We start from the raw sequence: 115343 nt of genomic DNA, 5'->3' as shown, positions 1-115343 counted from the left end.
AATGCATAGGTGTCCGCATCCTCGTACAATTTATGCGATGGAATTTCACCCCGCAGGATTTTGGCGAACACGTTGTTGTCGTCGTAGGGCTCTGTCATCACGCACCTGTATCGCTGGGAAACCGGCCGCGATGTTTGCCAAGGCGGGCGCGCTAGTCAAGCGGTTAAGCAATGCTCGTCAGTGATCGGAGTTCTTGAACGGCGCGTGCTCGCTCAGTGCCTCGTTGAGGAGCGCGACTTCACTGCGCTCATGGCGAAGGAAATCACTCACCGCGCGCCGCAGCCCTTCATTGGCAAGGTAATGGACAGAGTGGGTGGTAACCGGCAGGTAGCCGCGGGCAAGCTTGTGCTCGCCCTGCGCACCGGCCTCGACGACACTCAGCTTACGTTCGATGGCGAAGTCGATGGCCTGATGGTAGCAGACTTCGAAATGCAGGAACCGATGATCCTCGATGCAGCCCCAATGCCGACCGAAGAGCCGGTCGGATCCGATGAAGTTGATAGCGCCGGCAATATATCTGCCCGCCCGTTTTGCCATCACCAGCATAATGTCTTGCGGCATGCGCTCGCCGATCAAGGCGTAGAATTCGCGGTTGAGATAGGGGCGTCCCCATTTGCGGCTGCCAGTATCCATATAGAACGCAAAGAAATCGTCCCAAACCTCATCGGTGATATCGTCGCCCGTCAAACGCTCGATGGTGATATCGTCGGCAACGGCTTCGCGGCGCTCGCGTTTCAATGCCTTGCGTTTGCGAGAGGCGAGGGTTTCTAGAAAAGCGTCGTAGCTTTCATAACCCTCGTTGAAGAAATGGAACTGCTGGTCGGTGCGATGCAGGAAACCGGCTTCCGTGAAGGCGCCGAGATCGTTATCGTTGACAAAGGTTGAGTGAGCCGACGAAACACCCATCTGGTTGGCCAATTGGCGAAGGCCATTGGCGAGAGCGGTTCGCACGGCCGCCTGGTCCCAGTCGCGATTTACCAGTAGCCGAGGACCGGTCACCGGCGTGAAGGGGACGCTCGCCTGCAGCTTCGGATAGTAACGACCACCGGCGCGTTCAAAAGCGTCGGCCCAGCCGTGATCGAATACATATTCGCCCTGGCTGTGGCCCTTCAGATAGCACGGGATCGCGCCGATCAGATTGCCGCTGTCGTCATCGAGGCGCAGGAATTGCGGCAACCAGCCGGCCCGGCGCGCGACGCAACCCGAATCTTCGAGCGCCGACAAGAAGGCATGCGAGAGAAAGGGGTTGTAGCCGGCCATGGTGCGATCAGCGCCGATCAGCTTTGCCCATTCCTCGCGCGTGAATGCGCCAACGCCCTCGCAAGCGCGCAAGGTAAAATCGCCTCGATGAGAATCATGCATCGTTGGGTTGGTTCCTGGCTTAGCCTAAGCTTACGGGCCGGCGACGCGCCGACCCGTGCAACCGCTTAAGCTAAAGCTAGGCATTTCATCCTGCGATGCAAGGGGCAGGGCGCATGCTATGCGGCGTGCGGGTCGAAACCCTCGAAGGTGATCTGATCAACAAAGGCATCGCTCGTTGCCTTGTCCGCGAGGCTCCTTGCCGTCCAGGAAATCACCGGCAGTCCGAGCTTGCCGCGAACGAACTTGACGAAGCGATTGTCGAGATGGTGCACGTTGTAGGATACGAAATCGATGTCATGAGCGAGCATGGAAAAATGCGCCTCGAGATCGGCGTCGCGCAATCCTTCAGCAGTCAGGCCGGCGGGTATGCCGGGCGCATCCGTGCCGAAGAGCCGGATCAGATGATGGTCGAACGACATGATCGCAGCTTTTCCCGCATAGCCGGCAAGGTCACTTGCAACCGCCTTGACGAGGCCGTCGTCTCGCCCCGGAATGCCCTTGAGTTCGATGACGATCGGAACCCGCCCGTCGATCAGCTCCAACGCTTCGACGAGCGTCGGAACATGATCGTCCGTGCCGCCGACCCGCAGGGCCCTCGCCGCCTCGACAGTCACTTCGTCGATATTGCCTTGTCGGCCGATCAGCCGATCCAGCGTTCCGTCGTGAAAGACGATGGCCTTGCCGTCGGCGGAAAGGTGCACGTCGCATTCGATGGCGTACCCCGCGCTCGCGGCCGCTTCGAATGCGGAGAGCGTATTCTCCCAGCGGGTTTTGTTGAGATCATGCAAACCGCGATGGGCGATCGGCACATCCTTGAGCCAGTCAGCCGATGTCATGATCAGCGGACCTCGATGATGGCTTCGACTTCAACGGGCGCGTTCAGGGGCAGGGCGGCTGTCCCCACCGCCGAGCGGGCATGGCGGCCCGCATCGCCGAGGACGGCAACCAGCAGATCCGAGGCGCCGTTGGCGACGAGGTGCTGTTCGGTGAAATTCGGCGTCGAAGCCACGAACACGGTGATTTTCACGATGCGCGCGATCTTATCGAGATCACCCAGTGCGGCCTTGGCCTGCGCGAGAATATTGATGGCGCAAGCCCGTGCCGCCTCCTGGCCCTCGGCAACGGCAAGCTGCGCTCCGAGAAGCCCGGTGTGGATGAGTTTGCCGCCGGATAGCGGCAATTGTCCGGAGGTCAGCAGCAGAGTTCCCGTCTGTGCGAAGGGCACGTAGTTTGCTGCGGGCGCTGCGGCGACCGGCAATTCTATGCCGAGTTCCTTCAGGCGGGATTCGATGGTGCTGGTCATGATATCTTCATCCTTATCAAGCGGAATCGTAATGAATGTGACGCAAGGTGCGATTTTTGCCTCGCTTCCGCCAAGAGTTTTTTTAATATGCGCGTTCTAATATGGAGAATCTTGTCTATGCGCGTCTTGTCCGCTCTCGTTTTCAGCCTCGGTGCCCTTGGTCTGACCCACTCAACCATGGCTTTGGCTGCCGGAACGGCGGCCCTTGTTCCACATCGCGCCATCTATGATCTGAAACTGGACAGTGCTCAGGATAGCAGCGGCATTACCGGACTGACCGGCCGTATGGTCTACGAGTTCAACGGTTCGGATTGCGAAGGCTATACCACGAACTTTCGTTTTGTGACCCGCGTCGACATGGAAGAGCAGCCGCAGCGCGTCACCGACCAGCAGACGACGACCTATGAATCCGGCGACGGCGGCAAGTTCCGCTTCGTCAACAAGACATTCGTCGATCAGAGCCTCACCAAGGAGGTGCGCGGCAATGCTTCTCTCATGAAGGACAAGACTGAAATTTCGCTGACCAAACCCGAGGCGCTCAAGCAGGATCTGGAATTGTCGCAGTTCCCGACCCGGCACATGCAGGAACTGATCGAAAAGGCGCTTGCCGGTGAAGTCTTCTACCAGACGAAGCTCTTCGACGGTTCCGAGGATGCCAACAAGGTCATGGCGACGACCGTCGTGATCGGCAAATCATCGCTCTCGGATGGCGAGGACGAGACCAAGCACATGGGCCCTCTTGCCAAGGAAAACACCTGGCCGGTCTCGATCGCCTATTTCGACGAAAGTGAAAAAGCTGAAGGCCTGCCGAGCTACCGTATCAACTTCAAGATGTACCGGAACGGCGTAACCCGTGACCTGAAAATGGATTACGGTGATTTCTCCATGACCGGAAAGCTTGTCAATCTGCAGCTTTTCGACACGCCAAAGTGCAAGAAATAGTCCTGCTTGCCGCATAAGATCGCCTGATGCGGCGGCTTTTATCGCCGACGCACTTGCGTTTGCCGCAATTATCGACTAACAGCCGCAGCATTCCACACACGGGATTTGGGTTGATATCGGGAGAAATCCGATATGGCCTCCGGTGGCGGGTCTCCCGCCTCTTTCCTGTGGAGGTTAAACCGGAAAAGGAAAATAAAGATGGCATTGCCTGATTTCAGCATGCGTCAGCTCCTTGAAGCTGGCGTTCACTTCGGCCACCAGACACATCGCTGGAACCCGAAAATGGCACCATACATTTATGGTGACCGCAACAATATTCACATTCTCGATCTCGCCCAGACCGTTCCGCTGCTGCATACGGCCCTGAAGAAGGTTTCCGACACGGTAGCCCGTGGCGGCCGCGTTCTCTTCGTCGGCACCAAGCGTCAGGCTTCGGACATCATTGCCGACGCCGCGACCCGCTCGGCCCAGTATTACGTCAACGCACGCTGGCTCGGCGGCATGATGACCAACTGGAAGACGATCTCGAACTCGATCCAGCGTCTGCGCAAGCTCGACGAACTTCTCGCTGGCGACGCCCAGGGCTTCACCAAGAAGGAGCGCCTGAACCTCGATCGCGAGCGCGAGAAGCTCAACCGCGCCCTCGGCGGTATCAAGAACATGGGTTCGACCCCGGACCTCATCTTCATCATCGATACCAACAAGGAAGCCATCGCGATCCAGGAAGCCAAGCGTCTTGGTATTCCGGTCGTTGCCGTGATCGATTCCAATTGCGATCCGGACCAGATCGACTTCCCGATCCCGGGCAATGACGACGCATCCCGCGCGATCTCGCTTTATTGCGACCTCATCGCCAAGGCTGCGCTCGATGGTATCGCCCGTCAGCAGGGTTCTCTCGGTGTCGATCTTGGCGCCCAGGAAGAGGCTCCGGCCGAACCGGCTCTTGAGGCCGCTCCTGTACAGGAAGGTGAAGCCTCCGCTTGAGGCTTCATACACCCGTCTTATCGGGTGATTAAAAATGATTCGATTGGCGCATGACGCGCCGCAAAGTTGGCATGCTGGTTTCACCAGTGTGCCTTCGCTTTGAGAAGAGGCGATCTAATGAGCATTTCTGCATCACAGGTAAAAGAACTCCGCGAACTCACCGGCGCCGGCATGATGGACTGCAAGGCAGCCCTTGCCGAGACCAATGGCGACATGGAAGCTGCCGTTGACTGGCTGCGCAAGAAGGGCATCTCCAAGGCCGACAAGAAGGCTGGCCGCACGGCCGCCGAAGGCCTCGTTGGCGTAGCTTCGAACGGCGCCAAGTCGGTTGTCGTCGAAGTCAACTCGGAGACCGACTTCGTTGCCCGCAACGACGCTTTCCAGGACATCGTCCGCAACGTCGCAAGCGTAGCGCTGACGACCGACGGTACGACCGCCGCTGTTGGCGCCGCGACTTATCCGTCGACCGGCAAGTCGGTCGTCGACTCGATCAAGGACGCCGTCGGCACGATCGGTGAGAACCTTTCGTTCCGCCGTTCCGCTGCTCTGAGCGTCAGCCAGGGCGTCGTAGCGACGTACATTCACAACGCCGTCTCCGACGGTCTCGGCAAGCTCGGCGTTCTCGTTGCCATCGAGACGGCCGGCAATGCGGAAGCAGCACAGGCATTCGGCCGCCAGGTCGCCATGCATGTTGCCGCCACCAACCCGCTCGCCCTGACCGCATCGGAAGTCGATCCGGTCGCCGTCGAACGCGAAAAGGCGATCTTCGCCGATCAGGCCCGCCAGTCGGGCAAGCCGGAAAACATCGTCGAGAAGATGGTCGACGGCCGTATGCGCAAGTTCTACGAGGAAGTCGTGCTTCTCTCGCAGGCTTTCGTGATCAATCCCGACCTGACGGTCGAGGCGGCGCTCAAGGAAGCCGAGAAGTCGATCGGCGCTCCGGCCAAGATCACGGCCTTTGTCCGTTTCGCTCTTGGCGAAGGCATTGAAAAGGAAGAAAGCGACTTCGCAGCAGAAGTCGCCGCAGCTGTGAAGAAGTAATCTTACGCAACTGAATTCAAAGGGCATCGCGTGACAACGCGATGCCCTTCGTGTATCCGAACTCTGCTAAAAACTTGCAACAACTCCAAGGAGGTCCCATGGCTGGCACGGCTGTCTACAAACGCGTTCTGCTGAAGGCCTCCGGGGAAGCTCTGATGGGCGACCAGGGGTTTGGAATTGATGTGGCAGTGGCCGATCGCATTGCCAGCGACATTGCCGAAGCGCGCGCACTGGGCGTGCAGGTCGGCGTCGTCATCGGCGGCGGCAATATCTTCCGCGGCGTGGCTGTTGCCTCAAAGGGAGGCGACCGCGTTACCGGCGACCACATGGGCATGCTGGCAACCGTCATCAACTCGCTCGCATTGCGCACATCCCTGGCGAAGCTTGGGATCGATACCGTGGTTCTATCGGCGGTGGCAATGCCAGAACTGTGCGAGACCTTTTCCCAACGTCAGGCCACGGCCTATATGGACATGGGGAAAGTCGTGATTTTTGCCGGCGGCACGGGCAATCCCTTTTTCACCACGGATTCGGCCGCGGCGCTCCGCGCTGCGGAAATCGGCGCCGATGCATTGTTCAAGGGCACCCAGGTCGACGGAATTTACTCCGCCGATCCGAAGAAGGATCCGCACGCGGTTCGGTTTGACCACCTTACCCACAAAGATGTGCTTGATCGCGGCCTTGCAGTGATGGATACCACTGCTGTTGCTCTTGCACGCGAGAACAATATCCCAATAATCGTCTATTCAATCCACGAGAAGGGTGGATTTGCGGAAATCCTGCAGGGTAGAGGACGCGCAACCGTCGTATCGGACTAGTTGATCGTATCTGCCGGGCCTTTCGCCGAGAATAAGGAGCAGTGACTATGAGTGACGCACTCGATCTAAATGACCTGAAACGCCGCATGGACGGAGCCATCCAGGCCTTGAGGCATGATCTTAACGGTCTGCGCACCGGTCGTGCCTCCGCAAGTCTTCTCGAACCGATCACCGTCGATGCCTATGGCTCGATGATGCCGCTGAACCAGGTTGCCAACATCACGGTGCCGGAATCGCGCATGTTGTCGGTGTCGGTGTGGGACAAATCCATGGTCGGCAAGGTGGAGCGCGCAATTCGCGATGCAGGGCTCGGTCTCAATCCGATCACCGACGGCAACAATCTTCGTATTCCACTGCCGGAGCTCAATGAGCAGCGCCGCAAGGAACTGGTCAAGATCGCCCATCAGTATGTCGAGCATTCCAAGGTTGCAGCGCGCCACGTCCGCCGCGACGGCATGGACGAGTTGAAGAAGCTCGAAAAGGATGGCGCGATCAGCCAGGACGACAATCGCGTCCTGTCGGAAAAAGTCCAGAAGCTGACCGACGAGACCATTGCCGAAATGGATAAGGTCGTTGCAGCCAAAGAAGCGGAAATCATGCAGGTCTAATATCTCGCAAGAGATGTGCTCGATCCGCTAACTGGAGGTCAATGCCTATGTCCATCCCACGCCACATTGCCATCATCATGGATGGAAATGGCCGTTGGGCAAAGGCGAGGGGCCTGCCCCGCACCGCAGGCCACAAGGCTGGCGTCGAGACGCTGCGTGAAACCATCCGGGCTGCCGGCAAGATGGGCATCCCGTTCATGACGCTGTTTGCCTTCTCGTCGGAAAACTGGTCGCGGCCGCGTTCCGAGGTTTCCGACCTGATGGGCTTGCTAAAGCTGTTCATCAGGCGCGATCTGGCCGATCTGCACCGTGAGAACGTCCGAGTGCGCATCATCGGCGAACGCGAAGGGCTTGGGAAAGACATTCGCGCGCTCCTGACCGAAGCCGAGACTCTGACCGACGCAAATACCGGTCTCACGCTCGTCATCGCCTTCAATTATGGCTCGCGCAACGAGATTGCCCGTGCGGTTCAACGGTTGGTTGCCGACGTCTCTGCCGGGGTTCTTGCCGCCGATGCGGTGACCCCGGAGGCGATCACAGCGCGCCTGGATACGGCCGGCATCCCGGATCCCGACGTGATTATCCGCACGAGCGGCGAAATGCGCCTTTCGAATTTTCTGCTCTGGCAGGCCGCCTATTCCGAGTTCGTCTTCCTTTCCTGCTATTGGCCGGATTTCCGACCGTCGAATCTCGCCGAAGCGATTGAGACATTCCAGATGCGCGAACGGCGCTTTGGTGGTGTGACAGCCCAGGACATCGCTCTGTGACCTTCTTCGGAAGCGGCCTTTCCAATCTGCAAAAACGCATCATGAGCGCGATTGTCCTGATCGTCATCGCCGTGGCGATGACCTGGATGGGCGGATTCGCCTTCGGTCTCCTGGCCTCGGCAATCGGCATCAGCGTATTCTATGAATGGCAGCTCATCATCACGAACCGCTCCACTCCTTTGACGCGGGGGCTGGCATGGGGTTGCCTCCTGCTGCTCGTGGTCGTGCTGCTTTTTGCCCAGGATACGTTCGTGATGATGGCCATCCTGTTCGGCGGTGCCTTCATCATCGCCGCGGTCGGTCGACGGGAGACCGGCTACTGGCCGGCGGCTGGTCTCCTCTATGCGGGGCTGCCTTGCATCGCGCTTACCTTGCTGCGCGGCGATACGGGGGATGGCTTTGCCGCCATTCTTTTCCTGTTTGCGGTGGTCTGGGCGACCGACATATTTGCCTATTTCAACGGGAAGGCGCTCGGCGGTCCCAAACTTGCCCCGCGGTTTTCACCGAACAAGACCTGGGCGGGTGCCATTGGTGGTGCGGCTGCCGGTGTCGCTGCCGGCGTCGCCTGCGCGGCATTCATCGGTCCTGCCGGCGGAGTGCCCATTCCGCTCATCGCGCTGCTCCTGTCCGTGGTCGCCCAGATCGGCGATCTTGGGGAATCGTGGATGAAGCGAAAGTTCGGCGTCAAGGATTCGAGCCGCCTCATACCCGGTCACGGTGGCGTGATGGACCGGGTCGACGGGCTTGTCGCTGCGGCAGCATTACTATACGTCATCGGGGCAGTTCTGGTGTCGCCGGAAACGCCATACGACATACTTTTCTAGACGGCTGAGCTTTGAGGCCCGATACGGGCCGTGCCAATGTGTTGCAGCCCGGAGGATACATAGACGGACATGCTGCACACCCTTTTTGGCACACAAAGCGTACTGATCGGCACGATCCTGCCATTCCTGATAGTTTTGACTGTCGTCGTCTTCGTCCATGAAATGGGGCACTATCTGGTCGGTCGTTGGTGCGGTATCGGCGTCAAGGCTTTCTCTGTCGGCTTCGGACCGGAGCTCATCGGATTCAACGACCGCAAGGGAACGCGCTGGAAACTCTGCGCCATTCCCCTCGGCGGTTATGTCAAATTCGCCGGTGACGAAGGTGTAACGAGTTCGCTCGCGGCGCCTGCCGCTGCGATGAGCGCCGAGGAGCGCGCCGTTTCCTTCCATACGCAGCCCGTATGGAAGCGTGCTGCGACTGTCTTTGCCGGACCGGCGTTCAATATCCTGCTCACCATCGCGATCTTCTCCGTCTTCTTCGCCCTCTACGGCAAGATGGTAGCCGATCCGATGGTTGCGGAAGTGCGACCTGGAGGTCCGGCAGCCGTTGCAGGATTTCAGCCGGGCGACCGGTTTGTAAGCGTCGATGGCGACAAGGTTGAAACCTTTGCCGATGTTCAGCGCATCGTTTCCTCGCGCGGCGGCGATTCGCTTGATTTCGTCGTCGAACGCAACGGACAGGATGTAAAGCTGACGGCGACGCCCGAATTGACTGAACAAAAGGACCCGCTTGGGAACACTGTCAAAATCGCAGTGATCGGCGTCGTCAACAGTCAGGAACTCGGCAACTTCCGGCGCATTGAGTACGGCCCGGTCGAATCAGTTGTGCAGGCTGTGCGGGAAAGCGGGTTCATCATGGCCCGCACCGGGCAGTTCTTCGGCCGATTCTTCGCCGGACGCGAGGATAAATGCCAGCTCGGTGGCCCCGTAAAGATCGCGACAATGGCGGGGCAGGCGGCTAGCCAGGGAGTGGACTGGCTTATACAGCTGACAGCGATGCTGTCGATCGGAATTGGCCTCCTCAATCTTTTCCCGTTGCCGCCGCTCGATGGCGGGCATCTCGTCTTTTACGCCGCAGAGGCAGTCATCGGCAGGCCCGTGAAACCGGCAGTTCAGGAGCTGTTCTTCCGCTTTGGCTTCTTTCTCGTGCTTGGTTTCATGGGATTCGTCATCTTTAACGATCTCTTCGCCTGCCGGTGACAAAGATTAAACATTGATGAAAATTAGAGGCTTGGGCTGGCAAATGGACATGATCTGTTTACTATAAGCCCTTATTGGCGTGGCAGGGATGCCACGCTTTCGCGTGAAGTAAACAGATTTTAACCGTAAGCCTTGCGTGTATGTAAAAACCGGTTATGACGGTGTGCGAGTAAGTGCTTAGTCCGGGATCTCGCCCGGGGACAACGAGAAAACGAAGGTTCATAAGGCCTATGGCGGCAAGTTCAAGATTTGTTGGTGCAGCGTCGGCGCTCGCCATATCAGCGGCGCTGGTAAGTTCTGGTGCGATCGTGACCACGGTTGCAGGCGTAACAGTCGCGCAGGCAGCAACAGTTAGCCGCATTGAAGTGCGTGGTAATGCTCGTGTCGACGCCCAGACGGTGCGCGACAATCTCGGCATTACCCCCGGCAAGCCTTTCACCAATGCCGATATCGATGAGGCCACCAAGCGTCTGTTTGCTACCGGCCTGTTCAGCGATGTGCGCATCAGCCAGGCAGGCGGCGCGCTTATCGTGCAGGTGTCCGAGCATCAGGTTGTCAACCAGGTGATCTTCCAGGGCAACAAGAAGATCAAGGACCCGCAGCTGCAGAATGCCGTTCAGTTGAAGCCGCGCGCTTCGTTCGATCAGGCAACGCTTGATGCTGATGTGGAAGCCGTCCGCGCGGCCTATCGCAATGTCGGCCGCAGCGACGCGACCGTCAACGCCCGCACGATGGATCTCGGCGAAGGCCGCGTTAATGTCGTTTTTGAGATCAACGAAGGCGATCGCACCAAGATCACTGCAATCAATTTTGTCGGCAACCAGGCATTCGGCGACCGTCGCCTCAGCGACGTGATCTCGACCAAGCGTTCCAATCCGCTATCCTGGCTGACCCGCAACGACGTCTATAGTGAAGACCGCCTGCGCGCCGACGAAGAAGCGCTGCGCCGCTTCTACTACAACCGCGGCTATGCGGATTTCCGCGTCGTGTCCTCGACTGCCGATCTTGATCCGGCGACGAACGACTATACCATCACCATCACGGTTGAAGAGGGTGAGAAATACACATTCGGCCCGATCCAGATCGAAAGCTCGGTTGAAGGTGTCGATACCTCGCAGCTCAATGGTCTCGTAAAGACGCGCGAAGGCGATACCTACAGCGCCAAAGACGTCGAAGATTCGATCATCAAGGTTTCGGAACGCGTTGCCGGTCAGGGCTACGCCTTCGCCAAGGTTGAACCGCGCGGCGACCGCAACTTCGAGAATCATACGATTTCTGTTACCTACGCCATCGATCAGGGCCCGCGCGCCTATGTCGAGCGCATCGAAATCCGCGGCAACGAAAAGACGCGGGACTTCGTCATTCGCCGCGAATTCGATGTCAGCGAAGGCGATGCCTTCAATCAGGTTCTCATCCAGCGCGCCAAGCGCCGGCTCGAAGCCCTTGATTTCTTCACCACCGTCAACATCTCGACTGCTCCCGGTTCGCAGCCGGACCAGGTGATCCTTGTTGTGGACGTCGTCGAGAAATCGACCGGCGAATTCTCGATCGGTGGTGGCTATACGACCGGCGGCGAAAATCCCGGCCCGACGGTGGAAGGCTCGATCACCGAGCGCAACTTCCTTGGCCGCGGCCAGTATATCCGCATTGCTGCCGGTGCCGGTCTCGACAACAACCGTTCCTACTCGCTGTCGTTCACCGAGCCATACTTCCTCGGTCAGCGCATTGCGGCAGGTTTCGACATCTACAAGCGTCAGTCCGGCGTCAGCGACAAGTATGAAACCGATGTGACCGGTGGCACGATCCGTTTCGGTCTGCCGATCTCGGAGGCACTTGTTGCAGGCGTTGCCTATAACCTGTCGCGCGAAGAATACACGATCGACGACGAAGCGATGATCCCGGGCACGAACATCCCGGATCCGACCGAAATCTCGCAGGCGTTCATCGATGCGGCTGAAGAGAGCCCGTGGATCAAGTCCTCCGTAAGCTGGTCGTTGACCTACAACACCATCGACGACACCAAGAACCCGCATGACGGTATCTATGCGAAGTTCAATCAGGAATATGCGGGTCTCGGGGGCGACGCGAACTTCCTGAAGTCGACCTTCAAGGGCCAGTACTACAAGACCTTGTCTGACGAGATGGACATTGTCGGCCTCCTCGGTGTCGGTGCTGGCTATATTGCCGGCTTCGGCGACGAAGATCTGCGCGTGTTCGACTTGTTCAAGAACAATTCGGAAATGATCCGCGGCTTCAAATATGCCGGTATCGGTCCTCGCGATACCACCGTTACCGATTCGAAGGGCAGCTTCCTCGGCGGCACGACTTACTTCAATGCTTCGGCGGAAGCGCAGTTCCCGATGCCCGTGATACCGGAAAGCCTCGGCATCCGTGGCGCGGTCTTCGCGGATGCGGCAACGCTCTATGGTAACGACCTTCCGGAAGCGCAGGGTACCACTGGTTCCGAATGGCGCGCATCGCTTGGCGCAAGCATCATGTGGGCCTCGCCCTTCGGCCCGCTGCGCTTCGACTATGCGGTCCCGGTCAAGAAGGTTGACGGCGATCAGGAGCAGAACTTCAACTTCGGCATGTCGAGCAAATTCTGATAGATTGCTGACCTCCCGGGGACAAACTTCCCCGGGGGAGAAAGTTAGTCGATGGCCGATCCGATCTTTTATGAGCCACTCAAGAATGTGACTATTGGTCAGATCGCTGGTCTGACCAATGGCGTACTTGTGGATGGCTCATTAGCCAATCGCCTTGTGAAGCGTTTGGCTTCCATCACGGAATCTGGGCCTGATGCGCTTGTTTTCGTCGAAAGCAAGAAACATGCGCACAATCTCGCGGGATTGAAGGCGGCGGGAATCCTTTGCACCGATGAGATCAAGGGCAGTGTCCCAAAGAACGTCGCCGTCATTGTGACGCGGCATCCCCAACAGGATTTTGCTGCGATTGGCCGTGCGCTCTACCCGAATGCCGTCACAGCGCATTTGTGGAGTGGCCAGACAGGTATCTCCGAGCATGCAATCGTCGATCCGTCCGCTGAAATCGAAGACAATGTAACGATCGAGCCCGGCGCGATTATCGGCAGCAATGTATCGATCGGGTCGGGCACGGTGATTGCGGCGAACGTTGTCATCGGCAATGGCTGCAAGATCGGCCGCGATTGCTACGTGGCACCAAATTCGTCCATCCAGTACGCGTTTCTTGGCAATCGCGTGCTGCTGCATCCTGGCGTGCGTATCGGACAGGATGGCTTCGGCTATGTCGCTGGCAGGGCAGGGCTGGAAAAGATGCCGCAGCTTGGCCGCGTCATTATCCAGGACAATGTGGAGATTGGCGCGAATACCACGGTAGACCGGGGGGCACTGGCGGATACGGTCATCGGAGAAGGCACTAAAATCGACAACCTCGTGCAGATTGCTCACAATGTACGCATCGGGCGTCATTGTGTTATAGCCGCACAATGTGGCATTTCCGGCAGCGTTGAACTCGGCGATATGACGAGGCTCGGAGGAAGCGTCGGCATTGCTGATCACGTCAACATTGGATCGCGCGTCGAGATTGCGGCGGCGAGCGGCGTGATGAATGATATTCCGGATGGCGAAAGATGGGCCGGCGCGCCCGCCCAGCCATTCAAGCAGTGGTTTCGTGAAATCGCCAGCGTTCGTGCGATGACGAGGACCAAGAAGGAGAGCGGTTCAGATGAGTGACAATGTGAAGGTGGACAGTCTCGGCGTTGCCGACATCCAGAAGGTTCTTGCGAACCTGCCGCATCGTTATCCATTTCTGCTGATCGATCGCATCGTCGATATCGATCGTGACGTTTCGGCCACCGGTATCAAGAATGTATCGATCAACGAACCACATTTTGCCGGACACTTTCCTGAACTGCCGATCATGCCTGGTGTTTTGATCATCGAAGCCATGGCGCAGACAGCCGGCGCAATCGTGCTGTTTCATAATGGCAGCGGCAAGCCGGGCAAGGTCTTCTTCATGACCATCGACAATGCCAAGTTCAGAAAGCCGGTCGTTCCGGGCGACCAGTTGAAACTGCGCGTCACCAAGCTCAAGCAGCGGGGCAACATCCATAAATATGGATGCATTGCCGAGGTTGATGGTTTCAAGGTAGCGGAAGCCGAAGTCGCCGCGATGGTGAGTTTCCCTGATGAAGATGAGACCGGCGCCTGATGTCCTTGTCCATTATTCACCCGACCTCGATCATCGAGCCGGGCGCAGTCATTGGTGAGAGGGTTTCGATCGGCCCGTTCTGCCATGTGGGTCCCGATGCCGTTATCGGCGATGATGTCGAACTCCTGAGCCACGTGGTCATCATGGGACCGACGACGCTGGGGAATGGCGCGAAGGTCTATCCGAACGCCGTACTCGGCGGCGAGCCGCAGAACACCAAGCATAAGGGTGGTCGCACGACCCTCGTCATCGGCAAGAACTGCGTCATCCGCGAAGGCGTCACCATGCACCGCGGCACGGACGGAAGCCGCGGCATAACCACGGTCGGCGATAACTGCATGTTCCTGGCCTATGCGCATGTCGCGCATGATTGCATCATCGGCGACAACGTGACCTTTTCCAACAATGTCATGATCGGCGGCCATGTCACCATCGGCAATAATGTGATTATCGGCGGCGGCGCCGGCATTCATCAGTTTGTGCGCGTTGGCCACCATGCCTTCATTGGCGGGCTTGCGGCGCTGGCAAGTGATCTCGTGCCCTATGGAATGGCAATCGGCAACCACGCCTATCTTGGTGGACTGAACATCATTGGCATGAAGCGGTCTGGCATGGCCCGTCCGGAGATTCACAAGCTCCGTCACGCCGTGCGCATGCTATTCGATCGTACGAAGTCGATCAGGGCGAGGGCAGACGATGTTCGCGCTGCCTATCCGGATTCGCCGGCTGTCGCGGACCTGATCGATTTCATCACCACTGATACCAAGCGCGCTTACTGCACGCCGCCGCTCGATTCCGCTATCGAGATCAGTGACAGTGACGACAACAGTTAAAGCGCCTCCTGCGATTTCAGGCAGGACAGCCATCGTCGCGGGCAACGGACAACTGCCTCTGGCCGTGGCGGAGAGCCTGCGAAAGCAGGGCGCCGATCCGTTGATGATCGCCATCAAGGGCGAGGCGGAGCCATCGATCTATCAGGGAAAACACGCCGAGATTTCCATCGTCGAACTCGGTGGGCTCGTCAGGATCCTGAAGGCCGAAGGCATCACGAACGTGGTACTGGCGGGCGGCGTTCGTCACCGCCCGGAGTTTCGCCACGCCCTGCGCCCGGGCAACGGCAACCTTGTGGCCCTCTACCGCTTCCTGCGCGCGTTCCGGCTTGGTGATGACGGGCTTCTGCGCGCCGTTATCGCCACCATCGAATCCTATGGATTTCGGGTTGTGGGCGCCCATGAGATCGTCCCTGATATTCTAACGCCTGAGCCATCGACGCTTACGCACAAACAGCCGGATCAGGACAGCATCGCCAATATGCAGGCCGCTCGGCGGGCTGCTGCCGCCATCGGTGCGCTCGATATCGGCCAGGGGGCCGTTGCGGTGGGTGGCCGCGTGGTTGCGCTCGAGGGGGTCGAAGGCACCGACGCAATGCTGCAGCGCGTCGCTGAGTTGCGTCTGGCGAAGCGCATACACAGCACGGGCGGCGTGCTCGTCAAATGCGCCAAGCCGCAACAGGAGGTGCGGGCGGATCTTCCGGCGATCGGCATCAGCACCATTGAGAATGCCGCAAAGGCTGGCCTCAAGGGCATCGCCATCGAGAGCGGGCGTACATTGATCCTCGGCTACGAGGAAACGATAAAGGCCGCCAACGAGGCCGGCCTGTTTGTCGAGACCTTTGTCCAGGAGACGCGCACCGATGGCAGTTGAAAAACCGCTGCGCCTCGCGATCGTCACGGGCGAAGAATCCGGTGATCTGCTCGGTGCCGATCTCGTCGAGGCGCTGCGTCGCAGCTTCCCCGGCGACGTGACGCTGACAGGCGTTGGCGGCGAGCATCTTGCCGCGCTTGGCCTCGACAGCCTGTTCGACCAGCATGAAATCGCCCTTGTGGGTCTGAGTGCCATCGTCAAGAAGCTGCCGCAACTCATCCGGCGCATATCTCAACTTGCCAATGCGATTGTCGCCGCCAAACCCGATTGCCTGGTGATCATTGACAGCCCCGACTTCACTCATCGTGTAGCGCGCAAGGTGAGGGCGGCCGACCCTTCGATCCCTATCGTCAACTACATAAGCCCCTCAGTCTGGGCCTGGCGACCGGAACGGGCCAAGGCGATGCGATCCTATATCGACCATGTGCTTGCAATCCTGCCTTTCGAAGTGGAGGCCTTGAAGGATCTTGACGGTCCGCCTGCGACCTATGTCGGCCATCGGCTCGTTTCGCACGCGCCGCTTCTTGAAGCTGCCCGGCAGAACCGCTCGCGCGAAGCGCAGCTTGGCGAACGCACCGAAAAGAATCTCGTTGTCTTGCCGGGATCGCGCCGGTCCGAGGTAACGAGCCTTGCGGAGCCGTTTGGAGAAGCCATCGAACTTCTCGCCAAACGCGGCAACCAGATCAAGGTAACGCTGCCCACTCTGCCGAAGATCGAGCCACTGGTCAGGGAGCTTACAGCGGGCTGGAAAATCCAGCCGGACATAGTCGTCGGCGAGGCGCAGCGTCTGCATGCTTTTGCGGCCGCCGATGCCGCGCTTGCGGCGTCCGGCACCGTGTCGCTTGAGCTTGCGCTCGCCCGCATCCCGACCGTTCTCTCTTACCGGCCGGACTGGCTCGCGCGCACCTTTCTGGCACCGCGCATTACCATCTGGAGCGCGGCTCTGCCGAACATCATCGCAGATGCACCGGTCGTGCCGGAATACTTTAACGTGTTCGTTCGCGCTGGATCTCTGGCCCGCCAGCTCGAACAATTGCTGGTTCCCGGCCATCGCCGCAGCGCCCAGCTCGAAAGTTTCGACAAGATTGCCAGCCTGATGCAGACTGAGCGCCCGTCCGGTGAAATCGCAGCGCAAAAAGTGCTCGAGCTGGCAAAGCGCGATTAAAAATCCGGCCAGCAAAAAAAGGGCGCCAAACGGCGCCCTTTATTCATTACGGCTGCAGGCAGATTACTTGCGATTCTCGACGCTTACATAGTCTCGCTGTGTCGCACCGGTGTAGAGCTGGCGCGGACGACCGATCTTCTGGTGCGGATCCTCGATCATTTCCTTCCACTGGGCGATCCAGCCAACCGTACGTGCCACAGCGAAGAGCACGGTGAACATGGTGGTGGGGAAGCCGAGAGCCTTCAATGTGATACCCGAATAGAAGTCGACATTCGGATAAAGCTTTTTTTCGATGAAATATTCATCCGTTAGCGCGATTTTCTCGAGCTCCATGGCAACGTCGAGCAGCGGATCGTCCTTAATGCCGAGTTCGCCAAGCACTTCCTTGGTGGTCTGCTGCATGATCTTCGCGCGCGGATCGTAGTTCTTGTAGACCCGGTGGCCAAATCCCATAAGGCGGAACGGATCGTTCTTGTCCTTGGCGCGGGCGATAAACTCCGGAATGCGGTCGACCGAGCCGATTTCGCCGAGCATGTTGAGTGCGGCTTCGTTGGCGCCGCCATGGGCAGGACCCCACAGGCAGGCGATGCCTGCTGCGATACACGCAAACGGGTTTGCGCCGGAAGAGCCTGCGAGGCGCACGGTTGACGTCGACGCGTTTTGCTCATGATCCGCATGAAGAATGAAGATCCGGTCCATCGCGCGTGCAAGCACTGGATTTGGCACATAGTCTTCACAGGGCACGGCAAAGCACATGTGCAGGAAGTTCGTCGCGAAATCGAGGTTGTTGCGCGGATAAACGAATGGCTGGCCGATGTGGTACTTGTAGGCCATGGCAGCGAGGGTCGGGATCTTGGCGATCATGCGGATCGAGGCGACCATGCGCTGATGCGGATCGGAAATATCGGTCGAGTCGTGGTAGAACGCGGACAGCGCGCCGACGCAGCCGACCATGACCGCCATGGGATGCGCGTCGCGGCGGAAACCACTGAAGAAACGCGACATCTGCTCGTGCACCATCGTGTGATGCGTCACGCGGTAATCGAAATCGGCCTTCTGGCTCTTCGTCGGCAGTTCGCCGTAGAGCAGCAGATAGCAGGCTTCGAGAAAATCGCCATGCTCGGCCAGTTGCTCGATAGGATAGCCGCGGTGCAGCAGGATGCCTTCATCGCCGTCGATATAGGTTATCTGCGACTCGCAGGACGCCGTGGACGTGAAACCGGGATCATAGGTAAAGGCGCCCGTGTTCTTGTAGAGTGTCCCAATGTCCACGACATCCGGTCCAATGGTCCCCTTGCGCACGGGCATTGAGAACTGGTGACCATTTAGATCGATGTTGACGTTGTTTTCAGACATTGCCGTTCCTTTCTTGCTTCAGCTTGCGCTGATCCAGCGCAAAAGCACTTGCCTCAAGCGAGGCCGTAGATCGTGAATTCCTCAGGCACGACACCGTACTCAAACGGCGCGATGTTGCAATGCAAAAATGCGCCTGGAGGACGCACTTCTCATCCTTTTACCTGGTCCTTGATCCGGCCGAGGGATTCGTCCCTCCCGAGCACCTCAAGCACGTCAAAAACACCCGGAGACGTTGCTCTTCCTGTCAATGCGGCACGCAGCGGCTGTGCCACTTTGCCGAGTTTGAGCCCGGTTTTTTCGGCATAGACCCGCACTGCGGCATCGAGCGCGGACGCCGTCCAGTCATCGACCGCAGCAAGCTCGGGCAACACGCCGGCCAGCACGCCCAAACCTTCGTCATTCAGCAGTGCCGCTGCCTTGTCGTCGAGCGTCAGCGGACGATCAACGAAAAGATATTTCGCGCTATCGGCGAGTTCGACAAGCGTCTTTGCGCGCTCCTTGAGGCCGGGCATGGCCGCCACGAGTTGCTGCCTCGTCGTATCGTTGAGCCGGGCGAGAATTGCTTCGCCGCCCTCGATCTCGGGCAGGATGGCGATCATGGCCTCGACCAACGCGGCATCGTCCGTGATGCGCATATAATGGCCGTTAATTGCCTCGAGCTTCTGGAAATCGAAGCGGGAGGCACCGCGATTAATGTCCGATATCTCGAACCACTCGATCATCTGTGCGTCCGACATGATCTCGTCGTCGCCGTGGCTCCAGCCCAGGCGAACGAGATAATTGCGCAGTGCGGCGGGCAGGTAGCCCATTGCGCGATACGCCTCAACCCCGAGCGCACCGTGGCGCTTCGAAAGCTTGGCGCCATCCGCGCCGTGAATGAGTGGAATATGGCCCATAACCGGTACATCCCAACCCATGGCGTTATAAATAACGGTCTGACGCGCTGCGTTGGTCAGGTGGTCGTCACCGCGAATGATATGCGTAACGCCCATGTCGTGGTCGTCAACGACCACTGCATGCATATAGGTAGGCGTGCCATCTGAGCGCAAGATGATGAAATCGTCGAGATCCTTGTTGGGGAAACGCACGTCGCCCTGCACCTGATCGTGCACGACAGTCTCGCCTTCCTGCGGCGCCTTGACCCGAATGACCGGCTTGATGCCCTCAGGTGCTTCCTTGGGATCGCGGTCGCGCCAGCGTCCGTCATAACGCGGCGGCCGGCCTTCGGCGCGGGCTTTCTCGCGCATTTCTTCAAGTTCGGCCGGCGATGCGTAGCAATAATAGGCTTTGCCCTTGGCAACGAGTTCCTCGGCGACCTCGCGATGGCGACCGGCGCGGGCGTATTGGGACACAGCCTCGCCATCCCAATCGAGGCCGAGCCAGGTCAAACCGTCGAGGATGGCGGTCACTGCCGCATCTGACGAACGTTCGCGATCCGTGTCCTCGATCCGCAGCAGCATCTTGCCGCCCGTATGCTTTGCATAGAGCCAGTTGAACAGTGCCGTGCGGGCACCGCCAATGTGGAGGTAGCCGGTAGGGGATGGGGCAAAACGTGTAACGACAGGGGACGACATGGGAGCTCCAGGGACGCGTCGCGCTATCAGACGAACGTCCAATCGAATTGATCTGGCGTTCATGTAGCATAGCACCGCTGAGGTGCAAGCGTATTGGTGCTTGGGGGCAAATGGAGGAGCCGCAGACCAGATCAAAAATCGATGAGCGGCTATTCTTTTTCAGTGCTCACGACACTGGTAACGCCGTTGCGACCTATCCAGGGACAGAAACGGGCGTTCTGGGGCGGGGGACTGAACTCTCTGCGGGTAAGCGACTTATGGCGATTGCCATGGCGGCGACGAGGCGCGCCTTCGTCGCAGCGCCGACGCTTTTTAGCCAGGAAATCGAGCGCGGCACCCTGTTCCTGTTTCTCCCGGTGTGTTGCGGCATCGGCGCCATCATCTATTTCGGCGCATCGGCGGAGCCGAGGCTGAGCGCCATTTTGTTCGGGCTGACCCTGCTTGTCGGGCTGATGCAGCTCGCACACGCTCGTCCGAGGACCAGACTGGCGCTCGCCTTTGCGGTTGCCGTTGTCGCGGGAATGGTCGCCGGCAAGCTCGAAACCATGCGTGCGGACACGAGGATGCTGGGGTCGGAGATTACCACCCGTTTGACCGGGCGCGTCGTGACCATGGCCCGAGACGCAAGAGGCGGGTGGCGCGTCACCCTCGACATCGTCGCAAGCGAGCGGCCGACACTCCGCTATTCGCCGCAACGGGTTGTCGTGTCGGCGCGATCCGTGCCGGCCGGAACGATAATCGGCACAGGACTGCAGGGCCTCGTCCACCTGCGGCCGCAGCAAGGTCCGGTACGGCCCGGCAATTACGATTTTGCATTCAATAATTACTATAAGGGCATAGGCGCAAATGGTTTTTTCCTTGGCAAACCTCAACTCGCCGCCGCAGTGCCAGCCGACGAGGCGCATACTTCTCAAGCCTGGCAAACGGTCGCCAATATCCGCCAACAACTTACCCAGCGCGTGCTTTCCCGTATCAAGGGGGAACCCGGCGATATTGCAGCTTCGCTGATCACCGGCCAGCGCGACGGCATCAGCGAGGCGACCAACGACGCAATGCGACTGAGCGGGCTTTCGCATATTCTTTCGATTTCCGGATTTCACATGGCGCTGGTCGCCGGCATCATCGTCGGCTCGCTGCGCGCGAGCATGGCCCTCTTCCCCGGCTTTGCAGCCCGCTTTCCGATGAAAAAACTGGCGGCATTCGTCGCCCTTGCCGGTTCCGGTTTCTATCTCCTGCTCTCTGGCGCTGACGTAGCGGCACAGCGCAGTTTTGTGATGCTGGCGGTGATGCTCATTGCCATGATGGCCGATCGCGCGGCAATCTCCATGCGCAATCTCGCCATCGGCGCTTTGATCACGATAGCGCTGCTTCCGCATGAAATTCTCGGACCGAGTTTCCAGATGTCATATTCGGCGACGGGCGCGCTCATTGCATATTACGGATGGAGATCGCGCCGGAAGAACAGGTCAAACCGGACGAAAGGCGAGGGATTGCTTCTGCGTTTGCCGATGATGGCGGCAAGCCATGTCGGCGCCATCGCCATGACTTCGTTGGTTGCCGGGACGGCGAGCTCGATCTTCGCCGCCTACCATTTCAACAACACAGCGCCGCTTGGGCTTGTGGGCAACGCGCTGGCGCTGCCCGTTGTCTCGATCTTTGTGATGCCGTTTGCGGTGCTTGCTGTTCTTGCGATGCCATTTGATCTCGATTGGCTGCCGTTTGCGGTCATGGAACGCGGCATCGAATGGGTCATTGCGATCGCGAAGATGGTCAGCGCGCATTCGCCAAGCGGCAATTTCGGATCAATGCCGCAAACGAGCCTGCTTTTGATGACCGCGGGACTGGTCCTGCTCATGTTGCTGACAACACGGCTGCGGCTCGTCGGATTCGCCGTGATGGCCCTGGCGATAGCACCGCTCCTCTCGGCACGTCCGCCGGATATCGTGATTGCCGAAGAGGGCAAACTCGTTGCCTTAAGTGCCCCTGATGACGCACTGACAGTGAACCGCGCGACCGCAAGCCGGTTCACCCTCGATAACTGGCAGCAGGGGTACGGCGCAAGTCAAGTGCTCACGCCGGCAAAGAATGGTGCACCGCCGACCGACGGGCAGTTTGAGTGCGCCGACGGCGTGTGCCTCGCACGAGAAACCGGCGGCCTCATCGTCGCCTATACGGATGATCCGACCAAAAAATCAACGGCTTGTGCCGAGGGCGATATCGTCGTCCTTGCCTTCACCGGTCCCGCTGCAACCTGCGACTCGGGGGACGTTCTTGTAATTACCGCGCAGGAGTTGGCGTTACGCGGCTCCGCAGAAATAAGGCTCGGTGAAAGCAATGCCGATCCACCGTCCGGACTTGGTGCGGCTGCACTTGCTGAAGAACAACTGCGGGCACGCCTACAGTCTGCGCAAATTATCTACGCCGTGGGCTCCCCGCAGCGCCCATGGAACGCCTATCGGGTCTTTTCCCGCACGGCCCGCAATCTTGCGGAGCAAAAACTGCAACGGCGTGCTGCAAAGACCAAGCCACCGGCAGACGATCAGGAAGACCCGATACATCAGTAACGGCGGATCAAACCGACCAGCTTGCCCTGCACGCGCACCCGATCCGGCCCGAATATGCGCGTCTCATAGGCCGGATTGGCGGCCTCGAGAGCAATCGACGCCCCTTTGCGCCGAAAGCGCTTCAAGGTTGCCTCTTCGTCATCGACGAGCGCAACCACGATTTCACCGGGATTGGCGGTGTCGCCGCGTCGGATGACGACTGTATCGCCGTCGAAGATGCCCGCCTCGATCATGGAATCGCCCTTGACCTCCAGCGCGTAGTGCTCGCCGCTGCCGATCATGTCTGGCGGCAGGCCGATCATATGCGTCTGGTTCTGGATGGCGGATATTGGCACACCGGCCGCGATCCGGCCCATGACGGGTATGTTGATGATCGTCGGCGCGCCGTCGTCATCCGAAGCGCGCGGCTGCGGGCGGGGCGGGGTGACATTGCGGCCGAGGCTGCCCTCGATCACGCTTGGCGAAAATTTCTTTTGCGCATTGAGGCCAGGCGCAATCGAATCCGGCAAGCGCAGAACTTCCAGTGCCCGCGCGCGGTTAGCAAGCCGGCGAATGAACCCACGTTCCTCGAGCGCTGTTATCAGCCGATGTATGCCTGATTTGGACGCAAGGTCCAATGCATCCTTCATCTCGTCAAAGGATGGAGGGATGCCGGTTTCCTTCAGGCGCTCATGGATAAAGAGCAGAAGTTCGTGTTGTTTACGCGTGAGCATCGGCGATCCTTCGAAACGGAATCGGAAAAACAAAACCAGAACAAACACTATCTGTTCCAGTTGTGTTCCACAAGTATTAATATGTCGTGTAGAAGGAGTGCGCCGATATCGAAATCGCGGAAATGACTCATTGCCGGTACCACAGCGACGCAAATGATGACGATGTGTCAGTACTTACCGACGACGTTGAAGAAGACACCGCGGTCGTTGAGCGTCAGGTCGCGCAGATCGTCGGAGAAATTGCCGAAATTGTAGCCGACACCGACCTTGAAGTTCTCGCCGACGTGGCGATAAACGGCGGTGAGCACACCAAGATCCGTCGTATCCGCTTCGGCCATATACATGACGCGCCCTTCAAGCAAGGCGTCCCATTTCTTGACGATATGAAAATCGGTTCGAACAATGCCGAGATGCGCTGAGGAAGTCTGCCAATCGGAGAATTCGTCGAGATCATCCTGAAGCCGCTCGCGCACTTCGCCGTAGCGGAAGCCGTATTTCGCGCCGACTGAGAGCCATGGAACGAGATCGTAGGTGAAATCGGCGGAAAGAATGTTGCTGCGCTGTGCCGGCCCATATTCGTCGCCGGTCACCGCGCTGACCTGATCCTCGCCCGGAAGATCGTAAAGCCAGGTATATTTGAAAAGGGCGTTCAGCCGGTCGTTCGTGACCGGACGATAGGCATAACCGAGCGAGGCTTCGACATAGTCGCCATCCCTGAACGAACCATCACCGTTCGAGTCCGAGAGAACTGAATCGATATTGGCGAGCAGCCGCCAGTTGTCGTTCGTTTTCCAGCTGAATCCCGTGGCGAAGAGGTAGGTGTTGAGATCGCGGGTATCATCGTCGGAATCTTCGAAACGAGTCTCACCGCGAATGCGCGCGGCAATGCGATCCTCATCCTTGTAGCCGACCGACAGGGAGATCGCCTTGCGGTCGAAATCGGAACGTTCGAGATTTGTGGAGGGATCGATCGTATCGTCTTCGACTGTGCCGATCTCGAGCCCGCCATCGACCGTCCATTTGGCATCGGGCGTATAGACGACACCGTAGGTTTGGGCGAGCGAATTGCGCCTTCCGAACAGGTCATAATTGTTTTCAGCATAGGTCGACCAATAATCGTCGAGCTTGCGCCGCGCACCGATGACGATCGCGCCGTAATCAGTCCCATCGAGATCGTAGGTACGGTCGAGGTCAAAGGCACGGTCGGGGTCGAGGCGGTAGCCGAGATAGTAACTATCCTCCGCTGTCGGCTCATAGGTGACGGCGGCGAGGGCGCCGAGCCGGATGTTCTTCAGCGTCACATTGCCGGTGTTTTTGACGGTGAAGCTATAGGTGATGGTCGAGCCGACCGTATTGCCGGATGGCGGTCCAGTCTTCTTTTCCAGCACCAGCCCCGGCGCGGCCACAATCGGCGTCGTCACGGCGCCGTCGCTGCTGATATCGCTGCCTGACGGCAGCGTACCGGTGACGGTGGCAGCATTGTCGACCTTGCCGGCATCGATGTCGGCCTGCTTCAGCGTATAGAGTGCGGTAAAAGTCTTGTCGTCGAAAGCCCCGGGGGCAAGCTCGGCAATGGGATCGCCGCTGACCAAGGCATCGACAAGCTTGTCGGTGAGCCGGATATTCTTCAGCGTCACATTGCCGGTGTTCTTGACGGTGAAGCTATAGGCGATGGTGGAACCGGCGGTTGTGCCGGATGGCGATGCGACCTTCTTCTCCAGCACCAGCCCCGGCGCTGCCGTGATCGGCGTCGTCACGCCCCCGTCGCTGCTGATGTCGCCGCCCGACGGCAGCGTGGCGGTGACGGTGGCGGCATTGTCGACCTTGCCGGCATCGATATCGGCCTGTTTCAGCGTATAGAGCGCGGTGAAGGTCTTGTCGTCGAAGGTCGGCTTGGTGATTGTCACGTTGCCGGTATTGGTGACTTTATAGCTATAGCTCACCTTGTCGCCGACCGCCTTGAAAGGGTCGCCGGTTGTGATCGACTTTTCGAGCTTTAGCGCCGGAGCCTGTGTGGCTGCCGTCGTTACGACCACTTCGTTTGATTTGACGACGCCGTCGGTTGCCTGCGCCTTATTTGTGACGCTGCCAGTATCGAGATCGGCCTGAAGGACGCTGTAGTCGGCGGTGCAAGTCAATATTCCGCCGGGCGCAAGCCTGCCGTCGGCCACGCTCCCCTTCACCGTCAGCGGGCTGGGCAGACTCGGACAGGTGACATTACCGATCTTGTTGTCGCTGATGCTGATCGGCTTGGTGATCGTCAAATTGCCGGTATTGGTGACCTTATAGCTATAGCTCACCTTGTCGCCGACCGCCTTGAAAGGGTCGCCGGTCGTGATTGTCTTTTCGAGCTTCAGCGCAGAAGCCTGCGTGGCCGTGGCCGTCGCGAACACTTCGGGCGACTTGGTGGCGCCGTCGGTAGCCTGCGCTTTATTGGTGACGCTGCCAGTATCGAGATCTATCTGGGTTACGCTGTAGTCGGCGGCACAGGTCAGTATATCGCCGGGCTTGAGTGCGGCGTCGGTCGGGGCGGAGCAGGCGAATTTTCCGATCTTGTTGTCGCTGATGCTGATCGGCTTGGTGATCGTCACATTGCCGGTATTTGTGACCTTGTAACTATAGCCCACCTTGTCGCCGACCGCCTTGAAAGGGTCGCCGGTCGTGATTGTCTTTTCAAGTTTCAGCGCGGGAGCCTGTGTGGCTGCCGCCGTTACGAGCACTTCGTTTGATTTTATGACGCCGTCGGTTGCCTGCGCCTTGTTGGTGACGCTGCCACCATCGAGATCGTCCTGAGTCACAAGGTATTCTGCCGTACAGACGATCTTTACGCCCGGCGCAAGCTTGCCATCGACCACACTCCCCTTCGGCGTCGGCGGGCTGGGCAGATTCGGGCATGTGACATTACCGATCTTGTCGTCGGTGACGCTGATCGGTTTAGTGATCGTCACGTTGCCGGTATTGCTGACCGTATAGTCGTAAGTGATTTTTTCACCCACGGCAGCATAAGTTTTCAGCCCGCCAGCCACCTTTTTCTCTAACGTCAGCCCCTGTTTCTGCTCTGCCAATGCGGTTCCGGTTACCGGGACAGAGGGAGGAACGCCTTGGCTGGTGGCCGACGCTATATTGACGATCTTGCCGGCGTCGAGGTCCTCCTGTTTGACAGTATATTCGGCGGTACAGGTCAGCGTGGCTTTTGCAGCCAACCCGCCCGCCGGCAGCGGATTGCACTTCACCGTATATTTGTCATCCGTGATTAGAATGGGTTTGGTGATCGCCAAATTGCCGATATTGGTCACGGTGTATGTGTAGACGATCTTGGCGCCGACGGCCGCGTAGGGGTTGGGCGTGATCTTTATGTCCAAACCCAGTGCAGGAGCGCGGTAAGCCGTGGCTGACACTCGGGCGGATTCGATCTTCCCGATTGCGGCGTGCGCGATATTGGTTATCTTGTTCGCGTCAAGATCGGCCTGCTTTACGGAATACGTGGCCGAGCATACCAGCGACGCGTTTGGTAAAAGTCCACCAGCCGGGAGGGATGGACACGTCATGGCAGGGATTTTGTCGTCGTAAATCCCTATTGGATCTGTAATCGGTATATTGCCGGAATTGGTGACGGTGTAGCTATAGGTGATCCTCTCATTAAGCTTGGTGAAGAAGTTGCCGAATGTGACCGACTTCACCAATGTCAGGGCGTAAGTATAGGGGGCGTTCTTGAACGTGCAGGTAATATCGTCCCCGACTGCGGGGGTGATATCGAAGCTGGTCAGCGTTTTTCCCGATGGAAGGGCAGTCCCGGACGCCGCATTTGCATTCACGCATTCATATGACTCAACGAGATAGGGTGTTTCCGCGGCGCCGGAAGCCGACTCCATCACAGTATACTTTGAACCGCCCACGACATTTGCTGTCGCAAAGCCGGTTACCGTCGTACCGGTGCCCGTCGTCGTGGTGGCCGCCAGGGCGACCTTGCTGGCGTCAGCGACAAACAGCTTGAATTGATCGGTTGGGTTGACCCGTTTGCCCGTCAGTTGCTTCTTGACCGTAATACGCGCGTCGTCATCCAGTATTGTATACTTCGTGGTGGTCGTCGATTTGCCGCCGCACGTCGTCGTACTCGCGAGCGTGTAAGCGGCGCTATTTGCCTCGATTGTAAGAATAATCGTTTCGTTCGACTCGATATCGCTGTCGTTTGTGACCTTGATACCGCTTGCAACGCCGTTGGTTCCGTCATAGTCACCGGCGGGGATATCGACTGTAAACTTGTCTGTCCCGTTAGGCGTTGTGAAGTCTTTTCCGAGTGTTGCCGTACCGCTGACGCTGACCGTCAATGTCAGTGGTTTGGTCAAAGTACCGGCGAGACGTAGCGTCGGGAGATTTGCTGAACCGATGCTTTCCGCACCGCTGCTCTCACCGGGCTGCAACTCGACATATGGCGTCAACTCTATTTGAACGTCGTCGAGAAAGTTTCCGTTACTGCCCGAGTCGCTCGATCTGAACCCCAGAGTCTGCAAGCCGGATTCACCCGTATATGTGAAAGTGCCGCTGCGTTTTTTCCAGCCATCCGCCTTTTTCGCGATATCTGACACAATTTCTGTGGCGTTGGTGGCCAGCCCGGCCGGATTTGATGTCGGAGAAATGTTGAAAGATATAGTCTCCTCGCCGGCGAGGCGCGCGCGGTGCGCGAAGCGCCAGTTGAAAGTTTCTCCGTTAACGAGACAAACGGTCTGGTACAGTCGCGAGGACTCATCGGCGTTCAGTTCGACAAACTGGTTCCCTTCCGACGAAGTAAAGCCACTATACCCCGATCGCCAAATCTCTATGAAGCCACCACTTCCTCCTAGGAGACTTCCGAAGGGCTTCACCGACGGACAGGTCCCCTGTGGTTTCCCTGTCGTTGTGTGGGATGTACTCCAGCCGGGAACGAGACTTTCTCGGATGGTCGCATAGCAAACTATGACTCCGATCACGGGCTCTTCGAAGCCTTGATTGATGATGCTGCGCTGCACCTGGGCCTGCGCCACGCCTTGCAGCCCCCATGCCAGGAGTCCCGCAAGGATCATTGTTAGAAAATATTTTGACAAATTGGCCCAAAAGCAGGCAATTTTCATCAATACGATCAATGTAAAATACCTTGAGCAATAAATTATAGGCCGTGAAATATAAACTTACGTCACGAAGAAAACTTATGATAAGCGCCCGAACAAAGGCACTAAAAACCTCTCAATAGTTATTCAAATGGCCCGTAGTGGCGGGAAGTTACTCAACAAAATTACTAAATGTGTACAACCAATGGTTGCATTACTTAAATAGACAACCGAATCAACTTAAAAATCTTAACAAACTAAGTTTGCTTGGTCCATAGATCCCAAGGCATGCACCTATTCAACAACCTTAAAGCGTTGCCCTAGCGCAACATCAAGACTTCGCAGGGCGACCCCGCGGGCGCGGCCGGCGCAAAGGGCTTGCGCACGATCAGGCCATTTGCCTCGACGAAGAACTTCAGCATCGAGGAATCCTGCAGCGCGAAGGGCGTGGCGACGAGCGTGCCGTCCGGCTGCCGTATGACGCGAGCCCGCACATAGTCCTGTCGCTGGTCGTTCATCGCCATGTCTGTCCCGAGTTCGGCGCTGCGCATATCCGGCTCGTGTGCAAGACCGCTGAACGCGCGGATAAGCGGCACGAGGAAGATATGCGCGCAGATGAGACTGGATACGGGATTGCCGGGAAGCCCGAGAATCCGGGTACCGTCAAGACGGCCGAACATCAACGGCTTGCCGGGCCGCAGCGCGATCTTCCAGAAATCGAGGACCATGCCGCGCGCAGCGAGCGCGGGCTGGACGAGATCATGATCGCCGACGGATGCGCCGCCGAGGGTCACGACAACATCAGCGTCGGCGGCCGTGGCGCGGTCGAAAGCTGCGCTCAGGGCTTCGGCGCGGTCTTCGGCAATACCAAGATCGATGGCGAGGCCGCCCGCCTGGCGTACGATTTCCGCAAGGCCGAAACTGTTCGATGCGACGATCTGGTCAGGTCGCATATCTTCGCCGGGAGCAACCAGTTCGTCGCCCGTCGCAAGGATTGCGATGCGGGGCCGGCGCACGACCGGGACAGCCGGATGATTGCCCGATGCGGCAAGAGCCAGCGCGCCCGCATCGAGCACACGTCCTGCCTCAAGCAGCACGTCATCTTCATTGAAGTCCAACCCGGCCTTGCGGATATTCTTGCCCTGTTCGATAGGCTCGGCGATCTCGATGCGCTCGCCATGCGCAACGGTGTTTTCCTGGATGACGACGCTGTCCGCGCCGTCGGGAAGCGGGGCTCCCGTGAAAATCCGCACTGTCTCACCTGGGCCGACGGTGCCGGCAAAAGCATGCCCGGCGGCGGATTGACCGATCAATTGCAAGGTCGCAGGCACGGTCGTGACATCCGCGGCGCGCACGGCGTAACCGTCCATCGCCGAGGCAGCAAAGGGCGGCTGCTGGCGCTTGGCGTGAAGATCTTCGGCGAGGACGCGGCCGCCTGCGTCCGCAAGGGGAACGATTTCGAAATCGAGCGTATCGACACCGGCCAGGATCCGCGCCAGCGCTTCGTTGACGGGGAGGAGGGCTGCCATGTCAGTTCCCGTTGATTGGATCGGCCGACCAGTCGCCGGACTTGCCGCCGGTCTTCCGCAACAGCCGAATATCCTGAATAATCATGGCTTTGTCGGCGGCCTTCGCCATGTCGTATATTGTGAGGCAGGCAACAGAGACCGCTGTCAGCGCCTCCATTTCAACGCCGGTCTTGCCCACGAGCTTTACCGTTGCAGAGACTCTTAGGCCGGGCAACGCTTCATCCGCCTCAATATCGACCGTGATCTTGCTCAGAAGCAACGGATGACAGAGCGGAATGAGGTCATGCGTCTTCTTCGCCGCCATGATCCCGGCGATGCGCGCCGTGCCGATCACATCGCCCTTGGCGGCATTGCCAGCTCGGATAAGCGCCAATGTCTCAGGCAGCATTTTGACGCAACCTTCAGCAGTAGCCACGCGTTCGGTTTCGCCTTTGTCGCCCACATCGACCATATGGGCCGCGCCCGTTTCGTCGAGATGGCTAAGCCTGGTCATGCCGTGTCGTTCTGTTGCGAAGCCGCGCCGTTCAGGAGGAGCCGCGTCGCCGCCGCGACATCGTCCTTTCGCATCAGGCTTTCACCGACGAGGAACGTTCCGATGTTGGAGCGGGAAAGCCGCTCGCAATCCGCATGCGTAAAGATCCCGCTCTCGCTGACAAGCAGCTTGTCCGCTGGAACCATACCGGCCAGTCGCTCGGAAGTGGCAATGTCGACGTCGAACGTACGCAGGTCGCGGTTATTGATGCCAAGGAGTGGGGAGGTGAGTTTCAGCGCCCGTTCCATCTCGGCCTCGTCGTGAACCTCAACCAGTACGTCCATGCCGAGCGCCAGCGCCGTTTCCTCAAGCGCCTTGGCGAGATCGTCGGAAACACTTGCCATGATGATGAGGATGCAATCCGCGCCCCAGCTGCGCGCCTCGTACACCTGATAGGTGTCGAACAGGAAATCCTTGCGCAGTGCAGGCAGTCTGGTAGCGGCGCGCGCTGCGACCAGATATTCCGGTGCACCCTGAAAGGATGGCTGGTCCGTGAGAACGGAGAGACAGGCGGCGCCGCCTTCTTCATAGGCCTTGGCGAGCGCGGGTGGATCGAAATCCGGCCGGATCAGCCCCTTGGAAGGGCTCGCCTTCTTGATTTCGGCAATTAGGCCGAATTGGCCCGCATCGCGCTTTTTGCGCAGAGCAGCAAGGAAGCCACGTGGCGCATCCTCGTCGCGCGCCCGCGCCTGCAGTTCATCGAGCGGTGTCCGCGCCTTGGCGGCCGCGATCTCTTCGCGCTTATAGGCCTCGATCTTGCGAAGAATATCAGCCATGGTCAGATCGCCCCGTTATTGGATACGTGAACCAGCTTCTTTAGCACATTTCGTGCCGCGCCGCTGTCGATCGATTGGCCAGCAATGGCAATGCCGGCTTTCAGATCCGGCACCGCGCCGGCAATCACCAGCGCCGCGCCGGCATTGAACAGCGTAATATCGCGGTACGCACCATGGGCGCCATCGAGGACGGAGAGCAAGGATACGGCGTTTTCATCCGCAGAGCCGCCCTTCAGATCCTGGGGATCGACGAGACGCAGACCGAAGGACTCCGGATCAATCTCGAATTGGCGAATGACGCCGTTTTCCAGCGCGGCGACTTTCGTGACCCCTGCAGTGGTTATTTCGTCAAGTCCATCCCCGTGGACGACCCAGACGGATTCAGATCCGAGCGCCTTGAGCACATGCGCGACCGGCTCGACCCATTCCGGGGAAAACACGCCGACGAGCTGGCGCTTGACGCCGGCGGGATTCGTCAATGGCCCAAGCAGGTTGAAAACCGTCCGTGTGCCAAGTTCGACGCGCGCCGGCCCGACATGTTTCATGGCCGGATGATGCATCGGCGCAAACATGAAGCCGATACCTGCCTGCTCGATGCAATCGCTGATCAGTTCCGGCCCGATCTCGATATTGATGCCGAGCGCCGCGAGGGTGTCGGCAGCGCCGGAACGCGAGGACAGCGCCCGATTGCCATGCTTGGCAACAGGAACGCCAGCACCGGCGGTAACGAAGGCGGCGCAAGTCGACACATTATAGGAGCCCGACTGATCGCCGCCCGTTCCGACGATATCGATGGCGTTAGCCGGTGCAGTCACCGTCAGCATTTTCGAGCGCATGGCAGAAACGGCGCCGGTGATCTCGTCGATATTTTCGCCGCGCACACGCAGCGCCATCAACAGGCCACCAATCTGCGCCGGCGTTGCCTGTCCGGACATCATGATATCGAAGGCCTCGACCGCTTCCTCGCGGGTAAGAGCCCTGCCTGCTGCCGCAATGCCGATGAAGCGCTTTAGTTCAGCCATTCTCTTTCTCGCGGCTCAGCGGGCCAGGGCCCTGTCGATGACGGACTGGTTGACGGAAACAGGATAGACAGTCTGCAACTGCGAAACCAGTTGGTCGAGCAGATCATCGGCAAGACGATTGCCGATGGCATTCTTCTCGACCGTGGTGATCGCATCTGGTCCGACATTTGCCGGCTCGATCGATTCCGTCACCTTGAAGATCAGCTTCGAGCCATCGGTCGCCGATTCCGTCACGCCGACCACGCGTTCCGGGCCGTCGAATACCGAGGCAACGCCACCTTGACCGAGATCCGCATCCTTGCTTTCGCGCGTGATGCCACGCTTGGTGTCCTTGGTGAACTTGAACTCGGACGCAATCACATCCAGCGAAGTGCCATCGGCGACGCGCTTGCGTAGCTCTTCCGCCTTGGCATTGAGCTGCTTTTCGATTTCCGCTTTCTTCCAGTTGGCGATGACGCGGGCCTCCACCTCGTCTAGCGGGCGCTCGCGCGCGGGCGTTACGCTGGTCACGTCATACCAGAGATAGCCATTGGTGCCGAGATTGAACGGTTCGTTGTCGAAGCCGACATCGGCCTGGAAGACAGCCGCAAGCTGGTTTTCGTCGAAGGGAAGATCGGCGAGCTGCTTTTCGTCCATGCCCCGACCAGCCTGGTCGACCGCATCGATGGTGACGACCTTGAGATTTTCCTTGGCTGCGGCCTCCGCCATGCTCTGCCCGTCGGCGCGCGCATTCTCGTAGGCGTCGTGCACGTCGCCGATGGTCGATGCCGCCTGGGCGAGAGCGAGGTTCTCACGAATGTCGTTTTCGACTTCCGAAAGCGGCTTGATGACCTCCGGCGTCGACGCGGTAACGCGAACGATCACCGGTCCGAAAGTGCCCTTGAGCACGTCGCTGATGCCATTTGGCTGCAGCGCAAAGATGGCATCCGCGATCGAGCGGTCGGGGAGGGCTGGCTTCGGGAACGTCCCGAGCCGCACGTCATCCATGGTCTTGCCTTCCGTTTTTACCACGTCCTCAAAGCTCGTTCCGGCTGCGATCTTGTCGTGCGCCGCCTTTGCCGCTTCCTCATTGGCGAAGGTAAGCTGTTCGATCGTCCGGGTTTCCGGGGTGGTGTAGCGGGCAATGTTCTTGTCGTATTCCGCCTTGATTTCTTCGGGCGCGACGGTTGCCGCGTTGGCGATGTCCTTCGGCTCGAGCTTTACATAGGTGATCTTGCGATACTGCGGTGCGCCATAGGCTTCCTTGTTCGCTTCGAAATAGGTCTTCAGCACGTCATCGCTCGGATCGGCGACGTCCTTGATGAAGTCGGCCGGCATGGCGACATAGTCGATGGTGCGCGATTCCCCCTTGTACATGGCGAGGGCCTTCAGCAGCGCATCGGGCGCCTTGATGCCGTCGGCGACGGCCTCGACGATCTGTTGGCGGCGCGCGACCTGGGCGCGATTGTCGAGGTAGCTCTGCGGGTTCATGCCGGCATTGCGCAACACGGCATTGAACTGCGCCTGGTTGAACCGACCATCAGGGCCATGGAAGGCAGGATCTTCTGCCGCAAGCTGGGCGAGGCGGTCCTTGGAGAGGCCGAGGGACATGGTGCGTGCCTGTTCGTCGAGAACGACGCCTGCAACGAGCTGTCCCTGGACCTGGTGCCCTATGCCGATGGCGTCAGCCTGTTCGCGCGTCAGCCTCTGCCCGAACTGCTGCGAGAGCGCAGCAAGCTGGCGGTCATAGGCGAGGCGGTAGTCTACCGGAGAGACCTCGGAATGGCCTGCGCGGATTGCCGCGCCGCCCCCGATTGCACCAAGGATCGTATTGGATACACCCCATCCGGCAAAGCTGATGACGAGAAGGCCCATGAGCACCTTGACCACCCAGGTCTGTGCAACATTGCGGAGAGAGTCGAGCATGAAAAATCACCGTGTCAGTCAAGAAGCATAATTTAATCCACGCGGGAATAGCGTGATGCAGGGCATGTGTCGATTGCTTTATCAATTGAATTTGCTAGTCAGGCAATCAAATCACTGAGAAAATCGACCAAACAAACGTCCAAGGAACACCCAATGACCCCTGATGTGCGTCCGCTCGTTGCTGGAAACTGGAAAATGAACGGTACGGCAGAGTCGCTCGACGAACTGCGTACGATTGTCAACAGGCCGAATTCCGCCATAGGCGAGAAGATCGACGCGCTGATCTGTGTGCCGGCTACGCTCGTCTTCCGGGCAGCCCAGCTGGTAGAAGGCGAGGCGCTGGCGATTGGCGGCCAGGACTGTCATTTCAAGAAATCCGGCGCGCATACCGGCGATATCGCAGCGAATATGTTGCTTGATGCCGGCGCGACCCATGTCATTGTCGGACATTCCGAACGCCGCACAGATCACGCGGAGACCGACGAGATCGTCAATGCCAAGGCAAAGGCGGGCTGGGAAGCCGGCCTGACGACCATCATCTGTATCGGTGAAACCGAAGCGCAGCGCCGCGCGGGTTCGACGCTCGAAATCATAGCGACGCAGCTCGCAGGGTCGATTCCGGCAGACGCGCGGTCCGACAATACGATTATTGCCTATGAACCCGTATGGGCCATCGGTACCGGACTGACACCCACGCCCGACGACGTCAAAGACGTACACGGCTCGATCCGCGCGGCTCTTGCCAAGCGCTTTGGCAAGGACGGAACGAAGATGCGGATCCTTTATGGCGGGTCGGTCAAGCCCTCAAACGCAGTCGAATTGCTGGGCATCGACAATGTCGACGGCGCTTTGGTCGGCGGCGCAAGCTTGAAAGCGGTGGACTTCCTCGCCATCTGTGAGGCATATCACGCCCTCTGATCGGCTCGGACATGCTATTGAACCAGGAAATCTGTCTGTGGACGGGCTTGGTTTATTGAAGGATACGGTGTAAAGAGCCGCGTCCGATTTCTAGAAAGCAGAAAATACCCCATGCAAACCGTCGTTATCGTCATTCATCTTCTGATTGTACTTGCCCTTGTCGGTGTCGTGCTTATGCAACGCTCGGAAGGCGGCGGTCTCGGGATCGGTGGCGGCTCGGGTTTCATGACAGCGCGCGGCGCTGCCAATGCCCTGACCCGGGCGACGGCAATTCTCGCAGCGGGGTTCTTCATCACTTCGCTGGCGCTCGGCATCATGGCGCGCTACGGCGAAAACCCGACCGACATTCTGAACCGTATTCCACAGACGACGGGCACGCAGCCGGCCGGCCAGCAGGGCCAGCAGCCGCCGACGAGCGGCGGTATCCTCAACCAGCTGGGCGGTCCTTCGTCGAAGCCCGCAACGGCGCCGACGGATGCGCCCGCTGCTCCCGGAGCGACTGCGCCGGTAACGCCCGAATCGCCGGCTCCGGCTAATACAGCCCCGGCTGCACCTGCTCCGGCACAGCCGGCAAACCCGGTCCCGAATTCGCAGTAATCGGGCACCGTTTGAACGTCTTTCGCGGCGAGCGCAATAAAGTGTTGCGCTTCCGCAACCGTTGTGTGTGAAGAATCGTCGGACGTAGTTCTTCACAGCGATTTGCATTGAGAAGAAGCCGGTCTTCGGTTATCGCCATAAAAGTTGGCCTCGGGGGCCTCGCAAACGCCGTGATGGCGTTGTGCAATCTACGCGGGATTTCAAATATGCTTTCACGTCGCTCCTTACTCATTGGCATGTCAGTCCTGGCCTTGACCGGCCCGGCATCGGCCGAACCATTTCTGAAGCGGATCCTCAATCCGTTTACCGGCGATGCGCCGCAACCGGTCGCGCCGGAAGCTGTCGTAAATCCAGATGCCGCTGGTGCTGCAGCGCCGATTGAAGTCGCTGAAGTGCGCAAGCCCGCCACGGGCAAGGCAAAGAACAAATACGGCATCGATCCCAAGTACATGCCGCAGGATGTGCCCTTTACCGGCTACAAGACCGGCACGATCGTCATCGATCCGAAGGACAAGTTCCTCTACCTGATCGAATCGCCGTTTACGGCGCGCCGCTATGGCATCGCTGTCGGCAAGGAAGGTCTGGAATTCAAGGGCACCGCCCAGATCCAGACCAAGCGCGAGTGGCCGCGCTGGATCCCGACCAAGGAAATGATCGAACGCGAGCCGGCCCACTATGCCAAGTATGAGAATGGCATGGATGGCGGCCCCGGCAACCCGCTTGGTGCACGCGCCCTCTACCTGTCGCAGGGCGGCCGCGATACGCATGTGCGAATCCATGGCACGATACAGCCCTGGACCATCGGAAGTTCGGCTTCGAACGGCTGTTTCCGCATGGTCAACGATCATGTCATCGACCTCTACAACCGCGTGAGCGTCGGCACTCAAGTTATCGTGCTGTAAAGACTTTTATCTAACTCACGGAAACGGCCAGACCTCGCGTCTGGCCGTTTTGTTTGGAATAAACAATCTTTGGAACGGGAAAATTGGCAGGCCCGCCAATTTTTTTGTGGCCAAATCACTCGCAAAGGACTAACGAGATAAGCCCATGGCCCGATATGTTTTCATCACTGGCGGCGTGGTTTCTTCCCTCGGAAAAGGCATCGCTGCTGCCGCTTTGGCGGCGCTTCTGCAGGCTCGTGGATACCGTGTGCGGATCCGCAAGCTCGACCCTTATCTCAACGTCGACCCCGGTACGATGTCGCCTTATCAGCACGGCGAAGTGTTCGTAACCGACGATGGCGCGGAGACCGACCTTGATCTTGGTCATTATGAGCGGTTTACCGGGCGTCCTGCCAACAAGCAGGACAACATCACCACCGGACGGATCTATCGCAACATCATCGAAAAGGAACGCCGCGGCGATTATCTCGGCGCGACGGTTCAGGTAATTCCGCATGTCACCGACGAGATCAAAAATTTTGTTGTCGAAGGCAATGAAGACTATGATTTCGTGCTTTGCGAGATCGGCGGCACGGTAGGCGATATTGAAGCCATGCCGTTCCTCGAAGCGATCCGCCAGCTTGGCAACGATCTGCCGCGCGGTTCGGCTGTCTATATCCACTTGACGCTGATGCCCTATATCCCGGCTGCCGGTGAACTCAAGACCAAGCCTACGCAGCATTCGGTCAAGGAGTTGCGCTCGATCGGCATTGCGCCCGACATCCTGCTTATCCGCGCTGACCGGGAAATTCCCGAATCCGAGCGTCGCAAGCTGTCATTGTTCTGTAATGTCCGCGCTTCGGCGGTTATTCAGGCGCTCGATGTCGAGACCATTTATGACGTGCCGATGGCCTATCACAAGGAAGGCCTCGATTCCGAGGTGCTGGCGGCCTTTGGTATCGATCCTGCCCCGAAACCGCGGATGGAGCGCTGGGACGAAGTCAGCCAGCGCATTCACAATCCGGAAGGCGAAGTCACCATTGCCATCGTCGGCAAGTATACGGGCCTCAAGGACGCTTACAAATCGCTGATCGAGGCACTGCACCATGGCGGCATGGCCAACAAGGTGAAGGTGAATCTCGACTGGATCGAATCCGAGATTTTCGAACAGGAAGATCCGGCGCCCTATCTGCAGAAGGTTCACGGCATTCTCGTTCCCGGCGGTTTCGGCGAGCGCGGTTCGGAAGGCAAGATCCTCGCGGCAAAATTCGCACGCGAACGGAAGGTGCCTTATTTCGGCATCTGCTTCGGCATGCAGATGGCTGTGCTGGAAGCTGCGCGGTCATTGGCCGGCGTCGAACATGCGTCGTCCACCGAATTCGGCCCGACCAAGGAGCCGGTTGTCGGTCTGATGACCGAGTGGCTGAAGGGCAATATGCTCGAGAAACGCACGAAGGCCGGCGATCTGGGCGGTACGATGCGCCTCGGCGCCTATGAAGCGCTGTTGAAATCCGGCACGCGCATCGCCGACATTTACGGTTCGACCGATATTTCCGAGCGCCATCGCCATCGCTACGAGGTCAATATCGACTACAAGCAGAAGCTTGAGGATTGCGGTCTGGTGTTCTCCGGCATGTCGCCGGATGGTGTCCTGCCGGAGACGATCGAATATGCCGATCATCCCTGGTTTATCGGCGTCCAGTACCATCCGGAATTGAAGTCGCGCCCCTTCGAGCCACACCCACTGTTTGCGTCGTTCATCAACGCTGCCATGGCTCAAAGCCGGCTGGTTTGACCGGTGGAGGGGTATGACGTTGCATTGCTTTGAGGCATACCCATCACCATGACAACGCAGTCGCCGCGCACGCCCCATCCGGTCGACCACCTCGTGCTGCCGACTGCGGATCTCGATGTGGCGCGCGCTCGCCTGGGCAAGCTCGGCTTTACCGTGGCTCCGGTCGGCAAACACCCGTTCGGGACGGAGAATGTCTGCGTTTTCCTGGGCGACGATACGTTTCTCGAATTCCTTGCCATCGGCCAGCGGGAAGTCTGTGAGGCCGAGGCCAGGGCAGGCAACGTCTTTGTTGCGCGCGATCAAGCCTATCGATTCCGTTGTGGCAATGAAGGCTTTTCGGCCCTCGTCATGGGAACGAGGAACGCAGAGAGCGATCACTTGGCTTTCGTGGAGGCTGGCATATCCGCAGGCGCAGTCCTGAACTTCTCACGCCCGTTCGTTACCCCGGACGGCAAGGAGGACAGGGCAAGCTTCAGGTTGGCATTTGCCGCGGACCTGCGTGCGCCGGATGCGTTTTTCTTCACCTGCGAGCGCGTGAATACGCCAAATGCCGATCGCAGCCAGTTGCAGGCCCATGCGAACGGTGCCGTCAGCCTGCGCGAGGTAATCCTTTCTGAGGTAAATCCGACCGATTTCCAGTATCTCCTGCAGGAAGTCGTCAACCAGCGCGACGTCAATGCGCACTCGTTCGGCATGGATTTGGCCGCTGCAAATGCCAACGTCAGCGTGCTCTCGCCGCAAGGATTGCATTCGTTCTTCGGCCTTGAAGCACCGGGCGCCGGGCGCGGCTTGCGCCTTCAGACCTTCGTCGTTGGCGTTCGCGATCTCGTCGCCGTTGAATCGCTCCTTCGCAGCAACGATATACCCTTCGAACCGCGCGGCTCTCGCCTGATCGTGCACAAGGCACCAGGGCAGGGCGCCGCCATCGCATTTGAGGCAGTCTGATGACCCCGAACTCGACCGTTAAAGCTGGCAATGTGGCGTTTTCGAACGCGTCGCAGTTTTCACTCATTGCCGGCCCGTGCCAGATGGAGAGCCGCCAGCATGCTTTCGACATGGCGGGGACCCTCAAGGAGATCACAGGCAAGCTCGGTATCGGCCTTGTTTACAAGTCGAGCTTCGACAAGGCCAACCGCACGTCGCTGACCGGCAAGCGTGGTTTTGGCCTCGAAAACTCCCTGCCGGTCTTTGCCGACATCCGTAAGGAGTTCGGCCTGCCGACATTGACCGACGTGCACACCGAAGAGCAATGCGCGATCCTCGGTGAAGTGGTGGACGTTCTGCAGATACCGGCCTTTCTTTGCCGCCAGACCGATCTTTTGATCGCGGCCGCAAAGACCGGCAAGGTCGTCAACATAAAGAAGGGCCAGTTTCTGGCCCCATGGGACATGAAGAATGTCGCGGCAAAGGTTACCGAGAGCGGAAATCCCAACGTCATGCTGACCGAGCGTGGCGTTTCCTTTGGCTATAACACGCTTGTCTCCGACATGCGCTCGTTGCCAATCATGGCCGGTCTCGGCGCTCCCGTCATATTCGATGCCACGCACTCGGTGCAGCAGCCGGGCGGGCAAGGCGGATCTACAGGTGGCCAGCGCGAATTTGTAGAGACGCTGGCGCGTGCCGCAGTGGCCGTTGGCGTCGCCGGTGTCTTCATCGAGACCCATCAGGATCCGGATAACGCGCCCTCGGACGGCCCCAATATGGTGCCGATCAACCAGATGCCGAGACTTCTCGAAACACTGCTTGAATTCGATCGCATTGCCAAAAGGGCATAGGTAGAAGCGGAAGTTCCGTCCCGAGAAATTAACTTTTTATGCAACCCTCACGCGGGGTTGCTCATTACTCCTCCATGGCAGCTTCAAACAAGGAGGAAGAAATATGCCGACCAAATCCGGACATACTACAGCAATTCGCGCCACCCGTGTGATTGGCACGAACGTCTATAACGAAGCCAACGACAAGATCGGCGAGATCGAAGATGTGATGCTGGACAAGACGTCCGATGGCATCATGTTTGCGGTCATCGGTTTTGGAGGGTTCTTGGGAATGGGTGAAAAATACCATGCCGTTCCGTGGAAACTCCTGAACTACGACGAAAGCACCGGCGGCTATGTTGTCCCATTTACCAAGGAACAGTTGACGCAGGCTCCGGCGCACACCATTTCGGAACTCTCCGAGAACGACGGTCGCCGCGTTCGCGACAACGCATTTTCTTATTACAAGGTCGACAGGGCGGCGTAATTCGCCCTGAGGCCAGCGCGAAAGGGTCGCCACCGGCGGCCCTTTTGTCTTTTTAGGCGACATTTCGTCCCGCTGGGGATTTTCCTTGTCATCTTCATTCGCTATCAGTGGCCCAGCCCAACGCTGCTCTGAGCTCATTGAAAGGGAATTCCATGACTGCAATTGTAGATATCATTGGCCGCGAAATTCTGGATAGTCGCGGAAATCCGACTGTTGAAGTCGATGTCATTCTCGAAGACGGGTCCAAGGGTCGTGCAGCCGTTCCCTCCGGCGCTTCCACCGGGGCGCACGAAGCAGTGGAACTGCGCGATGGTGGCAGTCGCTATCTCGGCAAGGGCGTCCAGAAGGCCGTGGATGCGGTCAACGGCGAACTCTTCGACGCTATCGGCGGTCTCGAGGCAGAGAACCAGATCCACATCGACCAGACCATGATCGATCTGGACGGCACGCCGAACAAGAGCCGTCTTGGCGCCAATGCCATCCTCGGCGTCTCGCTTGCCGTCGCCAAAGCCGCGGCGGAGGCATCCGGCCTGCCGCTCTACCGTTATCTCGGCGGCCCGTCGGCTCATGTGCTTCCCGTGCCGATGATGAACATCATCAACGGCGGCGCCCATGCCGACAATCCGATCGACTTCCAGGAGTTCATGATCCTGCCGGTCGGAGCATCGTCGCTCGCCGAAGCCGTGCGCTATGGTTCGGAAGTGTTCCACACGCTGAAGAAGCGCCTGAAGGATGCCGGCCACAACACCAATGTCGGTGATGAAGGCGGCTTTGCGCCCAATCTCAAGACGGCCCAGGCCGCGCTCGACTTCATCGTCGAATCGATCGAGAAGGCCGGCTACAAGCCGGGCGAGGAAATCGCCATCGGTCTGGATTGCGCTTCGACCGAATTCTTCAAGGACGGCAACTACGTTTACGAAGGCGAGAAAAAGTCGCGCGATCCGAAAACACAGGCGAAGTATCTCGCCAAGCTCGTCGGCGACTATCCGATCATCACGATCGAAGATGGCATGGCCGAGGATGACTGGGAGGGCTGGAAATATCTGACCGACCTCGTCGGCAACAAGTGCCAGCTCGTCGGCGACGACCTGTTTGTGACCAACTCGGCACGTCTGCGTGATGGCATCAAGATGGGTGTCGCCAACTCGATCCTCGTCAAGGTCAACCAGATCGGCACTCTGTCCGAGACATTCGATGCGGTCGATACGGCGCACCGCGCGGGCTACACCTCCGTCATGTCGCACCGTTCCGGCGAAACCGAAGACTCGACAATTGCCGATCTTGCTGTCGCCACCAACTGCGGACAGATCAAGACCGGTTCGCTGGCACGCTCCGATCGGGTCGCGAAATACAACCAGCTCATCCGCATCGAGGAAGAACTCGGACCGCAGGCGCGCTATGCCGGCCGCGGCATCTTCCGCAACGCCTGACAGCAAACTGGCAAGGCAACAAAAAATGGCGGACCTTGTGTCCGCCATTTTGCTTTTAAAGACTGGCGGTAAGACCCTGTTAAGCAAAACATCGTCTTATTGATTGCCAGAGATTGGGCATTGTCGCCTGATTCCGCAGCATTCGGGCCGGCTTCCATGTGGACAAAACAAAGACGAAAAACGCGACGGGGACGGTTGATCGTTCCGTTCCTGTCAGCGCTATTCTTCAGCTATTTCGGATTTCACGCCTACCACGGTGAATACGGTCTCTATTCGACCATCAAGCTGCAGGAGCAGACCAAGCTCCTGCAAGCTCAACTGGAGGCGGTGACCGCTTCGCGCACGGAGCTTGAACGACAGGTCCAACTTATGCATGATGGCACGATTGAGAAGGATATGTTGGACGAACAGGCTCGCAAGGCATTGAACATGTCCCGCCCGGACGAAGTCACCATAATGCGTGGCTCCGGCGATTTGGCTATTAACTGATTTCTAGTTAATAGCCGTTTTATGCTGTATTTTTAACAGCTTATTTGCATAGCACTTATTCAATTCTGCATATTGTAACTTCTGCCCCTGCTGCTATTCTCTTGCGACCAAGTCACAGGGAGTGAGATATGGCTACGAGGGCGAAAAAAAGCCCTGCGCGTTCTGCGCAGACCTCTGCTGTTAAAGCACCAAAACCCATCCAGTTCACCAAGGAGCAAGAACTCGAAGCCTATCGCCAGATGCTGCTGATCCGCCGTTTCGAGGAAAAGGCCGGTCAGCTTTATGGCATGGGCTTCATCGGCGGTTTCTGTCACCTGTACATCGGCCAGGAGGCTGTTGTCACGGGCATGCAGATGGCCCTGAAGGAAGGTGACCAGGTCATCACCGGTTACCGCGATCACGGCCATATGCTTGCTTGCGGCATGAGTGCCCGCGGTGTCATGGCCGAATTGACCGGACGGCGCGGCGGCCTTTCCAAGGGCAAGGGCGGCTCGATGCATATGTTTTCCAAGGAGAAACATTTCTACGGCGGCCACGGCATCGTCGGCGCCCAGGTTTCGCTGGGTACGGGTCTCGCCTTCGCCAATCGCTATCGCGACAATGGCAATGTCTCACTCGCCTATTTCGGCGACGGTGCGGCCAACCAGGGCCAGGTCTATGAAAGCTTCAACATGGCCTCGCTGTGGAAGCTGCCTGTTATCTATATCATCGAGAACAATCGCTACGCCATGGGCACCGCCGTATCGCGCGCCTCGGCTGAAACGGATTTCTCCAAGCGCGGTGTTTCGTTCAATATTCCGGGCATCCAAGTCGACGGCATGGATGTGCGCGCCGTCAACGCGGCTGCCGAGGAAGCAGCGGCCTTCGCGCGTTCGGGCAAGGGCCCGATCATTCTCGAGATGCAGACCTACCGGTATCGCGGCCACTCCATGTCGGATCCGGCAAAATACCGGTCGAAGGACGAAGTGCAGAAGATGCGCTCCGAGCACGATCCAATCGAGCAGGTGAAGAACCGGTTGATCGGCAATAACTGGTCCAGCGAGGACGATCTGAAGAAGATCGACAAGGACGTTCGCGACATCGTGGCCGACGCCGCCGATTTCGCACAGTCCGATCCAGAGCCGGATCCGTCCGAGCTTTACACCGATATTCTGCTCTAAGGGGAGGCGCGACCAATGCCTGTAGATATTCTTATGCCCGCGCTCTCGCCGACAATGGAAGAGGGCAAACTATCCAAGTGGTTGAAAAAGGAAGGCGACAAGGTCACTTCCGGTGATGTGCTTGCCGAGATCGAGACCGACAAGGCGACGATGGAAGTCGAGGCCGTCGATGAAGGCACGATCGGCAAGATCGTCGTTCCGGAAGGCACCGACAACGTAAAGGTCAACTCTGTCATCGCCGTGTTGCTGGGCGATGGCGAGAGCGCCGATACCGCCAGCGCGCCGAAGGCCGCGCCGGAGGCGCCGCAAGCAGCCGAAGCTCCAAAGGCAGAGGCAGCGGCTGAACAGGCTCCCGCCTCGGTTCCTGCTGCTCCCAAGTCCGAAGTTGCGGCCGACCCCGACATTCCGGCCGGCACCGAAATGGTTTCGACCACGGTGCGCGAAGCATTGCGCGACGCGATGGCTGAAGAAATGCGCCGCGACCCGAATGTCTTCATCATGGGTGAGGAAGTTGCCGAATACCAGGGCGCCTACAAGATCACCCAGGGCCTGCTCGACGAATTCGGCCCGCGCCGCGTTGTTGACACGCCGATCACCGAGCATGGCTTTGCCGGCGTAGGCGTTGGCGCGGCAATGACCGGGCTTCGTCCGATCGTCGAATTCATGACCTTCAACTTCGCCATGCAGGCGATCGACCAGATCATCAATTCGGCGGCAAAGACGCTCTATATGTCGGGCGGCCAGATGGGTGCGCCGATGGTTTTTCGCGGACCGAGCGGCGCCGCCGCCCGTGTCGCTGCCCAGCACTCGCAGTGCTACGCCGCGTGGTACAGCCACATTCCGGGCCTCAAGGTCGTGATGCCCTATACGGCCGCAGACGCCAAGGGTCTGCTCAAGGCGGCGATCCGCGATCCCAATCCGGTGATTTTCCTGGAGAACGAGATCCTCTACGGCCATTCGTTCGACGTGCCCAAGCTTGACGATTTCGTCCTGCCGATCGGCAAGGCCCGCATTCACAAGAAGGGCAATGACGTTACGCTCGTCTCGTTCGGCATCGGCATGAACTACACCGTCAAGGCCGCCGAGGAACTTGCCAAGCTCGGCATCGACGCCGAGATCATCGATCTGCGCACGATCCGCCCGATGGATATGCCGACGGTAATCGAATCGGTGAAGAAGACCGGGCGTTGCGTCACGATCGAGGAAGGCTATCCGCAATCCTCCGTCGGCACGGAAATTGCCACACGCGTCATGCAGCAGGCCTTCGACTATCTCGATGCGCCAGTTCTCACCGTCGCCGGCAAGGACGTGCCCATGCCCTATGCGGCAAACCTTGAAAAGCTGGCGCTGCCAAGCGTCAAGGAAATCATCGATGCCGTCAAAGCTGTGACCTACACGGCTTAAGGGGAGGAAACCGATATGCCGATCAATATCACCATGCCGGCGCTCTCTCCCACGATGGAAGAGGGCAACCTCGCCAAATGGCTCGTCAAGGAAGGCGACAAGGTTGGTCCCGGCGATGTCATCGCCGAGATCGAGACCGACAAGGCGACGATGGAAGTCGAGGCGGTCGATGAGGGTACAGTCGCCAAGATCGTCGTTCCCGCCGGTACCGAAGGCGTAAAGGTCAATGCGCTCATCGCCATCCTTGCGGGTGAGGGCGAGGACGCCGCCGCAGCCGCAAAGGCCGATGGTGCAGCGCCCAAGGCGGAAGCGCCAAAGGAAGAGAAGAAGCCGGAGGCCGCGCCTGCTCCAAAGGTGGACGCCGCTCCTGCACCGGCCGCAGCGCCTGCCGCATCAGCCGCACCTGCCGCATCTGGTGCACCTGCCAAGTCGGGTGACCGGCCCTTCTCGTCGCCGCTTGCACGGCGCATCGCCAAGGAAGCAGGCATCGATCTGTCCGGCGTCACCGGCTCCGGCCCGCATGGGCGTGTGGTCAAGAAGGACGTGGAAGCTGCCATCTCGGGCGGCGGCGCCAAGCCCTCGGCGGCGGCTCCGGCTTCCGCTGCAGCCCCGGCACCAGCAGCGGCCAAGCCAATGTCCGACGATGCCGTGCTCAAGCTCTTCGAGCAAGGCTCTTACGAGCTCGTGCCGCATGACGGCATGCGCAAGACCATTGCCAAACGCCTGCTCGAGGCCAAGACGACGGTCCCGCATTTCTACCTGACCATCGACTGCGAACTCGACGCGCTGCTTGCGCTTCGTGCGCAGATCAACACGGCTTCGCCGATGATCAAGACCGAAAAGGGCGACGTTCCCGCCTACAAGCTTTCGGTCAATGATATGATCATCAAGGCCATGGCGTTGGCGCTGCGCGACGTTCCCGAAGCGAATGTTTCGTGGACCGACGCGAACATGGTCAAGCACAAGCATTCCGACGTTGGCGTTGCCGTGTCGATCCCGGGCGGGCTGATCACCCCGATCATTCGCAAGGCCGAGCAGAAGACGCTCTCGACGATTTCCAACGAAATGAAGGATCTCGCCAAGCGCGCCCGCGACCGCAAGCTGAAGCCCGAAGAATATCAGGGCGGCACCACGGCGGTGTCCAATCTCGGCATGTTCGGCGTCAAGGATTTCGCCGCGATCATCAACCCGCCGCACGCAACCATTCTTGCGGTTGGAGCGGGCGAGGAGCGGGCGGTCGTTCGCAAGGGCGAAATCAAGATCGCGACGATCATGTCGGTGACCTTGTCTACCGACCATCGCGCGGTTGACGGTGCGCTTGGAGCCGAACTCGCACAAGCCTTCAAGCGGCACATCGAAAATCCGATGGGCATGCTGGTCTGAGCAACGCGATGAAAACCGTCCTCTGCTATGGCGATTCGTTGACCTGGGGCTATCGCCCCGACGGCTCGGGTCGCCATGCACGCAAGGACCGGTGGCCGGAGGTCTTGCAGGCTGAACTTGGCGAAGCTGTGCACGTGATCAGCGATGGCCTGAACGGGCGAACGACGGCGTTCGACGATCACCTTTCGGGTTTTGAACGCAACGCGGCGAAGACGCTGACGACGGCGCTTGGCACGCATTTTCCGCTCGATCTGGTCATCATCATGCTCGGCACCAACGACATGAAGCATATACTCTGCCGCAACGCCTACGGCGCCAAGCGGGGGATGCAGCGGCTGATCGAGATCGTTCGCACGACGCCCTATCAGTTCGACACCAAGGCGCCGGCTGTTCTAATCATGTCGCCGCCACCGTTCGGTGCCAACGAATGGAGCGAATTCACGCTGATCTTCGAGGGCGGTGCTGAACAGTCGCACCTGCTTGCGGAATTCTACCGTGACGCGGCGGAATTTGCCCGTTGCGCGTTCTTCGATGCCGGCTCGGTCGCCGCAACGTCGAGCATTGATGGCATTCATCTTGATGCCGAAAACACTAGGGCGATCGGAAAAGCCGTCGCTCCCATCGTTCGAGACATACTCGATCTCTAATCCAGGAGGACCAAGGTCTTGGCCAATAATTACGACGTGATCATCATTGGTTCTGGCCCCGGCGGCTATGTCACCGCGATCCGCTCCGCGCAGCTCGGATTCAAAACCGCCATCGTCGAGCGCGAGCATCTTGGCGGCATCTGCCTGAATTGGGGATGCATACCGACCAAGGCTCTGCTGCGCTCGGCGGAGATTCTCCACTACGGCCAGCATCCCAAGGATTATGGGCTGACGATCGAAGGCAAGATCTCGGCCGACATCAAGGCCGTCGTTCAGCGTTCGCGCGGCGTCTCTGCGCGTCTTAACGGCGGCGTCGGCTTCCTGATGAAGAAGAACAAGGTGGACGTGATCTGGGGCGAAGCGAAACTCTCAAAGCCCGGCGAAATCGTGGTCTCAAAGTCTTCGAAGAAGCCTATGGAGCCGCAGAATCCGGTGCCCAAGAACACGCTTGGCGAAGGTACTTATTCGGCTAAGCACATCATAATTGCCACCGGCGCACGCCCGCGTGCATTGCCCGGCATCGAGCCGGACGGCAAGCTGATCTGGACCTATTTCGAAGCCATGGTGCCGCCGGAAATGCCGAAATCCCTGGTCGTTATGGGATCTGGAGCCATCGGGATCGAGTTCGCCTCGTTCTACCGGACCATGGGCGCGGACGTGACTGTGGTCGAGCTTCTGCCGACCGTCATGCCGGTCGAGGATGCCGAGATCTCCGCCTTCGCCCGCAAGCAGTTCGAAAAGCAGGGCATGAAGATCATCACCGATGCCAAGGTGACCAAGGTCGAAAAGGCAGCCAATTCCATCACCGCCCATGTCGAAACCAAGGACGGCAAGGTCGAGAAGATCACAGCTGAACGGCTGATTTCCGCCGTTGGTGTCCAGGGTAACATCGAGAATCTCGGCTTGGAGGCGCTTGGCATCAAGACGGATCGCGGCTGCATCGTAACCGACGGCTACGGCAAGACCAATGTACCCGGTGTTTATGCGATCGGCGATGTTGCCGGCCCGCCCATGCTCGCGCACAAGGCCGAGCACGAGGGCGTTATCTGCGTCGAGAAGATCGCCAATGTTCCGGGCGTCCATGCGCTCGAGAAGGACAAGATCCCGGGCTGCACTTACTGCCAGCCGCAAGTGGCGTCGGTGGGGCTGACGGAAGCGAAAGCCAAGGAAGGCGGGCGCGAAATCCGCGTTGGACGTTTCCAGTTCGCCGCGAACGGCAAGGCGATAGCGCTCGGCGAAGACCAGGGGTTGGTGAAGACGATCTTCGACAAGAAGACCGGCCAGCTGATCGGCGCCCACATGGTCGGCGCGGAGGTGACGGAACTCATTCAGGGCTTCGTCATCGCCATGAACCTCGAGACCACGGAAGAAGAGCTGATGCACACCATATTCCCGCATCCGACTCTCTCCGAGATGATGAAGGAAAGTGTACTCGACGCCTATGGTCGTGTGCTGAACGCCTAAAGGAACGATGAGCGATTGAACATCAGCGACAGCAGGCACTGGACCAGTCTCGCATGGGCGGTCCTCAAATGGTCGACCATTATCGGCCTGCTGGTCGGCTTCGTGCCGTCTGCCTTGAGTCTTTTGTCGGGTAACACCATATCGGTGAGTGGAACGGCAATCGGCGGGTGGACTGGTGTCTGGGTTGTCACGCTTGCGTGCGGCTTGGGCGGGTTTCTTTTCGGTGCTATATGGGCTCTGGTGCTGCGCGCCGTTGCCATCGCATCCGGGCGCTAGCGGGAGAAGAATATGGATCAGCCAGTCGGTATCATGGGCATGCCCGGTGTAGGGTTCTTTGGAATGCTGGTCATCGGCTTCATTGCCGGTTATATCGCCGAAAAGGCGATGAACCGCGATCACGGATTGCTCACCAACATTCTTGTCGGTATTGCCGGTTCTTTCGTCGGCGGCACGCTGGCCAGCCTTCTGAATTTCCAGTTCTACGGATTTCTGGGAAATCTGATCGTCGCCACCGTCGGGGCAATTCTCATTCTGTGGATTTTTGGCAAGGCCAGGACCGCGAACTAGGAAGACAAAATGGTAACGGTACTCGACACGATCGACCAGAAGCGGCGCCTTCGCCACCCGGAGAAAGCGCATCGCCCGGATTCGGAGGTTTTGAAAAAGCCCGACTGGATCAGGGTCAAGGCGCCCGTGTCGAAGGGATATTCGGAGACGCGCGATATTGTTCGCTCGCACAACCTGGTTACGGTTTGCGAAGAAGCCGGCTGCCCGAACATCGGCGAATGCTGGGACAAGAAACACGCGACGTTCATGATCATGGGCGAGATCTGCACCCGCGCCTGCGCGTTCTGCAATGTCGCCACGGGCCTGCCGACCGCGCTCGATGTGCACGAACCCGAGAACGTGGGCAAGGCAGTCAAGAAGATGGGGCTTTCTCACGTCGTCATCACGTCGGTGGATCGTGACGATCTGCCGGACGGCGGCGCCCAGCATTTTGCCGACGTGATCCATGCGATCCGCCGCATTTCGCCTGGAACGACCATCGAAATCCTCACGCCCGATTTCCTGCGCAAGGAGGGAGCGCTCGAGATCGTTGTCGCTGCCCGTCCCGATGTGTTCAACCACAACCTCGAAACCGTGCCGTCCAATTATCTGAAGGTTCGGCCGGGTGCGCGTTATTTCCACTCCATCCGGCTGTTGCAACGGGTCAAGGAACTCGACCCGACCATCTTCACCAAGTCGGGCATCATGGTCGGGCTTGGCGAGGAGCGTAACGAGGTCCTGCAGCTTATGGACGACCTGCGCAGCGCCGACGTCGATTTCATGACGATTGGCCAGTATCTTCAGCCGACGCGCAAGCACCATCCGGTGCTGAATTATGTGACGCCGGACGAATTCAAGTCCTATGCCACGATCGCGAAGACCAAGGGTTTTCTCGTTGTTGCATCGAGCCCATTGACCCGCTCGTCGCATCATGCCGGCGAAGATTTTGCACGATTGAGGGCTGCACGCGAGGCGATGCACGCAAATCGCAGCTGATGCCGAAATTCGAGACGAGCCGTCCTGTCGTCCATCGCGCCGAGGAGATGTTCGATCTCGTCGCGGACGTGGAGACCTATCCGCAGTTTCTGCCCATGTGCGAGAGCCTCAAGGTGCGCTCACGCAAGGAAAGCCACGGCAAGACCCTGCTCATTGCCGACATGACGGTGGGTTACAAGCTCATCCGTGAGACGTTCACAAGCCAGGTTCTCCTCAAACCGCAGGAAAAGGTGATCCTCACCAAATATATTGACGGACCGTTCCGCTACCTCGACAACCGCTGGCAGTTCATTCCGGCGGAAAACCCCGAACATTCCGTCGTCAAATTCTACATCGACTACGAATTCAAGAGCCGGACGCTCGGTTTCGTCATGGGATCCATGTTCGATATCGCCTTCCGAAAATTCACGGAAGCATTTGAAAAGCGTGCCGATGCGATCTATGGCAGGAATGTATAGTCGCCTGAGTGCATGAAGGTAATCTGCTATGCAGCACGAAGATCCGGAATATCAAGTTCAAATCGGCACACCCTCGGTAGAGGATTATCGCAGGCTGCGCGACATTGCCGGCCTGAGCTCGAAGAGCCAGGAGGCGGCGGAGCGCGGCCTTCCGAACACCGTTTATGCGGCAACCGTTCAATATCAGTCGAACGCGGTCGCCATGGGTCGAATAATCGGCGATGGCGGATGTTTCTTTCAGGTCGTGGACATTGCCGTCGATCCCGCGCATCAGGGCAAGGGCCTTGGCAAGATCATTGTTTCGCGGCTTGTTGATTACCTGCAGGCGGAAGCCCCGGACGGTGCCTATGTCAGCCTTATCGCTGATGGTCCCGCAAAATATCTTTACGCGAAGTTCGGGTTCAGGCCGGTAATGCCCGAGTCGATCGGCATGGCCATCGAGATCAGGCGCCCGTCCGAATACGAAATGTAGAGCGTTTCTTGCCAGGCAAAAAACGCTCAGTCGCCTAGAGCCTTAAGGACCATGTCCAGCGCGGTGTTCACGGCTGCGAGCCGGATCGAAGCGCGTCCGCCATCGGCAAAAACGTGCCGCTCCGCTATTGGCGGCCTTCCCTTGAGTGCAAGGCCGAACCAGACCAGCCCGACCGGCTTTTCCGCTGATCCTCCACCCGGACCCGCGACTCCCGTTACGGCAACCGCGATGCCGGCGCTGGAATGGGCGAGGGCGCCTTCCGCCATGGTGAGCGCCACTTCTTGCGACACTGCGCCGTGCGCCGCGATTACACCTGCAGGCACGCCGACCATGTCCTGCTTGGCCTCGTTCGAATAAGTCACGAAACCGCGGTCGACAACGTCCGAAGAGCCGGCAATGTCGGTCAGGGCAGCAGCGATCATGCCGCCCGTGCAGGATTCTGCCGTGGCTAGCAGAATGCCCTTGCGGCGGCAGGCTTCGAGCACTGCAATTGCCTTTGCCTCGGCAATCAGTCCGCTCATTCCGGCAAACCTCCCGGATAGACGACTGAAGCCGTCGCTATGGCGGCGATACCCTCCTGCCTGCCGATGAAGCCAAGTTTTTCATTGGTCGTCGCCTTGATCGAAATGCGATCCGGCGAAATGCCAAGCATAGTCGAGAGTGCCGCTGTCATCGCCTCGCGATGAGGGCCCACTTTCGGTGCCTCGCAGATGAGGGTGATATCGGCATTGGCGATCCTGCCGCCTGCTTCCCTGACGATCTTGACGGCATGCTCGACGAAGATGTGCGAGGCCGCACCCTTCCATTGTGGATCCGACGGCGGAAAGTGCGTTCCAATGTCGCCGGCACCACGTGTGGCCAGCAGAGCGTCGGTTAGCGCGTGCAGGGCGACGTCGGCATCCGAATGACCCGAAAGCTTGCGGTCATGGGCGATAAATACGCCTGCAAGCGTTACGCCGTTTCCCGGCTCGAATGCGTGCACGTCGTACCCGTTGCCGGTGCGTACATCTGGAAAGGCAGAATGCTGCTTGGTCAAGCGTTCGTCGGCCATTTCGATATCCTTCGCCCAGGTCAACTTTGTATTGTCGGCCGATCCTTCCACGATCCGGACGGGCAGGCCATGCCATTCGGCAATTGCGGAATCATCGGTAAAATCCGACCGTCCGACGGCAAAGGCGGCGTCGTGGGCGGCAAGGATCGGAAGAAACGGGAAGGCCTGCGGGGTCTGCGCGGCGTAGAGACCGGCGCGCGGCACGGTGGCACTGACCATCGCATCATTGCCCGCAGCTTTGAGTGTGTCCGAAACGGCAAGGACCGGCAGAACGCCGATATGCGGTGTCAGATTGAAGACAACCCGTTCCAGCAGATCAGCCGAAATGAACGGACGAACGCCGTCGTGAATGAGGACATGATCCGGGGAAATATCCTTGAGAGCCAAAAGTCCAAGGCGTGTCGACTCCTGACGCGTCGGGCCGCCGGTGACGGCAACGACACGTCCGGCCCGATCGCCGAGCGCCTGCGTGAACAGCGCGTCGTCTTCCTTGTGAATGACGACGATGACGTCATCGATCAGCGGGCATTCGAGAAACGCATGCAATGTATGCGCAAGAACAGCCTCGCCGCCGATCTTGCGATACTGCTTCGGTCCTTCAACGCTTTGGCCGGCACGTTCTCCGCGCCCGGCCGCGACGATGACGGCTGCGACCCGCGCCTGCTTGTTTTCAGTCTTTCCCGCCACATGTCTCTCCGTAATGCCAACTCCGTTACCCTTTGCAACGGCGAAAGGCCAGAGAATTGAATCGCCACAATGTCAAAATAGGAGCAACAAACGCCGCACTTTGCCTTGCGAAGAGGCACGATCCTGTCTAAAGCATAGGCTATTATGAAACTGCATACGAAACAGGCAAAATCGCGGGTTGAATTGGCGCACTCACTGCACGTTGGCGGGGTCGTTCTGCGCAATCGCGTGTTCCTTGCGCCGATGTCCGGCGTGTCGGATCTGCCGTTTCGCCAGCTCGCCTGGCAGGCGGGGGCCGGCATGGTTGTTTCCGAGATGGTCGCAAGCGCCGAGCTCTGCACCCGCGAGCGCGGCAATTTGCTGCGTCTAAAGGGCGACGGGCTCGGGACTCATGTCGTGCAGATCGCCGGACGTGAGGCAAGGTGGATGGCAGAGGCAGCGCGGATCGCTGAAGGCGAGGGTGCGCATATCGTCGACATCAATATGGGCTGTCCGGCAAGAAAGGTCACAGGCGGTCTTTCAGGATCCGCGCTGATGCGCGATCTCGACCACGCCATGACATTGATCGAGGCGACGATCGGCGCCGTCCGCGTTCCCGTGACCCTGAAGATGCGCCTTGGCTGGGACGATGCAACGATCAACGCGCCGGAACTCGCGGCAAGGGCCGAGCAGGCCGGCGTCAAGATGGTGACCGTCCACGGGCGCACGCGCTGCCAGTTCTATGAGGGCAGGGCGGATTGGCCTGCCATTCGCGCGGTCAAGGAAGCGATATCGATACCGCTTGTGGCCAATGGCGATGTCCTGAATCGTGACGATGCGGAGGCGATTCTCGCAGCATCCAGAGCCGATGCCGTCATGGTAGGGCGCGGATCCTACGGTCAACCATGGCTCCCAGGCAGTATCGTCAATGGAAAGGGTGCGGAGAGCGATATGATCGCCGACTATGCCGTTGCGCATTATGAGGCGATGCTCGCCCACTACGGCGAGACCACCGGCAGCCGGCATGCGCGCAAGCATCTTGGCTGGTATCTCGACCGCCATGGCCTTGACGTCACCGCGAGTGAACGCGGTGCGATCATGACGGAAACCAATCCCGGTCACGTGTCGCGCCTTTTATATGCTGCGCTTTCGCGCGGTGGCTCCACAGATATGAAGAAAGTTGCCTGATGACCTCAGCAGACAAGTCGGTGCTCGATGACAAGCTGGCCGGCATCGTGCTCAATTCGATCCGCCATCCGGTGATCATGCTCGATGAAGCCGGGTACATTTCCTATGCCAATGCCGACGCCGAGGCTTTTTTTCGTTCCAGTGCAAGCATTCTCAGCCGCAATACGCTGGACATGCTGTTGCCCTTCGGCAGCCCGCTTCTCGCGCTGGTCAAGCAGGTCCGCGAGAACCCGTCGCCGGTCAATGAATACCGCGTCGACGTTTCCTCGCCGCGCCTCGGACAGGACCGCATTGTCGATCTCTACGTGACTCCGGTCAGTGAAGCGCCCGGGTCGATCGTGATCCTGTTCAAGGAACGCTCCATGGCGGAGAAGCTCGACCGGCAGATGACCCACCGCGGCGCCGCGCGATCCGTCACCGGGCTTGCATCGATGCTGGCGCATGAGATCAAGAACCCATTGTCCGGTATTCGCGGTGCGGCTCAGTTGCTGGAAACGGGGCTGAACGATGATGACCGCGCGCTGACACGCCTCATTACCGATGAAACCGACCGGATAGTCTCGCTTGTCGACCGGATGGAAGTGTTCTCCGACGAGCGGCCAATCGAGCGCGAGGCCGTCAATATTCACGTTGTCCTTGATCACGTGAAGGCGATTGCCAAAAACGGGTTCGCCAGCCACATCAAGTTCCACGAGGACTATGATCCCTCGCTGCCTTATGTCTTTGCCAATCGCGACCAGCTCGTTCAGATTTTCCTCAACCTCGTCAAGAATGCTGCGGAGTCGATCGGCCCCAATGAGCCGGGCGAGATTACCCTCTCGACTGCGTTCCGTCCCGGTATTCGTCTTTCGGTCCCGGGCATGCGCAACCGTGTCTCGCTGCCGCTCGAATTCACGGTGCAGGATACGGGGCCTGGCGTTTCGCCCGATATCATGCCGCATCTCTTTGACCCGTTCGTGACGACCAAGCCCAATGGCTCCGGCCTTGGCCTTGCGCTGGTCGCCAAGATCGTCGGCGACCACGGCGGCGTTATCGAATGCGATTCGGTGCCGCGCAAGACGACGTTTCGCATTCTTATGCCTGCATGGGACAGCGGCTCTGCCGACGGAACGCATGCAGATGAAAATCCTTATTCCAATAAAGCAGGATCCTGATCATGAGTTTGGGCAGCATTCTCGTTGCAGATGACGACGCGGCGATCAGGACGGTCCTCAATCAGGCGCTTTCGCGGGCAGGTTACGATGTTCGCATCACCTCCAACGCGGCGACGCTGTGGCGGTGGATATCCGCTGGCGATGGCGACCTCGTCATCACCGATGTGGTGATGCCGGACGAAAACGCCTTCGATCTCCTGCCGCGCATCAAGAAATCGCGCCCCGATCTTCCCGTCATCGTCATGAGTGCGCAAAACACGTTCATGACGGCTATCCGCGCCTCGGAGGCGGGTGCTTACGAATATCTGCCGAAGCCGTTCGATCTCACCGAACTCGTCAGCATTGTCGGCCGCGCGCTGGCTGAACCGAAAAAGAAGCCCGAAAAATGGCATGGCGAAGAGCAGCCCGATACGATGCCGCTCGTCGGTCGCTCGCCCGCGATGCAGGATATCTACCGCGTCCTAGCCCGCATGATGCAGACCGACCTGACCGTCATGATCTCGGGCGAGTCCGGTACGGGCAAGGAGCTTGTCGCGCGCGCGCTGCATGAGTATGGCCGGCGCCGCAAGGGGCCCTTCGTTGCGATCAATATGGCAGCTATTCCGCGCGACCTGATCGAATCCGAACTGTTTGGTCACGAGCGCGGCGCCTTTACCGGCGCACAGAACCGGTCAAGCGGCCGCTTCGAGCAGGCCGATGGCGGCACGCTGTTCCTCGATGAGATCGGCGACATGCCAATGGAGGCGCAGACCCGGCTCTTGCGTGTTCTGCAACAGGGCGAATACATGACGGTGGGCGGCCGCACGCCGATCAAGACCGATGTGCGCATCGTTGCTGCAACCAACAAGGATCTCAGGACCCTGATCAATCAGGGACTCTTCCGCGAAGATCTCTACTATCGGCTCAACGTCGTGCCGCTGCGCCTGCCGCCACTGCGCGAGCGTGGAGAGGACATTCCCGATCTCGTACGCCACTTCTTCAAGCTGGCGGCGAAGGATGGCCTGCCCGAAAAGCGGATCACCGCCGACGGTCTAGACCTGATGCGTCGCTATCCCTGGGCAGGAAACGTACGCGAACTCGAAAACCTCGTACGCCGTCTCGCCGCCCTTTATCCGCAGGACGAAATCAATGCGGATGTGATCGAATCCGAGCTGAAGGCTGATCTTCGGCCGGCAGAATCGGCTCCAACGGCGATTGCGAATGAAGAATTGACCATCAGCCAGGCGGTCGAACTCAACATGCAGCGCTATTTCATGTCCTACGGCGACAAGCTTCCGCCTGCCGGCCTCTACCAGCGCGTGCTGGAGGAAATGGAATATCCGCTGATCCTTTCCTGCTTGACGGCGACGCATGGCAACCAGATAAAGGCGGCCGAGCTGCTGGGTCTCAATCGCAACACGCTGCGCAAGAAAATTCGCGAACTCGGCGTCAATATCTACAAGAGCAGCAAGAGCGACCGCTGAGAACAGAAAAACCCGGAAAGCTAAAATTGTAGAGAGTGGAATAGACCGTTCTTAACAGGACTGTGCGCATAGTAACCATCGAAAATCCCGTAATCATTGCTGCCGCAAGAAGGCAGCGGGCGGAATATGGAGGTCCTATCGTGTTCAGCTTTGCGGAACGTTTGATTCTGTTCAATCAGTACGAGATCCTGAAGAAACTCGACCCTGACAAGTCGAGCCTTTATGGCCGGCACCAGGAAGTGGTCGAACGCGGTTTCGAGGATCTTTACCAGGAACTTGGCATAACCGAGGAAACTGTCAGTGCCGCAGCGGCGCAGGAGATGAACGACATACTCGGGCTTTTCCGGGCGATCCGCGGGTCGAGCGTCGCAGCCGGCAACACCAATCCGGACAAGAGCAAGTTTGTCGGATTTGGCGCAGCCCAGCCGCACGAACAGTTTGCCTATGCGGACTTCCTTGCCAAGATTCTCAATTTCCCGCAGGAAATATCGCGAAGCGCCGACAATCAGCCTGAGGCGCAACTCGACCAATACCGGAAGATGCTAAGGCGCTGGGACGAAATCGGCAGAAAGCGCGAGCTAACCGCCGATCAGATAGAGCATCTCGTCGCCTGACGTTCAGGTTAGCTCAACGCGCCGATATAGTTGAGCTTACCGACCTGAAGACCGTTGTGGCGCAGGATGTCATAGGCGGTCGTCACGTGAAAATAGAAGTTCGGCAGCGCGAACTTCTGCACATACTCTTCGCCGCTCAAGGTCACCTTGAGCTGGCCGGCGCTGAGAACCACGTCCTTGGTCTCCGCGCCATCGAGCGCACCGGCATCCACGCTTTCAAGAAAAGCCACGGTCTTGGCAATACGCTCGCGCAAGTCCGCAAGGCTCGCCTCTTCATCGGCGAATTTCGGAATCTCAAGTGTCGTCAACCGGCCGATCGTCGCCTTAGCCGTGTCGCTCGCCCGCTGGATCTGTCCGGCAAGCGAGAGCATGTCCGGTGCGAGGCGCGCGTTGACGAGCACGGTAGGATTGATCTTCTTCTCCTCGGCGTATGCTTCGGCTTTTTCGATCAGACTGGCGAGAACTGCGAAACCGCGCAGATAGGCCGGGACCGAGATCGTGTACATATTAAGTGCCATGGGGCGCTCCTTGAGGCATTGGCAGACGTGGCGACATTGCTTGCTGCCAAACGCAAATACGCCGATGGATTTCGATTTCAAGAGCACTTTACGGCAATGCCCTAAAACGTCCGCATATAGTTATCGTGGCGAACCTTGGTGTCGCTGGTCGCGTGGACGATACGGTTCCGGCCCTGGTTCTTGGCTGCATAAAGGCATGTATCGGCCGCGATGAGGGCCGTCTCCAGAGATTGACCAGGCTCGTGGATGGCGATGCCAACACTGACCGTTACCTCCAGATCCTTGATCTGCAGTAGCTGAGATATGTTGCGGACGCCGGTCAATATTTTCTGTGACAGCCAGTCCGCGCGACCAAAATCCGCGTCCTTCAGGAATACCGCGAACTCCTCGCCGCCGAAGCGGGCTGCAAAATCACCCTTGCTGATGACTGTCTGCATCAAATGCCCGATTTCGCGCAGGACCCGGTCGCCGACCGCGTGTCCATGGCGATCGTTGATGGTTTTGAAGTAGTCGGCATCGATGTAGAGCAGGGCGCCTGCACTCAGGTTCTGTGCGGAGCCTTCGATCAGACGCTCGACTTGCAGGTAGAATTCGTTGCGGTTCGCAAGACCGGTAAGGTCATCCATGCGGGCAGCAAGATCGCGTTCGATCGCTATCTGCTTCAACCGAAAATTCAGGCCGATGAGAAACGCTCCAAGCGGAACGCTGACAATCACGACAATGAACGTGGTTACGACAAGCACCGTCGAAAGGCGGTCGAGCCCGATCGCGAGGAAAAAGACTGCGGCAAGAATATCCGCCGATATAACGGCCATACCAACCATAATCGCGATCTGCTTGACCGGAGAATAGTCGCCAAATTTGGTCATCCAGAGATCGTAGGTAGTCATAGCAATTCGCCGCACGCTTAGGACCAAAGGACAGTACAGCGCAAAGCTATGAAAAATATTCTTTGCTAATGCTGCAAATTTTAATTGCCCTGGCATTTCCTCGAAACGTGGGGCGAGGGCCCCACGCGCCACATCTCGTTCAAGGCGCAGATCAAAGCTCCATAAAGGATTTAAAGCCGCCGTAGATCATGCGCTTGCCGTCAAAAGGCATGTTGTCCATGTCGCCCTTGAGGCGCGGGTCCGCCATGACCTTGGCATTGATTTCATCCCGCTTTTCACGGGATTCATAGGTAATCCAAGAAAATACGACCGTTTCATCATCTTTGGCCTGAACGGCACGGGGGAAGGAGGTGAGTTCCCCGTACGGCACGTCGTCGGCCAGGCATTCAACATAGGAAAGCGCGCCATATTCCATCCAGACATCGCCCGCTTTACGGGCCAGTTCCTTGTATTCTTCGATACTGTCCTTGGGCACTGCGACCAGGAAACCGTCAACATAAGGCATGTCTTCCTCCGGTGAGTTTGAACATTGCTAGCGATACGAGACTACACGTTGAGTTGGCGTTTGCGAAACACGCGTGGAAATTTTTCAAATCGGACATGCCGAGGCCCGCCTGCGCAATTCGTGTTTTGGATTGACAAGCCTACATGAAAAAAGGTCCATGACGATGGGAAACCGAAGCAGTGAGAAGCTTCGATTTCCGAGAAGAACAGAATGCCCCAACGCGAGTGAAAACCATGTCCGCCATCAATCTCGCCATCGTAGGCGTTGGCAAGATCGTCAACGACCAACATCTTCCATCAATCGCCAGGAATCCCGATTTCAAGCTGGTCGCGACGGCAAGCCGCAACGGCACCGTTGAGGGTATCGACGCCTATAAGACGATCGACGCCATGCTTGAGGCGGTGCCGGCGATCGACGCCGTATCGCTGTGCATGCCACCACAATTTCGCTACGAGGCTGCGCACAAGGCACTCGCCGCGGGAAAGCATGTGTTCCTTGAAAAGCCGCCTGGCGCCACACTCTCGGAAGTTGCCGACCTTGAAGCCACGGCTGCGGCGAAGCGCCTGTCTTTATTTGCAAGCTGGCATTCGCGCTATGCTCCGGCCGTAGAAGCGGCCAAGGCATTCCTTGCTGCAACCAGGATCACGAGCGTTCAGGTAAACTGGAAAGAGGATGTGCGCCATTGGCACCCCAACCAGGCATGGATCTGGCAGGCGGGTGGACTTGGCGTTTTCGACCCCGGAATCAATGCGCTGTCGATCGTGACCCATATTCTCCCACGCGCGGCATTTCTGACCAGCGCCACGCTTGAATTTCCTGAGAATTGCGACGCACCCATCGCTGCCGACCTGCAGTTCAAGGATGCCGACAATCTGCCGGTCCACGCGGTTTTCGATTGGCGGCAGACCGGAAAACAGACGTGGGACATCATCGCCGAGACCGAGGCTGGCACAATGGTGCTCTCGGAAGGCGGCGCGAAGCTTTCCATCGATGGCGAGCTCACATTCGCCGAGCCTGAACAGGAATATGCGCAGCTCTACCGACGCTTTGCCGAAATCATCAAGGCTGGGCAATCGGATGTCGATCTATCGCCGCTGCGGCACGTGGCCGACGCGTTCCTGCTCGGCAAAAGGAAGATTGTCGAGGCTTTCTACGACTAAATAGCTGGCGACCGACTGCGCCTCTAAAAAGCAATCGCCGCAATAGGCCTGCGACATCCAATTCCCAGCACACGTTCGATCCGCCGGGAATTTCAAATCAAGCGCTCAAACTGTAGCTGAAATTTTGGCGATCCATTTGCGTACAGTGTCGGGTGCATCGACTGTGAACTGTGCCTTGCTATCCCCCGTTCCCACCTTGACGGAACGTCCACCGACCTCGTTGACATAGCCAAACATCGCCTCATCGGTGATGTCATCGCCGATCGCAATGGGCAGTCGACCCTGAAACGGTGGGCGGGCCATCAGCCGTATGAGTGCTTCGCCCTTGCTCGTGCCGCTCGGGCGAATTTCGACGACCATCTTTCCGTCCTGCCGGACCCAGTTCGGACCAAGCTCGGTCAGAAGATCCGAAACCCGCTGGTCCACTTCGCCATGCGCTGCTTCGGCCTGCCTGTAATGGACAGCGAGGCTGATCCCCTTGTCCTCAATGATGATACCTGGCCACGTCCGCACGAGGTCATCGAGTTCCCGGCGCGCATCGTCCAGATCGGCATCATTGACGGGAGTGCGCTCTACGGACCCATCGAGCGTGCTTCTGAGTTCTGCGCCGTGCAATCCTGCCGCTGCAAACCTGCAAGGTGTAAACAGCGCGTCGATTGAAGCGATTGAGCGGCCGCTGACCAGTGCCAATGCTCCGCCCAGCCGGGCCGCCAACTGGCCGATTTCATGTGGGAGAGCAGGAGGAACCTCGACACTATCGGGCGTCGCAGCAATGTCGATCAACGTTCCATCGACATCAAGGAAGAGTGCCCACGAGCCGATTTTTGCCGGAAGGACCTCGCTGACATCGTTCATCACTCATTCCTTCGCTGAAGCATCTCATTCGAATTTTTGGCTGTTCTCACCAAACCGATTAGTTCCCGGATCGTTCCATCGCGAAATATTTCGGGAACCAATCGTGGGGCGAGAAGTTAGCCCTACTCTCATGAAACTGGGGTATTGATATGGAACGCCTTGTTGTTGTCTCAAATCGGACAGCCGATCTGGGAGGCAAAACACTGAGCGGGGGGCTTGCAGTCGGAATTGTCGATGCGCTGAAAAGCAGCGGCGGGATGTGGATGGGCTGGAACGGCGATATCGTAGACAAGTCCCGCTCAATGGATGCGCGGGTCGAAACCTACGATAATGTCGCCTCCCTAACCATGCCTCTGACGAAAGAGCAACATAACAACTACTATCTCGGCTTTGCCAACAAGGTCCTGTGGCCAACATTCCACTATCGGCTCGACCTCATGGATTACCGAACCGAGTTTGCGCGCTCCTATGCCCGGGTGAACGGCAAGTTTGCCGACATTCTCCATCCCCATCTGCGCGACGACGATCTCGTCTGGGTGCATGACTACCATCTTATTCCCCTGGCTTCCGAACTTCGCGCCAAGGGTTGCAATCATAAGATTGGCTTTTTCTTGCACATCCCATTTCCCCCCTCGGATATTTTTTCAGCGATCCCGCGGCACCAATGGCTTCGTGAATGCCTGCTGCAGTTCGACTTGATCGGATTTCAGACGCAGAACGATGCAGACAATTTTTGCCGCTATCTGAAAGGAAATTCCGACGTCAAGTTCCTTAGCCCCGACAGGATCAGGTGGCACGACCGAACAATCAAGATCGGTCACTTTCCGATCGGTATAGACGTCGATCAGTTTGCTGCCATGGCGCAGGAGACTGACGAGGAGATCCAGCTCGAGCGGAAGCGGCGCACTCTGCTCAAGCGCTTCCAGGTCATTTCGGCCGATCGCCTCGACTACTCCAAAGGACTGCCGCAGCGCATGAAGGCGTTTCGAAAATTCCTCGATACATCGCCAGAATATCGCGGACATGCCGAATATTTGCAGGTGGCCTCACCCTCTCGCGAGGACGTCACTGCGTATTCCGACATTCGCGGGGAACTCGAACAGCTTTCCGGGGCGGTGAACGGCAAGCATGCCGATATCAATTGGGCCCCGATCCAATATATCAATCAGAGCATATCACGGGAGCGGCTGGCGCTCCTGTTCCGCTGCAGCCTGATCGGGCTTATCACGCCGCTTCGCGACGGCATGAACCTCGTCGCCAAGGAATATATTGCAGCCCAGGACGACGACGATCCCGGTATCCTCATTCTGTCGCGGTTTGCGGGCGCGGCCGAAGAACTCGGCGACGCACTCATCGTCAACCCCTATGATGTTAACGAGGTTGCGCAAGCCATCAAGAAGGCGGCGACGATGCCTATGGATGAGCGCAAAGCCCGTCATCGCAACCTCTTCAGTCAGATTTCGACCAACAATGCCGATCTTTGGCAGCGCCGCTACGTTGCGGCGCTGCGGTCGGTCGAGCCCAATGTTCTACGCGCGCAACTTTCGTCACACGCGAAATGGCGCAAAGAGCCCGGCATGGGGACTATGAGCAACAGCCGGCATTGATTTGCGAGAGCTGTCGAGCGAAAGCATGTACACACCCAATTCAGCATATAGGATCCAACTTCGCCGCGGTACGACCTTCAGGCACGCCGCAGACGCGGTCAGCTATATGAGCGAGCTGGGCGTGGATGCCCTCAGCATGTCCTCGCCGTTCCAAAGCGTGCAAGTGGGCGAGCATGGTCTGGCCACCGTCAGCCCTGCGGTTCTGGATGTGGAATTGGGTGCAGAGAGCGGGTTTGCCGAACTGAATTCCCGCCTCGCCGCAGCCGGCTTGGCGCTGATCATCGATCTTAACCCCAGCCGGATGCCGGCATCGTCCGAAAACTCATGGTGGTTCGATGTCCTCGAATGGGGAAGCAGGGCGACCTATGCCGGCCACTTTGACGTAGACTGGGCATCGCCGGTCCTGTTGCCAGTCCTTGAACGGCCGCTGGGTGAGGAGATTGAGGCCCGCCTTCTCACGATTTGCTTCAGTCGGCGCCTGGCAAGTATCGGCGTTGCCTATGGAGGCGCCTTCTACCCTTTCGAACCGTCTTCTTACGCCGCCGTGCTTGATCGCAATGAAACCGCACTGGCGGCCGAGCTCATCGGGGTGGCGGACCAAGCCACCCCAAAATCATCCACTAAGTTTCACAGAGAAATCGCCTGTATTCTAGAGAAGGCTGAGACCGCCGCGCTAATCGAGCTGGCTGCACATCTCAACAATGTTGCCGGTGACGCTGGGTGGCGCGATGCGATCTTGGATTTGCAAAATTGGCGGTTGGTGGAAAACGAAGCACCGGAGGCGCGAAACGCAGGCGATTCGAGCCGGACGGTCGGACTGCGCCACGAAGAACCCGATGTGTTCAAGGATTTTCACCGTGAGCCGCTTTCATTGCTGCAAAGGACGCAGGTGAGGGGTTTCAGGGTGAACGACATCGATATGTTGGCTGACCCGGAGTCCTATACGAGGCTTTTGCGTCAACGGGCTGGTGAAGATGCGTTCCTTATTGCCGACAAGATAGTTCTCAAGGGCGAAAGCGCCATCTCGGAATGGCACGTAAACGGTACGGCAGGCCATGAATTTATCGGGACGGTCACAGATCTTTTGATCGACCCGCAAGGCCTGTCGACTTTGCAACGCCATTGGTCGAAGCTTGATCCAACGACTGAATTTGCTGGCGACCAAAACCACGTCAAGGCAAACATTCTGCACGCAGCCTTTGCCGATGATCTCGCCCACCTGGTGCAACTTTTGACGGAATTGCAGCCACCAAGCGACGACCAGACGATGCTTGGCCGCGCCGTTGTCGACCTTGCTACGGCGCTCCCGGTCTTTCGCGCATATTCCAAGAATGGAAGGATATCGCCGTTCTATGCGCGGGCGCTACGTTCCACGGCTGCCCAGCTTTCGAAAAGGGAGGGCCACACCCCTGAAGAGAACGATGTTTTGAGCTTTGTGCTGGGGGTCATGCAATCGCCGGAAAAAACCGTGAATGCCCCGATTGCCGAGACATTTTCCGGACGCTTTCAGCAGCTGGCGGCAGCGGTGGCGGCGAATTCATTGGAGAACTCCCACCAATATACGCGGGGACCTATCGCTCTCGACGAGCTTATCCTGAAATCAAAAGCGAAACCCGATCCCGTAGGTTCCTTCCATCACGCGATGCACGAGAAAGCGAGAACCGAGCCTTCTGGCATGCTGGCGACCTCTTACAGCTATGCCACGAAGTTTGGTGAGGATGCACGAATGAGGCTTCTCGCGCTCTCCGAAGCGCCTGAACGGTGGGCATCCGCCGTCGAGCGCTGGCGACAGGGCCAGGTCGGCAACCTCGTCACGATTGAGAATGCCGTTGTCCCGGACGCCAAGGCTGAGTGGCTGCTTTATCAGACGCTTGCCGCCATCTGGCCTGCCTCCTTGCTCGTGCACGACAAGGTTGGTCTCGGCATGGTTCGCGATGAGCTCGTGGCATTCATGGCGAGCGCTATTCGCGAATCCGATGGGTTGTCGCTCTGGACGGGTACGGACAAGCCCTATGGCGAGGCTGTAACACACTATATCGACCGTCTTTTCGCCGACGCGGAATTCCTGGGAGATTTTGTCGAAACGGCAAGGCCATTCTGGCTTGCAGGTGCCCTGAACGGCCTTTCGCAAACCGTCTTGAAACTTACCGTACCGGGTGTTCCGGTCATACGCGCTGGCTCCGAAACCTGGGACATTTCGCCGACCGGTCAATTCGGCTCGCACCTTGTCGACTTCATTGAGCTGAAAAAGGCATTGGCCAGCGCCAGCCAGACGCAACTGAATGTCCTGCTCGAAGACTGGCATTCCGGCGCGGTGAAGCTGCGTTTGGTGCAAACCTATTTGCAGCTGCGCCAGCAACGACCCGACCTATTCTTGCGCGGCCAGTATATCCCGCTGCATGTTAACGGCGATCTGGCGGACCACGTCGTCGCATTCTATCGGGAATTTGAAGGGCAATATTTAATCGTTGCGGTTCCGCGACTGTGTTTTGCCATGCTGAAACATTTCAGCAGTCCCTTCCTCCCGCTATCTGACTGGGAAGAGACGTCGCTGCCGCTTCCAGAGCAATTACGTGGCGTAACCTTCCGGCACTTGATGACCGGGAATCAGACTAAGTTGGGCGCCAACTACTCGTTGGCCGAGGGATTTCGCGAGTTTCCAATCCTGACTTTGGTGTCTGACGACAACATATTCGAGCCTGTGGAAACCTGATTTCAAACCGAAACTTTGCACGATGTCGCGGGAGAGCGTTGCATTTCCGCCACAATGTGTTGCATGACTGCCACGTGGTTGGAATCACATAACAATGCTCTTATCGAATTCGGTCAATCTGTTTCAGACGTCAGGGACTGGCGCTGCACGTAGTGGCAGCAACCAGCGGTTTTACTCGCGTGCAGGTATTGCAACCGTCATCCTGGCCCTGCTGACCACTGGCGTTACCTTCCTAATCCTGACCGATATGACGCCGATTCATCCGAACAGCGAGGTCACGCTGCTGCTCACCAGCATCAATGCCGTGTTGATCCTGGCATTGATGATCCTTATTGGCCGTGAAATCTACCGAATTGCCCAAGCGCGCAGCCGCGGAAAGGCTGCCTCCCGACTGCATGTGCGGCTGGTCGTGCTCTTTTCGCTGGTGGCGGCCGTGCCAGCCATGATCGTTGCCATCGTCGCGTCCGTCACGCTCGATCTTGGCCTCGACCGCTGGTTTGAAATCCGAACCACATCGATTGTCAATTCATCCATAAGCCTCGCCAACTCGTATATCCAGGAAAGTGCTCGCAATCTGCAGGGTACGACGCTGGAAATGGTGAACGACCTCGACGGGATGCGTACGCTCTATAACCTCGACCGCACCGGGTTTACCCGCCTGATGACGCAGCAGGCGCTCGGACGCGGCTTGATCGGCGCAGCGCTCATTCGCCCGAATGGCGATATTGCGGTCCGTGCCGACATCAAGACCGAGGTGACTATTCCTGCGGTGGCCAGATCGGTGCTCGACACCGCCGCCGATGGCAAACCCGTTCTCATTCCGCCTGAACAGACCAATCTCCTGAGCGCTGTCATCAAGCTGCGGGAAATTCCGGGCCTTTTCCTTTATGCGGTAAGGCCCGTCGATGCCGATATTTTGAGTTCCAGCCGCCTTATGGAGCAGCGGGCCGAGGATGCGCAGAAGAACGACGGCAAAGGCATCACAACGCAGATTCTGTTTGCGCTTCTCTATTTCGGCCTGACGCTGACGCTGCTCCTGTCCGCGATCTGGACGGGTATCGCTGTTGCCGATCGCCTTGTACGGCCGATCCGATTGCTGATTGGCGCGGCGGACAATGTCGCGACAGGCAATCTCGATGTTTCGGTGCCGGTGCGCCGCTCCGATGGCGACGTGGGTTCCTTGTCGCAAACCTTCAATACAATGGTCGAGCAGTTGAATACCCAGCGCAGCGAGCTCGTCACCGCCAAGGATCAGATCGACGAACGCCGGCGCTTTTCCGAGGCCGTGCTTTCAGGCGTGACAGCGGGCGTAATCAGCGTCAACGGCGATGGCGTCATCGGCATTGTCAACAGATCCGCTGAGGCGATGTTCGAACTCGACGCCGTCGATACGGTTGGGAAGAACCTTACCGCGCTCGTTCCCGAAATCGGCCTTGTCTTCGAGGTCGCGCACGCCACCGGCCGCTCGGTCTACAGGGAACAGGTCAGCATGTCGCGGCGCGGGAGTGCCCGCACGTTCAACGTGCAGATTACTCTCGAAGATGCGGAAGCGCTCGAGCATTCCTATGTCGTCACCGTCGATGACATCACCGATCTCGTCGAGGCACAGCGTTCTTCGGCCTGGGCCGATGTCGCCCGGCGCATCGCCCATGAAATCAAGAACCCCCTGACGCCCATTCAGCTATCGGCCGAGCGCCTGCGCCGCCGGTTCGGCAAGGTCATCACCGAGGATCGCGAAGTCTTCGATCAATGCACGGAAACGATCATCCGCCAGGTCGGCGATATCGGCCGCATGGTCGATGAGTTCTCGTCGTTCGCCCGCATGCCGAAGCCGGAAATCAAGACGATGGATCTGCGCGAAGCTTTGCGTGAAGCCTCCTTTCTCGTCGAGGTCAGCCGCAGCGATGTTCGCTTCGAACGTCATTTCGGCGATGAGCCGCTGTCCGGTGAGTTCGACGGGCGGCTGCTTGGGCAAGCCTTCGGAAACGTTATCAAGAACGCTGCCGAATCCATTGATTCTGCAATAAAAGATGGCATAACTGATGGTCATATTCTGATACGTGCCAAGCGCCAGGACCAGCAACTGATCGTCGAGATCCTCGACAATGGCAAAGGCCTCCCGCGCGAGCATCGCCAGCGCCTGCTCGAGCCGTACATGACCACTCGGCAAAAGGGGACCGGGCTTGGTCTTGCTATCGTCAAGAAGATTGTCGAGGACCACGGCGGCCAGATCGAACTCCATGACGCGCCGGACGATTTCTACGCTGGGCGAGGCGCCATGATCCGCATGATTTTTCCTACCGCAAAGGCTTCGACCGAGGCCGCAAATAATAAGCAGGTGAATTGAGATGGCATCTGACATCCTTGTCGTCGATGATGAGATCGACATCCGCGAACTAGTTGCAGGGATACTTGGCGACGAGGGCTATGAAACCCGCGTTGCCTCCGACGCCGATAGTGCCTTGACTGCAATCGACGACCGAATTCCCCGCCTGATCTTCCTGGATATCTGGATGCAGGGAAGCCGTCTCGACGGCCTCGCGCTGCTCGACGAGATCAAGCAGCGCCACCCGGAGATCCCGGTGGTGATGATTTCGGGGCATGGCAATATCGAGACAGCCGTATCTGCGATCCGTCGCGGCGCCTATGACTTCATCGAGAAGCCGTTCAAGGCGGACCGGCTGATCCTCGTCGCCGAGCGGGCGCTCGAAACCTCAAAGCTGCGGCGCGAAGTTTCGGATCTGCGCAAGCGGTCCAGCGAGAGCTTCGAACTGCTCGGATCGTCGCTGCCGATGAACCATCTGCGCCAGACCATCGAGCGTGTCGCGCCGACGAACAGTCGCATCATGATCACGGGTCCATCGGGCGCGGGCAAGGAATTGACGGCACGCGCTATACACGCGCTGTCCATCCGGTCCAAGGGACCATTCGTCAATCTCAATGCTGCGACGATCACGCCGGAGCGAATGGAAATCGAGCTGTTCGGGACGGAATCCGATGGCGGTGAGCGCAAGGTCGGCGCGCTGGAAGAGGCCCACGGCGGCATCCTCTACCTCAACGAAATTGCCGACATGCCGCGCGAAACGCAGAACAAAATCCTGCGCGTCCTTGTCGATCAGCAGTTTGAACGGGTAGGGGGAACGAAGCGGATAAAGGTCGATGTCCGCATTATCTCGTCCACCGCCCAAAACCTCGAGGCGATGATTGCCGAAGGGCGTTTCCGCGAAGATCTGTTCCATCGGCTCGCGGTTGTTCCCGTCATCGTGCCGCCGCTAGCAGACAGGCGCGACGATATCCCGGCTCTCGTCGAGTTTTTCATGACCCAGATCGCCGACCAGGCCGGCATCAAGCCTCGCAAGATCGGCCCCGACGCCATGGCCGTGCTGCAGTCGCACTCCTGGCCCGGCAATATTCGCCAGTTGCGCAACAACATCGAGCGCCTGATCATCCTTGCCCGGGGCGACGATCCCGAAGCGGTGATCACTGCTGACCTCCTGCCGGCAGAGATTGGCGATACCTTGCCCAAAGCGCCGACCGAGTCCGATCAGCACATCATGGCGCTGCCGCTGCGCGAAGCGCGGGAACGCTTCGAGAAGGAATACCTCGTCGCCCAGATCAACCGTTTCGGCGGAAACATCTCGCGCACCGCCGAGTTCGTTGGTATGGAACGCTCAGCACTGCACCGGAAGCTGAAATCCCTCGGGGTCTAATCGCAAAATGCGCGTCATCATCTGCGGCGCTGGACAGGTAGGCTACGGCATTGCCGAGAGGCTCGCGGCCGAGGGCAATGACGTATCCGTTATCGATATGTCATCCGATCTCATCGAGATTGTCGGTGACACGCTCGACGTTCGCGGGTTCGTTGGCCATGGCGCACATCCCGACATGCTTGAAAAGGCCGGGGCGGATCAGGCCGACATGATCATAGCGGTAACGCTGTTTGATGAAGTCAACATCGTCGCCTGCGAAGTCGCCCACGCGCTCTTCAATGTCCCTACCAAGATCGCGCGTATCCGCGCTCAATCCTATCTGCAGTCGCACTACCAGGACCTTTTCTCACGCGAACACATGCCGATTGACGTCATCATTTCGCCTGAACTCGAAGTCGGGGAAATGGTCCTGCGCCGTATCGCGCTGCCGGGCGTCACCGACGTCGTCCGCCTCTGCGATGACAAGGTCGCGGTGCTGGCCATCGAATGCCTGGAGGATTGCCCGGTCGTCCATACCCAGCTGGCGCAGTTGACCAGCATGTTTCCCGATCTCAATGCCACGGTGATGGCAGTGGTCCATGATGGCAAGCTGGCGGTAGCGCATTCAAGCGACCAATTGATGCCCGGCGATGTCGCCTATGTCGCGACACCTTCAGCGCAGATTGCGCGCACGCTGGCCCTGTTCGGCCATGAGGAACCTGAAGCGACGCGCATTGTCATCGCGGGCGGCGGCAATATCGGCCTCTACGTGGCCCAGACCATCGAGGAACGCCAGCCACGGACGAAGGTCAAGGTAATCGAATCAAGCCTCCGCCGGGCCAATTCGATCGCCGACGATCTGCATCGCTCCCTCGTCCTCCACGGCAGTGCCCTCGATCAGAAGCTATTGCGGGAGGCCGAAATCGAGGATGCGGATCTCATCGTTGCGCTGACGAATGACGACCAGGTCAACATGCTGGCCAGTGTCATGGCCAAGCGTCTCGGGTGCAAATCCAACCTCGTCCTCATCAATAATCCCGACTATCTCGATATTGCGAAATCGCTCGGCATCGACGCGCAAATCAGCCCGCGCAGCGTCACGATCTCGCGCGTGCTCCAGCATGTGCGGCGCGGCCGCATTCGTGCAGTGCACAGCATCGAAAATGGCAAAGCCGAGATCATCGAAGCTGAAGCGCTTGAAACGTCGCCGCTGGTTGGCGCGACGCTCAGCGAGCTTGATCTGCCTGACGGACTGCGCATCGGAGAGATCTATCGTAATGGTGAACTCATCAAGCCGCAGGGCAGTACCCGGATAAAGCCGCGTGACCGCGTCGTTCTCTTCGCCACGGCGGAGACGGTCAAACAGGTCGAACAGATGTTCCGCGTCAGCCTCGAATTCTTCTGACCCCAGAAAGGCAGATCTCATGAAACTTCAGCTCTTTCGCAACGCCACGCTCAAGCTCGACTATGCCGGCTCGATCATCCTGATCGACCCGGACTTTGGGCCAAAGCACAGCAGGCCGTCATTCACCGGGCGCTCTACGAACCCGATGGTGGAACTGCCGGCATCGACGGACGAGATTTTGGAAGGTGTCGATTTTGTCCTCGTGTCGCATCTTCATGCCGACCATTTCGACAAGGTCGCGCAGGACCGCGTACCGAAGCACCTGCCGCTTATTTGCCAGCCGGGCGACGAGGACACGATCAGGTCGTTCGGATTTCTCGACGTAACACCGCTCTACGATGACCTGACCATCAACGGCATCTATGTGAAGCGCCGCGAAGGGAATCACGGATCGGGCCCGGTTCTCGAAAAGATGGGAAAGGTGATGGGCTTTACCATCGAAGGCGAGGGCGAGCCGTCAATCTATTGGGCGGGCGATACGATTCTCTATCCTCCTGTGCGCGAGACCATCGAGACGGCTGAGCCAGATATCATCATCACCCATTCCTGCGGCGCCAAATGGGACGACGTATTCATCGTCATGGACGCTGAACAGACCAGCGACGTGTGCGAAATCGCGGCTCCCCATACCAGGGTCATTGCCGTTCACATGGAAGCGCTCGACCACGCGACAACATCGCGGGAAGAGCTTCGGGCCTATGCGAACAGCCGGTCGGTTGATAAGCATAGACTCATCATCCCCGACGATGGAGAAATCCTCCATCTGACAGCCCCCACTTCGTGAGACCATCCATGCCAAACACATTCGCATTCGTCGGAACGCAAAATCGCAACGGCCAGGGCACCGGGATCAGCGTCTATCGCTTTGACAGCGCGACTGGAGAACTGACCCTCGCCAGCGAATATCTCGCCATCGACAATCCGGGCTATCTGGCCATCGACGAGAAGCGCAAGCGTCTCTACGCCGCCGTCGAGATCCCCGCCTGGAACGAGAACATGGCCGTCGCCTTCGATATCGACCCTGAGACGGGAGCACTTTCCTACATCAACATGCAGCCGACGCTCGGCAACACGACGTGCCATCTCGGCTTCGATCAGCAGGGGGAGACCATCTTTGCCTCCAACTACACTGTGGCCAATCTTGGCGAGCAACCCGGCAATGCGGTCGCGGCCTTCGCCCTGCGGGAAGACGGTGGGCTGGAGCCGGCCTTTGCCGCCGCTGCACACGAGGGCAAGCACGCCATCATTGCCACCGACAAGCGCCAGCATGGCCATTGTGCCGTGGCAAGCCCTGACAACCGGTACGTCTTCGTCTGCGATCTCGGCCTCGATCGGATCGTCGCCTATAATCTGCCGAAGATAGGCGAGGCGATGACACTCGCCTCGGCGCCGTTCGTTCAGTTCCCGGACGGTGCGGGCCCGCGCCATCTGACGTTTCATCCAAACGGCAAGGTTGCATACGTGATCAACGAGCTGAACTGCACCGTCAGCGCATTGGACTACGATCCAACCGATGGCGAGCTTTCGATCCTTCAGACGCTGCCTAGCCTCCCGGACGATTTCACCGATACGAACACCTGTGCGGAAATTGCGATCAGCAGCGATGGCAAGTTCCTGTACGGATCCAATCGCGGCCACAACAGCATCGTCAGTTATGCCGTTGCACCTTCCGGAGAGCTGTCGCTGATCGGCTGGACGCCGTCGCAGGGTATCGGCCCGCGCAACTTTACGATCGATCCGAGCGGTGCGTTCATGCTTGTCGCCAACCAGAAGGGCGGGGGCATCGCCATCTTCCAGCGCGATGTTGCGACGGGTGCGCTTTCCGATACCGGCAAGCGGGTCGACCTGCCCAACCCGATGCGCATCGTCTTCGGCACGTTCGGTTGAGGTTGCAAGCAGATGTCACGCATTGCCTATGTCAATGGCCAGTATGTCCAGCATTCGGAAGCGGGAATTCATATCGAGGACCGCGGTTATCAGTTCGCTGACGGCGTCTATGAAGTCTGCGAGATTGCGCGCGGCAATATCATGGACATGACCCGCCATCTCGATCGCCTCAATCGTTCGCTCTCGGAACTGCGCATCGCCTGGCCGATGGACCGCAAGGCGCTGATCGTCGTGATCAAGGAGGTGGTAAGGCGCAACCGCGTTTATAACGGGCTCGTCTACCTCCAGGTCACGCGCGGCGTCGCCAGACGCGATCATGTGTTTCCCGCTGCCGGCACGCCTTCATCCATCGTCGTCACCGCAAAGCGCACCGATCCTAAAGCCTCGGCGGCGCGGGCGGCCAAGGGAATCAAGGTGATAACCGTGCCCGAAAATCGCTGGGAGCGCGTGGACATCAAGTCGATCGGTCTATTGCCCAACGTGCTTGCGCGCCAACAGGCGAAGGAGGAGGGTGCCCAGGAAGCCTGGTTCATCGATCCCGACGGTACGGTCAAGGAGGGCGCGGCAACCAATGCCTGGATTGTCACCAAGGACGGTACGCTTGTGACCCGGCCGGCCGAAAATGGCATCTTGCGTGGCATTACCCGCACAACCATCTTTGATGTGGCGAAAAAGCTGGGGCTGAAGATCGAGGAGCGGGGGTTTTCAGTGGACGAAGCCAAGAAAGCCAAGGAGGTTTTCATGACGGCTGCGACCACTGTTATCATGCCAATCGTTGCGATTGACGGCGAATCGGTGGCAAATGGCCATCCTGGAGAGACTACACTTTCCTTACGGGAAGCGTTTTTTGACGTTGCGGAAAGAACGCCAGCCTGTTAACCGGAGAGTGAGGGGACTAACAGACGCACTTTTTCACCTCCCGTAGGAGTCGATTCATTTCCACTCCTGCTGCCGAATGTTGTATGAGACGCTTTGCTGATCGCATAAAAGGACAAGAACAATGGCTGAACGATCGCAGAATCTTCAGGATCTTTTTCTGAATTCAGTCAGAAAACAAAAGATTTCTCTGACAATTTTCCTCATCAATGGCGTGAAACTGACCGGTATTGTCACTTCTTTTGACAACTTCTGCGTGCTTTTACGCCGCGACGGCCATTCGCAGCTCGTCTACAAACATGCGATCTCGACCATAATGCCGAGCCAGCCCGTGCAAATGTTCGAAGTTGAAGAGAGCGACTGAAACCAATTTGACCAAAGAAACCCGGCGTAACGCAAAGAAGTCCAGCCCGATTACCAACAACGGTGAAACGGCCAGGGAACTAACGCGCGCTATCGTGATCGTGCCGATCCTTCCGCAGCGCTTTGCCGATGGCGGCAAGGATGCGGGCAATCACAGCAGTTTCCAGCATGAATTCCAGCGCAGCGACGAAGCCCGTCTCGAAGAGGCTGAGGGACTAGCGCGCGCCATCGATCTCGACATCGTCCATTCCGATATCGTCCAGGTTCCCAACCCGCGACCGGCGACCTTGCTCGGAACGGGCAGGGTGGAATCGATCGGCGAACTCGTGGAAGCATCCCATGCGGAACTCGTCATCGTCGATCATCCTTTGACGCCTGTACAACAACGCAATCTCGAAAAGGCATGGAATGCCAAGGTCCTCGACCGGACCGGGCTCATCCTCGAAATCTTCGGGCGCCGGGCGCAGACGAAGGAGGGCGCGCTGCAGGTCGAACTTGCGCATCTGACCTACCAGAAGGGCCGGCTCGTGCGCAGTTGGACCCACTTGGAACGCCAGCGCGGTGGCGGCGGCTTTCTCGGCGGTCCCGGTGAAACCCAGATCGAGGCCGACAGGCGTGCCTTGCAGGAAAAGATCCTGCGCATCAAGCGTGAACTCGAAACCGTTGTCCGCACGCGCACGTTGCACCGTGCCAAACGCAAGAAGGTGCCGCATCCGGTCGTGGCGCTAGTCGGCTATACCAATGCAGGCAAATCGACCTTGTTCAACCGGCTCACCGGAGCAGGGGTCGTCGCCGAGGACATGCTCTTCGCCACGCTCGATCCAACGCTGCGCCGCATCCGCCTCGAACACGGCGAGACGATCATCCTTTCCGATACGGTAGGTTTCATCTCGAACCTGCCGACACATCTGGTAGCCGCCTTCCGCGCCACGCTCGAAGAGGTAGTGGAGGCGGACCTTATCCTGCATGTGCGTGACATCTCCGACCCCGACACCGCCGCTCAGGCTGAAGACGTTCATGCGATCATGGAAAGTCTTGGCATTGAACGCGGCGACTCCAAGCGCATCATCGAGGTTTGGAACAAGATCGATCTCCTTGATGAGGCTGGCCGCGAGACAGCATTGCGCCAGAGCGCCGCGGTTTCCGGAAGCGAGCATCCGATCCCGATTTCGGCGATCACAGGCGAGGGCGTGGACGCCCTGCTACAGGAGATCGAGGGCCGCATCTCCGGGACGCTTTCCCGGGTCAAAGTCACGCTGAAGCATGACCAGATGCGCCTGATGGACTGGATTTACCAGCATTCGAGCAATGTAAAGCGCAAGGACCTCGACGACGGATCGATCGCGCTGACAATGGACATGACGGTGGCCTCAAACGAGATGCTCGAGGAAAAGCTTGGCCGCAATGCGCGGTAGGGCGCTTACTTTTCGCTCTTTGCCTGCTGCCATAGCGCTTCCATCTCTTCGAGCGTAGCCGCGCCAAGCGATTGATCCTGTTCGGCGAGCTTGCGCTCAATGTAGTGAAAGCGTTTGCGAAACTTCTCGTTCGTCCCGCGCAACGCGCTCTCCGGCTCGAGTTTGAGATGGCGGCCGAGATTGACGATGGCAAAGAGAAGATCGCCGTATTCCTCCTCGGTATCCTTATGCTCGCCGCTGGCGATCGCTTGCTTCAGCTCGCCGATTTCCTCTTCGATCTTGTCAAGGATGGGCGCCGCTTCCGACCAGTCAAAACCGACCTTCGCGGCGCGCTGCTGCAGCTTCAGCGCACGCATCAGCGCGGGGAAGCCGTGCGGAATATCGTCGAGAAAACCCTCCTTTTCGGCAAGGCTAAGATTGAGAGCCGCGCGGCGCTCGCGCCGCTCCGCCTTTTCCTCGGCCTTTATCTTGTCCCACATGCCCTTGGCCATGCCGGCGCCACGCGCCGCTTCCTCGCCGAACACATGCGGATGCCGCCGGATCATCTTGTGCGTGATCGCCTGAACCACGTCGCCGAAATCGAATGCCTGCATTTCCTCGGCCATGCGGGCATGGAAGACAACCTGCAGTAGAAGATCGCCGAGTTCCTCGCGCAGATCGTCGATATCGTCGCGTTCGATGGCATCGATCACCTCGAAAGCTTCTTCGAGCGTATAGGGCGCGATCGATTTGAAATCCTGCTCAAGATCCCAGGGGCAGCCGGTGACGGGCGTGCGCAGGGCCTGCATGATATCGAGGAGGCGGGAGATATCGCGTGATGGTTTCATGGACAGAGCATAGGCCACGTCAGTGCTGCCGAACATGACGGATTGGATCGCAAGCGAATTTTGTCCACAACATCTGGATAAGGACGCACCGAAGTCTACGTCGCAGAGAGAGCGGGGCCGCAAAAGGTGATTTCGTAGGTGACGACCACATTCTAAAGCGCTTTTCGCCAGGCGATCCACGCACCCCAAAACAAGCTTGAAAAGAATCCTTCCGGTCGTTCAAAACCCGCATTAGCAAGCAGGTTGAACACGTCATCTTCCGATGCAGGTGGGTCGGCGCCCTGCAGGATCTTGCCAAGCTTCACCTTGACGTCCTCGCTGGTCGCACCGTGCATCCGCCAGCGTTCTCCCCATGCGGCAAGCAAGTGCGGTTTCTTGGCATAAACATAGCGGTTGCACGCAAGGATTAGAGGCGCACCCGGCGCGATCCGATTTGCGATATCCTTCAGTATGGCGTTCTTTGCGTCATCACCGGGCAGGTGATGCAACACCCCGAGCATCATGGCGGCATCAAACGTTGCATCTGTCGACAGCCCGTCCAATGTGCCCAGATGCAGTTCGGCTCTGTCGCTTAGGCCTTGCTCCTCAAGGCGCTGTGCAGTGCGCGCAAGCATCGGTTCCGAAGGGTCAATGCCAACGAACCGCCAGGTGGGTTCGATTCTGGAAACTGCGGTTATTTCCTGAGCAGTGCCACCCACGCCCACGATGAGAATGCGTCGGTTGCCTCCAGGTCCGAGTGCTGCAGCCAACATGCAGGCGGCAAGTTCATGGCATGCCTCATAGCCAGCCAGGGCTATACGGCTCTGGGTTTCATATTCATCCGCTCGCGAGCTATCGAACTTCTGGGCAGACTGTAGTTCACGATCGCTTTTCATCTTCAGTACTTTTCTCCGGACTTCATATGCCTTGAATTGCGGGGCACTGCATCCTCTGAAAAAGAGGAGGGTTTTTGTACGTGTCGCAATTGAAAATAGAATGTGCCGTCCTAAGTATAAAAGTCACATAAGATAGATTATGGAACTAACATATAGATATAGTCAGCTAGCAATATCCGCAATTTGGGCCTTTGCAGCCCTTACCAAAGCCTTGGGATCGCTGGGAAACACAAAATTGGTGCCGCCTGCCGCCGCCCAGACAACATCGTACTGCATCAAATGCTCGTCGGCATAAGCCGCTATGTCGATGAGGTGGCCAATGGGCGCAACGCCGCCAATGGCAAAGCCGGTTTCCTTGCGCACGTGCTTTGGATCAGCACGGTGCAATGCTTCGCCAGTCAAACGTGCGGCCTTGCCGAGATCGAGTTGCCGCGGACCGGACACCAGAAACAGATACAGCTTCGCGCTCTCAGCGCCTTCAAAGATGAGCGACTTGACGATCTGACCGACGGTCACGCCGCATTGCACAGCCGCGTCTTCGGCCGTATGGGTCGAATCCGGCATCTCGCGAATCTCGATATCGAAGCCGGCGGCATGGGCTGCCTGGCGAACACGTTCGACGCTCTTGCTCATAGGTTGACCTCGAATGTCAGTCCATCGAACGCGGGTTCGACATGATCGGGCGTTTCGCGCATGACCGTCTCGTAGTCGAGCGGCACGTGCATGTGGGTCAGGATTGCTCGACGCGGCTTGAGCTTATCGATCCATTCAATTGATTCTTCTAAGGAAAAATGGCTTGGATGCGGGCGGTACTGCAGCGCGTCTATCACCAGCGTATCGAGGCCAGCCAAGGCAGAGGCCGTCGCCGCAGGAAAGGCGCTCACGTCGGAGCAATAGGCAATTTCGGCAATGCGAAAGCCGAGCGAAACAATGTCTCCATGGATCTGCGGCAATGGCAGGAAGCGTATCGGTCCGCCCGCGCCTTCGATCGCGAAACTCTCGTCATGGATAATCTCGTGCGGCCGCAATATCGGCGGATAGCTCGATCCTTCGGGTGTCTTGAAGCAATATCCGAAGGCGTCATAGAGCCTCTTCAGGGTTGGCGCGTCCGCATAGATATCGAAGAGATCGCGGCGATCGATGACAAAGGTGCGCAGGTCGTCAAGCCCGTGAATATGGTCCGCGTGAGGATGTGTGTAAACGACAGCGTCGAGCTTGCCCGAACCGAAATCGATCATCTGCGAGCGGAAATCCGGGCCGGTGTCGATGATAACGGTGGTGACACCACCATGCTCGGCAATGCGCTCGACCAGCATCGAGGCGCGGCGGCGATGGTTCTTCGGATTGCCCGGATCGCATTTGCCCCAGTCGCCATTGATGCGCGGCACGCCCGGCGAAGAGCCGCAGCCGAGAATCGTGAAGCGCAAGCGGTCAGGCATCGGCGGGCCTTGGCATCTTGGTGAAGAGCCGGAACACGTTTTCAGTCGTCAGGCGGGCGATCTCTTCCTCGCTTACGCTGATGGTATCCGCAAGGACAGCTGCTGTGTGGCGCACGAAACTCGGCTCGTTGCGCTTGCCGCGATGCGGCACTGGCGCAAGATAGGGCGCGTCGGTCTCAACCAGCAGGCGATCACGCGGGACATTACGGGCTATGTCACGTATCTCGGGCGAATTCTTGAAGGTAAGTATGCCTGAGAAGGAAACGTAACCGCCAAGATCCACACCAACCCTGGCAAGTTCTGCGCCAGAGGAAAAGCAGTGCAGGATGAAAGGGAAGGTCCCCTTCCCCGATTCTTCCTTGAGGATCGAAATCATATCCTCATCGGCGTTGCGCGCGTGGATGACCAGTGGAAGCTGTGTGACGCGCGCCGCTTGAATGTGCGTGCGCAGTCCCTGCGCCTGCGCTTGCGGTGGCGCATAGTCATAGTGGTAGTCGAGCCCCGCTTCGCCGATCGCCACCACCTTCCGATGCTCTGCCAGGCGGATCAGCTCGTCGGCTGTTACGTCGAGTTCCTCATGCGCATTGTTCGGATGCGTGCCAACCGAAGCATAGACGCTGTCATAGCGTTCGGCGATGGCAAGGATCGTGTCGAAGCGCCGGACACGCGTGCCGATCGTCACCAGGCGCTTGATACCGTGATCAAGCGCCCGCTGGACGATGGCATTCCGTTCTTCCTCGAAATCGGCAAAGTCGAGATGGCAGTGACTGTCGACAAGCATCGTCATGCGCTGTCCGCTCAGGCTTCTTTGTCGGCTTCGACGTAGCGCGGAAAGATCGGCTGCGGTGCCGGCAAGTCAGCTCCCGCAACGAGCTCGCCGCCAGTCAGATCGGCGAAGTTGCGCTTGTCGGCCGGGATCGCCAGGATGTCGAGCAACTTCGCTGCGGACCCTGGAATGAACGGCAGACACAGAATGCCGACGCGCCGGATGACTTCAGCTGTCACATACAGAACTGTTTCCATGCGCGCTGGATCGGTCTTCTTGAGCGCCCATGGCTCCTGCCCGGCAAAGTAGCGGTTTGCCTCAGCCACGACAGCGAAGATTGCGCCAAGCGCGAGATGCAGCGCCTGCGTAGACACTGCCTTTCGCGCCGTGTCGAGCGCTGTCAAAGCCTGGTTCAGGATCGCCTGATCCGCGTCGTTGAACGCACCGGGCTGCGGCACCTTGGCGCCGCAATTCTTCGCGATCATCGACAGCGAACGCTGCGCGAGATTGCCGAGATCGTTGGCAAGGTCGGCATTGGTCCGGTTGACGATTGCTTCATGGCTGTAATTGCCGTCCTGCCCGAACGGGATTTCGCGCAAAAGGAAATAGCGCAGCTGGTCGAGCCCATAATGTTCGACGAGCGAGATCGGATCGATGACATTGCCGACCGATTTCGACATCTTCTCGCCGCGGTTGAAGACGAAGCCGTGTCCATAGACCCGTTTCGGCAGCTCGATCCTGGCAGAAAGCAGAAACGCCGGCCAGTAGACGGCGTGGAAACGAATGATGTCCTTGCCGATGACGTGAACGTCTGCCGGCCAATAGCGCCAGCGCTCGGCATTCGTATCCGGGTAGCCGGCCGCAGTAATGTAATTGGTGAGTGCATCGACCCACACATACATGACGTGCTTTTCGTCGCCGGGAACCGGGATTCCCCAATCGAAGGTGGTGCGCGAGACCGACAGGTCCTTCAATCCCGACTTGACGAAGGAAATCACCTCGTTGCGGCGTTCCTCCGGTCCGATAAAACCAGGATTGTCGGCGTAGAGCTGAAGCAGGCGATCTTGATAGGCGGACAGGCGGAAGAAATAACTCTCTTCCTCCAGCCACTCGACAGGCGTTCCCTGCGGGCCATAGCGCACATCGTCCGCACGCACTTCCGTCTCTTCCTCCTGATAATAGGCCTCGTCGCGCACGGAATACCAGCCAGCATAAGAATCCTTGTAGATGTCCCCCGCGTCTACCATCTTCTTCCAGATAGCCTGCGATGAAGCGTAGTGCCGCTCCTCGGTGGTGCGAATAAAATCATCATAGGAAGCATTGAGAAGCGTTCCCATGTCACGGAAAAGCTTTGCATTTCTATCGGCCAATTCACGCGGGGAAATCCCCTCCTTGCGTGCCGTCTGCAGCATCTTGATGCCATGTTCGTCGGTGCCGCTGAGGAAGAGAACATCCTTGCCATCGTGGCGATTGAAACGGGCAATCGCGTCCGTCGCAATCAGCTCATAGGCATGGCCGATATGCGGGCTCCCGTTCGGGTAGGAAATGGCAGTGGTTATATAGAATTTTTCGCGGCTCATGCTGACCTGATTTTCGTCTTTGTCTCGGAAGCTTGGGAGGCTTTGACATAACTCATGTCCGCCGCGATTGCCAGACCACCGAAGCCCTATCTGGCGTCTGCAAGAGCGCGATGCATTCGCTCGAGGAAGATCAGCACAGTCTGCTTGCGGTCGAGATTGTAGGCGGCGGCATCCCTCGCCTCGTTCTGCATCTCGTTCCAAAGGTTGGACCACCGGCTCGCCCGTGCGGTCTCGCCCTGCTCTGCCGCCAGACGTGCCTTGAGCGCGATCCGGTCGAAGAGACCTTCCAGAAAGAGATCGTATTGGATTTCAGCTTCGCGGGCCGATAGCGCCGAGGCCAGCGTATGCGCCTTTGGCACATCGAATACTGCCTTGGCGAGAACGCCTTCCACGGCCTCCGCAATTTCAAGGCCGCCGAACGCCAGAAGCAACGCCGCCTTGCGCACGCTGCCATCGGCTTGCGCGACGAGCGCCTCGATATCGCCGGTTTGCGCGGAATCGAGCTTGATTGCGCTTAGCGCCGATATCAGATCGTTCCGCTCCAGCGGCTCAAATCGCAGCGACTGGCAGCGTGATCGGATCGTCGGCAGGAGACTGCCGGATGAATGCGATATCAGAACGAAGAGCGTGCGCTGCGGCGGCTCTTCAAGCGTTTTCAACAAGGCATTGGCGGCATTGCGATTCATGTCGTCTGCGGGATCGACGATGACAATGCGCCAGGAACCGTCATGCGATGTCCGGTTGAGGAAATGCGTGACCCTTCTGATCTCGTCGATTGTGATGCCGGTCTTGAACTTGCCCGTCTTGGCATCGACCGGCCGCGTGATGTGCAGGAGCGCAAGGTGCGTGCCGCTCGCAATCTGCCGGTAGGGTGCAACCGTGAAGTCCGGCACGGCAAGTGCCGGCGGCGCATCGTGAGCTTGCGGGTGGCTGAGCATGTGCCCGGCAAGATGGAAGGCAAGCGTTGCCTTGCCGACGCCCTGCGGCCCCTCGAGGAGAAGAGCGTGGTGCATGTGGCCGGATTGATAGGCCTGTGCCAGAAACGATCTAATCCCCTTATGTCCGAACAGGGCAGGATTGGCCGACGGCGACGGGACACCGTCGATTGTGTCATGGGTAGCTGGAACGTCGAGGATAGCGTCGGTCATCGCGCGACCTCGGCAGTTCGAACAGCTTTCATGCCACGGCTTACCTTGAGGTCGTCGACCAGCTCGGCGATCTGGCGAGCGATCTCGCCTGCCGGCCGGTCGCCGGCGAGCACCTTGCAGCGCTCGGGTTCGGCCTCGGCAATTGCGAGATAGGCATCGCGCCGCTTGGCATGCATTTCGACCGTTTCCTTCTCGAAGCGGTCGGCAGTGCCCTCGCCGCGTCGGTCGTTGGCGCGCTGGAGACCGATCTCCGCCGGCAGGTCGAGAATGATCGTAAGATCTGGCACCAGCCCGTTGATTGCCACCTTCTCGATGGCGCGCATGAGATCAGGGTCGAGGTCGCCCGTCACACCCTGATAGACCCGGCTCGAATCGATATAGCGGTCGCAGAGCACCATCCGGCCCGACCGGAGCGCCGGACGCATGACCTGCTCCACATGATCATTGCGGGCAGCAGCGAAAAGCAGCGCTTCCATCGCCGGCCCGAATGGCTCCGCCGCACCGCTCAAGATGACGTGACGCAGTGCCTCGGCGCCGGGTGAGCCGCCGGGCTCGCGCGTCGCCAGCACGTCATCGCCGCTAGCGCGTAGATGTTCGGCAAGCCGCGCAATCTGGGTTGATTTGCCAGCGCCCTCGCCGCCTTCGAATGTAATGAATAGTCCTTGCACGCCGCCGCCGTCTTTCGATGCAGAGTCATATTAAAGATGGTTCTAGCGCCCGCAAATTAAAAGGTCGAGGCGTGTTCAGAACTTGAGTTGCCTCGTCCAGCCCGTCGTCAGCTCCAGCATCGCATCAATGCTGCGCTTCTTCAGATCGCCGGTCTCTACGGCCTCAGCCGTAAAGACGGGCGTTTCCTGGACAAGCTCGTCGCCAATCCAGATGCGTAACACGCCTGCCTCTTCCCCCGTCTTTATGGGCGCCACAAGCGGTCCCTTGTAGACAACATGCGCCTTCAGCCGGTCGCGATTGGCAACAGGAACCAGCAGGCTGATTTTTTCGGTTGCTTTCAGCGCTACGCTGGACTTCGTGCCGCCAAAGACACTCGCTTCCCCGATCGTTTCGCCCGCAGCAAAGATATCGATTTCCTCGAACGCCTGATACGCCCACTCGAAGATGCGCTTTGCCTCTTCGGCCCGCTCCTTGTCGCTGGCAAGCCCGCTCAAGGCAACGACATAACGCCGGTCGCCGTGCTCCGTGGCGCCGACAATGCCGTATCCCGACTGTTCGGTGTAGCCGGTGCCCATGCCGTCCGCACCTATATCAAGGCGGAGCAGCGGGTTGCGATTGCGCTGGAAGATATTGTTCCAGGTAAAATTGTCCTGCGCATAGGTATGATAGAATTCGGGATAGCTGCGCTTTATGTGGCGGGCAAGTGCGACAAGGTCCGTCAGCGAAACGCGCTGCTTCGGATCCGGCAACCCCGTGGAGTTGACGAAAGTGGAACTGTTGAGCCCCAGTTCCTTCGCCCGTGCATTCATCATGTCCGCAAATTTTTCCTCCGAGCCGGCAATGCCTTCGGCAAGGATAATGCAGCCATCATTGGCTGACTGAACGATAACGCCCTGTATGAGATCGCCAACGCTGACCGCCGATTTGAGCTTGGCGAACATGGTCGACCCACCCGATGGTGCACCACCCGTGCGCCAAGCGTGTTCGCTCACCGTATATTGCGTCGAAAGGTTGATCCTCCCCGCCTGCAACTCGTGGAATACGACTTCCATCGTCATCAGTTTGACGAGCGCTGCAGGCTCGATAAGAGTCTCCGGCATTTTGGAATAGAGCACCGTACCGGTCTGGTCTTCGACCATCAGGGCCTGCTTGGCCTTGGTGTCGAAAAGCTGCTCCTGCGCATCGGCAGCGAAGCCTGCGAGCATTACCACTGCAATGCCAAGAACGAGAGAACGGATGGGCGCTTTCAACGCGACGACCAGGCGTCGGCAATCAATTCCCGTCATCGCGAACGACAAATGCATCGCCTGCCCCCGCCGCCCAGGCGGCCTTGAGCAACCGGTCGGTATTCTTCCCGGAATCGGCACGGGCAATGAGCTCTATCCTGCGCCCTTCAGGGCTGGCGACTTCGGCCATCTCGACTTTGCCGAACGCCGACAAGGCCGCGACCATCCGTCCGGCCGCGCTCTTGCTGGCAAACAGGCCGATCTCGACATATTCGCCGGATGGTCTGCTGACGATCGCCCCGTTCATGCTCTTCCATGAAGAGGAAATCGCCGACGAGGAGAGAATGCCTGCAGTCGCCTCGATCGGCGCATTGGCGCTTTCAATACGCTCACTGGCATAGGAACTGACGAATGGCGATCCCGCCTTGCCGCCCTTCAGCGAGCCGATAAGGATCGTCGGCTTGTCGTCGATATAGGGCCCGACCAAGGGCAAGACCGGGTCGATATCGATACTGAAGTTCATGGCTGCCGCCATCGGCACAGGCTGTGGCTGGCCCCCGTCGATCCGCGCCGCCTGTTGCTCAAGCGAGAATGCCTGATTGCCAAGGCTGGCCACTTGGACGCCGGCAGGCTGTTGCGGCTGCATGCCGGGTATCGGCATTGGAGCGCGCCGCGTGGGCGTGCCGCCATTCATGGCGATCATCACCCCGGATGCCGGCTGGCCGTAAGGATCGACACCAGGCGCGTGATATGAAGCCATGAGGAAGCTGTCATCATTGCCTTCGAGCGGTGCACGGCCAACATACTCGACCTTGACGCTGGCGGTACCTGTATCGTGGTAGTCCAGCACCATCGCGGCCTTCTGCGAAAGATCGATGAGGCGGTCGGAATGATAGGGTCCGCGATCATTGACACGGACGATGACAGAACTGCCATTGGAAAGGTTGGTGACGCGCGCATAGCTGGGCAGCGGCATTGTCGGGTGCGCCGCCGTCAGCCGGGTCGTGTCGTAAATTTCGCCATTGGCGGTCAGGCGGCCATGAAACGCAGAGCCGTACCAGGATGCCTTGCCCTGGCGCCGATAGCCTCGCTCTTCCTTGGGATAGTACCACTTGCCGGCAACCTTGTAGGGCTGGCCGACGAGATTACGGCCGCCACCGCGCGGAATGTGGCGCAGATCCGTGACGACCCGCGGGCTCGCCTTCACGCCATAGGCGGATTCGGCAAAATATTCCTTGGGGTGCTGCTTGCGTGCGACTGTCACTTTAGGGGAAGCACAGGCGGTCATCAGAGCGCCCACGGCAACAACCCCCACAACTTGAAAAGCTTTGGCTTTTGACAATGTTGACCACCGGCCGCGCGGACCGTCCCCAGGAATGGTAATGTATCGATAGCAGATCAGAACGTTGACGCAAACCCCGACGCCCATCCGGGATGCACCAATATGAAATTGCCACTGATAGGTTGATAGGCCATTAACAGGCCCTATAGTGCGGCAAGCCTATCAAAAATATGGATATTTCCATGAGTCGCATATCTGCAATCGACTATGCCGCCGCTTCGCCCGAAACACGCGCCGAACACGACCGTGAGCTGCAATTGCGCGGGCGGATGACCAACATGAAGCGCATCATGCTGCATTCTCCGGTCGCCCACCGCATCTATGCCGAGTGGTTCACGTTGCGCGATTTGCTGCGGCCGGCCTTGAGCGACCGGGAAATCTGGCTCCTGTCGCTGGCGATTTCCGAAGCGAGCCAGGCGCGCGTTCCCGCCACCTTTTTTCGCCGCGCCTTGATCGAGTCCGGACTGGAGCCGGAAGCCGTGGTGCCGACGGCCCGAGAAGAAGCGCTGATCGATTTCGGAAGGGCCATCGTCGTAAACTCCAATGCAATAGCGGACGAATTGTGGAACAAGCTCGCGGCCAGCTATGATGAAGCCACGCTCGTCAACCTCGTCGCCTTTGCGGGGATCATGATTGCGACGACCATTTTCACCAATGTCGTCAATGTGGATCTAGATCCCGAGCTTGAGCGGTACGCCGCAACCGGCGATAGCGCGGCCTCCTGAAGATCAGTCGCGAAGGGTTGTTACGAATTGCGCGTCGCCACGCAGCGTATTGGAAACGGTGCAGATTTCCTCGGCTTTTTCGACGATCTGCCGCCGCGTGCCGGGGTCGAGATCGCCATCGATCTCGATGTCGATGTTAAACGACGCAACGCGGGATGGCTCGTCATGCGCCTTTTCGCCGGTGACGTGGACACGCACTCCCGCAAGCTTTTCCGAGACACCGAGCTTGCTTGCCGCAATGCGCGCGCTGAGCGCAATGCAAGCCGAGAGTGACGCGTAAAGCAGGTCGAGGGGATTGAACCCCGGCTGCGAGACCGAGGTGACGATGTTGATTTCGCCGCCCGTCTCGGACGTTACCACCGGCAGTTCCTTGCCCTTGAGCACTGCCGTGGCTCCGACGGCCCTGGTGCGAATCTTGAGTTCTGACATCTGCGGCTTCCTACTATGCTACCGTTGCGCTTCCTCTACTTTGTAGGCACGCTGTGGGACAAGTCTACGGCAAAAGATGCGGCGCAGCCGTTGACGCGGCAACGCGAAGAGCTATAAAAGCCGCGTCGATGCTTCGAGGCGAATTTTATATAGTTTCGCTCGCCTTGCTGAGGCTGGAAGAGTGGCCGAGTGGTTTAAGGCAACGGTCTTGAAAACCGTCGTGCGGGGAACCGTACCGTGAGTTCGAATCTCACCTCTTCCGCCATAACTCCTGTAAGTACTCGATTTTATTACATAAAATAAATCAAAAATATGATATGTATCTCATTCTTTAATTCATGGCCGAATTAGATAACGCCTTCAAATCCTTCTATTGCAAATGTACCGTGCTACCCAATGTTCGATTTTTGTTCACGTTAGCCTTTTCACATCTCCCTTCCTTAAATCGCGCTGTGCGACCCGCAGTAGCCGAATGGGTCGGCACTGATAATTTCTCAATCCTTCGCTGCCGGTTGTGCGCCCCAAGGACCTACATTTCGCAGCGAGATGCTAGGCAGACAACGCATGCGAACAATGGCGTAAACATTCTTTGTGAAGTTCGCGCGCACGGCGTTGACAACTTTGCGTTGAGGCAATCATTTTGCCCGAAGTAACGGGGACGGTACTTTGGGGGAATTACCGAAATGAAAGAATTCCTAGTCGATCAGTTTCGTTTTAGTGGCCGGATTTCGCGCTGGCCGTTTTTCTGGCGACAGTTGGTCTGGTTCTTGGCGTTTTTGATCGTCTGTACCCCCCTTGGATTTAAGCTTGGTGGGCAGGAGATTTCAGGGACACCGGCCTTAGTGATTGTCATAGTACTAGGAGCAGGTTGCTTGATAAGCATCAGCATGATTGTCGCGATAACGTCACTCTACGTTCGACGCCTGCACGATCTCGGCCATAGCGGCTGGTGGCTTTTTGTGCTTTTGATTTTTGGAAATGTCCTCAACTTCGCTGTAAAGGCGGTTGGCAATGCCATCTTTGCAGCGGTCGTCATCGGGGCCACGCAGCTTATTATAAGTGGTTACCTGTTCCTTAAACGGGGCACGGATGGCCCGAACGTCTTCGGTGGCCCCGACCATGAATTGCAATTCGGTCGGGTGGCCATCCAGCCTTGATCCATTTGCTATAATCCCGCAATCTCGCGAGGTACCCACCCCGATTGTTCGGCGAAGTAGTGACAGGATGTTCTACCAAAACGAGACAAAACGCCACTTTGAGTTGAACAACCTTGGTAAGGATGCGACCACCGAGGCGCTTCGAGTCGTATCTAAAGAAGAGGCAGCTCAGACCCGCCGGACGAATATGTACCTCGCACTGGTCCTGCTTGGCATAGTCTTAGGATGCGCTCTAGCGTGGTTATTGTGATCTCTACGATTCGAACAGCCCACTTTGAAAAATCACGAATTAGCTCGCTATACGTTGAGAAAAGTAGGGGCACATCGCAGACACGTTTCAGTGTCGAATTGGGCGCTCTCCAGTTTCAAGGGGAACTGCCGCATCCGGATCACCCTCCGCTCAAGCAAAGGTGAAGGCGATCGCATACCATTCCTGATTTTTGGGCTTATTCTCGTATCATGCAAATTTCAGGAGGCGGCGATGCGACTTTATATTGTTGCGTTCCTCGCATTGGCGTTGAGCGGGTGTATCACGAGCAATCCACAGAACGGCGGCGGGATTCCTCGGCATGCGTCATGGGCAGGACAAAACTGATCGCTACAAGCAAAGCTCAACATCAATACATGGCGTTAATACCTTGCTTGAAAACAAGAAACATCATTGTTCCTTGAACGCGCGGCTGAACTGATCGGCGAGCGGCTTGGCAAGAAATGACAGCGCCGTGCGCTCTTCCGTCGAAACGAAGACTTCGACCGGCATACCGGGCAGAAGCTTACCGTCGCCGAGTTTTTCCAGTTCATCTGCCGGAACGATGACGTCGGCAAGATAATAGACCTGGCCGGTTGCCGGATCGGTGCTTGTCGCCGCCGAGACATAGGCGATGCTGCCGAAGAGTTCGGGTGTCGTGCGCTGGTTGAAGGCAGAAAAACGCAATTTCGCCGGTTGGCCGACAAAAACCTGGTCGATATCGGTCGGCGCCAGCTTTGCCTCGATCTTCAGCGCGGCGTCTGCGGGCACCAGCGTCACCAGCTTTTCCGCCGGGGTGATAACCCCGCCAATCGTGTGAACGGCAAGCTCATTCACGGTGCCCGATAGCGGCGCGCGAATGTCCGTGCGCGCCAGACGGTCCTCAATGGCAATGCGGCGCTCGCGCAGTTCGGAAAGCTTTGGCTCGATCGAGGAAAGTTCGCGCTGCGCTTCGGTACGCGCAGTCTCGTCGATGGCGATGATCTGGATCTGGATTTCGCTCATCTTGGCCTTGGCACGGGCAATGCTGGCTTCGACCTCACCCTTTTCGCCGACGAGCTTGGCCATCTCGCGGTCGATGACATATTTGCGCGAGGTCTCGATCAGCCGCTTGTCCGTGAGGCCCTTGATCTTGTCGTGCTCGATCTTGACCAGGGCGATTTCATCGGTCTTGGAATCCCGCTGCGCTTCAAGGCCGGTCACCTCCTGGCCAAGCTGATCGATCCCGAGTTCCAGCTGTTCCTTCTGGCTCTTGCGATTTTGGCGGTTGCCTTCGAACAGGCGGTTCTCGCCGAAGAAGATATGGTGGTGTTCTTCGAGTCGGCTCGAGAGTTCAGGGGAAAGGATGATGGCATCGAGATTGTCGCGTTCTGCCATGAGCCTAACCTGACGGGCCGTTAGCTCGATGAGCTGTGTGCGCACAATCGACAATTCCGCCCGCGTCTCGGCATCGTCGAGGCGCAGCATCACCTGGCCCTTGGTGACGAAATCGCCCTCCTTGACGGCGATCTCGCTGATGATGCCGCCATCGCGGTGTTGCACCGACTTCATGTTGCGATCGACCTTGACCTGCCCCGGCGCAATTATGGCGCCGGTCAGTTGCGCCGTTGCCGCCCAGCCTCCAGCTCCCGCAAACAGCAGCAGGCCAAACAATGTGCCGGCAAATACCCGCGATCCTATCGGGAACGTCTGGTCTGGCGCTGCAGCCGATAGTGCACCAGTGCGATTGGTCTTTTTGTTCTTTCTTCCAAGCATGTGCCTGCCCCCGGTTATTTTGTTGCCGTGCTTTTCTTATGGATTTTCGACGATCATCAGCACGTGATGGCCGCTCAGGTTGATTGTCATCTCGAAGTGCTCGTCGCGGTTCATGTCGACCTCGATCAATGTCTGCGCGAGTTCGCCCGTGCCCTCGTGCCTGATCTTGATCGGCAAGGGCTCGTCCCCGGCCGTCTCGCCATAGATATCTTCAAAACGATCTTCCAGCCCGTCGATCACGTCTTCGAAGATCTCGTAGTTCGACGTCTCGATACGGTCGCCGACCATGAAGTCGATGATGCTATGAATCACTTCGGCGCTCGAGCTACCTTCAGGTATGTGGAACTGGAAGGTGTCGTTGCCATCGCCGCCGCGCAGGATCATGGCCTCGGGCCCGATGATCATTCGGTCATCGCCACTCCCGCCGTGCACCGTCTCGAAGCCGCTGATCGCGTCATGACCGATGTCAAACCCGGTCGCCTCGCCCGTCGCAAGGTTGACGAGCACAGCCTGTGCCGATGCCGAGTAGTCCAGCGTATCGGTACCCTCGCCTCCGGCATAGGTATCGTCGGCAGCATCGGCCGCTGCGACAATGCAATCATCGCCATGTCCGCCGTCAACCCGGTCTGTGCCCCCGCCATCGGCAAGCGTATCGTTGCCGCCATTGCCCAGAAGCGTCTCCTCGCCATCGCTGCCGGCAATGGTATCGTCGCCCGCCCCGGCACTGATTGTTTCGAAGTTGCTGATCGTATCGGTGCCGATCTCGGCGCCGGTGGCGTTTCCTGCTGCAAGATCGATGGCGACCGCCATGATCGCTGCAGAATAGTCGAGCGTATCGATACCGCTGCCACCATCATAATGATCATCCGCTGCATCGGTATCGCCGATGACGACATCATTGCCGGCATCGCCGCTGACCTCGTCTGCGCCGGAGGAACCAGCAAGCCGGTCATCTCCGCCGCCGCCGGAAAGCGTGTCGTCGTTGGCACTGCCGGAGATAGTGTCGTCGCCGGCGCCGCTCTTGACCGCCTCGATATTGCTGATTGCATCGTTGCCGATCTCGCCGCCCGAGGCTGCGCCTTCTGCAAGATCGACCTCGATAGCGCCCGTCACTGCCGAATAGTCGAGCGTGTCCTCGCCCTCGCCGCCGTCATAGCTGTCGTTCGCGCCGTCGGCATCGCCTATGATCGTGTCGCTGCCCGCCTCGCCGCGGACGCTATCGGCATCGGCGCCGCCGCCGAGGAGATCGTTGCCCTCGCCGCCGCGGATGCTGTCGAGACCCGCATTGCCCAAGACAATGTCGTTGCCGAGGCCGCCGTCAAGAATGTCATTGCCATCATCACCATTGATGCGGTCATTTCCCATATCCCCCGTAATGTTGTCATTGCCCAAACCGCCGAACATGAGGTCGTCGCCATCGCCGCCACTGATCGTGTCGTCGCCCTCTTCGCCAAAAATTGCATCGCGACCATCCTCGCCATAGAGTCGGTCATTGCCGGCCCCGCCCCAGATCGTGTCATCGCCGAGACCGCCAAGCACGATGTCGGCGCCCGCGCCCGCCATGACGATGTCGTTGCCGCTGCCGGCAACGATGTGGTCGTCGCCATCGCCGCCATTGACGGTGTCATTGCCACCCCGTGCATCGATGAGATCGCTGCCCGCGCGCGCGTCAATGTCGTCGGCACAGTCACCGCCGACAAGAATATCGTCGCCGGGGGTGCCGAAGATGGGCAGATTGCGCAGCACCGAGAATTGCGCCGTTTGCCACACCGAAAGATTACCGTCGGTGATCTCGTAAGTGAGCGTGACCGGGCCAAGTCCGCTCGCGGCAAAGGTCCAGCCATTGCCGGCTTGCGTCAGCGTCCCTGAGGAGATCGTCAAATTGCGGATCGAAAGCGGATCTCCATCGGGATCGGTGGCGCCGCGCAGGAGATCGGCAAGGCCGATCAGCGCCCCCGCACAGCCATAGACGTCGTAGAGCGTGACGGGACCGCTGGTGCGCGGCGCCCGGTTTGCCGGCTTGCCGTTTTCATCATCAGCATCGTCGCTCGCCGGCTCTTCGTTGTCGTCGTCCAAGTCTGGAAACGCATGCCGAAAGGCTTCGGGTGCCCAACCATGCCCACCGCCGCTGCTGGAGGCGATCCCGCGCGCCGGCTGTGCCATCCAGGCATTGTCGTTAGCGGCCTGGAATGATACCGAAATACCGCCGAACTGGCGCAGCAGCGCCGAACTCGGCAGGTTCAAGTCCTGGAGGCTGATGGGCGGCGTATCGGCAAGTTCAAAAGCACTCCCCCGCCGCGCCGATACCAGCGCCTCGCCAGAGCCGCTGTGTTTCCTTTCCTCCGGATATTCGTTATCGATCACAAGTTCGGGCCCGCGCGCCACAACCTGCTCCGGGGCAGACGTGCCGTCCGCGCCGGCCGGCTCCGGCGGTCTTTCCTCGCTATTGTCGGCATAGTCGCCGAGCCGCGGAAACGCGCTTTTCAAATAAACCGCAAGTCCGGTCAGGAATACGGTAAAGAACAGGGGCGCATGGGAGCGCCTGTCCGCGTTCTTCAGAACATAGCGTTCATGCGGGTTTTCATTCTCGGATGGGTTGGTCTTGGTGCCTTTTGCCTCGATGATCATGCCAGTACCCTCGATGTGACGCGCGGCGCATTCTGCGCTGCCGGTGCCTGACGGTTGCCCGGGTCCGCCGGGGCGGCTGATTTGAGAATCTCCTCCTTCGGGCCGAACGCCACCATCTTGCCGTTCTGGATGACGGCAACCAGATCGACGGCGGCAAGCGCGCTTGGCCGGTGGGCGATGACCACGGCAATACCGCCGCGCGCCCTGATCGCCTTGATGGTTTCGGTCAGGGCCATTTCGCCCTCACCGTCGAGGTTGGAATTGGGCTCGTCCATAACGACCAGGAACGGGTTCTTGTATAGCGCCCGAGCGAGGCCAATGCGCTGGCGCTGTCCGCCGGAAAGCGAGGCGCCTTGCGGCCCGAGCGCCGTGCGATAGCCGTCGGGCATGCGCACGATCATTTCATGGATCCCGGTGATTTGCGCCGCCTCGACGATGGCGCGGGCATCGGCGTCCTCTTCGAGCCGGGCGATGTTTTCCTCGACCGTCGCATCGAGCAGCGCCACATCCTGCGGCAGGTAGCCGATATACTGGCCGAGATTGTCGTCCGACCACTGTGTCAGGTCGGCATCGTCGAGCCGCACGCTGCCGCGCAGCGCCGGCCAGATGCCGGTCAGCGCTCGCGCCAGCGTCGTCTTGCCGCCGCCGCTCGGGCCGACTATTCCGAGTGCCTGCCCGGCCTTGATCTCGAAGCTCACCTCGCTCAGAAGCACGCGGCCGGAACCGGGAGCCGCAATGGTGATCTTCTCGACCTTCAGCGATGCCGTCGGCGCCGGCAATTGCATCGGCGCCTCGTTGCCCGCGAGCGCAACGACGGTTTCCTTCAGGCGATTGAAGGCATTGCGGGCCGCAACAAGACCCTTCCAGTTGCCGATGGCAAGATCGACCGGGGCTAGCGCCCGGGCCGAAGCCACAGAGGCAGCGATGATTGCGCCGGCCGAAAGTTCGCCCTGAATGGTCAGCCATGCCCCAAGGCCGAGGACCGCCGACTGCAGGACCATGCGCAAAACGCGCGAGACCGCGCCAAAGGTGCCGCTGATGTCGTTCGTGCGCGTCTGCAATTGCAGATGCTCCTGGTTCGCCGCGTTAAAGCGGCTGACGGCCCGCCCGGCAAAGCCCATCGCTTTCAGGATCTCGGCATTGCGCGCGTTGGAATCGGCAATGGCGTTCCTGGCAATCGCCGACTGGTGGGTCGAACTTGCCAGCCGCCGCGTCATCAGTTCGGTGATCACCGTCAGCACCGACAGGACGAAGGCGCCACCGAAGGTCAGCGCCCCGAGATAGGGATGCAGCATATAGACGAAGATGAGATAAAGCGGCATCCACGGCAGGTCGAACAGCGCCACCGGGCCCTGGCTGCCAAGAAAACTGCGCACCGTGTCGACGTCGCGGCCGCGTTCGAGCGCCTCCGCCGTCGAAAAGCCGAAACGCGGCATGTCGATGGCGACCTGATGCGCGAGCGGCGCGATCTTCGCATCGAGACGCGCTCCGACCCGCACCAGCACCTGCGAGCGGATAATGTCGAACAGACCCTGGAACAGGTAAAGGCCGATCGCCAGTGCCGACAGTGCGAGCAGCGTCGGGACGCTGCCGCTGGTCAATGCCCGGTCGTAGATCTGCAACATGTAGAACGAGCCGGTCAGGGCAAGGATATTGATGATCCCCGAGGTTGTGAACAGAAACGCGAAGATGCCGCGAAAACCCTCTGTGAGTTTCTCGGCATTCTTACGCTTCATCCCCGTTAAAGCTGGCTTGGAACGCATTGTTTTTCCCCACTTTTCTTATTTGAATGAGGCGACGGGCCCGCTATGCCTCCGGCCCGTCGCCCGCCCGGACTACAGATTGAAATCCGAGCTGGTGAGGTTGTGATTGCCCTTGATGCTAAGCCGCAGTTCCGCGCTGGCGTCGCCGTCGACGCTGCCTTGGACCACGGTGTAGTCACCATCCGCACGTGTCTCATGCGTGACAATCAGTTGCGCCGGGCCGCTGAGCGTCGCCGCGGAAACAAGCGTGAATGCCTGGTTTCCACTCGTTCCATTGTTGGCGTCGATACCGCTGACATCGATCTTGTCGCCGGTCTGGAACCCGACGATCGTGTCGCCGTCCGCATCCACCTCGGAGAGGAAGCGGAATGTATCGTTCCCCGCACCGCCGTCGATGATGTTGACGGCACTGCTCGCGGTGATCTTGTCCGCACCCGAGCCGGTCACGATGTTTTCGACGTTCCACAGCGTATCCGAACCGGATTGGCTGCTTGACGCGCTGCCGCGTCCCATGAAGCCCGAGCCCAGCTCCACGGTCAGGTTCGCGGTGATCGCCGCCATGTCGAGCGTATCGACACCGGCATCGCCGTAGTAGGTGTCGTCGCCGTCACCTGCTGCTGCCACGAACATGTCGTTGCCTTCACCGCCATATGCCGTGTCATTGCCCGCGCCGGCGTCGATCAGGTCATTGCCGGCATCGCCGAAGAGACGATCGTTTCCGGCATCGCCGTAGAGCATGTCGTTGCCTTCGCCGCCAAGGGCATCGTCGTTGCCGGAGCCGGCAAAGATCATATCGTTGCCGCCCTCGCCCATGACGAAGTCGTCGCCTTCATCGCCGCGGATGATATCGGCACCGGCCCCGCCCATCGCCACGTCGTTGCCGGCCCGGGCAAGGATCGTTTCGCCGTTTGCCGTTCCGTTCAGGACGTCGCCGTCGGCAGTGCCGATGATCGGTGCGCCCGTTGCCGGAGCTGTAGGTGGTGTCGGTACTTCTTCTTCATCGTCGATCGGGGCGCCAATCTGCGGCATGCCATCGGGGGCGGTAAACGTAATCGTCTGTTCACTGCTCGTCAGGGTAGTGACGCCATTTTCGATCGTCGTCGCATAGTCGGCGACGGTCTTTCCGTCGGGAAGCTCGATCACGTCCTGCGGCCGCAGATTGCCGATGATCGTATCGTTGCCGCCGTTGGAGCGGAAAACGATGCGATGTGCCGACGAGAGGGCCGAGATGTCGACCGTATCGTCACCGGCATTGCCATCGATGGTGATCGTGCTGAAGTTCAGGCTGGTGAACGGCGAATTGAAATTGCCGATGACCTGGATCGTGTCGCCTGCGCTCGGCCCTCCATCCGGCGCGTTTGGATTGTTGCCGTTGTTTGCTGTCGTATTGAGCGTGTTGACGGTGATCTCTTCGATATTGTCGAGCTCGGCAATGATCGTCGTCACACCCGCTGCCGTGCGGGTAATGATGATCTCACTATCGCCACCGGTCACCTGGATACCGGCCGCTATGGCCGCTGCCCGGGCGTAGATGATGAAGGTTTCGGCAGCGGTAGCCCGCCCGTTGATCACGAAGGTATCGGTTGCACCCTCTTCGCCGTTGACCATGTCGAAGCCATCGGTATCGCCCGCCGCATTCGCGTTCCAGATAATCGTATCGTTACCGGTGCCAGCGAGAATGATGTCGTTTCCGGTACCGCCGCTGACCGTGTCGCCGCCGTCCCCGGCATTGATGTGATCAGAGCCAGCACCGCCGGTGATCGTGTTGGCAGTGTTGTTGCCGACGATGATGTCATTTCCTGCAGTGCCCGTGATGCCGGCCGTGGTAACGCGGTTGATCGTCACCGTGGCCCCGTCCGTCAGTGCACCGTCGCTGCCGGTATAGGTGAAGGTGCCGCCGGCGGTGGCATTGTCCGAGAGGCTGATGATGCCCGCTCCCAATGTGGGGCCGGTTGCAAGGCCGTTGGCGCCGCCCGCTGCCGTGATGGTGACAGGCGAACCCTCAGGATCGCTATCGTTGGCGAGCAGAGCGGCCTGGGACACGGAGAACACGGTGTTCGCCGCCACATTGGTGATGACCGTGTCGTTATTGGCAACTGGGGCATCGTTGGTGGCCGTAACATTTACCGTCGTCGTGGCCACCGCGCTGTTGAGCAGGCCGTCATTGACGGTGACCTGCAGGGTGCGTGCGCCAACTGCCGGGTTTTCCGAGTTGTTGGAGTAACGCACCTGCTGGATCGCTGCCTGATAGGCGGCGAGCGAGGCGTTTCCGGTCAGGTTCAAAGTGATCTGCCCGGGGATGCTGTTATCAAGCGACGAGGTGATGCCAGCCGGCAATCCGCCCTGCACCGACAGGACGTCGCCTGCGCTGGCATTGGTCAGAACAACGCGGGCCGCAGCCATGGTCGCGCCGTCATCGGTGATCCGAGCGCCAACTGCGATCGCAACAGCAGCCCCATTCTCGGCATAGCTGGTGACGTAGTTGTTGCCGGGGGTACCGGGAGTGACCGTTGTGGTAGTCGTCGACGTGGCGATGTTGAAGTTGTTGATTCGAACCTCTTCGCCAGTCTGATTGATCGCGGTTGAGACGAACCGAATGGCCGAATTAGCACCCGCGCCAGTCAGGTTGAGATTCGCAGTGACCGTTCCAGCGCCCCCGCCGTCGCCCGAAGTGTTGGTGATCGTTTCGAGAACGGTGAAGGCTCCCGGCGCAAATGATCCAGTCGCGGAATATTGGACCTGAACCGACTCGCCGGCATCAATAGTATTACCGTTGTTGTTCCGGTCGTAGGTGAACGAGAGCGTTGCAGTTGTCAGACCGCTGAGATTGACCGTACGGGTGATGGATGCCCCATCGGACCCTGCACCGCCAATGAAGCGCAGTTCATTGGAATTCCCCGCATCAATCTGAATCTGGCCGCCAGTGACCACATTGCCGGTAGTTATATCGTTGGTCTCCACCCAGGGTGTCGCCCCCCAAGCCACCGTACCATTGCTGTTGTTATGCGCGGCGTTGTCGAACACATCACGATAGGCCTGCGCAGCGATTGCGGTCGTCGTGGTGGTGACATCGCCGTTGAGATCGAGCGTCGGCGCCAGCAGCGAGATATCCTGATCGGTGAAGTCCAGGACCTCGACATTGCGGATCGTGTCCGTGCCGTCGGTCGCCAGACCGCCGGTATGGGCCACCGTTACGGTGCCATTGGGATTAAAGGTAATGTCGTACTCGGCCCGTGCAGCGGAGAACACCGCGCGGTCGATATCGGCAACGCCGTCGCTGTCGGTGGTCTCGCCGAGCGCTTCCTGTGTCGTGCTGTTCCTGATCGTCCGCACGATGCCGAGTTGACCCGGGTTGATCGTCCCGTTGAACATGCTCGCAGCGAGCGTCGTCATACTGTTGTGCAGGGCGATCGGCGTACCGGTGTGTTCCGTATCGCCAACCGCGAAGACGCCGATCTGCACGTCGAGCCAGCTATCGCCGTCGATGATGTCATCCCCGGCCTGGCCGGTTAGGCGGTCGCTGCCATCGCCGCCGAGGATAATGTCGCCGGCGCTGTATTCGGTTACGCCAGCACCCAGCAGTTCTTGCAGGCCCCTGATCAACGCGATGCCTTCGGCGTCGAGGGCGCTGCCCTGATAGCCTTCAGTACCGCCCTGGAGAGCGGGAAGCCGCTCCGCAGCGAGTATGTTCGTGCCGGTCAGGACGTCGTTGAACCGTGTACCGGAGAGGCCTTCGACCGACTCGTATTCATCGAGCGCGGCATTCTGAGGCAGCGTAGGCGCTTCGTCGAATACGATCGGGATCGACAGATCCGCGTTCACGAAATTCGGATTGTCCTTGTACGTCGCCCAATCGAAGCCGGACATGCCGACCATCTTGCCGCGACCCGCGCTTCCGACGAAGATTTCGTTGCCGCCTTCGCCGATGAACTCATCAAAGCCACCATCGCCGAGGAACACGTCGTGTCCGTTGATCTCATCGTGCGAGAAGATTTCGTCGAAGTTGTCGCCGGGGGCGCCGTCGAAAGTCCCTGTCTCGATCCAGTCGTTGCCCTCATTGCCAAGAATGCGCTCGGCGTTCTTGTTGCCGTAGATGAAGTCGTCGCCGGTGCCGGCAAAGACCTCCGAACCCATGTCGGTACCGAGGAAGATGAAGTCCTGCCCGTCATTGCCCATGACAAGGTCGAGGCCCGGCCCGGCGTGTACGACGTCGTTACCCTTGCCCGCCTTGATATTGTCGTCGCCGCCGCTGTCGAGGATGATGTCGTCGCCATCGCCGCCATTGATGATGTCGTTGCCGAAACCACCTTCGAGCCGGTCGTTGCCGCCGTCACCGAAGAGCGTATCGTCGCCGATACCGGCAATTATCGTGTCGGCGCCGTCAGTACCACCCATGACGACGTGGTCGCCGCCAGTGTAGCGCAGGTAGTTGGTCTCCACGGCCGCTGTTCCCGGATCATCCCGGATAACGAGCTGTGTGAGGATCCCGTCACCCAGCGGATCGTCGGATACGAGCGTGCCATCACCATTCAGATCGTTGAACTGCCGGGTTTGGTCGACCTCAAGGATAAGGCCGGGCGTCGAGAACACGTCCGATGGAAGATGCGTTGCATCGGTATTGCGCATGATCATTGCGGCGAACGAATTGTTCTCCATTTCGCCGAACAAATGCAGACCGTCGAGGCGTTGCAGATAGTAGAACCGGTCGCCGTTCTGCAATTTTTCCATCTGCATTTCGAAGACGAAGTTGAATGTGGAGCCGAGCATGCCGCCGAAAGGCATGATCGCTTCGGCAAGGCCGCCGATCCACAGGTCGACGTTGTTGAGACCGCCGAGCGTGCTTCCCGGCTGATTTGCTGCGTAAGCACCGGTGGCATTCAGGAATGCGAGGCGGTCTGCGGGTACGACCAACCCATCGACGGATACGCCCGAGATGATCGTCAGCGCGGCGTCGCGTTTGCCTTCCAGCGTTGCCTGTGAGGTGATCAGCGAATGGGTGCCGTAGGCAGCGATGAAGTTGATGATGGAAGCTTCATGCTTCAGATGCCCGGCGAAATCCACCCAGCTCGCATAAGGCTTGAGCAACACATCCTGGTTGGTTGCCGCATAAAACTGCGCGCGGGCGGCGTTAAGCGAAGGAACACCCGTATCACGGCCGCGTGCCAGGTTGATCGTTGCCAGATCGAGCGGGAGGCCGAGGAGATTGTTGCGCAATGCACTCGTGACGAACTCGTCGATCTCGTTGCCGGCCTGCCGCGTCATTCCGCGAACGATCGCGCCTGCCGAGACATTGGCATCGACCGTGGTGTCGCCGCCGTTGTTTTCGAACTGCAGCGGGTTGAGGAAGCCCTCGATAAGGCCGATATGATCCGGATTGAAGTTGGGATCGAAGCGATCGATGGATTCTGTCAGCATCGAGTGGCCGAAGCGATAAACCACATGCGCAAACTCGGCGACGATGGACGGATCGATCGTGACGTCATAGCCATCCGGAACCAGGAATACGTTGATGTTCGGCTGGATCTTGCGGGCGAATTCTTCAAAGACGAGGTGCTGATATTGCATCTCGGTGCCGAATTTGGCGGCCTGGAACAGCCGTTCGCCATCCCAGATCAGGCCCGTCGCTGTTGCGGGAACCGAAGTGACATCGTTGACAAGCCATTCATTGAGGAATGCAACGGCCTCGGCCTGTGACGCGCCATCGTCCAGCATCGCATTGGCATCAGCAAGAACGACTTCCTTGGTGTGCTCGACGAGGCGGTTGTGTTCCGAATGGAAAACGTGGTGAACGGCGGTCAAGCCGATATTTTCATTGGCGCGGCCGTCGCCGGCGACGTAGTGCGCGTCCAAAAGTTCGTTGTCGTAGTCGCCGGGATCAAAGCCGGGATTGTTCAATCCGATCTCGATGTCGCCATCAGCGAGCCCGTCAGGCACCGCATTGTGGGCAATGTCGGCGAGGAAAGCGTGACCGGTCCGGATGGCTGTGTAGGGGGGTACATGGTTGGGATCGTCGACAAGGACGCCGAGCCCGCCATTGGCGGCAGGATTACCCTCGATCAGACCAGCCGATGTCACTATCTGCGGAAAGCCATTGGGGCCCCGAATGAACTCGCCATAGGGATCTGTGGCCAGCAAGGGAACGTTGCCGACATTGACGTCGAGAAGTTGAATGCCAAGCATCGAAGCCGCCTGAGCCTTTAGATCGGCCCAGGTGGCCATGCCGCCATTGCCGCCTTCGATGAGTTTGCCTGTCGAGACCGGGTCGCCGGCCGCGTTGAACTCATAATCTCTGAGGAAGACCTGATGCGACGGATGGGAAGTGTAGGTCTGGTTCTGGTCGACGAAGGAGGTCGTGGTGTTTACCGGGCGATCGGTATCGTCGGCAGTGCCCATGACGCCGTCATTGCCAGGACCGGCGAGCGTTGCGCGGGTAAGCACCATGAAGTTTGGCGGATTCGGATTCTCGGGCGTCGACTGGACGAAAAGCGGATCGTCTTCCATCAGGGGAATGAACACAGTGCCGTTGCCGCCCTTGGCGACAAGGTCGAGGCCATGATCGAAGAACTGGCCGAAGAGCGTGAACCAGGAATTGAACGGCGCCGACAGTCCCTCATCGGGAGCAGCGTTGGTGATGACGATGTTGACGCCGTCGAGTTCGACGCCATTGGCGTCGAGGAGCGTCATGAGCGCATCGTCCGCTGCCTCAAGTGCGGCTTGCGCGGCTGCAAGGTTGGCGGCGGTTTGTGCGGCGGCGTCCTGCAGGACCTGGTTGTTGGGACTCGCCGATGCGGCAGCCTGCGCCTCAGCGTTCAGACGCTCGGCCGTGCCGAGAGCATTGAACAGGGGCTTGAGCGGCTCATAAGCCGCGGTGATCTGGGCCGTAACGGTCATTTGCTGGGCGGCCGGAACAATACCGGCGCGCTGCAACGCCGTCAGGATCGCCGAGGGATTGCCGAGCGTCTGGTCGACGATCAAATTCGAAATCGTGCGGACATAAGGATCAAAGACATCGCCAGCGACAGCGGTCCCAGGCCCGTCATTATCCACCGTGGGATTGTATGAGACCGGAACCAGGGCTCCGCCGGGACCTGCAGGCACCATGATCGTCTTGAACTGCGTGCCGAGCGGCTCGGGGAACTCATTGTCGGCAGCGCCCCATTCCGGGTGCAGCGGGTTGTTGTAGGTTCCGTCGACCGTGCGAAGGCCCCAGGCGAGGTTGTAGGTGGGTATGGACCCGCCTTCCCCGAAGAGCGGCTTGGCAACATTGTTCGGATCGCCCGTGGTTATGCCTTGCCGGAATGCGGCGTCTGCCTCAGCAATCTTGATCTGCTTGAGGATGAAATCGAGATCCGAACGAATGTAGGTTACCATAATTGCCCTCCTGGACCGCTTTCTTGCGCGGTGTTTTGTTGCCGCGACTGCACATAGGCAGGCGCCATCCCCCTCCCGCGGCGTGTTTTTCTTGACCAGACCCGGATCTCCGGGACAAACTCACTAAAAACGTCGACACGAGTTTCGATAGTCGGATGATGTGGTGGGGGGAGCGAACTTGGTAGTTCGGAAGGTCCGGTCAATTACAAAGACCTTGGTCAAGAGGGTTTCGGGACTTTTGGCCTTATCGCCAACATGACCTATGACCTCAACCACGAGGGTGGGCGGTTCGGTATCGGCAAGCTCGTACGGTACTGGCAACGCCTTGATCTAAAATCGCAATTCCTCGTCGTAGCCGCGCTCATCCTCCTGGGATCCATGGCGATCCTTGGAGAATGGCTGAGTTCACAGATTGCGGCCAACCAGTTGCGGAGCCGGGCGGAATCGGGCGCCCTTTACATGGAGGGATTCCTTGCCCGCCACGTCGACGAGGAAAATGGCAGGCCGCTTGTCGTTCCGGAAAGGCAGAAGGAACTTGATGACCTTCTAATCGGCACGGATCTTGCGAAGCGAGTGGAAGGCTTCAGAATCTGGGACAAGGACGGAACTGTTGTCTACAGCACAGACAAGTCACTTATGGGAAAACGGCTGCCATCCGAGGATATTGAACGGGCGTTCGCCGGAACAGTCGTCGCTCAACTCGAAGAGCACCATGACGATCAGGGTATCGCCAACGAGCAAACGGCGCGTCCACTGATCGAAATCTACGCACCCATCTACCGACCCGGGAACCATGATGTGATAGCGGTTGGAGAGCTATACGAGGAAGCGGAGGATTTCATCGCGCAGCGATCGCGCGTCCAGCGCAGCACCTGGGCGCTGGTCGGCGCGACGACCTTGACGATCATGGGCCTGCTTTACCTGATCGTGCGGCGCGCCAGCGGCATTATCAATACGCAGCGTGAAACCTTGAAATCGCAGTTGGAGAACGCGCAAGCGCTTGCCGACCAGAACCGTGCACTGCGCAGAACTGCCGACAAGGCGCGCATGGATGCGTCAAAGTCCAATGAAACACTGCTCAACCGTATCGGCTCGGATCTGCACGATGGTCCCGTCCAGGTCTTGAGCCTGCTGATCCTGCGCCTCGGGCAAACGTCGGGCGCAGGTAACCAGCGGGATGAACTCGATCCATCGCGGCTCGCGAGCCAGGTGCTCAGTGAACTGCGGGAGCTTTCGACGGGTCTCGTGCTGCCGGAACTGGAAAACCTGTCCATCGAAGCAGCGCTCAAGCTCGCGGCCCAACGCCACGAATACGCGACAGGGTCGATTGTCGCGGCACATTACGAGAATCTGCCGGAAAAGGTCGCGCATCCGCTGAAAATATGTCTTTACAGGGTCGTGCAGGAAGGTCTCAACAATGCCTATCGCCATGCTGGAGCCCGCGGACAGCGGGTGGAAGTGAGCGCCGATGGCAGCGTCATCACCGTGACTGTCAGCGACAAGGGGCCGAGCCCCGACCAGCCGGTTGCTTCTGCCGGGCGACGGCACCCACTCGGACTTCAGGGAATTCGCAACCGGGTGGAGGCATTTGGCGGCACGGTGCGGATCGTGCATGAACCGGGTGCAGGCACCAACCTTATTGTCGCCGTTCCCCTCGAAAGCAACAGCGCCTAGGCATTGGAATCGCTTCGACTAATGACGCGAAACGGATTCGCGTTCGTCGCGGCTGGCAACTTCAAGTTTCTGCGCGGCGATCAGCACTTCAAGACGGTTTCGCGCATGCAGCTTCTGCATGAGGATCGTCATATAGTTCTTGACCGTCTTTTCGCCTATGCCGAGCCCGATCGCGATCTCACGATTGGTACGGCCCCTGAGCAGGAGGCTGACGATCTGTTCTTCACGGATGCTGAGCTTGATCGGTCCCGCAGCTCTCTTACGCAAGGAGGCGATGCGCAATGCTTCGATGACTTTGATTGCGAAAGCCGGCGTAATGTATGTTTCGCCCGAGTGGGCGGCACGCACGCCCTGAATGAGTTCATCGGCGCTGCTGCCCTTGAGAACGTAGCCCTTGGCCCCGGCATGGAGCGCCCGCACAGCATAGTCGCTGCCCGTCATCGCAGTAAACGCAACAACCTTCGTGCCTCCCGGATTTGCGCCGATCTCGCTGATGACTTCAAAGACATTCCCCGGCATGTAAAGGTCGAGAACCATGACATCGGGACGCAATTGCCGGCTGATCTGGAGCGCGTCATCGGCCGATGCGCCCTTGGCCACAACTGAAAATTCTGAGTTTGTTTCGAAGAGATTGACGACGCCTGCAAGCATGAGCGGATGGTCATCGACCAGCGCAACAGAAATTGGCACCATAGTGACTTCGCCCCCCTTTTGCCTTTGCGGCTTTGGGCGATATTAGGCACTTGTTCTTCGATTCTGTCCCGTACCCAATTAGGATTACGCATCGGATTGCTTATTTTATACAACCAGTGAATGGTTCGCGGAGTTCATCCAGATGGATAACTTTCATTTGTTGCCGAGGAATAAGATCATCGCCTCTAACAAATAGTGCTCGCAGTGTGGGCGCTGTCCGATCGGGGCAAGGATATGCGCATTCTCAATATCATTCAGTGCACTGAACTCGGTGGCATGGAGCAGGCTTCGCTGCGGCTGATGCAATGCCTTCAGGATCGCGGCCACGAGATTAAAGTCATATCGCTCAATCCGCTCGGTGCCCTCAAGGAGCATTTGGACAAGTCCGGCATCGAAGCGGTCGGGATGGAGTATCGGGGCGCCCTGGGTTGGCGCAGCCTGCCCACGCTTTACCGGATCCTGCGGCGCGAGCGGGCAGATGCCCTGATGATGACAGGAAGCAATCTCCTGGCAATGCTGGCGCTGGGCGGCATTGCGCGCGGTCGCCGCCTCCTCGCGATGCATTTCCACCATTCGGTGCGGCCCGATTGGCAATGGAAGCTTTTCTATGGTTTGGCAAAGCGTCGGTTCGATGCAATCAGCTACCCGTCGGATTTTGTACGGCTCGAGGCCGCAACCATCGTCCCGTCTGTCAAATCCATCACCCGCACGATCCGCAATCCGCTGGCGGTGCCGGAAAAGGCATCAGCGGAGGATAAGGCGGCCGCACGGCGACGGTACGGGTTGCCGCCACAAGCCAAAATAGTGGGCAATGCCGGCTGGCTTATCGATCGCAAGCGGTTTGACGTGTTCTTGCGAACAGCCGCGGTCGTTGCCGCAAAACAGCCGGACGTGCGTTTCGCCATCGCGGGTTCTGGCCCCGAGAAGGAGAAGCTGCAGACGCTGGCGCAGGAACTCGGTATCGCCGACCGGATCCATTGGCTCGGCTGGATTGCGGATATGCGCGACTTCTATCTCAGCCTGGATGTCCTGCTGTTCAATTCCGATTGGGATGCCTTCGGCAATACGCCGGTCGAGGCGATGACCTACGGCATCCCGGTCGTTGCTTCCGTGATGCACGGCGGTCTCGGCGAAGTGATTACCGACAGGCGCTACGGGTTCCTGATCGCCGAGCACGATCCCGAGCGGTTGGGTTCCGCGGTCATTGAGGCCATCGATCAGGCGGATGATGCCAACGCCGAGAACGGACGCTATCGGGCCGTGACGTTGAGCGATCCCGCGCGCATTGCAATCGAGGTCGAAAAAATCCTGCAAGGACAAATAGCGGAGCTTTCGGTATCTGAGCCCAGGCGGATCTTGTCGTCCTGAGAGAATGGCCAATATCTCGATGGGTTGCCAAGGCTTCCCCATACTCGTCGCCGCCTGCCTTGGTCGAAAATCAGCCCACTACAGGCGAACGGACGGGGCGTGAAGCCAGGCGGGGCGCATCGCGCAGCGCTTCATCCTTTTAGGGCGATTGTCAGCATGGCCGATCTGTTGGATGATTGGCGATCGAATAATAATGACGGGGGAAAAACCTCATGCGCCTGACAGCTTTCAATTGCTTCACCGTATTCACAATCGGCCTCAGCCTCGGCGTAACGCTGGGCTTGCTCCACATCTAGCTGACTTCGGCCCTGCAAGCGCAAATATTGGGGTCAAACGCGTCACCTTCTAGGCATTTCAGGCGAATCGGCTCAAAATCCGATCTCTGACATTGGCGTCTTGAAGGATGACCGGAATGAAACTGAGCTTCGAAGAGTTCGTAGAATCGCGTGATTACTGCGACGATCTTTTCGCTGTAGGCCTGTGCGATGGTGAAGGCTATGTCTATGCCGACGGTCTTTGCTGCATAGAAAAAAGTGGCGCGGTCTTCCTGCTCCACCATGGCGGGCGCACGCTACACGCTGCCGATATTGCAACGCTTGAGCGCGAACTCTACCGCCTGGTGCAGATGGCTGAAGCGGCCTGAGCGGCTGAGGTATCTGCACTCCCGTCCAGAAGACCCATTCATTCGAGCTAGAGATTTTGGCTGGATGGCTGTCCATCCGCAATAAGCGTAAACACTCCCCTACTGGTCACATTCTTTGGGGAGGGAATCGTGAAAAGCTATCTCATCTTCATCGTCCCGGTTTGCGGCTTCATTGTCAGCGCACCGATGCCGGGTGAATCGGCCAACAAGCCGCGATCAATCGCCGCCTGTAGCGCAGCGCTCCAGAAAAAGGGGCTCACACCGCCCGCTGCTTCCGCGGTCACCACCAATTTCGGCAAGGGCATGTGGATGACGATCCAGGGCAAGGCCAACGGCAACACGCCCTTCGTCTGCAAGACCCATCACAACAGCGTCATTTCTCTCACCATCGATGGATGATCACGACGGATGATCACGCCTTTCGCGGCGTTGTCTTTACCTGATGCCCGCTAATATCGGCGCCCGCGGAATTTGAGAACCGCATGTTCCAGACCGTTGCGGTAATGGAAATCGCCGTGACGATAACGAAGGCGACCGAGAAGTCGCCGAGTTCCGGCACATCGTGGTCGCGCGCAAGCATTGATCCGTGCAGCGCCAGCGCGCCGACACAAATGCCCAGCGACAGCATCAGCTGCTGGAACGTCGTATAGAAACTGGTCGCCGAACTCATCTGATCTCGTCCGATCTCGTCATAGGCGACCGTATTATAAGCCGTGAACTGAAACGACATGAAGAAGCCGCAGAAATAGAGAATGACGAAGATCAGCGGCAGCGGCCAATCCGGCCGGAACGCCGCGCACAGCGCGTAGCCGAATGTCGAGATTATGCCGTTGACGATGAGGCTGTTGCGGAAGCCGAACTGCCTCAGGATCTTTGGTGCAACCGCCTTCATCGTCATCGACCCGAGTGCCGTCGCGATGACGATCGCGCCGGCCGATGCGGCGGAGAGGTTGAAGCCAAGCTGCAACATCAGCGGCAGCAGGAACGGTTGCGCGCCCTGTGTAATACGGGTCAGCGATCCCGCGACCACCGAGGCGCTGAAGCTCGGAATGCGCATCAGCGAAAAATCGAGAATGGGCGACGGGTGCCGCCGTGCATGACGCAGATAGGCAACGCCGGCCATTGCGCCGACTGCGACCAGCGACGCCGCAAGGCCGACCTCGCCACTGCGGCTTGCCATTTCGAAGCCGAAAAGCAGGGAGCCGAGCGATATTCCGGAAAGGACTAGGCCGGTCCAGTCAAAGGGTCCCCGCGCTTCGCCCTTGAAGTCTTCTATGAACAGGCTGACGAGGATGAAGCCCAATATGCCAATCGGGACGTTGATGTAGAAAATCCAGCGCCAGTCGAGGTAGGTCACGATCAAGCCGCCAACAGGCGGACCGAGGATCGGGCCGATCAGGGCCGGTACCAGCAACCACGACATGGCCTGGACGAGATTCTTGCGCTCGACGCTGCGCATCAGCACCAGGCGGCCCACCGGCATCATCATGGCGCCGCCAAGGCCCTGCACCAGTCGCGCAAAGACGAGAAAAGTGAGATTCGGCGCGAAGGCGCATAGGACAGAACCCAGGATGAATACGCCGATAGCCGTGCGGAAAACGGTGCGGGATCCGAACCGGTCGGCAACCCGGCCGCTCGCCGGTATGAAGATGGCAAGGCTCAAAAGATAAGATGTGAGCGCGATGCTCATCGCCGGCGCGCTGACGCCGAAATCACGCGCCATTGTCGGCAGCGCCGTCGCAAGCACCGTAGCATCGAGTTGCTCCATGAACATGGCACTGGCAATGATCATCGCAATGATACGGAAGTTCGGCGCCGGTCTCTGGAGCGCGCCTTGGGAGGTCGCGGCAACATGACAAGTCTGATCCGACATTTTTAAGACAGCTCTTTCGATTGGGACCGATTGCTCCGCGACGGCTCAACGGCTTGGAAGACGCGCTGGGGCTCGCAGGAACGGAATTGATATATTAGCGCGCGGCTGCGAAGGCCATAGTGTTTTTTGAAATCCGCTCCAGGCTTCGGTAACAAAATCGTGCGCAGAGCACCGACGCTCAAACCAGATCGTCGGCGGACTCGTCTGTCCGCGCCGCGTCGAGCGCGCGCATGGCGGCAAAGAGCGCTTCCCGGTCCTGCTGATGTGCGTCGAACAACGCGACAAAGACGGGATTGGTGATCTCGTGCGGTCGGGGCGCCGCCTTGGCCCGCGCCAGGCTCGCGTCAGCAGCGCGTCTTGCCGCTTCGACATGTTTGCTCGCACGCTCGACGGCAGATACGACTTTTCGCGGTGCGCGTTCTTGCTCACGCGCTTTGTTTGAACGCATGTCGAGTCCTGCGAGCAATGATTGCACGAGCGGGGCGCTGGCAATATCGGAGGTCATGGGTTCAGCCGTTCTGCAGTTCATGTGTTTTCGTGAGGTTGAGGAGCTTGTGATCCTCCTTAATCTACAAGGTTGCGACAACGCCCGGAACGTATATCCGATCAAAATTCGCCACGAATGGAGCAAGCGATTCCCGCGAGCGGAGCGGTTCTGAAATCGAATTGCAAAGGGGTGCTTCGCCGAATACTGCGGGGGCACTTCGAATAAACCACCTCTCCAAGTGTTCTTTAGGTCGCACGTTCCCTTCCAGCGGAGACTGATCTCATGAGCAACATCTTCAACACACTCTACCGGCAGGCGCCTGCCGCCCTGCTTGGCGCCGGACTTGCGATCGCGATGCTTCCTGGCGCAAGCCTCGCCGCGGGAGGCGGAGGCAGCGACGATGCAGCAACGACGCCGACCTGCCCCAAGGGCAAGGTTTACGAAAAGAAGTCGAAGAAATGCGTCGACAAGACCACCAGCAATGTTCCGGACGAAGACCGCACCGAGTATGCCTATACGCTGGCCAAGGCCGGCCGCTACCAGGAAGCGCTCGACATGCTCGATACATTGAAGGATCCGAACACCAAGGAGGCGCTCAACTATCGCGGCTATGCGACACGCAAGCTCGGCCGTACCGATGAGGGCATCTCCTGGTACAAGAAGTCGGTCGCGCTCGATCCGAAATACGCGAAAGTTCGCGAATATCTCGGCGAAGCCTATGTCATCAAGGGCCAGATTGACCTCGCCAAGGAACAGTTGACGACGATCAAATCGATCTGCGGGACGAGTTGTGAAGAATATCGCGACCTGCACGAGGCAATCGAAAAGCCCTCTAAAATCTGATCCCGATCACGCACGGCTTTAGGAAAACAGCATGAGCGGCATGCCGGGTTCACCAAAGGAGCACAAAGTGCCTGTCGCTCATCTTCAACTTTATGCTTATAGTCGCCCGGACACGGGCGCATCATCGCTGCCCGACGTTCGCAAAGAACGAGCTGGCGCGGAGGCAATCATCGCGAGCGAACACGAAATCAGGGCGAGTTTGAGCCAGCACCTCGCTCGGCTCTGGCGCTATGGGATCGTGCTGTCACGTCAGCGCGACGTGGCCGACGACCTTGTGCAGGCAACGTGCGTGCGTGCACTCGAGCGGGCGAACCAGTTTACCAGCGGCACGCGCCTCGACCGCTGGTTGTTTTCCATCCTGCATTCAATCTGGCTGAACGAAGTGCGCTCGCGCCGCATTCGCATGGGCAACGGCTTCGTTGATGCGGACCTGACGCTGACATTCGACGGTGAACAGGATACCGAAACCCATGTCATGGCCAATCAGGTTTTGCGCAAGGTCAATGCCCTGCCCGAAGCGCAAAGAACGGCCGTGTTTCTTGCCTATGTCGAGGGCCTCTCCTACCGCGAAGTTGCCGATGTGCTGGATGTTCCGATTGGCACGGTCATGAGCCGCCTTGCTGCTGCTCGGGCGAAACTTGCCGAGAACATGGACGAGGACGCGGTTGCCAGACGGACGAAAGGGGGCAGTTGATGAGCGAACACAAGCACCCTGAAATGCCCTCCGACGAACTATTGGTTGCTTTCCTCGATGGCGAACTCACTGGCGAGGAACGGCGGCGTATCGGAGCCCTGGTCGAGAGCGATCCTGAGGTGGCTGCGCGCTATGAATTCCTTTCGCGCAGCGAGATGCCATTCTACGACGCGTTCGTTCCGCTGTTGGAAAACGCACCTGCTTCCGATTTAGAAGCGATACTTGCGCGCCTGCCCTCACCTAATGCTGCCGAGCCAAGGGGCCAAAACTGGACACGCCGTGGTTTGCTCGCTGCAGCAGTTGCATCTGTTTTTGTCGGCGTCGCGATCGACCGCGCCTATCTGCGCATCAAGGACGATCACGAGGAAGCAGACGGTTCGGAATGGCGCTCGGTCGTCGCCGAATACCTCAGTCTCTATACCGCCGATACGCTGGCGGATCTGGCAAACGATCCGGGAGTACAGACAGCGCAATTGCAGTTGATAAGCGACTGGCTTGGCCTTCAATTGCCTGCCTCCGCTTTGGCGCTTCCCGATATACCGCTCAAGCGCGCGCAGCTTCTGCAATATGACGGCAGGCCGCTTGGCCAGCTTGCGTTTCTTGATCCGGAGCACGGACCGCTTGCACTGTGCATCGTCAAGTCTGCACGCGGAGCCTCCGCGCCGCAGGTCGAAAAGCGCTATGGCATGAATGTGGTCTACTGGGCCGATGCCGCCCATGGCTATATGCTCGTCGGTCGCAATCCGGTCGATCAGTTGAGCGGGCTTGCCGAAAAGCTACGCACCGCCATCAGCGCCTGAGCGAAAATCAGCGTGGGTATTTTCTCGGCTTTCGGCTAGTCTACCGGGTCTGTGCCGTTGACCTTGGGAGGAACGTCATGAGCCCGGCTGCAGCCTTCGCGGGCGACGATTTGCGTTTGAGCCACGTGCGCGGCCCAAACGAGCCGCCGCTTCTCGACAAGACCATATCGCAGGCGCTCGATGATGCGGTAGAGCGCTGGGGGAATAACGATGCTCTCGTCGCCGTGCAACAGGGCGTTCGCCTGACATATCGTGAGCTCAAGGCAAGGGCGGACGCGTTTGCGGCCGGGCTGATCGCGCTTGGCATGGAGCCAGGCGAGAGGATCGGCATCTGGTCTCCCAACCGCGCCGAATGGACCGTGACGCAGTTTGCCGCCGCCCGAGCCGGCTTGATCCTCGTCAACATCAATCCGGCCTATCGCCTGTCGGAACTCGAATTCACGCTGAACAAGGTCGGCGTCAAGGCGCTAGTTGCCCCCGAGCGTTTCAAGACCAGCGAATATGCGGAAATGGTGGAAACGCTAGCACCGGAAATTCGTGCGGGACATGCGATCGTTTCAACGAAATTGCCGCATCTGCGGCACGTGATCAGTATCGGTGAAGGAAAGCGTCCGGGTTGGCTTGCCTTCGACGCCGTGCCCGCATTTGCAGAAAGAGAACACCACGAAGAACTGGAACGTCGGCACAGGGCCATCAGTTCGAAGGACGCCGTCAATATCCAATTCACCAGCGGAACCACAGGTCTGCCAAAGGGCGCAACGCTTTCCCACCGCAATATTCTCAATAACGGGTTCTTTGTCGGCCGCAGCGTGGGTCTTTGCCCCGGTGACCGCCTCTGCATACCGGTGCCGCTTTATCACTGCTTCGGCATGGTCATGGCCAATCTCGGCTGCGTCGCGCATGGTGCAACCATGGTCTACCCTTCCGAGGGGTTCGATGCGCTCGCCGTGCTGCAGGCGGTCGAGACGGAGCGTTGCACCGCGCTTTACGGCGTGCCGACGATGTTCATCGCCGAACTCGGCCACCCGGAATTCGAAAGGTTCGACCTCTCCTCCTTGCGCACCGGCTGCATGGCAGGCTCGCCCTGCCCGATCGAGATCATGAAGCAGGTAATCGAGCGCATGCACATGCGCGACGTCACGATCGCCTACGGCATGACCGAAACGAGCCCGGTCAGCTTTCAGAGTTCGGCCGAAGACCCGGTGTCGCGCCGCGTTTCGACGATCGGGCGTGTCCAGCCGCATCTTGAATGCAAGGTAATCGACACGGACGGCAACACCGTGTCGCGCGGCATCCCTGGCGAGCTTTGCACCCGGGGCTACTCGGTCATGATCGGTTATTGGGACGATGCGGAGAAAACCGCTGAGGCCATTGATGCGGATGGCTGGATGCACACCGGCGATCTCGCGACCATTGACGAAGAAGGTTATGGCAACATAGTCGGCCGTCAGAAGGACATGGTGGTTCGTGGCGGCGAGAATATCTATCCGCGCGAGGTCGAGGAATTTTTGTTCCGCCACGTAAAGGTGAAGGATGTGACCGTCGTCGGTGTTCCCGACCTGAAATACGGCGAGGAACTATGTGCCTGGATTATCCTGAAGGCCGGCGAGACGGGAACCGAGGAGGAAATCCGCATGTTCTGCCAAGGACAGATCGCGCATTACAAGGTGCCGCGCTACCTCCGTTTCGTTGAAGCGTTTCCGCTAACGGTGACCGGCAAGATCCAGAAATTCCTCATCCGCCGACAAATGGCGGATGAGCTCGGCGTCGAAGAACAAAAGACCGCTTGATCAATTGTCGATGAAGTCACGGACGGCCTTGTTGTAGCCTTCCGGATCCTGGACCATGGCGAAGTCGCTGGCATTGTCGAGAATGATCAGCTTCGCGCCGGGTATGGTCTTGGCCATGTAATCGGTATGCTCGCGAGTGATGGCCTCGTCATGATCGCCAAGCACGATGGCAATGGGCGTCTTGATCTTTTTCAGATCGTCGTCGGTCCAGTTCGGCTGGCTTGCCCACATGCCGCTGATCTGCTCGACAAAGGCGTCGTACTGGTCCGGCGTCGGCGAAATCTTCTTATAGACCTGCCCCGCGCGATCTATGTAGCCGGCAAACGTTTTGTTCTGCATGACATCCGGCTTCACACCGTCGACCTTCGTATTTGCCGCCTGGGCAAAGACCTTCGTCAGCTTCTCGGGATGCTTCATGGCAATGTCGATGCCGATGATACCGCCGTCGCTCCAGCCAACGATCGCCGCCTTGTCGACCTTGAGATAATCCAGAAGGGCGACGTAGTCGGAAGCCATGAGGTCGTAGCTATAGGGATCGGCGGTGCGCGTCGAGCGCCCGTGTCCGCGGCTTTCAGCGACGATGACCATGTGGTCCTTGGAAAGATCGGCCACTTGCGCACCCCAGATATCGGCATAGCCGAGGCCGCCATGAATCAGCAGGACCGGCGGTCCCTTGCCGTAAACGGCGTAATACATCTCGATTCCATTTACCGGGCCGTGCCGCTCTTGTCTGCCTTCGGCATCGGTTGCGGCTCGGGAAGCTGTTCCCACCGTTCCGCGGCGAAAACACTGGTGGCGAGAGCGAAAAGAACTGCAAGAGAGTAGATCAACGACTTGAAGTGCATGATTGTCCTCCTGATTGTCGCAACAATACTTCAGGTTGAAGATCAGCATGTTTATCATGCGCTTGCAATCACAGCGTGAAAAGCAAAAGGCGGCCCGTCAGAGCCGCCTTCCTCATTCTCACAGAATTTGATCTTATTTGGCGACGTGCCAAACGCCACCGACGCCTTCGCCGCTCATATCGCCGGCCTTCTTGTCCTTGGCAAACATGTAGAGCGGCTTGCCATCATAGGCCCACATTTCCTTGCCGTCAGCGTCCTTGACGAGCGACCACTCGCCTTCCGCCTTGGCACCGGTATCGGCGTGGAAAGCCGGCCAGTTCTTCAGGCATTTCGCATCACAGTTGGATTTGCCCTTTGCATCCTTGTCGAACGTATAAAGCGTCATGCCCTTGGGGGTTGTCATAACCTTCCCCATCTTCGTATCCATCATCTTCACCGGTTCTGCAGCGAAGACAGACAGGCTCGTGGCTGCAAGTATTCCCATTGCTACGAGTATAGTCCGCATTTTATGTACTCCCTCTTCAGGGTTGCCGGCAGAATGTCGGCAGAGCCCGTTTTCTTGGCGAACCAAGCCGCTCGCCTCTGTTCAAACAATGCGCCAAATTCTGATCGGAATTGAGGCAGTTGACGCGCGGGATGGGTCACCTGCTATAACGCCTTGCGACGGTCGGCCGTTCCTCCCACATGCCTTTGAACACGCGAAACGGCGCTATTATTCAGAGGGCCTTGCGAAATAGCAGCACCCTAGACGAGCCGGAAATGTCTTACCACTTTACCCGCAGGCCGATGTTGCCCTCGACAATCTCTTGATGGGGGCCATCGACGTCGAATGTGTAATCGGCAACGGCGAAGGCGCTGACATTCTTGGTGAAATCGTGGGTTACGCCAGCGCCAAGTTCGAGCGACGTTGATTCGAGCTCGGTATTGATCGCGTCCGTGCCGAACAGAACAGAATCCGTCCCGCTGAAATTGTGCCAGAGATTGGCCTTCAGATAGGGCTGGAACAGGCCAGAGGCGGTCTCGTATTTGCCCTGCAGGCGGAACCCGACGCGGCCGATATACCCATCGTCGGTGTCGAACGATACATCGGAAAAGGCATCGGACTGGTCGTCGAGCGACAAATGCTGCCAGATCAGTTGCGCTTCCGGCTCGATATTCCAGCTCTGCGTGAGCGCGAATGGATAGCCGCCCTCGAGCGAGGCCGTGATGCCCGTTCCGTCGATATCAACGCCAATATCGCGCGAAGATGTAGAATCTCCATTGAACCACGAGCCCATCAGCACCGCATCGACATACCAGCCGGACGGGCCAATATGGGTCCAATAGCCGCCAAAGCTGGTGGTATCGACATTCATCGAACCGACCTGGAGATTTTTCCAGCCGACGGCTTCGCCCTTTACGTCGGCGTCGAAGTTGGAATAGCCGAAGAACAGTCCGGCCATGTCATAATGTCCGCCATTGCTTTCATGGCCAAGGATATCGAGGCCGGCTTGAATACCGTAAAGATGTCCGTCGACAGAGGGATTGACAGTACCGTTCCAGCTTTGATCGGTCGATTGGCCAAAAGCCCTGCCCCAACCTGCGGAAAAATTCGAATTCGACGTAGCGATACTCTGATCGCCGCGCCGTTCGTGGAAAGTTCCGAGCGTGGCGAGCGCGGTTTCCCGCACTGCCGGCGGGACGACCGAATAGGTCGGAACCTCGATACGATAGAGCGGGATGGCCTCGGTTGGATCATCGGCAACGATGGGCGTTGCGCCTGGCGTGGGCGGTTCGACTCCCGGTGCCGGCGGCAGGATGATTTCCTCTCCCGGTTCTTCGACGGCGGGATCGGGATCGATCGGCGGCGCCGGTTCCGTGCCTGGAAGGATCGCCGAGCGCAAGTACCAGTTTTCACCCGATCCTGCCGAAACGCCACCTCTAAAGAGCGCATACTCAAAGGCGCCGGCAGCCACCCCATTGCTTAATCCGAACGCCGTCCCGGCCGTGGTCGCACCGTTGATCGCCTGCACGACCAGGATACCATCCTGCCGGGTCGCTGCACCCGTTCCGTTTAGGTTCGTGACCGCGAGCCCTGTCGTCCCGCTTGCTGCGCCGCCCGAAATAACAAGTTTGTCGGCGGGTGAAGTGTCGTCACCGAGGACCGTCTGCAGGCGAATGGCGCCGCCGCTGCCGGTATAATTGCCGATGACAGTGAACGTATCCGTTGCTCCGCTGGTGCCATTGGTAAGATCGATGACGCCGGCATTGGTGAGCGAAACAGGCCGGATACCATCGAAAGGCGCGATCGCTACATTGACGCCGTTGCCAGCAAGGAGCGTACTGCTGTCGTCTATCGAGAAACTGCCCGTGCCCGTGCCGCTGTCGCCAAGAATGAACGTGCTGTCGAGCGTGAATACTGAGCCCGCAGTTAGAGCCACATTTTCACAGTTCACATAGCGAGCGGATGTGGTCGCGGTGGTGTTCGCGAATGTGAGGCTGTCGGTGCCCGCACTGCCGTCAAGCAACGGCGTTGAAGAAAGCACAGCGTCGGTCAGGTTTTGCAGCGTTCCGGTGTCATTGCCGCCGCCGAGACTTATGGCACCGCCGATCGTGCCTGCTGAGGTCCAGGTGAACTGGTCATTTCCAGTCCCGGTCGTCAACGTGCTGCCGATCGATCCACCCGAAACGAAAACGCGGTTATCACCAATACCAAGGTCTACGAAGGTACCGATAGAACCGCCTGATAATATCAAAAGGTCGCGCCCCTGCGCGGCGATCACAAACCGGTCGATCGTGCCCCCCGACATGCGCATTTCATTGTTGGCCTGTTCGAGATTGAC

At 58.8% G+C, this 115343-nt stretch carries 98 protein-coding genes, 1 tRNA gene and 1 pseudogene (2 of these 100 only partly in view); 60 read left to right on the top strand and 40 right to left on the bottom strand.

The window, feature by feature from the left end:
* From GF108_RS07785 to GF108_RS07770, 4 genes are all read right to left on the bottom strand, one after another.
* Positions 1–98, bottom strand: partial view of an HIT family protein gene (locus GF108_RS07785; protein ID WP_153667521.1) — the beginning only. It extends 337 nt beyond the left edge of the window; 98 of the gene's 435 nt are visible here — the first part of the coding sequence; the start codon lies at positions 96–98; its stop codon lies off the left edge, out of view.
* A 79-nt stretch (positions 99–177) separates the two neighbouring features.
* Complete coding sequence (locus tag GF108_RS07780) at positions 178–1362, bottom strand: GNAT family N-acetyltransferase (RefSeq protein ID WP_153667520.1); 1185 nt, start codon at positions 1360–1362, stop codon at positions 178–180.
* Positions 1363–1478: 116 nt separating this feature from the next.
* Positions 1479–2198, bottom strand: coding sequence for a glycerophosphodiester phosphodiesterase (locus GF108_RS07775; protein WP_153667519.1), 720 nt, complete (start codon positions 2196–2198; stop codon positions 1479–1481).
* 2 nt (positions 2199–2200) lie between these two features.
* On the bottom strand, positions 2201–2665 hold the full coding sequence (locus GF108_RS07770; protein ID WP_153667518.1) for a RidA family protein: 465 nt from the start codon (positions 2663–2665) through the stop codon (positions 2201–2203).
* 177 nt (positions 2666–2842) lie between these two features.
* On the opposite strand from GF108_RS07770, the gene GF108_RS07765 reads away from it, so the two are divergent.
* The 14 genes from GF108_RS07765 (at position 2843) to lpxB (ending at position 16909) form a co-directional block, all read left to right on the top strand.
* Positions 2843–3607, top strand: a complete 765-nt coding sequence (locus GF108_RS07765) for a cell envelope integrity EipB family protein (protein ID WP_246663924.1) — start codon at positions 2843–2845, stop codon at positions 3605–3607.
* Between the two features lie 198 nt (positions 3608–3805).
* The gene (gene rpsB / locus GF108_RS07760) at positions 3806–4591 is read left to right on the top strand and encodes a 30S ribosomal protein S2 (RefSeq protein WP_027232603.1); all 786 of its coding nucleotides are present in this window, start codon (positions 3806–3808) and stop codon (positions 4589–4591) included.
* Between the two features lie 117 nt (positions 4592–4708).
* Positions 4709–5632: a translation elongation factor Ts gene (gene tsf / locus GF108_RS07755; protein ID WP_091949528.1), complete on the top strand. Its 924-nt coding sequence runs from the start codon at positions 4709–4711 to the stop codon at positions 5630–5632.
* A 98-nt stretch (positions 5633–5730) separates the two neighbouring features.
* The gene (pyrH, locus tag GF108_RS07750) at positions 5731–6450 is read left to right on the top strand and encodes a UMP kinase (RefSeq protein ID WP_027232605.1); all 720 of its coding nucleotides are present in this window, start codon (positions 5731–5733) and stop codon (positions 6448–6450) included.
* Between the two features lie 47 nt (positions 6451–6497).
* Positions 6498–7058 (top strand): ribosome recycling factor, encoded by a 561-nt coding sequence (gene frr, locus GF108_RS07745; RefSeq protein WP_027232606.1) that lies wholly within the window; start codon positions 6498–6500, stop codon positions 7056–7058.
* Between the two features lie 47 nt (positions 7059–7105).
* Positions 7106–7825: an isoprenyl transferase gene (locus GF108_RS07740; protein WP_246663891.1), complete on the top strand. Its 720-nt coding sequence runs from the start codon at positions 7106–7108 to the stop codon at positions 7823–7825.
* A 41-nt stretch (positions 7826–7866) separates the two neighbouring features.
* Positions 7867–8649 (top strand): phosphatidate cytidylyltransferase, encoded by a 783-nt coding sequence (locus tag GF108_RS07735; protein ID WP_153668212.1) that lies wholly within the window; start codon positions 7867–7869, stop codon positions 8647–8649.
* Positions 8650–8718: 69 nt separating this feature from the next.
* Positions 8719–9849 (top strand): RIP metalloprotease RseP, encoded by a 1131-nt coding sequence (gene rseP / locus GF108_RS07730; protein WP_153667515.1) that lies wholly within the window; start codon positions 8719–8721, stop codon positions 9847–9849.
* 230 nt (positions 9850–10079) lie between these two features.
* The gene (gene bamA, locus GF108_RS07725) at positions 10080–12455 is read left to right on the top strand and encodes an outer membrane protein assembly factor BamA (protein WP_027232610.1); all 2376 of its coding nucleotides are present in this window, start codon (positions 10080–10082) and stop codon (positions 12453–12455) included.
* 51 nt (positions 12456–12506) lie between these two features.
* Positions 12507–13562 carry a UDP-3-O-(3-hydroxymyristoyl)glucosamine N-acyltransferase gene (gene lpxD / locus GF108_RS07720; RefSeq protein ID WP_027232611.1) on the top strand — a complete coding sequence of 352 codons (1056 nt, stop codon included), beginning with the start codon at positions 12507–12509 and terminating at the stop codon, positions 13560–13562.
* Positions 13555–14040 (top strand): 3-hydroxyacyl-ACP dehydratase FabZ, encoded by a 486-nt coding sequence (fabZ, locus tag GF108_RS07715; RefSeq protein WP_027232612.1) that lies wholly within the window; start codon positions 13555–13557, stop codon positions 14038–14040. The genes lpxD and fabZ overlap by 8 nt, the downstream gene beginning before the upstream one ends.
* Positions 14040–14873, top strand: a complete 834-nt coding sequence (gene lpxA, locus GF108_RS07710; protein ID WP_153667514.1) for an acyl-ACP--UDP-N-acetylglucosamine O-acyltransferase — start codon at positions 14040–14042, stop codon at positions 14871–14873. The genes fabZ and lpxA overlap by 1 nt, the downstream gene beginning before the upstream one ends.
* Positions 14857–15744, top strand: a complete 888-nt coding sequence (locus GF108_RS07705) for an LpxI family protein (RefSeq protein ID WP_370462108.1) — start codon at positions 14857–14859, stop codon at positions 15742–15744. Before lpxA ends, GF108_RS07705 begins: the two co-directional genes overlap by 17 nt.
* Positions 15734–16909 (top strand): lipid-A-disaccharide synthase, encoded by a 1176-nt coding sequence (lpxB, locus tag GF108_RS07700; protein ID WP_153667513.1) that lies wholly within the window; start codon positions 15734–15736, stop codon positions 16907–16909. Before GF108_RS07705 ends, lpxB begins: the two co-directional genes overlap by 11 nt.
* A 63-nt stretch (positions 16910–16972) precedes the next feature.
* On the opposite strand, the gene gltA is transcribed toward lpxB, so the two are convergent.
* Together gltA and gltX are read right to left on the bottom strand one after the other, a co-directional pair.
* Positions 16973–18265, bottom strand: a complete 1293-nt coding sequence (gene gltA, locus GF108_RS07695) for a citrate synthase (RefSeq protein ID WP_027232616.1) — start codon at positions 18263–18265, stop codon at positions 16973–16975.
* A gap of 149 nt (positions 18266–18414) precedes the next feature.
* The gene (gene gltX, locus GF108_RS07690) at positions 18415–19839 is read right to left on the bottom strand and encodes a glutamate--tRNA ligase (RefSeq protein WP_153667512.1); all 1425 of its coding nucleotides are present in this window, start codon (positions 19837–19839) and stop codon (positions 18415–18417) included.
* 269 nt (positions 19840–20108) lie between these two features.
* Here gltX and GF108_RS07685 point away from each other — a divergent pair, with 269 nt between their 5' ends.
* The gene (locus GF108_RS07685) at positions 20109–22403 is read left to right on the top strand and encodes a ComEC/Rec2 family competence protein (protein ID WP_172982588.1); all 2295 of its coding nucleotides are present in this window, start codon (positions 20109–20111) and stop codon (positions 22401–22403) included.
* Here GF108_RS07685 and lexA read toward each other — a convergent pair.
* The 7 genes from lexA to GF108_RS07650 form a co-directional block, all read right to left on the bottom strand.
* Positions 22397–23116: a transcriptional repressor LexA gene (gene lexA, locus GF108_RS07680; RefSeq protein ID WP_153667510.1), complete on the bottom strand. Its 720-nt coding sequence runs from the start codon at positions 23114–23116 to the stop codon at positions 22397–22399. The genes GF108_RS07685 and lexA overlap by 7 nt on opposite strands.
* Positions 23117–23283: 167 nt before the next feature.
* A complete protein-coding gene (locus tag GF108_RS07675; RefSeq protein WP_172982587.1) occupies positions 23284–27627 on the bottom strand; it encodes a hypothetical protein in 4344 nt (1447 codons plus the stop codon).
* An 893-nt stretch (positions 27628–28520) separates the two neighbouring features.
* Complete coding sequence (gene glp, locus GF108_RS07670) at positions 28521–29729, bottom strand: gephyrin-like molybdotransferase Glp (protein ID WP_153667508.1); 1209 nt, start codon at positions 29727–29729, stop codon at positions 28521–28523.
* A gap of 1 nt (position 29730) precedes the next feature.
* Positions 29731–30222, bottom strand: a complete 492-nt coding sequence (moaC, locus tag GF108_RS07665; protein ID WP_153667507.1) for a cyclic pyranopterin monophosphate synthase MoaC — start codon at positions 30220–30222, stop codon at positions 29731–29733.
* A complete protein-coding gene (trpC, locus tag GF108_RS07660) occupies positions 30219–31037 on the bottom strand; it encodes an indole-3-glycerol phosphate synthase TrpC (RefSeq protein ID WP_153667506.1) in 819 nt (272 codons plus the stop codon). The genes moaC and trpC overlap by 4 nt, the downstream gene beginning before the upstream one ends.
* A 2-nt stretch (positions 31038–31039) precedes the next feature.
* The gene (gene trpD / locus GF108_RS07655; RefSeq protein ID WP_153667505.1) at positions 31040–32059 is read right to left on the bottom strand and encodes an anthranilate phosphoribosyltransferase; all 1020 of its coding nucleotides are present in this window, start codon (positions 32057–32059) and stop codon (positions 31040–31042) included.
* A 15-nt stretch (positions 32060–32074) separates the two neighbouring features.
* The gene (locus GF108_RS07650) at positions 32075–33964 is read right to left on the bottom strand and encodes a SurA N-terminal domain-containing protein (protein ID WP_153667504.1); all 1890 of its coding nucleotides are present in this window, start codon (positions 33962–33964) and stop codon (positions 32075–32077) included.
* Between the two features lie 153 nt (positions 33965–34117).
* Between GF108_RS07650 and tpiA the strand changes: the two genes are divergently transcribed.
* The 19 genes from tpiA (at position 34118) to GF108_RS07555 (ending at position 50845) form a co-directional block, all read left to right on the top strand.
* Complete coding sequence (gene tpiA / locus GF108_RS07645) at positions 34118–34882, top strand: triose-phosphate isomerase (RefSeq protein ID WP_153667503.1); 765 nt, start codon at positions 34118–34120, stop codon at positions 34880–34882.
* 111 nt (positions 34883–34993) lie between these two features.
* A complete protein-coding gene (gene secG, locus GF108_RS07640; protein WP_027233325.1) occupies positions 34994–35479 on the top strand; it encodes a preprotein translocase subunit SecG in 486 nt (161 codons plus the stop codon).
* A gap of 206 nt (positions 35480–35685) precedes the next feature.
* A complete protein-coding gene (locus GF108_RS07635; RefSeq protein ID WP_153667502.1) occupies positions 35686–36381 on the top strand; it encodes a L,D-transpeptidase in 696 nt (231 codons plus the stop codon).
* Positions 36382–36526: 145 nt separating this feature from the next.
* Positions 36527–38155 carry a CTP synthase gene (locus tag GF108_RS07630; protein ID WP_027233323.1) on the top strand — a complete coding sequence of 543 codons (1629 nt, stop codon included), beginning with the start codon at positions 36527–36529 and terminating at the stop codon, positions 38153–38155.
* A 48-nt stretch (positions 38156–38203) separates the two neighbouring features.
* Positions 38204–39100 (top strand): VOC family protein, encoded by an 897-nt coding sequence (locus GF108_RS07625; protein WP_153667501.1) that lies wholly within the window; start codon positions 38204–38206, stop codon positions 39098–39100.
* On the top strand, positions 39097–39930 hold the full coding sequence (gene kdsA, locus GF108_RS07620; RefSeq protein WP_153667500.1) for a 3-deoxy-8-phosphooctulonate synthase: 834 nt from the start codon (positions 39097–39099) through the stop codon (positions 39928–39930). The genes GF108_RS07625 and kdsA overlap by 4 nt, the downstream gene beginning before the upstream one ends.
* 103 nt (positions 39931–40033) lie before the next feature.
* On the top strand, positions 40034–40396 hold the full coding sequence (locus tag GF108_RS07615) for a PRC-barrel domain-containing protein (RefSeq protein WP_153667499.1): 363 nt from the start codon (positions 40034–40036) through the stop codon (positions 40394–40396).
* A gap of 152 nt (positions 40397–40548) precedes the next feature.
* On the top strand, positions 40549–41826 hold the full coding sequence (gene eno, locus GF108_RS07610) for a phosphopyruvate hydratase (protein WP_027233319.1): 1278 nt from the start codon (positions 40549–40551) through the stop codon (positions 41824–41826).
* Between the two features lie 156 nt (positions 41827–41982).
* Positions 41983–42315, top strand: coding sequence for a septum formation initiator family protein (locus GF108_RS07605; RefSeq protein ID WP_027233318.1), 333 nt, complete (start codon positions 41983–41985; stop codon positions 42313–42315).
* A 128-nt stretch (positions 42316–42443) separates the two neighbouring features.
* Entirely contained in the window at positions 42444–43475 is a 1032-nt protein-coding gene (gene pdhA / locus GF108_RS07600) for a pyruvate dehydrogenase (acetyl-transferring) E1 component subunit alpha (RefSeq protein ID WP_027233317.1), read from the top strand.
* 15 nt (positions 43476–43490) lie between these two features.
* Positions 43491–44879 (top strand): pyruvate dehydrogenase complex E1 component subunit beta, encoded by a 1389-nt coding sequence (locus GF108_RS07595; protein ID WP_153667498.1) that lies wholly within the window; start codon positions 43491–43493, stop codon positions 44877–44879.
* Positions 44880–44894: 15 nt separating this feature from the next.
* The gene (locus tag GF108_RS07590; protein WP_153667497.1) at positions 44895–46262 is read left to right on the top strand and encodes a pyruvate dehydrogenase complex dihydrolipoamide acetyltransferase; all 1368 of its coding nucleotides are present in this window, start codon (positions 44895–44897) and stop codon (positions 46260–46262) included.
* Positions 46263–46270: 8 nt separating this feature from the next.
* On the top strand, positions 46271–46909 hold the full coding sequence (locus GF108_RS07585) for an SGNH/GDSL hydrolase family protein (protein WP_153667496.1): 639 nt from the start codon (positions 46271–46273) through the stop codon (positions 46907–46909).
* 18 nt (positions 46910–46927) lie between these two features.
* The gene (gene lpdA / locus GF108_RS07580; protein WP_153667495.1) at positions 46928–48373 is read left to right on the top strand and encodes a dihydrolipoyl dehydrogenase; all 1446 of its coding nucleotides are present in this window, start codon (positions 46928–46930) and stop codon (positions 48371–48373) included.
* Positions 48374–48388: 15 nt separating this feature from the next.
* Entirely contained in the window at positions 48389–48649 is a 261-nt protein-coding gene (locus GF108_RS07575) for a hypothetical protein (RefSeq protein WP_153667494.1), read from the top strand.
* 12 nt (positions 48650–48661) lie between these two features.
* Positions 48662–48940, top strand: coding sequence for a GlsB/YeaQ/YmgE family stress response membrane protein (locus tag GF108_RS07570; RefSeq protein WP_027233311.1), 279 nt, complete (start codon positions 48662–48664; stop codon positions 48938–48940).
* Between the two features lie 9 nt (positions 48941–48949).
* Positions 48950–49915 (top strand): lipoyl synthase, encoded by a 966-nt coding sequence (gene lipA, locus GF108_RS07565; RefSeq protein ID WP_027233310.1) that lies wholly within the window; start codon positions 48950–48952, stop codon positions 49913–49915.
* Complete coding sequence (locus GF108_RS07560; RefSeq protein WP_027233309.1) at positions 49915–50373, top strand: type II toxin-antitoxin system RatA family toxin; 459 nt, start codon at positions 49915–49917, stop codon at positions 50371–50373. The genes lipA and GF108_RS07560 overlap by 1 nt, the downstream gene beginning before the upstream one ends.
* Before the next feature lie 28 nt (positions 50374–50401).
* Positions 50402–50845 carry a GNAT family N-acetyltransferase gene (locus GF108_RS07555; RefSeq protein ID WP_027233308.1) on the top strand — a complete coding sequence of 148 codons (444 nt, stop codon included), beginning with the start codon at positions 50402–50404 and terminating at the stop codon, positions 50843–50845.
* Positions 50846–50871: 26 nt separating this feature from the next.
* On the opposite strand, the gene GF108_RS07550 is transcribed toward GF108_RS07555, so the two are convergent.
* Both GF108_RS07550 and GF108_RS07545 read right to left on the bottom strand, forming a co-directional pair.
* Entirely contained in the window at positions 50872–51366 is a 495-nt protein-coding gene (locus tag GF108_RS07550; protein WP_153667493.1) for a CinA family protein, read from the bottom strand.
* Positions 51363–52583, bottom strand: coding sequence for a bifunctional 2-C-methyl-D-erythritol 4-phosphate cytidylyltransferase/2-C-methyl-D-erythritol 2,4-cyclodiphosphate synthase (locus tag GF108_RS07545; RefSeq protein WP_370462107.1), 1221 nt, complete (start codon positions 52581–52583; stop codon positions 51363–51365). Before GF108_RS07545 ends, GF108_RS07550 begins: the two co-directional genes overlap by 4 nt.
* Before the next feature lie 144 nt (positions 52584–52727).
* Here GF108_RS07545 and dusB point away from each other — a divergent pair, with 144 nt between their 5' ends.
* The 4 genes from dusB to GF108_RS07525 all read left to right on the top strand — a co-directional run bounded on the left by dusB (position 52728) and on the right by GF108_RS07525 (position 56981).
* A complete protein-coding gene (gene dusB / locus GF108_RS07540) occupies positions 52728–53750 on the top strand; it encodes a tRNA dihydrouridine synthase DusB (protein WP_153667492.1) in 1023 nt (340 codons plus the stop codon).
* Positions 53750–54904 carry a nitrogen regulation protein NR(II) gene (locus GF108_RS07535; RefSeq protein WP_153667491.1) on the top strand — a complete coding sequence of 385 codons (1155 nt, stop codon included), beginning with the start codon at positions 53750–53752 and terminating at the stop codon, positions 54902–54904. Before dusB ends, GF108_RS07535 begins: the two co-directional genes overlap by 1 nt.
* A 2-nt stretch (positions 54905–54906) precedes the next feature.
* The gene (ntrC, locus tag GF108_RS07530; protein ID WP_027233303.1) at positions 54907–56367 is read left to right on the top strand and encodes a nitrogen regulation protein NR(I); all 1461 of its coding nucleotides are present in this window, start codon (positions 54907–54909) and stop codon (positions 56365–56367) included.
* Between the two features lie 140 nt (positions 56368–56507).
* Positions 56508–56981, top strand: a complete 474-nt coding sequence (locus tag GF108_RS07525; RefSeq protein ID WP_027233302.1) for a YfbU family protein — start codon at positions 56508–56510, stop codon at positions 56979–56981.
* 8 nt (positions 56982–56989) lie between these two features.
* Here the strand turns inward: GF108_RS07525 and GF108_RS07520 are convergent, their stop codons facing one another.
* The 3 genes from GF108_RS07520 to GF108_RS07510 all read right to left on the bottom strand — a co-directional run bounded on the left by GF108_RS07520 (position 56990) and on the right by GF108_RS07510 (position 58894).
* The gene (locus tag GF108_RS07520) at positions 56990–57499 is read right to left on the bottom strand and encodes a DUF1993 family protein (protein ID WP_091922747.1); all 510 of its coding nucleotides are present in this window, start codon (positions 57497–57499) and stop codon (positions 56990–56992) included.
* A gap of 101 nt (positions 57500–57600) precedes the next feature.
* Positions 57601–58389 (bottom strand): GGDEF domain-containing protein, encoded by a 789-nt coding sequence (locus GF108_RS07515; protein ID WP_153667490.1) that lies wholly within the window; start codon positions 58387–58389, stop codon positions 57601–57603.
* Between the two features lie 151 nt (positions 58390–58540).
* Entirely contained in the window at positions 58541–58894 is a 354-nt protein-coding gene (locus GF108_RS07510) for a DUF1428 domain-containing protein (protein WP_153667489.1), read from the bottom strand.
* Positions 58895–59127: 233 nt separating this feature from the next.
* Here GF108_RS07510 and GF108_RS07505 point away from each other — a divergent pair, with 233 nt between their 5' ends.
* Positions 59128–60054 carry a Gfo/Idh/MocA family protein gene (locus GF108_RS07505; RefSeq protein ID WP_153667488.1) on the top strand — a complete coding sequence of 309 codons (927 nt, stop codon included), beginning with the start codon at positions 59128–59130 and terminating at the stop codon, positions 60052–60054.
* A gap of 105 nt (positions 60055–60159) precedes the next feature.
* Here the strand turns inward: GF108_RS07505 and otsB are convergent, their stop codons facing one another.
* The gene (otsB, locus tag GF108_RS07500; protein WP_153667487.1) at positions 60160–60909 is read right to left on the bottom strand and encodes a trehalose-phosphatase; all 750 of its coding nucleotides are present in this window, start codon (positions 60907–60909) and stop codon (positions 60160–60162) included.
* 149 nt (positions 60910–61058) lie between these two features.
* Here otsB and GF108_RS07495 point away from each other — a divergent pair, with 149 nt between their 5' ends.
* The 10 genes from GF108_RS07495 to hflX all read left to right on the top strand — a co-directional run bounded on the left by GF108_RS07495 (position 61059) and on the right by hflX (position 74864).
* Entirely contained in the window at positions 61059–62516 is a 1458-nt protein-coding gene (locus GF108_RS07495) for a trehalose-6-phosphate synthase (RefSeq protein ID WP_153667486.1), read from the top strand.
* A gap of 25 nt (positions 62517–62541) precedes the next feature.
* Positions 62542–65229 (top strand): malto-oligosyltrehalose synthase, encoded by a 2688-nt coding sequence (treY, locus tag GF108_RS07490; RefSeq protein ID WP_153667485.1) that lies wholly within the window; start codon positions 62542–62544, stop codon positions 65227–65229.
* Between the two features lie 94 nt (positions 65230–65323).
* On the top strand, positions 65324–67576 hold the full coding sequence (locus GF108_RS07485) for a PAS domain-containing sensor histidine kinase (protein ID WP_153667484.1): 2253 nt from the start codon (positions 65324–65326) through the stop codon (positions 67574–67576).
* Position 67577: 1 nt separating this feature from the next.
* Positions 67578–68939, top strand: coding sequence for a sigma-54 dependent transcriptional regulator (locus GF108_RS07480; RefSeq protein WP_027233296.1), 1362 nt, complete (start codon positions 67578–67580; stop codon positions 68937–68939).
* 7 nt (positions 68940–68946) lie between these two features.
* A complete protein-coding gene (trkA, locus tag GF108_RS07475; RefSeq protein WP_153667483.1) occupies positions 68947–70323 on the top strand; it encodes a Trk system potassium transporter TrkA in 1377 nt (458 codons plus the stop codon).
* Between the two features lie 19 nt (positions 70324–70342).
* Complete coding sequence (locus GF108_RS07470) at positions 70343–71107, top strand: MBL fold metallo-hydrolase (RefSeq protein ID WP_153667482.1); 765 nt, start codon at positions 70343–70345, stop codon at positions 71105–71107.
* A gap of 8 nt (positions 71108–71115) precedes the next feature.
* Complete coding sequence (locus GF108_RS07465; RefSeq protein WP_153667481.1) at positions 71116–72210, top strand: lactonase family protein; 1095 nt, start codon at positions 71116–71118, stop codon at positions 72208–72210.
* Positions 72211–72222: 12 nt separating this feature from the next.
* Entirely contained in the window at positions 72223–73089 is an 867-nt protein-coding gene (locus tag GF108_RS07460; RefSeq protein WP_153667480.1) for a D-amino-acid transaminase, read from the top strand.
* A gap of 121 nt (positions 73090–73210) precedes the next feature.
* On the top strand, positions 73211–73450 hold the full coding sequence (gene hfq, locus GF108_RS07455) for an RNA chaperone Hfq (RefSeq protein WP_008129219.1): 240 nt from the start codon (positions 73211–73213) through the stop codon (positions 73448–73450).
* A 49-nt stretch (positions 73451–73499) separates the two neighbouring features.
* On the top strand, positions 73500–74864 hold the full coding sequence (hflX, locus tag GF108_RS07450) for a GTPase HflX (protein WP_370462146.1): 1365 nt from the start codon (positions 73500–73502) through the stop codon (positions 74862–74864).
* A 5-nt stretch (positions 74865–74869) separates the two neighbouring features.
* Here the strand turns inward: hflX and mazG are convergent, their stop codons facing one another.
* The 10 genes from mazG to GF108_RS22625 form a co-directional block, all read right to left on the bottom strand.
* A complete protein-coding gene (mazG, locus tag GF108_RS07445) occupies positions 74870–75691 on the bottom strand; it encodes a nucleoside triphosphate pyrophosphohydrolase (protein WP_027233291.1) in 822 nt (273 codons plus the stop codon).
* 152 nt (positions 75692–75843) lie between these two features.
* The gene (locus tag GF108_RS07440; RefSeq protein WP_153667478.1) at positions 75844–76566 is read right to left on the bottom strand and encodes a class I SAM-dependent methyltransferase; all 723 of its coding nucleotides are present in this window, start codon (positions 76564–76566) and stop codon (positions 75844–75846) included.
* Between the two features lie 162 nt (positions 76567–76728).
* A complete protein-coding gene (locus tag GF108_RS07435; RefSeq protein WP_153667477.1) occupies positions 76729–77199 on the bottom strand; it encodes a YbaK/EbsC family protein in 471 nt (156 codons plus the stop codon).
* On the bottom strand, positions 77196–78005 hold the full coding sequence (locus GF108_RS07430) for an MBL fold metallo-hydrolase (RefSeq protein WP_153667476.1): 810 nt from the start codon (positions 78003–78005) through the stop codon (positions 77196–77198). Before GF108_RS07430 ends, GF108_RS07435 begins: the two co-directional genes overlap by 4 nt.
* Positions 77998–78786 carry a TatD family hydrolase gene (locus GF108_RS07425; RefSeq protein WP_153668210.1) on the bottom strand — a complete coding sequence of 263 codons (789 nt, stop codon included), beginning with the start codon at positions 78784–78786 and terminating at the stop codon, positions 77998–78000. The genes GF108_RS07430 and GF108_RS07425 overlap by 8 nt, the downstream gene beginning before the upstream one ends.
* Before the next feature lie 17 nt (positions 78787–78803).
* Entirely contained in the window at positions 78804–80351 is a 1548-nt protein-coding gene (gene metG, locus GF108_RS07420; protein ID WP_153667475.1) for a methionine--tRNA ligase, read from the bottom strand.
* Between the two features lie 86 nt (positions 80352–80437).
* The gene (locus GF108_RS07415; protein WP_153667474.1) at positions 80438–81499 is read right to left on the bottom strand and encodes a DNA polymerase III subunit delta'; all 1062 of its coding nucleotides are present in this window, start codon (positions 81497–81499) and stop codon (positions 80438–80440) included.
* A complete protein-coding gene (gene tmk, locus GF108_RS07410) occupies positions 81496–82167 on the bottom strand; it encodes a dTMP kinase (protein ID WP_370462106.1) in 672 nt (223 codons plus the stop codon). The genes GF108_RS07415 and tmk overlap by 4 nt, the downstream gene beginning before the upstream one ends.
* Before the next feature lie 75 nt (positions 82168–82242).
* Positions 82243–83472, bottom strand: coding sequence for a D-alanyl-D-alanine carboxypeptidase family protein (locus GF108_RS07405; RefSeq protein ID WP_246663890.1), 1230 nt, complete (start codon positions 83470–83472; stop codon positions 82243–82245).
* Entirely contained in the window at positions 83441–84682 is a 1242-nt protein-coding gene (locus tag GF108_RS22625) for a septal ring lytic transglycosylase RlpA family protein (protein WP_153667473.1), read from the bottom strand. Before GF108_RS22625 ends, GF108_RS07405 begins: the two co-directional genes overlap by 32 nt.
* A gap of 236 nt (positions 84683–84918) precedes the next feature.
* Between GF108_RS22625 and GF108_RS07395 the strand changes: the two genes are divergently transcribed.
* Positions 84919–85461 carry a hypothetical protein gene (locus GF108_RS07395; protein WP_153667472.1) on the top strand — a complete coding sequence of 181 codons (543 nt, stop codon included), beginning with the start codon at positions 84919–84921 and terminating at the stop codon, positions 85459–85461.
* Positions 85462–85464: 3 nt separating this feature from the next.
* On the opposite strand, the gene GF108_RS07390 is transcribed toward GF108_RS07395, so the two are convergent.
* A complete protein-coding gene (locus GF108_RS07390) occupies positions 85465–85890 on the bottom strand; it encodes an OsmC family protein (RefSeq protein WP_153667471.1) in 426 nt (141 codons plus the stop codon).
* A 175-nt stretch (positions 85891–86065) separates the two neighbouring features.
* On the opposite strand from GF108_RS07390, the gene GF108_RS07385 reads away from it, so the two are divergent.
* Together GF108_RS07385 and GF108_RS07380 are read left to right on the top strand one after the other, a co-directional pair.
* Positions 86066–86155 (top strand) — tRNA-Ser (locus tag GF108_RS07385).
* Positions 86156–86573: 418 nt separating this feature from the next.
* Positions 86574–87047: a DUF805 domain-containing protein gene (locus GF108_RS07380; RefSeq protein WP_153667470.1), complete on the top strand. Its 474-nt coding sequence runs from the start codon at positions 86574–86576 to the stop codon at positions 87045–87047.
* A 658-nt stretch (positions 87048–87705) separates the two neighbouring features.
* Here GF108_RS07380 and GF108_RS07375 read toward each other — a convergent pair.
* From GF108_RS07375 to GF108_RS07360, 4 genes are all read right to left on the bottom strand, one after another.
* Positions 87706–89049, bottom strand: coding sequence for an HlyD family type I secretion periplasmic adaptor subunit (locus tag GF108_RS07375; RefSeq protein ID WP_153667469.1), 1344 nt, complete (start codon positions 89047–89049; stop codon positions 87706–87708).
* Between the two features lie 36 nt (positions 89050–89085).
* Complete coding sequence (locus GF108_RS07370) at positions 89086–91677, bottom strand: cadherin-like domain-containing protein (RefSeq protein ID WP_153667468.1); 2592 nt, start codon at positions 91675–91677, stop codon at positions 89086–89088.
* Positions 91674–93440: a type I secretion system permease/ATPase gene (locus GF108_RS07365; protein ID WP_153667467.1), complete on the bottom strand. Its 1767-nt coding sequence runs from the start codon at positions 93438–93440 to the stop codon at positions 91674–91676. The genes GF108_RS07370 and GF108_RS07365 overlap by 4 nt, the downstream gene beginning before the upstream one ends.
* Positions 93441–93512: 72 nt before the next feature.
* The gene (locus GF108_RS07360) at positions 93513–100811 is read right to left on the bottom strand and encodes a peroxidase family protein (protein ID WP_153667466.1); all 7299 of its coding nucleotides are present in this window, start codon (positions 100809–100811) and stop codon (positions 93513–93515) included.
* A gap of 255 nt (positions 100812–101066) precedes the next feature.
* Here GF108_RS07360 and GF108_RS07355 point away from each other — a divergent pair, with 255 nt between their 5' ends.
* Positions 101067–102485, top strand: coding sequence for a sensor histidine kinase (locus GF108_RS07355; RefSeq protein ID WP_153667465.1), 1419 nt, complete (start codon positions 101067–101069; stop codon positions 102483–102485).
* A gap of 18 nt (positions 102486–102503) precedes the next feature.
* Here the strand turns inward: GF108_RS07355 and GF108_RS07350 are convergent, their stop codons facing one another.
* On the bottom strand, positions 102504–103178 hold the full coding sequence (locus tag GF108_RS07350; protein ID WP_091946220.1) for a response regulator transcription factor: 675 nt from the start codon (positions 103176–103178) through the stop codon (positions 102504–102506).
* Between the two features lie 234 nt (positions 103179–103412).
* Here GF108_RS07350 and GF108_RS07345 point away from each other — a divergent pair, with 234 nt between their 5' ends.
* The 3 genes from GF108_RS07345 (at position 103413) to GF108_RS07335 (ending at position 105588) form a co-directional block, all read left to right on the top strand.
* Positions 103413–104546, top strand: a complete 1134-nt coding sequence (locus GF108_RS07345; RefSeq protein WP_153667464.1) for a glycosyltransferase — start codon at positions 103413–103415, stop codon at positions 104544–104546.
* 412 nt (positions 104547–104958) lie between these two features.
* Complete coding sequence (locus GF108_RS07340; RefSeq protein WP_153667463.1) at positions 104959–105189, top strand: hypothetical protein; 231 nt, start codon at positions 104959–104961, stop codon at positions 105187–105189.
* Positions 105190–105318: 129 nt separating this feature from the next.
* Positions 105319–105588 carry a hypothetical protein gene (locus tag GF108_RS07335; RefSeq protein WP_153667462.1) on the top strand — a complete coding sequence of 90 codons (270 nt, stop codon included), beginning with the start codon at positions 105319–105321 and terminating at the stop codon, positions 105586–105588.
* 13 nt (positions 105589–105601) lie between these two features.
* Here GF108_RS07335 and GF108_RS07330 read toward each other — a convergent pair whose 3' ends face one another.
* Complete coding sequence (locus tag GF108_RS07330) at positions 105602–107062, bottom strand: DHA2 family efflux MFS transporter permease subunit (protein ID WP_153667461.1); 1461 nt, start codon at positions 107060–107062, stop codon at positions 105602–105604.
* A gap of 178 nt (positions 107063–107240) precedes the next feature.
* Positions 107241–107510: a hypothetical protein gene (locus GF108_RS07325; protein ID WP_172982586.1), complete on the bottom strand. Its 270-nt coding sequence runs from the start codon at positions 107508–107510 to the stop codon at positions 107241–107243.
* A 321-nt stretch (positions 107511–107831) separates the two neighbouring features.
* On the opposite strand from GF108_RS07325, the gene GF108_RS07320 reads away from it, so the two are divergent.
* The 4 genes from GF108_RS07320 to GF108_RS07305 all read left to right on the top strand — a co-directional run bounded on the left by GF108_RS07320 (position 107832) and on the right by GF108_RS07305 (position 111676).
* Positions 107832–108392 carry a M48 family metallopeptidase gene (locus GF108_RS07320; protein ID WP_091922850.1) on the top strand — a complete coding sequence of 187 codons (561 nt, stop codon included), beginning with the start codon at positions 107832–107834 and terminating at the stop codon, positions 108390–108392.
* A 40-nt stretch (positions 108393–108432) separates the two neighbouring features.
* Positions 108433–109086 carry an RNA polymerase sigma factor gene (locus tag GF108_RS07315; protein ID WP_153668208.1) on the top strand — a complete coding sequence of 218 codons (654 nt, stop codon included), beginning with the start codon at positions 108433–108435 and terminating at the stop codon, positions 109084–109086.
* Positions 109086–109886: an anti-sigma factor gene (locus GF108_RS07310; RefSeq protein WP_246663888.1), complete on the top strand. Its 801-nt coding sequence runs from the start codon at positions 109086–109088 to the stop codon at positions 109884–109886. The genes GF108_RS07315 and GF108_RS07310 overlap by 1 nt, the downstream gene beginning before the upstream one ends.
* Before the next feature lie 77 nt (positions 109887–109963).
* Positions 109964–111676, top strand: coding sequence for an AMP-binding protein (locus GF108_RS07305; protein WP_153667459.1), 1713 nt, complete (start codon positions 109964–109966; stop codon positions 111674–111676).
* Here the strand turns inward: GF108_RS07305 and GF108_RS07300 are convergent.
* From GF108_RS07300 to GF108_RS07290, 3 genes and pseudogenes are all read right to left on the bottom strand, one after another.
* Positions 111677–112521, bottom strand: a pseudogene (locus GF108_RS07300) (alpha/beta fold hydrolase). It abuts the gene before it with no gap.
* A 133-nt stretch (positions 112522–112654) separates the two neighbouring features.
* Positions 112655–113026, bottom strand: coding sequence for a hypothetical protein (locus GF108_RS07295; RefSeq protein WP_091922856.1), 372 nt, complete (start codon positions 113024–113026; stop codon positions 112655–112657).
* A 259-nt stretch (positions 113027–113285) separates the two neighbouring features.
* Positions 113286–115343 carry the 3' portion of an autotransporter outer membrane beta-barrel domain-containing protein gene (locus GF108_RS07290; protein ID WP_246663887.1) on the bottom strand. Its footprint extends 24 nt past the window's final position, so the window shows 2058 of its 2082 coding nt (coding positions 25–2082); the start codon falls outside the window, past its right edge; it ends in the stop codon at positions 113286–113288.

Origin of the sequence: Phyllobacterium sp. SYP-B3895, assembly GCF_009647635.1 — a bacterium.
GTDB classification, from domain to species: domain Bacteria; phylum Pseudomonadota; class Alphaproteobacteria; order Rhizobiales; family Rhizobiaceae; genus Phyllobacterium; species Phyllobacterium pellucidum.
The sequence above is the reverse complement of the archived record's forward strand: the minus strand, read 5'-3'. Positions and strand labels throughout refer to the sequence as shown.

What these genes read in the sequence shown, in the direction of transcription:
- GF108_RS07430 (WP_153667476.1), bottom strand. Translation starts at nt 78,005, where the DNA reads ATGCCTGACCGCTTGCGCTTCACGATTCTCGGCTGCGGCTCTTCGCCG.
- GF108_RS07650 (WP_153667504.1), bottom strand. Translation starts at nt 33,964, where the DNA reads ATGCTCGACTCTCTCCGCAATGTTGCACAGACCTGGGTGGTCAAGGTG.
- GF108_RS07340 (WP_153667463.1), top strand. Translation starts at nt 104,959, where the DNA reads ATGAAACTGAGCTTCGAAGAGTTCGTAGAATCGCGTGATTACTGCGAC.
- trkA (WP_153667483.1), top strand. Translation starts at nt 68,947, where the DNA reads ATGCGCGTCATCATCTGCGGCGCTGGACAGGTAGGCTACGGCATTGCC.
- GF108_RS07460 (WP_153667480.1), top strand. Translation starts at nt 72,223, where the DNA reads ATGTCACGCATTGCCTATGTCAATGGCCAGTATGTCCAGCATTCGGAA.
- GF108_RS07765 (WP_246663924.1), top strand. Translation starts at nt 2,843, where the DNA reads ATGGCTTTGGCTGCCGGAACGGCGGCCCTTGTTCCACATCGCGCCATC.
- GF108_RS07685 (WP_172982588.1), top strand. Translation starts at nt 20,109, where the DNA reads ATGGCGGCGACGAGGCGCGCCTTCGTCGCAGCGCCGACGCTTTTTAGC.
- GF108_RS07370 (WP_153667468.1), bottom strand. Translation starts at nt 91,677, where the DNA reads ATGATCATCGAGGCAAAAGGCACCAAGACCAACCCATCCGAGAATGAA.
- ntrC (WP_027233303.1), top strand. Translation starts at nt 54,907, where the DNA reads ATGAGTTTGGGCAGCATTCTCGTTGCAGATGACGACGCGGCGATCAGG.
- GF108_RS07345 (WP_153667464.1), top strand. Translation starts at nt 103,413, where the DNA reads ATGCGCATTCTCAATATCATTCAGTGCACTGAACTCGGTGGCATGGAG.
- GF108_RS07515 (WP_153667490.1), bottom strand. Translation starts at nt 58,389, where the DNA reads ATGACTACCTACGATCTCTGGATGACCAAATTTGGCGACTATTCTCCG.
- GF108_RS07605 (WP_027233318.1), top strand. Translation starts at nt 41,983, where the DNA reads ATGTGGACAAAACAAAGACGAAAAACGCGACGGGGACGGTTGATCGTT.
- GF108_RS07485 (WP_153667484.1), top strand. Translation starts at nt 65,324, where the DNA reads ATGCTCTTATCGAATTCGGTCAATCTGTTTCAGACGTCAGGGACTGGC.
- lpxA (WP_153667514.1), top strand. Translation starts at nt 14,040, where the DNA reads ATGTCCTTGTCCATTATTCACCCGACCTCGATCATCGAGCCGGGCGCA.
- trpC (WP_153667506.1), bottom strand. Translation starts at nt 31,037, where the DNA reads ATGGCTGATATTCTTCGCAAGATCGAGGCCTATAAGCGCGAAGAGATC.
- GF108_RS07780 (WP_153667520.1), bottom strand. Translation starts at nt 1,362, where the DNA reads ATGCATGATTCTCATCGAGGCGATTTTACCTTGCGCGCTTGCGAGGGC.
- mazG (WP_027233291.1), bottom strand. Translation starts at nt 75,691, where the DNA reads ATGAAACCATCACGCGATATCTCCCGCCTCCTCGATATCATGCAGGCC.
- GF108_RS07470 (WP_153667482.1), top strand. Translation starts at nt 70,343, where the DNA reads ATGAAACTTCAGCTCTTTCGCAACGCCACGCTCAAGCTCGACTATGCC.
- GF108_RS07775 (WP_153667519.1), bottom strand. Translation starts at nt 2,198, where the DNA reads ATGACATCGGCTGACTGGCTCAAGGATGTGCCGATCGCCCATCGCGGT.
- GF108_RS07360 (WP_153667466.1), bottom strand. Translation starts at nt 100,811, where the DNA reads ATGGTAACCTACATTCGTTCGGATCTCGATTTCATCCTCAAGCAGATC.
- GF108_RS07560 (WP_027233309.1), top strand. Translation starts at nt 49,915, where the DNA reads ATGCCGAAATTCGAGACGAGCCGTCCTGTCGTCCATCGCGCCGAGGAG.
- GF108_RS07585 (WP_153667496.1), top strand. Translation starts at nt 46,271, where the DNA reads ATGAAAACCGTCCTCTGCTATGGCGATTCGTTGACCTGGGGCTATCGC.
- GF108_RS07465 (WP_153667481.1), top strand. Translation starts at nt 71,116, where the DNA reads ATGCCAAACACATTCGCATTCGTCGGAACGCAAAATCGCAACGGCCAG.
- secG (WP_027233325.1), top strand. Translation starts at nt 34,994, where the DNA reads ATGCAAACCGTCGTTATCGTCATTCATCTTCTGATTGTACTTGCCCTT.
- frr (WP_027232606.1), top strand. Translation starts at nt 6,498, where the DNA reads ATGAGTGACGCACTCGATCTAAATGACCTGAAACGCCGCATGGACGGA.
- GF108_RS07480 (WP_027233296.1), top strand. Translation starts at nt 67,578, where the DNA reads ATGGCATCTGACATCCTTGTCGTCGATGATGAGATCGACATCCGCGAA.
- GF108_RS07520 (WP_091922747.1), bottom strand. Translation starts at nt 57,499, where the DNA reads ATGGCACTTAATATGTACACGATCTCGGTCCCGGCCTATCTGCGCGGT.
- GF108_RS07740 (WP_246663891.1), top strand. Translation starts at nt 7,106, where the DNA reads ATGTCCATCCCACGCCACATTGCCATCATCATGGATGGAAATGGCCGT.
- gltX (WP_153667512.1), bottom strand. Translation starts at nt 19,839, where the DNA reads ATGTCGTCCCCTGTCGTTACACGTTTTGCCCCATCCCCTACCGGCTAC.
- GF108_RS07770 (WP_153667518.1), bottom strand. Translation starts at nt 2,665, where the DNA reads ATGACCAGCACCATCGAATCCCGCCTGAAGGAACTCGGCATAGAATTG.
- GF108_RS07310 (WP_246663888.1), top strand. Translation starts at nt 109,086, where the DNA reads ATGAGCGAACACAAGCACCCTGAAATGCCCTCCGACGAACTATTGGTT.
- lpxD (WP_027232611.1), top strand. Translation starts at nt 12,507, where the DNA reads ATGGCCGATCCGATCTTTTATGAGCCACTCAAGAATGTGACTATTGGT.
- GF108_RS07510 (WP_153667489.1), bottom strand. Translation starts at nt 58,894, where the DNA reads ATGCCTTATGTTGACGGTTTCCTGGTCGCAGTGCCCAAGGACAGTATC.
- GF108_RS07595 (WP_153667498.1), top strand. Translation starts at nt 43,491, where the DNA reads ATGCCTGTAGATATTCTTATGCCCGCGCTCTCGCCGACAATGGAAGAG.
- fabZ (WP_027232612.1), top strand. Translation starts at nt 13,555, where the DNA reads ATGAGTGACAATGTGAAGGTGGACAGTCTCGGCGTTGCCGACATCCAG.
- metG (WP_153667475.1), bottom strand. Translation starts at nt 80,351, where the DNA reads ATGAGCCGCGAAAAATTCTATATAACCACTGCCATTTCCTACCCGAAC.
- hfq (WP_008129219.1), top strand. Translation starts at nt 73,211, where the DNA reads ATGGCTGAACGATCGCAGAATCTTCAGGATCTTTTTCTGAATTCAGTC.
- GF108_RS07330 (WP_153667461.1), bottom strand. Translation starts at nt 107,062, where the DNA reads ATGTCGGATCAGACTTGTCATGTTGCCGCGACCTCCCAAGGCGCGCTC.
- moaC (WP_153667507.1), bottom strand. Translation starts at nt 30,222, where the DNA reads ATGACCAGGCTTAGCCATCTCGACGAAACGGGCGCGGCCCATATGGTC.
- treY (WP_153667485.1), top strand. Translation starts at nt 62,542, where the DNA reads ATGTACACACCCAATTCAGCATATAGGATCCAACTTCGCCGCGGTACG.
- GF108_RS07350 (WP_091946220.1), bottom strand. Translation starts at nt 103,178, where the DNA reads ATGGTGCCAATTTCTGTTGCGCTGGTCGATGACCATCCGCTCATGCTT.
- tsf (WP_091949528.1), top strand. Translation starts at nt 4,709, where the DNA reads ATGAGCATTTCTGCATCACAGGTAAAAGAACTCCGCGAACTCACCGGC.
- GF108_RS07315 (WP_153668208.1), top strand. Translation starts at nt 108,433, where the DNA reads ATGCCGGGTTCACCAAAGGAGCACAAAGTGCCTGTCGCTCATCTTCAA.
- GF108_RS07295 (WP_091922856.1), bottom strand. Translation starts at nt 113,026, where the DNA reads ATGCGGACTATACTCGTAGCAATGGGAATACTTGCAGCCACGAGCCTG.
- GF108_RS07735 (WP_153668212.1), top strand. Translation starts at nt 7,867, where the DNA reads ATGAGCGCGATTGTCCTGATCGTCATCGCCGTGGCGATGACCTGGATG.
- rpsB (WP_027232603.1), top strand. Translation starts at nt 3,806, where the DNA reads ATGGCATTGCCTGATTTCAGCATGCGTCAGCTCCTTGAAGCTGGCGTT.
- GF108_RS07635 (WP_153667502.1), top strand. Translation starts at nt 35,686, where the DNA reads ATGCTTTCACGTCGCTCCTTACTCATTGGCATGTCAGTCCTGGCCTTG.
- GF108_RS07615 (WP_153667499.1), top strand. Translation starts at nt 40,034, where the DNA reads ATGCCGACCAAATCCGGACATACTACAGCAATTCGCGCCACCCGTGTG.
- eno (WP_027233319.1), top strand. Translation starts at nt 40,549, where the DNA reads ATGACTGCAATTGTAGATATCATTGGCCGCGAAATTCTGGATAGTCGC.
- GF108_RS07375 (WP_153667469.1), bottom strand. Translation starts at nt 89,049, where the DNA reads ATGCTTGGAAGAAAGAACAAAAAGACCAATCGCACTGGTGCACTATCG.
- GF108_RS07625 (WP_153667501.1), top strand. Translation starts at nt 38,204, where the DNA reads ATGACAACGCAGTCGCCGCGCACGCCCCATCCGGTCGACCACCTCGTG.
- lexA (WP_153667510.1), bottom strand. Translation starts at nt 23,116, where the DNA reads ATGCTCACGCGTAAACAACACGAACTTCTGCTCTTTATCCATGAGCGC.
- pyrH (WP_027232605.1), top strand. Translation starts at nt 5,731, where the DNA reads ATGGCTGGCACGGCTGTCTACAAACGCGTTCTGCTGAAGGCCTCCGGG.
- GF108_RS07550 (WP_153667493.1), bottom strand. Translation starts at nt 51,366, where the DNA reads ATGAGCGGACTGATTGCCGAGGCAAAGGCAATTGCAGTGCTCGAAGCC.
- GF108_RS07630 (WP_027233323.1), top strand. Translation starts at nt 36,527, where the DNA reads ATGGCCCGATATGTTTTCATCACTGGCGGCGTGGTTTCTTCCCTCGGA.
- GF108_RS07305 (WP_153667459.1), top strand. Translation starts at nt 109,964, where the DNA reads ATGAGCCCGGCTGCAGCCTTCGCGGGCGACGATTTGCGTTTGAGCCAC.
- GF108_RS07365 (WP_153667467.1), bottom strand. Translation starts at nt 93,440, where the DNA reads ATGCGTTCCAAGCCAGCTTTAACGGGGATGAAGCGTAAGAATGCCGAG.
- bamA (WP_027232610.1), top strand. Translation starts at nt 10,080, where the DNA reads ATGGCGGCAAGTTCAAGATTTGTTGGTGCAGCGTCGGCGCTCGCCATA.
- tpiA (WP_153667503.1), top strand. Translation starts at nt 34,118, where the DNA reads ATGACCCCTGATGTGCGTCCGCTCGTTGCTGGAAACTGGAAAATGAAC.
- GF108_RS07555 (WP_027233308.1), top strand. Translation starts at nt 50,402, where the DNA reads ATGCAGCACGAAGATCCGGAATATCAAGTTCAAATCGGCACACCCTCG.
- GF108_RS07570 (WP_027233311.1), top strand. Translation starts at nt 48,662, where the DNA reads ATGGATCAGCCAGTCGGTATCATGGGCATGCCCGGTGTAGGGTTCTTT.
- GF108_RS22625 (WP_153667473.1), bottom strand. Translation starts at nt 84,682, where the DNA reads ATGACCGCCTGTGCTTCCCCTAAAGTGACAGTCGCACGCAAGCAGCAC.
- GF108_RS07320 (WP_091922850.1), top strand. Translation starts at nt 107,832, where the DNA reads ATGAGCAACATCTTCAACACACTCTACCGGCAGGCGCCTGCCGCCCTG.
- GF108_RS07355 (WP_153667465.1), top strand. Translation starts at nt 101,067, where the DNA reads ATGACCTATGACCTCAACCACGAGGGTGGGCGGTTCGGTATCGGCAAG.
- GF108_RS07590 (WP_153667497.1), top strand. Translation starts at nt 44,895, where the DNA reads ATGCCGATCAATATCACCATGCCGGCGCTCTCTCCCACGATGGAAGAG.
- GF108_RS07505 (WP_153667488.1), top strand. Translation starts at nt 59,128, where the DNA reads ATGTCCGCCATCAATCTCGCCATCGTAGGCGTTGGCAAGATCGTCAAC.
- rseP (WP_153667515.1), top strand. Translation starts at nt 8,719, where the DNA reads ATGCTGCACACCCTTTTTGGCACACAAAGCGTACTGATCGGCACGATC.
- GF108_RS07390 (WP_153667471.1), bottom strand. Translation starts at nt 85,890, where the DNA reads ATGTCAGAACTCAAGATTCGCACCAGGGCCGTCGGAGCCACGGCAGTG.
- GF108_RS07440 (WP_153667478.1), bottom strand. Translation starts at nt 76,566, where the DNA reads ATGAAAAGCGATCGTGAACTACAGTCTGCCCAGAAGTTCGATAGCTCG.
- trpD (WP_153667505.1), bottom strand. Translation starts at nt 32,059, where the DNA reads ATGGCTGAACTAAAGCGCTTCATCGGCATTGCGGCAGCAGGCAGGGCT.
- GF108_RS07325 (WP_172982586.1), bottom strand. Translation starts at nt 107,510, where the DNA reads ATGCGTTCAAACAAAGCGCGTGAGCAAGAACGCGCACCGCGAAAAGTC.
- pdhA (WP_027233317.1), top strand. Translation starts at nt 42,444, where the DNA reads ATGGCTACGAGGGCGAAAAAAAGCCCTGCGCGTTCTGCGCAGACCTCT.
- GF108_RS07380 (WP_153667470.1), top strand. Translation starts at nt 86,574, where the DNA reads ATGAAAGAATTCCTAGTCGATCAGTTTCGTTTTAGTGGCCGGATTTCG.
- otsB (WP_153667487.1), bottom strand. Translation starts at nt 60,909, where the DNA reads ATGAACGATGTCAGCGAGGTCCTTCCGGCAAAAATCGGCTCGTGGGCA.
- glp (WP_153667508.1), bottom strand. Translation starts at nt 29,729, where the DNA reads ATGGCAGCCCTCCTCCCCGTCAACGAAGCGCTGGCGCGGATCCTGGCC.
- lipA (WP_027233310.1), top strand. Translation starts at nt 48,950, where the DNA reads ATGGTAACGGTACTCGACACGATCGACCAGAAGCGGCGCCTTCGCCAC.
- lpxB (WP_153667513.1), top strand. Translation starts at nt 15,734, where the DNA reads ATGGCAGTTGAAAAACCGCTGCGCCTCGCGATCGTCACGGGCGAAGAA.
- GF108_RS07425 (WP_153668210.1), bottom strand. Translation starts at nt 78,786, where the DNA reads ATGCTTGTCGACAGTCACTGCCATCTCGACTTTGCCGATTTCGAGGAA.
- dusB (WP_153667492.1), top strand. Translation starts at nt 52,728, where the DNA reads ATGAAACTGCATACGAAACAGGCAAAATCGCGGGTTGAATTGGCGCAC.
- gltA (WP_027232616.1), bottom strand. Translation starts at nt 18,265, where the DNA reads ATGTCTGAAAACAACGTCAACATCGATCTAAATGGTCACCAGTTCTCA.
- GF108_RS07405 (WP_246663890.1), bottom strand. Translation starts at nt 83,472, where the DNA reads ATGCATTTGTCGTTCGCGATGACGGGAATTGATTGCCGACGCCTGGTC.
- GF108_RS07535 (WP_153667491.1), top strand. Translation starts at nt 53,750, where the DNA reads ATGACCTCAGCAGACAAGTCGGTGCTCGATGACAAGCTGGCCGGCATC.
- GF108_RS07415 (WP_153667474.1), bottom strand. Translation starts at nt 81,499, where the DNA reads ATGACCGACGCTATCCTCGACGTTCCAGCTACCCATGACACAATCGAC.
- GF108_RS07435 (WP_153667477.1), bottom strand. Translation starts at nt 77,199, where the DNA reads ATGAGCAAGAGCGTCGAACGTGTTCGCCAGGCAGCCCATGCCGCCGGC.
- GF108_RS07495 (WP_153667486.1), top strand. Translation starts at nt 61,059, where the DNA reads ATGGAACGCCTTGTTGTTGTCTCAAATCGGACAGCCGATCTGGGAGGC.
- GF108_RS07395 (WP_153667472.1), top strand. Translation starts at nt 84,919, where the DNA reads ATGAGTCGCATATCTGCAATCGACTATGCCGCCGCTTCGCCCGAAACA.